The sequence below is a fragment of the Bradyrhizobium sp. th-b2 genome, from assembly GCF_000426785.1.
Taxonomy (GTDB): Bacteria; Pseudomonadota; Alphaproteobacteria; order Rhizobiales; family Xanthobacteraceae; genus Bradyrhizobium; species Bradyrhizobium septentrionale.
Genome location: NZ_AUGA01000017.1, coordinates 56,325 through 165,219 on the forward strand (window position 1 = coordinate 56,325; position 108,895 = coordinate 165,219).

131 protein-coding genes and 2 tRNA genes (2 of these 133 only partly in view) are annotated in these 108,895 nt (G+C 62.7%); 68 read left to right on the plus strand and 65 right to left on the minus strand.

Annotated features, from left to right (window positions below; genetic code table 11):
- The 11 genes from K359_RS0120895 to K359_RS61375 form a co-directional block, all read left to right on the plus strand.
- Positions 1–23: the end of a site-specific integrase gene (locus K359_RS0120895; RefSeq protein WP_029081081.1), read on the plus strand. 1,234 nt of this gene lie to the left of the window's left edge; 23 of the gene's 1,257 nt are visible here — the last part of the coding sequence; its start codon lies off the left edge, out of view; it ends in the stop codon at positions 21–23.
- Positions 20–484 (plus strand): hypothetical protein, encoded by a 465-nt coding sequence (locus tag K359_RS0120900; protein ID WP_029081082.1) that lies wholly within the window; start codon positions 20–22, stop codon positions 482–484. Before K359_RS0120895 ends, K359_RS0120900 begins: the two co-directional genes overlap by 4 nt.
- 73 nt (positions 485–557) lie before the next feature.
- Positions 558–758: an AlpA family transcriptional regulator gene (locus K359_RS0120905; RefSeq protein WP_035976842.1), complete on the plus strand. Its 201-nt coding sequence runs from the start codon at positions 558–560 to the stop codon at positions 756–758.
- On the plus strand, positions 759–1,001 hold the full coding sequence (locus tag K359_RS0120910; protein ID WP_029081084.1) for a hypothetical protein: 243 nt from the start codon (positions 759–761) through the stop codon (positions 999–1,001).
- A gap of 185 nt (positions 1,002–1,186) precedes the next feature.
- Positions 1,187–1,558, plus strand: a complete 372-nt coding sequence (locus tag K359_RS52570; RefSeq protein ID WP_051346241.1) for a hypothetical protein — start codon at positions 1,187–1,189, stop codon at positions 1,556–1,558.
- The gene (locus tag K359_RS0120920) at positions 1,555–1,785 is read left to right on the plus strand and encodes a hypothetical protein (RefSeq protein WP_029081085.1); all 231 of its coding nucleotides are present in this window, start codon (positions 1,555–1,557) and stop codon (positions 1,783–1,785) included. Before K359_RS52570 ends, K359_RS0120920 begins: the two co-directional genes overlap by 4 nt.
- Positions 1,782–2,894, plus strand: a complete 1,113-nt coding sequence (locus K359_RS52575; protein ID WP_051346243.1) for an AAA family ATPase — start codon at positions 1,782–1,784, stop codon at positions 2,892–2,894. The genes K359_RS0120920 and K359_RS52575 overlap by 4 nt, the downstream gene beginning before the upstream one ends.
- 360 nt (positions 2,895–3,254) lie before the next feature.
- Entirely contained in the window at positions 3,255–3,920 is a 666-nt protein-coding gene (locus tag K359_RS0120930; protein WP_029081086.1) for a hypothetical protein, read from the plus strand.
- Positions 3,907–5,271, plus strand: coding sequence for a DNA-packaging protein (locus K359_RS52580; RefSeq protein ID WP_084518464.1), 1,365 nt, complete (start codon positions 3,907–3,909; stop codon positions 5,269–5,271). Before K359_RS0120930 ends, K359_RS52580 begins: the two co-directional genes overlap by 14 nt.
- Before the next feature lie 11 nt (positions 5,272–5,282).
- Positions 5,283–6,158, plus strand: a complete 876-nt coding sequence (locus K359_RS0120940; RefSeq protein WP_029081087.1) for a hypothetical protein — start codon at positions 5,283–5,285, stop codon at positions 6,156–6,158.
- Complete coding sequence (locus K359_RS61375; protein ID WP_156928591.1) at positions 6,155–6,349, plus strand: hypothetical protein; 195 nt, start codon at positions 6,155–6,157, stop codon at positions 6,347–6,349. Before K359_RS0120940 ends, K359_RS61375 begins: the two co-directional genes overlap by 4 nt.
- 325 nt (positions 6,350–6,674) lie before the next feature.
- On the opposite strand, the gene K359_RS0120955 is transcribed toward K359_RS61375, so the two are convergent.
- The 3 genes from K359_RS0120955 to K359_RS61380 form a co-directional block, all read right to left on the minus strand.
- Positions 6,675–6,878, minus strand: coding sequence for a hypothetical protein (locus K359_RS0120955; RefSeq protein WP_245284678.1), 204 nt, complete (start codon positions 6,876–6,878; stop codon positions 6,675–6,677).
- Between the two features lie 459 nt (positions 6,879–7,337).
- Entirely contained in the window at positions 7,338–7,517 is a 180-nt protein-coding gene (locus tag K359_RS0120960; protein ID WP_029081089.1) for a DUF3606 domain-containing protein, read from the minus strand.
- 668 nt (positions 7,518–8,185) lie between these two features.
- Complete coding sequence (locus K359_RS61380) at positions 8,186–8,383, minus strand: hypothetical protein (protein ID WP_029081090.1); 198 nt, start codon at positions 8,381–8,383, stop codon at positions 8,186–8,188.
- 530 nt (positions 8,384–8,913) lie between these two features.
- Here K359_RS61380 and K359_RS66205 point away from each other — a divergent pair.
- A complete protein-coding gene (locus K359_RS66205) occupies positions 8,914–9,162 on the plus strand; it encodes a helix-turn-helix transcriptional regulator (protein WP_029081091.1) in 249 nt (82 codons plus the stop codon).
- Positions 9,163–11,284: 2,122 nt separating this feature from the next.
- Here K359_RS66205 and K359_RS0120990 read toward each other — a convergent pair.
- The 3 genes from K359_RS0120990 to K359_RS0121000 form a co-directional block, all read right to left on the minus strand.
- On the minus strand, positions 11,285–11,545 hold the full coding sequence (locus tag K359_RS0120990) for a hypothetical protein (RefSeq protein ID WP_051346244.1): 261 nt from the start codon (positions 11,543–11,545) through the stop codon (positions 11,285–11,287).
- Positions 11,546–11,737: 192 nt separating this feature from the next.
- Complete coding sequence (locus tag K359_RS58930) at positions 11,738–12,103, minus strand: hypothetical protein (protein ID WP_084518465.1); 366 nt, start codon at positions 12,101–12,103, stop codon at positions 11,738–11,740.
- 225 nt (positions 12,104–12,328) lie between these two features.
- On the minus strand, positions 12,329–12,622 hold the full coding sequence (locus K359_RS0121000) for a hypothetical protein (RefSeq protein ID WP_051346246.1): 294 nt from the start codon (positions 12,620–12,622) through the stop codon (positions 12,329–12,331).
- Here K359_RS0121000 and K359_RS0121005 point away from each other — a divergent pair.
- Positions 12,621–13,217 carry a hypothetical protein gene (locus tag K359_RS0121005; RefSeq protein ID WP_029081094.1) on the plus strand — a complete coding sequence of 199 codons (597 nt, stop codon included), beginning with the start codon at positions 12,621–12,623 and terminating at the stop codon, positions 13,215–13,217. The two genes, K359_RS0121000 and K359_RS0121005, sit on opposite strands and share 2 nt — an antisense overlap.
- On the plus strand, positions 13,214–13,819 hold the full coding sequence (locus tag K359_RS0121010) for a hypothetical protein (RefSeq protein ID WP_029081095.1): 606 nt from the start codon (positions 13,214–13,216) through the stop codon (positions 13,817–13,819). Before K359_RS0121005 ends, K359_RS0121010 begins: the two co-directional genes overlap by 4 nt.
- Before the next feature lie 1,080 nt (positions 13,820–14,899).
- On the opposite strand, the gene K359_RS0121020 is transcribed toward K359_RS0121010, so the two are convergent.
- Positions 14,900–14,993 (minus strand) — tRNA-Ser (locus tag K359_RS0121020).
- Positions 14,994–15,222: 229 nt separating this feature from the next.
- Positions 15,223–17,688: a lytic transglycosylase domain-containing protein gene (locus K359_RS0121025; RefSeq protein ID WP_371261174.1), complete on the minus strand. Its 2,466-nt coding sequence runs from the start codon at positions 17,686–17,688 to the stop codon at positions 15,223–15,225.
- 323 nt (positions 17,689–18,011) lie between these two features.
- On the opposite strand from K359_RS0121025, the gene dapA reads away from it, so the two are divergent.
- The 4 genes from dapA to K359_RS0121045 all read left to right on the plus strand — a co-directional run bounded on the left by dapA (position 18,012) and on the right by K359_RS0121045 (position 20,578).
- Entirely contained in the window at positions 18,012–18,902 is an 891-nt protein-coding gene (gene dapA / locus K359_RS0121030) for a 4-hydroxy-tetrahydrodipicolinate synthase (RefSeq protein WP_029081097.1), read from the plus strand.
- Positions 18,903–18,961: 59 nt separating this feature from the next.
- Positions 18,962–19,378 carry a large conductance mechanosensitive channel protein MscL gene (mscL, locus tag K359_RS0121035; protein WP_029081098.1) on the plus strand — a complete coding sequence of 139 codons (417 nt, stop codon included), beginning with the start codon at positions 18,962–18,964 and terminating at the stop codon, positions 19,376–19,378.
- 1 nt (position 19,379) lies between these two features.
- Entirely contained in the window at positions 19,380–19,853 is a 474-nt protein-coding gene (gene smpB, locus K359_RS0121040; protein ID WP_029081099.1) for an SsrA-binding protein SmpB, read from the plus strand.
- A 146-nt stretch (positions 19,854–19,999) separates the two neighbouring features.
- On the plus strand, positions 20,000–20,578 hold the full coding sequence (locus K359_RS0121045; RefSeq protein ID WP_029081100.1) for a peroxiredoxin: 579 nt from the start codon (positions 20,000–20,002) through the stop codon (positions 20,576–20,578).
- Here the strand turns inward: K359_RS0121045 and K359_RS0121050 are convergent.
- Together K359_RS0121050 and K359_RS0121055 are read right to left on the minus strand one after the other, a co-directional pair.
- A complete protein-coding gene (locus K359_RS0121050; protein ID WP_029081101.1) occupies positions 20,575–21,234 on the minus strand; it encodes a uracil-DNA glycosylase in 660 nt (219 codons plus the stop codon). The two genes, K359_RS0121045 and K359_RS0121050, sit on opposite strands and share 4 nt — an antisense overlap.
- Positions 21,215–21,850: an NYN domain-containing protein gene (locus K359_RS0121055; protein WP_029081102.1), complete on the minus strand. Its 636-nt coding sequence runs from the start codon at positions 21,848–21,850 to the stop codon at positions 21,215–21,217. The genes K359_RS0121050 and K359_RS0121055 overlap by 20 nt, the downstream gene beginning before the upstream one ends.
- A gap of 360 nt (positions 21,851–22,210) precedes the next feature.
- Here K359_RS0121055 and rpoZ point away from each other — a divergent pair, with 360 nt between their 5' ends.
- The 13 genes from rpoZ to K359_RS0121120 all read left to right on the plus strand — a co-directional run bounded on the left by rpoZ (position 22,211) and on the right by K359_RS0121120 (position 35,842).
- Positions 22,211–22,603: a DNA-directed RNA polymerase subunit omega gene (rpoZ, locus tag K359_RS0121060; protein WP_016844003.1), complete on the plus strand. Its 393-nt coding sequence runs from the start codon at positions 22,211–22,213 to the stop codon at positions 22,601–22,603.
- A 206-nt stretch (positions 22,604–22,809) separates the two neighbouring features.
- The gene (locus K359_RS0121065) at positions 22,810–25,101 is read left to right on the plus strand and encodes a bifunctional (p)ppGpp synthetase/guanosine-3',5'-bis(diphosphate) 3'-pyrophosphohydrolase (protein ID WP_029081103.1); all 2,292 of its coding nucleotides are present in this window, start codon (positions 22,810–22,812) and stop codon (positions 25,099–25,101) included.
- A 94-nt stretch (positions 25,102–25,195) separates the two neighbouring features.
- Positions 25,196–25,969, plus strand: a complete 774-nt coding sequence (locus tag K359_RS0121070; protein WP_029081104.1) for a pyridoxine 5'-phosphate synthase — start codon at positions 25,196–25,198, stop codon at positions 25,967–25,969.
- On the plus strand, positions 25,966–26,382 hold the full coding sequence (acpS, locus tag K359_RS0121075; protein WP_021078359.1) for a holo-ACP synthase: 417 nt from the start codon (positions 25,966–25,968) through the stop codon (positions 26,380–26,382). Before K359_RS0121070 ends, acpS begins: the two co-directional genes overlap by 4 nt.
- Positions 26,383–26,666: 284 nt before the next feature.
- A complete protein-coding gene (gene lepB, locus K359_RS0121080; RefSeq protein ID WP_029081105.1) occupies positions 26,667–27,428 on the plus strand; it encodes a signal peptidase I in 762 nt (253 codons plus the stop codon).
- Positions 27,425–28,246, plus strand: coding sequence for a ribonuclease III (rnc, locus tag K359_RS0121085; protein ID WP_029081106.1), 822 nt, complete (start codon positions 27,425–27,427; stop codon positions 28,244–28,246). The genes lepB and rnc overlap by 4 nt, the downstream gene beginning before the upstream one ends.
- Positions 28,239–29,162 (plus strand): GTPase Era, encoded by a 924-nt coding sequence (gene era, locus K359_RS0121090; protein ID WP_029081107.1) that lies wholly within the window; start codon positions 28,239–28,241, stop codon positions 29,160–29,162. The genes rnc and era overlap by 8 nt, the downstream gene beginning before the upstream one ends.
- A 44-nt stretch (positions 29,163–29,206) precedes the next feature.
- On the plus strand, positions 29,207–29,587 hold the full coding sequence (locus K359_RS0121095; protein ID WP_029081108.1) for a hypothetical protein: 381 nt from the start codon (positions 29,207–29,209) through the stop codon (positions 29,585–29,587).
- Positions 29,588–29,691: 104 nt separating this feature from the next.
- The gene (gene recO, locus K359_RS0121100; RefSeq protein WP_029081109.1) at positions 29,692–30,441 is read left to right on the plus strand and encodes a DNA repair protein RecO; all 750 of its coding nucleotides are present in this window, start codon (positions 29,692–29,694) and stop codon (positions 30,439–30,441) included.
- A gap of 72 nt (positions 30,442–30,513) precedes the next feature.
- Complete coding sequence (gene parC, locus K359_RS0121105; protein ID WP_029081110.1) at positions 30,514–32,769, plus strand: DNA topoisomerase IV subunit A; 2,256 nt, start codon at positions 30,514–30,516, stop codon at positions 32,767–32,769.
- A gap of 160 nt (positions 32,770–32,929) precedes the next feature.
- Positions 32,930–33,877: a cation diffusion facilitator family transporter gene (locus tag K359_RS0121110; RefSeq protein ID WP_029081111.1), complete on the plus strand. Its 948-nt coding sequence runs from the start codon at positions 32,930–32,932 to the stop codon at positions 33,875–33,877.
- A 149-nt stretch (positions 33,878–34,026) separates the two neighbouring features.
- Complete coding sequence (gene dmeF / locus K359_RS0121115) at positions 34,027–34,986, plus strand: CDF family Co(II)/Ni(II) efflux transporter DmeF (RefSeq protein WP_029081112.1); 960 nt, start codon at positions 34,027–34,029, stop codon at positions 34,984–34,986.
- A gap of 28 nt (positions 34,987–35,014) precedes the next feature.
- Positions 35,015–35,842, plus strand: a complete 828-nt coding sequence (locus K359_RS0121120) for an N-acyl homoserine lactonase family protein (RefSeq protein ID WP_029081113.1) — start codon at positions 35,015–35,017, stop codon at positions 35,840–35,842.
- Here the strand turns inward: K359_RS0121120 and K359_RS0121125 are convergent.
- On the minus strand, positions 35,833–36,654 hold the full coding sequence (locus tag K359_RS0121125; RefSeq protein WP_029081114.1) for a helix-turn-helix domain-containing protein: 822 nt from the start codon (positions 36,652–36,654) through the stop codon (positions 35,833–35,835). The two genes, K359_RS0121120 and K359_RS0121125, sit on opposite strands and share 10 nt — an antisense overlap.
- A gap of 79 nt (positions 36,655–36,733) precedes the next feature.
- Between K359_RS0121125 and K359_RS0121130 the strand changes: the two genes are divergently transcribed.
- Positions 36,734–37,612, plus strand: coding sequence for a DMT family transporter (locus tag K359_RS0121130; protein WP_029081115.1), 879 nt, complete (start codon positions 36,734–36,736; stop codon positions 37,610–37,612).
- Here K359_RS0121130 and K359_RS0121135 read toward each other — a convergent pair whose 3' ends face one another.
- On the minus strand, positions 37,613–37,804 hold the full coding sequence (locus K359_RS0121135) for a hypothetical protein (RefSeq protein WP_029081116.1): 192 nt from the start codon (positions 37,802–37,804) through the stop codon (positions 37,613–37,615).
- Positions 37,805–37,978: 174 nt separating this feature from the next.
- Here K359_RS0121135 and K359_RS0121140 point away from each other — a divergent pair, with 174 nt between their 5' ends.
- Positions 37,979–39,232 (plus strand): adenylate/guanylate cyclase domain-containing protein, encoded by a 1,254-nt coding sequence (locus K359_RS0121140; protein ID WP_029081117.1) that lies wholly within the window; start codon positions 37,979–37,981, stop codon positions 39,230–39,232.
- Between the two features lie 102 nt (positions 39,233–39,334).
- On the opposite strand, the gene K359_RS0121145 is transcribed toward K359_RS0121140, so the two are convergent.
- A complete protein-coding gene (locus tag K359_RS0121145) occupies positions 39,335–40,576 on the minus strand; it encodes an MFS transporter (protein WP_029081118.1) in 1,242 nt (413 codons plus the stop codon).
- A gap of 390 nt (positions 40,577–40,966) precedes the next feature.
- Between K359_RS0121145 and K359_RS0121150 the strand changes: the two genes are divergently transcribed.
- A complete protein-coding gene (locus K359_RS0121150; RefSeq protein ID WP_029081119.1) occupies positions 40,967–42,340 on the plus strand; it encodes an Nramp family divalent metal transporter in 1,374 nt (457 codons plus the stop codon).
- A gap of 116 nt (positions 42,341–42,456) precedes the next feature.
- Here the strand turns inward: K359_RS0121150 and K359_RS0121155 are convergent, their stop codons facing one another.
- Both K359_RS0121155 and K359_RS0121160 read right to left on the minus strand, forming a co-directional pair.
- Entirely contained in the window at positions 42,457–43,233 is a 777-nt protein-coding gene (locus K359_RS0121155; protein ID WP_029081120.1) for an arginyltransferase, read from the minus strand.
- A gap of 86 nt (positions 43,234–43,319) precedes the next feature.
- Positions 43,320–43,862, minus strand: a complete 543-nt coding sequence (locus K359_RS0121160) for an RDD family protein (protein ID WP_029081121.1) — start codon at positions 43,860–43,862, stop codon at positions 43,320–43,322.
- A gap of 157 nt (positions 43,863–44,019) precedes the next feature.
- On the opposite strand from K359_RS0121160, the gene K359_RS0121165 reads away from it, so the two are divergent.
- Positions 44,020–44,658: a DUF6151 family protein gene (locus tag K359_RS0121165; protein ID WP_029081122.1), complete on the plus strand. Its 639-nt coding sequence runs from the start codon at positions 44,020–44,022 to the stop codon at positions 44,656–44,658.
- A gap of 5 nt (positions 44,659–44,663) precedes the next feature.
- Here K359_RS0121165 and hemB read toward each other — a convergent pair whose 3' ends face one another.
- On the minus strand, positions 44,664–45,728 hold the full coding sequence (gene hemB / locus K359_RS0121170) for a porphobilinogen synthase (protein ID WP_029081123.1): 1,065 nt from the start codon (positions 45,726–45,728) through the stop codon (positions 44,664–44,666).
- A 205-nt stretch (positions 45,729–45,933) separates the two neighbouring features.
- On the opposite strand from hemB, the gene K359_RS0121175 reads away from it, so the two are divergent.
- The 8 genes from K359_RS0121175 (at position 45,934) to K359_RS0121220 (ending at position 54,635) form a co-directional block, all read left to right on the plus strand.
- A complete protein-coding gene (locus K359_RS0121175) occupies positions 45,934–46,395 on the plus strand; it encodes a DUF6163 family protein (protein WP_029081124.1) in 462 nt (153 codons plus the stop codon).
- A 665-nt stretch (positions 46,396–47,060) separates the two neighbouring features.
- Positions 47,061–47,579 (plus strand): transcriptional regulator LdtR, encoded by a 519-nt coding sequence (gene ldtR, locus K359_RS0121180; protein WP_018271925.1) that lies wholly within the window; start codon positions 47,061–47,063, stop codon positions 47,577–47,579.
- A 186-nt stretch (positions 47,580–47,765) separates the two neighbouring features.
- Complete coding sequence (locus K359_RS0121185) at positions 47,766–47,996, plus strand: hypothetical protein (RefSeq protein WP_029081125.1); 231 nt, start codon at positions 47,766–47,768, stop codon at positions 47,994–47,996.
- A gap of 20 nt (positions 47,997–48,016) precedes the next feature.
- Complete coding sequence (locus tag K359_RS0121190; RefSeq protein WP_021078384.1) at positions 48,017–48,238, plus strand: hypothetical protein; 222 nt, start codon at positions 48,017–48,019, stop codon at positions 48,236–48,238.
- Between the two features lie 1,066 nt (positions 48,239–49,304).
- Positions 49,305–50,366 (plus strand): calcium-binding protein, encoded by a 1,062-nt coding sequence (locus K359_RS52585; RefSeq protein WP_051346247.1) that lies wholly within the window; start codon positions 49,305–49,307, stop codon positions 50,364–50,366.
- Positions 50,367–51,670: 1,304 nt separating this feature from the next.
- A complete protein-coding gene (locus K359_RS0121210) occupies positions 51,671–52,639 on the plus strand; it encodes a tripartite tricarboxylate transporter substrate binding protein (protein ID WP_029081126.1) in 969 nt (322 codons plus the stop codon).
- Positions 52,636–53,136: a tripartite tricarboxylate transporter TctB family protein gene (locus K359_RS0121215; protein WP_029081127.1), complete on the plus strand. Its 501-nt coding sequence runs from the start codon at positions 52,636–52,638 to the stop codon at positions 53,134–53,136. The genes K359_RS0121210 and K359_RS0121215 overlap by 4 nt, the downstream gene beginning before the upstream one ends.
- Positions 53,136–54,635 (plus strand): tripartite tricarboxylate transporter permease, encoded by a 1,500-nt coding sequence (locus K359_RS0121220; RefSeq protein WP_029081128.1) that lies wholly within the window; start codon positions 53,136–53,138, stop codon positions 54,633–54,635. Before K359_RS0121215 ends, K359_RS0121220 begins: the two co-directional genes overlap by 1 nt.
- A 195-nt stretch (positions 54,636–54,830) precedes the next feature.
- On the opposite strand, the gene K359_RS52595 is transcribed toward K359_RS0121220, so the two are convergent.
- On the minus strand, positions 54,831–56,930 hold the full coding sequence (locus K359_RS52595; protein ID WP_245284679.1) for a TonB-dependent siderophore receptor: 2,100 nt from the start codon (positions 56,928–56,930) through the stop codon (positions 54,831–54,833).
- A gap of 822 nt (positions 56,931–57,752) precedes the next feature.
- Between K359_RS52595 and glyA the strand changes: the two genes are divergently transcribed.
- The 10 genes from glyA (at position 57,753) to K359_RS61385 (ending at position 66,783) form a co-directional block, all read left to right on the plus strand.
- The gene (gene glyA, locus K359_RS0121230) at positions 57,753–59,051 is read left to right on the plus strand and encodes a serine hydroxymethyltransferase (protein WP_029081129.1); all 1,299 of its coding nucleotides are present in this window, start codon (positions 57,753–57,755) and stop codon (positions 59,049–59,051) included.
- A 28-nt stretch (positions 59,052–59,079) separates the two neighbouring features.
- Positions 59,080–59,562, plus strand: coding sequence for a transcriptional regulator NrdR (gene nrdR / locus K359_RS0121235; protein WP_029081130.1), 483 nt, complete (start codon positions 59,080–59,082; stop codon positions 59,560–59,562).
- The gene (gene ribD, locus K359_RS0121240; protein WP_029081131.1) at positions 59,559–60,719 is read left to right on the plus strand and encodes a bifunctional diaminohydroxyphosphoribosylaminopyrimidine deaminase/5-amino-6-(5-phosphoribosylamino)uracil reductase RibD; all 1,161 of its coding nucleotides are present in this window, start codon (positions 59,559–59,561) and stop codon (positions 60,717–60,719) included. Before nrdR ends, ribD begins: the two co-directional genes overlap by 4 nt.
- Positions 60,719–61,327 (plus strand): riboflavin synthase, encoded by a 609-nt coding sequence (locus tag K359_RS0121245; RefSeq protein WP_029081132.1) that lies wholly within the window; start codon positions 60,719–60,721, stop codon positions 61,325–61,327. Before ribD ends, K359_RS0121245 begins: the two co-directional genes overlap by 1 nt.
- Positions 61,328–61,543: 216 nt before the next feature.
- Positions 61,544–62,035 carry a 6,7-dimethyl-8-ribityllumazine synthase gene (gene ribH / locus K359_RS0121250; RefSeq protein WP_029081133.1) on the plus strand — a complete coding sequence of 164 codons (492 nt, stop codon included), beginning with the start codon at positions 61,544–61,546 and terminating at the stop codon, positions 62,033–62,035.
- 2 nt (positions 62,036–62,037) lie between these two features.
- Positions 62,038–62,532: a transcription antitermination factor NusB gene (gene nusB / locus K359_RS0121255; protein ID WP_029081134.1), complete on the plus strand. Its 495-nt coding sequence runs from the start codon at positions 62,038–62,040 to the stop codon at positions 62,530–62,532.
- A gap of 137 nt (positions 62,533–62,669) precedes the next feature.
- Positions 62,670–63,671 carry a thiamine-phosphate kinase gene (thiL, locus tag K359_RS0121260; protein WP_029081135.1) on the plus strand — a complete coding sequence of 334 codons (1,002 nt, stop codon included), beginning with the start codon at positions 62,670–62,672 and terminating at the stop codon, positions 63,669–63,671.
- A gap of 216 nt (positions 63,672–63,887) precedes the next feature.
- Entirely contained in the window at positions 63,888–66,008 is a 2,121-nt protein-coding gene (locus K359_RS0121265; protein WP_029081136.1) for a sodium-translocating pyrophosphatase, read from the plus strand.
- Between the two features lie 125 nt (positions 66,009–66,133).
- Positions 66,134–66,313, plus strand: coding sequence for a hypothetical protein (locus K359_RS0121270; RefSeq protein WP_029081137.1), 180 nt, complete (start codon positions 66,134–66,136; stop codon positions 66,311–66,313).
- Positions 66,314–66,537: 224 nt separating this feature from the next.
- Entirely contained in the window at positions 66,538–66,783 is a 246-nt protein-coding gene (locus tag K359_RS61385; RefSeq protein ID WP_156928594.1) for a hypothetical protein, read from the plus strand.
- Here K359_RS61385 and K359_RS0121275 read toward each other — a convergent pair.
- Positions 66,746–67,753 carry a tripartite tricarboxylate transporter substrate binding protein gene (locus K359_RS0121275; RefSeq protein WP_029081138.1) on the minus strand — a complete coding sequence of 336 codons (1,008 nt, stop codon included), beginning with the start codon at positions 67,751–67,753 and terminating at the stop codon, positions 66,746–66,748. The two genes, K359_RS61385 and K359_RS0121275, sit on opposite strands and share 38 nt — an antisense overlap.
- A gap of 145 nt (positions 67,754–67,898) precedes the next feature.
- Complete coding sequence (locus K359_RS0121280; protein ID WP_029081139.1) at positions 67,899–68,255, minus strand: hypothetical protein; 357 nt, start codon at positions 68,253–68,255, stop codon at positions 67,899–67,901.
- A gap of 438 nt (positions 68,256–68,693) precedes the next feature.
- Between K359_RS0121280 and K359_RS0121285 the strand changes: the two genes are divergently transcribed.
- The 6 genes from K359_RS0121285 to K359_RS52600 are packed head-to-tail and all read left to right on the plus strand — an operon-like array spanning position 68,694 to position 73,653.
- Positions 68,694–69,083: a hypothetical protein gene (locus tag K359_RS0121285; RefSeq protein WP_029081140.1), complete on the plus strand. Its 390-nt coding sequence runs from the start codon at positions 68,694–68,696 to the stop codon at positions 69,081–69,083.
- Between the two features lie 16 nt (positions 69,084–69,099).
- On the plus strand, positions 69,100–69,528 hold the full coding sequence (locus K359_RS0121290; RefSeq protein WP_198031166.1) for a hypothetical protein: 429 nt from the start codon (positions 69,100–69,102) through the stop codon (positions 69,526–69,528).
- Positions 69,529–69,530: 2 nt separating this feature from the next.
- Positions 69,531–70,589, plus strand: coding sequence for a hypothetical protein (locus tag K359_RS0121295; RefSeq protein WP_029081142.1), 1,059 nt, complete (start codon positions 69,531–69,533; stop codon positions 70,587–70,589).
- 20 nt (positions 70,590–70,609) lie between these two features.
- Positions 70,610–71,734, plus strand: coding sequence for an HBL/NHE enterotoxin family protein (locus K359_RS0121300; RefSeq protein WP_084518466.1), 1,125 nt, complete (start codon positions 70,610–70,612; stop codon positions 71,732–71,734).
- Positions 71,735–71,793: 59 nt separating this feature from the next.
- Positions 71,794–72,582, plus strand: coding sequence for a hypothetical protein (locus K359_RS0121305; protein ID WP_029081144.1), 789 nt, complete (start codon positions 71,794–71,796; stop codon positions 72,580–72,582).
- A gap of 15 nt (positions 72,583–72,597) precedes the next feature.
- A complete protein-coding gene (locus tag K359_RS52600; RefSeq protein ID WP_051346250.1) occupies positions 72,598–73,653 on the plus strand; it encodes a hypothetical protein in 1,056 nt (351 codons plus the stop codon).
- Positions 73,654–73,720: 67 nt separating this feature from the next.
- Here K359_RS52600 and K359_RS0121315 read toward each other — a convergent pair whose 3' ends face one another.
- Positions 73,721–74,197: an outer membrane protein assembly factor BamE gene (locus tag K359_RS0121315; RefSeq protein WP_029081145.1), complete on the minus strand. Its 477-nt coding sequence runs from the start codon at positions 74,195–74,197 to the stop codon at positions 73,721–73,723.
- Between the two features lie 137 nt (positions 74,198–74,334).
- Here K359_RS0121315 and K359_RS0121320 point away from each other — a divergent pair, with 137 nt between their 5' ends.
- The 7 genes from K359_RS0121320 to K359_RS0121350 all read left to right on the plus strand — a co-directional run bounded on the left by K359_RS0121320 (position 74,335) and on the right by K359_RS0121350 (position 79,259).
- Complete coding sequence (locus K359_RS0121320; protein WP_029081146.1) at positions 74,335–74,886, plus strand: ubiquinol-cytochrome C chaperone family protein; 552 nt, start codon at positions 74,335–74,337, stop codon at positions 74,884–74,886.
- Complete coding sequence (locus tag K359_RS0121325) at positions 74,883–75,470, plus strand: DUF177 domain-containing protein (RefSeq protein WP_029081147.1); 588 nt, start codon at positions 74,883–74,885, stop codon at positions 75,468–75,470. Before K359_RS0121320 ends, K359_RS0121325 begins: the two co-directional genes overlap by 4 nt.
- A 379-nt stretch (positions 75,471–75,849) precedes the next feature.
- Positions 75,850–76,911, plus strand: coding sequence for a phosphate acyltransferase PlsX (plsX, locus tag K359_RS0121330; RefSeq protein WP_029081148.1), 1,062 nt, complete (start codon positions 75,850–75,852; stop codon positions 76,909–76,911).
- The gene (locus tag K359_RS0121335; RefSeq protein WP_029081149.1) at positions 76,908–77,885 is read left to right on the plus strand and encodes a beta-ketoacyl-ACP synthase III; all 978 of its coding nucleotides are present in this window, start codon (positions 76,908–76,910) and stop codon (positions 77,883–77,885) included. The genes plsX and K359_RS0121335 overlap by 4 nt, the downstream gene beginning before the upstream one ends.
- Positions 77,886–78,015: 130 nt before the next feature.
- The gene (locus K359_RS0121340; RefSeq protein WP_021079083.1) at positions 78,016–78,351 is read left to right on the plus strand and encodes an integration host factor subunit alpha; all 336 of its coding nucleotides are present in this window, start codon (positions 78,016–78,018) and stop codon (positions 78,349–78,351) included.
- A 127-nt stretch (positions 78,352–78,478) separates the two neighbouring features.
- Positions 78,479–79,096 carry a MerR family transcriptional regulator gene (locus K359_RS0121345; protein WP_029081150.1) on the plus strand — a complete coding sequence of 206 codons (618 nt, stop codon included), beginning with the start codon at positions 78,479–78,481 and terminating at the stop codon, positions 79,094–79,096.
- 85 nt (positions 79,097–79,181) lie between these two features.
- Positions 79,182–79,259, plus strand: a tRNA-Pro gene (locus K359_RS0121350).
- Positions 79,260–79,424: 165 nt separating this feature from the next.
- On the opposite strand, the gene K359_RS52605 is transcribed toward K359_RS0121350, so the two are convergent.
- The 32 genes from K359_RS52605 to K359_RS0121525 form a co-directional block, all read right to left on the minus strand.
- Positions 79,425–79,646, minus strand: a complete 222-nt coding sequence (locus K359_RS52605) for an AlpA family transcriptional regulator (protein ID WP_063618945.1) — start codon at positions 79,644–79,646, stop codon at positions 79,425–79,427.
- 259 nt (positions 79,647–79,905) lie between these two features.
- On the minus strand, positions 79,906–80,088 hold the full coding sequence (locus K359_RS57330; protein WP_029081152.1) for a hypothetical protein: 183 nt from the start codon (positions 80,086–80,088) through the stop codon (positions 79,906–79,908).
- Entirely contained in the window at positions 80,085–80,414 is a 330-nt protein-coding gene (locus tag K359_RS64495) for a hypothetical protein (protein WP_029081153.1), read from the minus strand. The genes K359_RS57330 and K359_RS64495 overlap by 4 nt, the downstream gene beginning before the upstream one ends.
- The gene (locus K359_RS64500; RefSeq protein ID WP_245284680.1) at positions 80,411–81,397 is read right to left on the minus strand and encodes a hypothetical protein; all 987 of its coding nucleotides are present in this window, start codon (positions 81,395–81,397) and stop codon (positions 80,411–80,413) included. The genes K359_RS64495 and K359_RS64500 overlap by 4 nt, the downstream gene beginning before the upstream one ends.
- On the minus strand, positions 81,354–81,602 hold the full coding sequence (locus K359_RS0121380; RefSeq protein WP_029081154.1) for a hypothetical protein: 249 nt from the start codon (positions 81,600–81,602) through the stop codon (positions 81,354–81,356). Before K359_RS0121380 ends, K359_RS64500 begins: the two co-directional genes overlap by 44 nt.
- A complete protein-coding gene (locus K359_RS0121385; protein WP_029081155.1) occupies positions 81,603–82,091 on the minus strand; it encodes a hypothetical protein in 489 nt (162 codons plus the stop codon).
- Between the two features lie 68 nt (positions 82,092–82,159).
- Complete coding sequence (locus K359_RS0121390; protein ID WP_029081156.1) at positions 82,160–83,038, minus strand: TAXI family TRAP transporter solute-binding subunit; 879 nt, start codon at positions 83,036–83,038, stop codon at positions 82,160–82,162.
- Between the two features lie 186 nt (positions 83,039–83,224).
- Positions 83,225–83,608 (minus strand): hypothetical protein, encoded by a 384-nt coding sequence (locus tag K359_RS0121400; RefSeq protein ID WP_029081157.1) that lies wholly within the window; start codon positions 83,606–83,608, stop codon positions 83,225–83,227.
- A gap of 67 nt (positions 83,609–83,675) precedes the next feature.
- Positions 83,676–84,086 carry a hypothetical protein gene (locus tag K359_RS0121405; protein ID WP_156928596.1) on the minus strand — a complete coding sequence of 137 codons (411 nt, stop codon included), beginning with the start codon at positions 84,084–84,086 and terminating at the stop codon, positions 83,676–83,678.
- Positions 84,083–84,412: a hypothetical protein gene (locus K359_RS0121410; protein WP_029081159.1), complete on the minus strand. Its 330-nt coding sequence runs from the start codon at positions 84,410–84,412 to the stop codon at positions 84,083–84,085. The genes K359_RS0121405 and K359_RS0121410 overlap by 4 nt, the downstream gene beginning before the upstream one ends.
- Before the next feature lie 189 nt (positions 84,413–84,601).
- Entirely contained in the window at positions 84,602–88,054 is a 3,453-nt protein-coding gene (locus K359_RS0121415; protein WP_029081160.1) for an adenosylcobalamin-dependent ribonucleoside-diphosphate reductase, read from the minus strand.
- A gap of 3 nt (positions 88,055–88,057) precedes the next feature.
- Entirely contained in the window at positions 88,058–88,345 is a 288-nt protein-coding gene (locus tag K359_RS0121420) for a hypothetical protein (protein WP_029081161.1), read from the minus strand.
- Entirely contained in the window at positions 88,342–88,683 is a 342-nt protein-coding gene (locus tag K359_RS0121425; protein WP_029081162.1) for a hypothetical protein, read from the minus strand. The genes K359_RS0121420 and K359_RS0121425 overlap by 4 nt, the downstream gene beginning before the upstream one ends.
- A 219-nt stretch (positions 88,684–88,902) precedes the next feature.
- The gene (locus K359_RS52615; protein WP_051346254.1) at positions 88,903–89,391 is read right to left on the minus strand and encodes a hypothetical protein; all 489 of its coding nucleotides are present in this window, start codon (positions 89,389–89,391) and stop codon (positions 88,903–88,905) included.
- 31 nt (positions 89,392–89,422) lie between these two features.
- The gene (locus K359_RS61395) at positions 89,423–89,584 is read right to left on the minus strand and encodes a hypothetical protein (protein ID WP_156928597.1); all 162 of its coding nucleotides are present in this window, start codon (positions 89,582–89,584) and stop codon (positions 89,423–89,425) included.
- Between the two features lie 67 nt (positions 89,585–89,651).
- On the minus strand, positions 89,652–90,107 hold the full coding sequence (locus K359_RS0121440; protein WP_029081163.1) for a hypothetical protein: 456 nt from the start codon (positions 90,105–90,107) through the stop codon (positions 89,652–89,654).
- The gene (locus tag K359_RS0121445; protein ID WP_029081164.1) at positions 90,104–90,502 is read right to left on the minus strand and encodes a hypothetical protein; all 399 of its coding nucleotides are present in this window, start codon (positions 90,500–90,502) and stop codon (positions 90,104–90,106) included. The genes K359_RS0121440 and K359_RS0121445 overlap by 4 nt, the downstream gene beginning before the upstream one ends.
- Positions 90,499–90,762 (minus strand): hypothetical protein, encoded by a 264-nt coding sequence (locus K359_RS0121450; protein ID WP_029081165.1) that lies wholly within the window; start codon positions 90,760–90,762, stop codon positions 90,499–90,501. Before K359_RS0121450 ends, K359_RS0121445 begins: the two co-directional genes overlap by 4 nt.
- Positions 90,759–91,211 carry a hypothetical protein gene (locus K359_RS0121455; protein ID WP_156928598.1) on the minus strand — a complete coding sequence of 151 codons (453 nt, stop codon included), beginning with the start codon at positions 91,209–91,211 and terminating at the stop codon, positions 90,759–90,761. The genes K359_RS0121450 and K359_RS0121455 overlap by 4 nt, the downstream gene beginning before the upstream one ends.
- Positions 91,193–91,657, minus strand: coding sequence for a hypothetical protein (locus K359_RS0121460; RefSeq protein ID WP_029081167.1), 465 nt, complete (start codon positions 91,655–91,657; stop codon positions 91,193–91,195). Before K359_RS0121460 ends, K359_RS0121455 begins: the two co-directional genes overlap by 19 nt.
- Before the next feature lie 6 nt (positions 91,658–91,663).
- Complete coding sequence (locus tag K359_RS0121465; protein ID WP_029081168.1) at positions 91,664–91,918, minus strand: hypothetical protein; 255 nt, start codon at positions 91,916–91,918, stop codon at positions 91,664–91,666.
- Positions 91,905–92,069, minus strand: a complete 165-nt coding sequence (locus tag K359_RS61400; protein WP_156928599.1) for a hypothetical protein — start codon at positions 92,067–92,069, stop codon at positions 91,905–91,907. Before K359_RS61400 ends, K359_RS0121465 begins: the two co-directional genes overlap by 14 nt.
- Positions 92,062–92,832: a hypothetical protein gene (locus K359_RS57340; protein ID WP_051346256.1), complete on the minus strand. Its 771-nt coding sequence runs from the start codon at positions 92,830–92,832 to the stop codon at positions 92,062–92,064. The genes K359_RS61400 and K359_RS57340 overlap by 8 nt, the downstream gene beginning before the upstream one ends.
- Positions 92,833–92,843: 11 nt before the next feature.
- Positions 92,844–93,818, minus strand: a complete 975-nt coding sequence (locus K359_RS52625) for a YqaJ viral recombinase family protein (RefSeq protein WP_084518467.1) — start codon at positions 93,816–93,818, stop codon at positions 92,844–92,846.
- 29 nt (positions 93,819–93,847) lie between these two features.
- Positions 93,848–94,522, minus strand: a complete 675-nt coding sequence (gene dnaQ / locus K359_RS0121485; protein WP_029081169.1) for a DNA polymerase III subunit epsilon — start codon at positions 94,520–94,522, stop codon at positions 93,848–93,850.
- 234 nt (positions 94,523–94,756) lie between these two features.
- Positions 94,757–95,389, minus strand: coding sequence for a hypothetical protein (locus K359_RS0121495; RefSeq protein ID WP_029081171.1), 633 nt, complete (start codon positions 95,387–95,389; stop codon positions 94,757–94,759).
- On the minus strand, positions 95,386–95,976 hold the full coding sequence (locus K359_RS0121500) for a hypothetical protein (protein ID WP_029081172.1): 591 nt from the start codon (positions 95,974–95,976) through the stop codon (positions 95,386–95,388). The genes K359_RS0121495 and K359_RS0121500 overlap by 4 nt, the downstream gene beginning before the upstream one ends.
- The gene (locus K359_RS0121505) at positions 95,954–96,304 is read right to left on the minus strand and encodes a hypothetical protein (RefSeq protein WP_029081173.1); all 351 of its coding nucleotides are present in this window, start codon (positions 96,302–96,304) and stop codon (positions 95,954–95,956) included. Before K359_RS0121505 ends, K359_RS0121500 begins: the two co-directional genes overlap by 23 nt.
- The gene (locus K359_RS0121510; protein WP_029081174.1) at positions 96,304–96,738 is read right to left on the minus strand and encodes a hypothetical protein; all 435 of its coding nucleotides are present in this window, start codon (positions 96,736–96,738) and stop codon (positions 96,304–96,306) included. Before K359_RS0121510 ends, K359_RS0121505 begins: the two co-directional genes overlap by 1 nt.
- Before the next feature lie 158 nt (positions 96,739–96,896).
- Positions 96,897–97,535 carry a single-stranded DNA-binding protein gene (gene ssb, locus K359_RS0121515; protein WP_029081175.1) on the minus strand — a complete coding sequence of 213 codons (639 nt, stop codon included), beginning with the start codon at positions 97,533–97,535 and terminating at the stop codon, positions 96,897–96,899.
- 55 nt (positions 97,536–97,590) lie between these two features.
- Positions 97,591–99,144: a DnaB-like helicase C-terminal domain-containing protein gene (locus K359_RS52630; RefSeq protein WP_051346262.1), complete on the minus strand. Its 1,554-nt coding sequence runs from the start codon at positions 99,142–99,144 to the stop codon at positions 97,591–97,593.
- Positions 99,145–99,348: 204 nt separating this feature from the next.
- On the minus strand, positions 99,349–100,035 hold the full coding sequence (locus tag K359_RS0121525; RefSeq protein ID WP_156928600.1) for a hypothetical protein: 687 nt from the start codon (positions 100,033–100,035) through the stop codon (positions 99,349–99,351).
- A gap of 149 nt (positions 100,036–100,184) precedes the next feature.
- Between K359_RS0121525 and K359_RS52635 the strand changes: the two genes are divergently transcribed.
- Together K359_RS52635 and K359_RS0121535 are read left to right on the plus strand one after the other, a co-directional pair.
- On the plus strand, positions 100,185–100,796 hold the full coding sequence (locus K359_RS52635; RefSeq protein ID WP_051346264.1) for a hypothetical protein: 612 nt from the start codon (positions 100,185–100,187) through the stop codon (positions 100,794–100,796).
- Positions 100,797–101,070: 274 nt separating this feature from the next.
- Positions 101,071–101,796, plus strand: a complete 726-nt coding sequence (locus K359_RS0121535) for a helix-turn-helix transcriptional regulator (protein ID WP_156928601.1) — start codon at positions 101,071–101,073, stop codon at positions 101,794–101,796.
- Positions 101,797–101,820: 24 nt separating this feature from the next.
- Here K359_RS0121535 and K359_RS0121540 read toward each other — a convergent pair whose 3' ends face one another.
- The 13 genes from K359_RS0121540 to K359_RS0121605 all read right to left on the minus strand — a co-directional run.
- Positions 101,821–102,198, minus strand: a complete 378-nt coding sequence (locus K359_RS0121540; protein WP_029081178.1) for a hypothetical protein — start codon at positions 102,196–102,198, stop codon at positions 101,821–101,823.
- On the minus strand, positions 102,198–102,476 hold the full coding sequence (locus K359_RS0121545) for a helix-turn-helix transcriptional regulator (RefSeq protein WP_029081179.1): 279 nt from the start codon (positions 102,474–102,476) through the stop codon (positions 102,198–102,200). The genes K359_RS0121540 and K359_RS0121545 overlap by 1 nt, the downstream gene beginning before the upstream one ends.
- Positions 102,477–103,075: 599 nt before the next feature.
- Positions 103,076–103,375, minus strand: a complete 300-nt coding sequence (locus tag K359_RS0121555; protein ID WP_029081180.1) for a hypothetical protein — start codon at positions 103,373–103,375, stop codon at positions 103,076–103,078.
- Positions 103,368–103,733, minus strand: a complete 366-nt coding sequence (locus K359_RS0121560) for a hypothetical protein (RefSeq protein WP_029081181.1) — start codon at positions 103,731–103,733, stop codon at positions 103,368–103,370. The genes K359_RS0121555 and K359_RS0121560 overlap by 8 nt, the downstream gene beginning before the upstream one ends.
- Before the next feature lie 26 nt (positions 103,734–103,759).
- Entirely contained in the window at positions 103,760–103,936 is a 177-nt protein-coding gene (locus tag K359_RS61405; protein WP_156928602.1) for a hypothetical protein, read from the minus strand.
- Positions 103,933–104,691: a hypothetical protein gene (locus tag K359_RS0121570; RefSeq protein WP_051346269.1), complete on the minus strand. Its 759-nt coding sequence runs from the start codon at positions 104,689–104,691 to the stop codon at positions 103,933–103,935. The genes K359_RS61405 and K359_RS0121570 overlap by 4 nt, the downstream gene beginning before the upstream one ends.
- A gap of 20 nt (positions 104,692–104,711) precedes the next feature.
- Positions 104,712–105,080, minus strand: coding sequence for a hypothetical protein (locus K359_RS0121575; protein WP_029081183.1), 369 nt, complete (start codon positions 105,078–105,080; stop codon positions 104,712–104,714).
- Positions 105,080–105,259, minus strand: coding sequence for a hypothetical protein (locus K359_RS0121580; RefSeq protein WP_029081184.1), 180 nt, complete (start codon positions 105,257–105,259; stop codon positions 105,080–105,082). The genes K359_RS0121575 and K359_RS0121580 overlap by 1 nt, the downstream gene beginning before the upstream one ends.
- Entirely contained in the window at positions 105,259–105,915 is a 657-nt protein-coding gene (locus K359_RS0121585; RefSeq protein ID WP_156928603.1) for a hypothetical protein, read from the minus strand. Before K359_RS0121585 ends, K359_RS0121580 begins: the two co-directional genes overlap by 1 nt.
- The gene (locus tag K359_RS0121590) at positions 105,912–107,507 is read right to left on the minus strand and encodes a UvrD-helicase domain-containing protein (RefSeq protein ID WP_029081186.1); all 1,596 of its coding nucleotides are present in this window, start codon (positions 107,505–107,507) and stop codon (positions 105,912–105,914) included. Before K359_RS0121590 ends, K359_RS0121585 begins: the two co-directional genes overlap by 4 nt.
- 81 nt (positions 107,508–107,588) lie before the next feature.
- Positions 107,589–107,951, minus strand: coding sequence for a hypothetical protein (locus K359_RS0121595; RefSeq protein WP_035976849.1), 363 nt, complete (start codon positions 107,949–107,951; stop codon positions 107,589–107,591).
- Positions 107,932–108,447 (minus strand): hypothetical protein, encoded by a 516-nt coding sequence (locus K359_RS0121600; protein WP_029081188.1) that lies wholly within the window; start codon positions 108,445–108,447, stop codon positions 107,932–107,934. The genes K359_RS0121595 and K359_RS0121600 overlap by 20 nt, the downstream gene beginning before the upstream one ends.
- 17 nt (positions 108,448–108,464) lie before the next feature.
- Positions 108,465–108,895 carry the 3' end of an ATP-binding protein gene (locus tag K359_RS0121605; RefSeq protein ID WP_029081189.1) on the minus strand. It continues 1,687 nt past the right edge of the window, so the window shows 431 of its 2,118 coding nt (coding positions 1,688–2,118); its start codon lies beyond the right edge, outside the window; the stop codon is at positions 108,465–108,467.

Here is a 108,895-nt window from a genome sequence, read left to right on the forward strand (position 1 = left end):
TTCCGATGCGAGGCGTTCAATGAAGGAAGATTGGCGATTTCGCGCGGCGGTCATGTCGATCAATCAGAAAACGGACGCGAGCGGGCGCGGGAAGGCACGCCGAGTGGTGATCGATATGCTCCGATCACCGAACTACCGGCTGACCGGTGACGATCAGGCGGTTCTGGCTGATTTCCTCGAGCAATCGTGGGAATCCAGAGGGCCGGGAAGGCCGGCCAAGCGGCAACTTTCCGAGGCAGATAAGATCGTCTCGGAGATTCTGGCGCTGCAGGCGAAGGAGCGTCTCAAGCTCAAGGACGCGATCAAATTCTATAAGGTCATTTTGATGTTTCGGCTGGGCGACAAGGGCGAGCCCGGCGCAAAAAACTACATGCCCGCCTCGGCGCGAGCTGACGAGCTTCTCCAGAAACACCAGGTCAGGATTCAGCAAGAATTGAACCGGTCAAAAGCCAGCAAGAAACCGTCGCGATTGTTGTCGGTGTAACTCATTCGGAAATCGGTGAACGTCCCCGCATCGCGTCGGATTGGCCGGCGCAAATGCTGAGGGATTTGCAGCAATGTCGCAGTTCTGGCGCCTTCCCAAGGTGCAGCAAGAGACGGGACTTAGCCGCAGCTCGATCTACGAGCTCATGGCGGCCAAGCAGTTTCCGAAGAGCTTTCCACTCACGGAGCGATGCGTCGCGTGGGTATCGGCCGAGGTCGAGCAGTGGAAGGCTGATCGCCTCAGGGCGGCCGGTAAAGTCTTGGAGGCCGCGTAAATGGCCCTCAACAACCAAGAGCGGCTCGTAGCCTCAATTCAGAAATCGGGCCGTGAACAATTCCGAATCCTGCTGAGGGACTTTCACGGGGTCACCAAGACGGAAATTCGCGTTTACGAGCGCCACCGCGATCATGACTGGGAGCCGACACCGCGCCACATCGTCGTTGGGCGCGACTATCTCCTCGCGCTGGTTCAGGGCCTGCTAGATGCCGCCGCACTTCTGAAATCGGAGGCTGCCTGATTCATGGCCGACACAGAAAAGGGCCGCCGAGAGGGCGACCCGATTCCGAATGATGGTGTCTGGCGAGACACTTCGGAATCTAAAGCACCTCTGCTCAAACTTCAAGCCTCCCGCCTGACGCGCCGTTGTGCGCTCAGCTTCGCAATGGCGTCGATCGTTGCTCCTCTATTGCACGGGGATGCAGCATGAAGGGCGGCAGGAAATCCCGAGATAAAGGCAACCGCGCCGAGAGGGCGATTGTCAAATTTCTTCAGCAGCGCGGGTTCGCTGCGGAGCGCGTGCCGCTCTCCGGATCTGCAGGCGGATCATATTGCGGTGACCTGACGGTGCCGGTGGTCGGCATCGATCGAGTGGTCGAGGTTAAGTGTCGCGCGGATGGGTTCAGGGAGCTCTATCGATGGCTGATCGAGCGGGACATCCTGATTGTCAGGGCGGATCGCAGCGAGCCGCTAGTCGTCCTACCGCTCAAGCTGGCTGCCGAGATAGCATCGGCGGCCGACAAGAATAAGTTGCGGATTGAACGCGTCATCATCCGGCCTGACGGTGACGCGGCATGAACCATCATCATCGACTTATGGTCTCTGATCCCGCCATCCGGAAGCAGCTTCAGCTTGCCGGTCTGCGCTTCATGTACAGCCGCTCTATGTGGCTTGCCAGCGAGGCGCGAGTAATCGGCGTCCAGCTCAAGAATGACCGGATCACGTCGACACAGGCTGACGCTCGGCTGGAAGAAATGGGCGCACTCGACTTGGTGTATCCGGAACTGATGCGAGGTGGCGAATGAATGTCATCGCCGCAGTTGAGCAAGAAGATTCCAAACGTGACCGCCTGCGCACCCTACGGGTGCCACACAAGGACGCTTTAAAGGTCGAGCCGATGGAGCGGATTTGGCTGGATGAGGCAAATGGCGCCAAAGCCTATCTCGTGAAAGGCGTCTTAGGATGGGGCGAGACTTCAGCCTGGATTGCGCCACCCGGCGGAATGAAGTCAGCACTGCTGGCGTCGGCTGCAGTGAGTATAGCTCTTGCTCGCCCTTGGTTCGGCCGCAAGACATCAGATTCGCCGGTTGGCGTCGTATACTTCGCTCTGGAGCGCGCCGATCTCGTCAAACGCCGGCTCATTGCCCATCGTCAGAAGCTCGGCCTACCGGAGAGCGAGCCAATTCCGATCGTGGTCATCGGTGGCATGCTGGATATGATGAACCCCGCTACGGTTCCAATCGTCGTGGAGGCGGTTCGGCGCGCCGAACAGTATTTTATGCTTCTGCCGGGCTGCAATTGCGCTGGGCTGCTCATCTTCGACACACTCGCCAAGATGATTGCCGCGGGCGGCGGAGATGAGAATAGCGCGAAAGACCAGGGCAAGGTGTTCGCCAACCTGCAGCGGATCAAAGACGAACTGTGCGGCGTCCACATCGCCTTGATCGGTCACACCGGCAAAGACGAAACTCGCGGGGCACGCGGCTCTAATGCTCTGTACGGCGACGTTGACATGCTGGTGACTATCGGCGGTGATACGGTCAAGACCGCCACCGTTTCCAAGGCAAACGATGCCCCCGAGGGACCGCTCTTTTCGTTCGGCTCGGAGATCCATCAATTCGGCGCCGACGAGGATGGGGAACCGGTCACGGTCAACATCGTCAACAGTGATGAAGTTACCAAGGCCCCGCCACAGAGCCGCAAGGCAAGCGAACCCAAGCTCTCCACCAATCAGCGCGTCATGCTCCGCCTGCTGGCCGATGCTGGCCCATCAGGATTGAGCACAGAGGCCTGGACCGAGCTTGCCAAGGAGCAGGGCATCACCGTGAAGCAGAGACAGTATGACGTCCGGATGTCTCTGAAGGACAAAGCCCTAGTGAGAGAATATGCCGGCGTTTGGAGGGTGAGTGAGTAACGGGTCGGGTAACGTCCGGTCACCCCTTATAGGGGGGTGAACCGTTACGTTACTTCCGTTACCGGTAACGCCCGTGACCAACCGTACCGTGACCGTTACCAAACGTTACCACGCGGAAAGGAAATAGGACGCCCCACCCATATCGCGCCCGCGACACTGCTTGGCCGTTGTAGCGCTATCGATATAACGTCCGACTGGCGCTCGGCGGATGCTCCGTCCGCCATTTTTGTAAAATATATTCGTAACTTCAGGGCTATCGGACGCCACTGGACGGCTACTCGCAAGGCTACGCACAAACCAGCTCTTGCGCGCGACAGATTTTCGCACTAGATTCTCTGCATCGGCACTGCCGATGTGCCCATGGCGGTCGATGACCGAGCGGGCTTTCCCGGATGTACGGAAAGCTACGCACCCATGGGCGACAAACCCGCCAACCACCGCTGCCAGGTCTGCCGCCATCCTGAACGATGGCGTATTGAGCTGTTGCGTGCTGGCGGGGCCTCCCTCGATAGCCTGGCCGAGAAGTTCAGCGTCGATCGTGATGCGATCTGGCGCCACTGGTCCAAGCACGTCTCGGCGGAAACGAAGGCAACCTACCTGTGTGGCCCGGCTCAACTGGCCGAGCTGGCAGAGAAGGCGGCAAGCGAGGGCGACTCCGTCCTCGACTATCTCCGGATGGTCCGCACGGTGCTGTCTGGCCAGCTTGCGAGCATGAACGAAGCAGGCGACGGACGAGGCGCCGCGCTTATCGCCGGTCGCCTAGTCTCCACGCTCGAAACCATCGCCCGCGTCACCGGCGAGCTGGGCTCGATGGCCCATAGCGTCAACATCACGAACAACATCGCCGTCCTGGCCGAACATCCCGCCTTCCTACGGATGCAGGCCACCATGCTCAAAGCCCTTGCGCCGTTCCCTGATGCGCGTGCGTCCGTCGTGGCAGCACTGCGCAACCTGGACGAGGAGGACTCACCAGCGGGGCTGCCAGGGCCGTCCACGAGTCGGGTAATCGACCATGTCGCCGCCTAGCCTCGCCTCACGACTGGCGGACTCGCTGGCCGATGGCGGCTGGCGTGCGAAGGCGCGTCCGTCGCAGTTGCCTCCGCCGGGTGACTGGCTCGGCTGGCTCCTGATGTCGGGCAGGGGGTTCGGGAAAACATTCACCGGCTCCGGCTGGGTGAACGAGCTGGTTGAGACTGCCGCTGCTGGCCGAATTGCGCTGGTGGCGCCCACGGCTGCCGACGCGCGGGACACAATGGTCGAAGGTCAAAGCGGCCTGCTGCGGATGGCGCCCCCGTGGAATAGACCGCAATACGAGCCCTCCAAACGCCGGCTGACTTGGCCGAATGGCGCCATCGCGACCACCTTCTCCAGCGAGGAGGCTGACCGCCTTCGTGGTCCTGAGCACGATGCCGCGTGGGCCGATGAGCTGGCCGCCTGGAACGACCCGCAGGCTACGTGGGACATGTTGATGTTCGGGCTTCGGCTCGGCAAGCATCCGCGCTGGCTCGCCACAACGACGCCGCGGCCGATCAAGCTGTTGAAGGAGATCCTGGCCCGTGAGGGTCGTGACGTCGTGGTAACGCGCGGCTCGACTTTCGAGAACGAGGCAAATCTGGCGCCAACCTTCCTCGCCGCGGTGCGTCAGCGCTACGAGGGCACGCGGCTCGGCCGTCAGGAATTGAATGCCGAGATCCTGGACGATGTCGCGGGCGCCTTGTGGACCCGTGACATGCTCGAGCGCGCGCGGTTCACGGGCACCGTTCCCGGCCTGAGGCGGGTTGTCGTCGCAATCGACCCATCCGGCACCAGCGGCCAGCAGGACGGGGGAGACGCCATTGGCATCGTGGTGGCCGGCCTCGGTGTTGATGGCCTTGGCTATATCCTCGCGGATCGCACGATCAAAGCATCGCCTGCGATATGGGGCGCCAGGGCCGTTGCTGCCTACCGTGAGTTTAAGGCTGATCGCATCGTTGCCGAACGAAACTTCGGCGGCGCAATGGTGCAGCACGTCATCCGCACTGTCGATCCGAACGTGCCCTATCGCGAAGTCACGGCGAGCAGGGGCAAAATCCAGCGCGCCGAGCCGATCGCGGCCTTGTACGAGCAGAGCAGGGTTCGTCACGCCGGCAATTTCACTGAGCTTGAGGATCAACTCGCGGCGATGACTGGCGAAGGCTACGGCGGCGACGGCTCGCCAGATCGTGCCGACGCTCTCGTGTGGGCTCTCACTGAGCTGATGACCATGCCGGTCGCTGCCAGGATCACCTTCGGTACGTATGGCTCCGAGCCGCACGATCATTACGGCTTGCAGCCGAGACAGGGCCTTTTCCCGGAAGGCGAGAAACCCAAACCCGGCCACTACGTCGGCTGGAACTGAAAGGACACACGGTGAGCACCAACGTCAAAGGTCGTCGAACAATCCGTAAATCGTCACTCACGAGTCAGAACAGCCGGCATGTCGGCTTCTGGGAGCTTGAGGCCAAAGCGGGCTCGACGCTTGCCCGACTTGAGAAAGCTTATCTGGGAGCGCTCGACACCGTCGATGCAGTCGAAGCACGCAAGGCTGCATCGGCCTCGTCCGGCAAGTTCACGAGCGAAGGATTGAAGGCTGATGTGCTGTCATTCGCCGCGACGCATGCTCCGTCCTTGAAGCGCAGCCGGCAGCAAATAGCAGTGGCCAAGCGCGAGCTTGATGATCTGCGCGGCCGGGTCTCGCTCGATCAGCAGACCGACAAGGCCGATGCGGTTGGCTACCTGCGCAGGCTGGAGATCCGCGGCTTCCTGGCTGGCATGAACGACGAAAAGCGCAACCAGTATCTCTCGAAGAACCGGGACAACCTGCCCACCGAGTGGGTGCAGGCGATCACGGAGATGCCGGCGATCGTCTCCGGCATCCTGGACAACGATCACAAGTATTTTGTGGATCGCGAGCTGCAACGCCTGCATGGCGACACCATCAAGGAAGTTGAGGATCTGCAGCGAGGCATTGAGGTCGCGGAGCGTGCGATCGAGATGGCGCGCGAGGAGATCATTCGCGAGGCAGAGGCCACAGCAGTTCAGTTCAATCAGGCGGCGGCACCCCATGAAGCGAAGGTCGGCGTCGCCTGGCTCCGCAAGGACGGCAACCGCACTGTCGTAGTTGACCTCGACCGGAAGGTAAGCCGGCAGCCGACGCCGGAGGAAATGGAGACTGGCGTCTTCTTCGCCAGCTACGACGACTATGCAGCGAGCAACGGAATTCAAACAGAAAGGACCGCGGCGTGATTGCGCTTTCTAAACCCGACAAGGCGATGATCCGCGCTGCGGCCGGTGACCGCGACACGGCTGGCGTTCAGAATCTCGAGGCGAAAGTCGTCGCTCTTCTGACGAAGCAGGTTGGCAATGGCACGCTTTCGCACGTCACCAAGAACAACATGCGCGCGGCGATCACTCAGGTTACCGGTGCGAGAAAATGAGCGCGGCAATCATGGTTCGGCTGCGCGACAGCATCCACCTGATGGTAGATGCTGCATCGTACTTTTCAGACGGCGTTATCGTCGATTTTATCGACAAGTGCGAGGTGTTGCCCGATCGTTCTGGCAGGACGGCCGGCGGCCGATCTGTAAGGTCCGGTTGCTAAAGTTGAATTTCAGATTGGGCTCAGTTTACTCATCGCGCCGCCGCTTTCTTGCCGCCCCGCGTTCGCTATGCCCAACTCTGTTCATAGACCTTAGTAGTTACAAAACTGTCATCTGTTCGCGGTCCGTTTCAGATTTTGCTGCGGAACAGTATCCAATTTGGCTATACCGCCTTCATGGCGCCGGGCAAGTCGTCAGTCAGCATCTGCTTCAGTTGTTCGGCCTGTTCCTTGGTCAGCCTCTCGGCGAATGGGCCGTTTTTCTTTGGCTGCGCTGGCCCCTTGAGTTCTCGATCATAAACCATCCAGTCATCGCTACTTCCTCTCCGAATGAGAAACCTGTTTTGTTGGAGCGCTGTGTAATGCAACGATACCTCCCAAAATGGTGGTCCACCGGTCTCAAAAACACACACCCGATGACCGTTTATTCCCGAACCGGGACATTGAAATTCCCTGCAGCCAATCAACAGCACAATTCATGCCGCGTCCCTAAGCCGGGTGACGCTTGGTCGGCATGGCGTACCATTTCTCTAAGCCGAGAAGCTGACGCCGGCCTGACGAATGTTCATGCGTCCGCCGCGTCCCAAGTGGAGATCAGTTCGTGCTTGCGATGATGAGGGGGGGTGTTGACTACGGGCGTCGAGCAAAACGCCGAATCTTGAACGCGACGAATCCTACTTAGAGGCGTCTAAATTCTCGGCGTTACAAGGAAGTTCGTATTGGCGCGCCTTCTCTAGCAATGCCATCGCGAACGGGCCCCGGCGGAAGAAGCGCTGCCTGCCGTCGTGCTTCCTGGGCGCACTCGTTGGCCACTTCCTGTTCTCTGGTCATGATTTCGTTTCCAGCTCCTTGCGAACCGTCGCCGCGGAGTCGCCTACCTTTTCGATCGCCATTCGCAGCTCGTCCGTTGAGACGCCGAGTTCGTGCGTCCAGCATTTAACTTGTTGGGGGTCGCGGAGATTGATCTTCGCCCTATCGAATTGCACTTTTTGAGTCAGGCGGCTCACTTCGGTCTTCTCCCAAAGAAGATAATAATTGCGGACGTAGTTGTAGGTTCCTAGCAACAAGATTGTTTTGAAAGCCCCTTGGACAGGTCGCACCGGCGCCGCCGCAGGAAGGCGCAGGCACGGGGCCCATCCTGCAGGGGCTCGCTCATCGCAGTAACCCAAACAATTCCTTGATCTCGCTCAATCGCAGCTTGGTGCCGGCCGGCATGTGCTGCAACAACATATGCCGAGTGCCGACCGCGATCCGGTCGCGTTGGGATGTCATCCTGTTCTGAATGATAGGCCTTCATGTCCGCCGCAAACTGGCGAGCGGTTGCCGGCGGGATCTCAATCGGTTTTCGCTTGATGGACGATCGGATGGTCCCGATGAACTCGAAACGTTCGATCGGGAAAAAGTGGCAATTCTTGTGGCCGCGAGCAACCACCCATGTTAACCGTAGAACGTCGGTCACACCCGACAGCATAGGAACAACTGGCCCCCGTTTTGCGGGGCCTTTTTTCTATCAGTTTCGAACAGCGCAACGCCGCCAGGCTTAAAACGCTCGCTGGCGGCGTTGATTTAGCCCCGGGAAGGATGTGCAAAATCCCGACATGTAGGAGTCAGCACAAAGCGTGCCATGGTTCACGTCCCAAACGGATTACTACCTCGGGGGTACGTCCGGGCGTCTTTATGCGAACGGATGATCTGCCGCGGGCGTCACACCGCGACTCATAAATTTCAGCATCTCGATCGCGAAACGCTCTTCAGATAGGCGCCGTTCGATGAAGTGAGTCTCGACGTCGCTAAGTTTGGTGCGCAGCAACCCTTGGTAACGCTCGATGTTTTGCTCGTGCACGCGCAGCATCGCAATCTTTCGCTCTTCCATGTACGCCCCCTATGCTGTCGGAGGTGCTTTCGCGCCGGTACCGTCACCGATTACATGCAAGAAACTAAGCCACGATGACGGTCACTTCGCTGCGACCGTCAAATTCGGAGTATGTTTTCCCGTCAAATGGAGGCGGGCCCCATCAACCTTGTTGTGGGACCTGTAAGGTCGGTCGCCGGGGCCACTTGGCGAGTCCCGCGTCAGTCGAGATTGGTCGACCTATCGCACACCCGAACCGTCGGTATGGCAAGCGAGAACTGCGCAGCGTCGGGAAAAAGTGGCAATTTATTTAGACGCAATTCACTTATGCTGGTTGACGGGGCGCGTGCTTGATTCAATGATCCGCCCGTAGTGCTGGGATTTTGCCCGGTCGCCTTACCGCATTTGCTTTGTTCGTCTGACGAGCCTGGCCCGTCCCGCACCAAACGGGCTGGTAGATGGCCCCAGCAACTGTCGGACCCCTACACAGGCTCCCAAGGTTGCTGGGGCCACTCTATTAGAACAGCCGCCTGGCATCAGATCGGGCACTTATGAAGACGTCGGCAGCGCCGCTCACGCCCCGTGAAAAACAAGTCCTCAGGCGCATGGCTCTGGGGCGGTCCGATGCTGAGATCGCTCGCCAAATTGGCGGGACCGAAGCGCAAGTTGCGACCCAACGCCTTCGCTTGCTCAGAAAGCTAAAGATCTGCTCGCACGCGGAGATCATGGAAGCGGCCATTAATTTGGGACCGTGGCCCCCTCAGATGAGGTGGCCAAATCTCCCTTCGCGAGTGTCCTAATTAGGACCGCACCGACCGCATCACAAATCGTTCCTAGTCAGTCGTCGACTCGGGCGCCGCCGGTCGCTCTCATTATCTCAAAGAATGGCCCCAGCGAGGGGGCACACGCCGAGGCCAAGAGAGGCTGATCATGAAGAGATGCCATTATGTATTTCCGCTCGGAAGCTCGCATTAAAATATGATGGTCAGCCAGCTTGGCCTATTTCGGCTATCTTCATCAGAAACCAGCAACGAGGTGGGAACGCGCCCGTCCATGAGCGATTAAAACGAGATGCGCTATCGAAGGTGGACAGACGAAGAAATCGAACGACTGAAGGTTATGGTCGCTGCGCGAGCGAGTGCTAACCGCATCGCCGTCGCATTGAGACGCCCGGCTCACTCAGTTTATATGCGGGCCCGCAGCCTGGGTTTGCATCTTCCTACCCGCATGGAGGAGCGCAAGCGAACGAGAAACTTGCTCAACTCTAGCATTGGCGGCAAGAACTCACCTTCCGGAGTAGCCCGCTAGCGCCGTACCGATTGCCACTTTTTCCCAATACTGTGAATTGCGCTCCTCCGGAAAGGGGCGCCCCACGAAGCGGCCCCGGTGTGCTTCCCCAAGCCCTGCCGGGGCTGTTTCGATTCAAGCGAACAGGTCTTTGCCGGGCTGCAGCATTCTCACGCAAGTCCCGCTCTCGTGGTACTCGAGCCAACCCTGGCTGATCGCGTGACGCCCGCCGGTGAACCCATCAAGCGCCGAGGCCGGGTCTTCCAAACTGATACCCCCGCCGGGTTTGGGACCGACGGGGGCTTTGGGAAAGATGGTGCGAGGCGAGATCTATCCCGGTGTCGCTCCAAGGACCCGTCTACATGACAGCGTGATGGAGCCAGCTTGCGCAAGGTGATTTGATAGGCAATCGGACCGCGGATTAAGCAGCTCGTGTGGGTTCCTATGGCTCCCGTTGCTGCTCCCTGGACAGATCCTCTAAGAACCGAGCAAGAGCTCGTTTGCCAGCATACTCGGCAGCAGTGGGAGATTGAAACCCACTGGAGCCGAGTCGGACGCCCATTGGCTTGCTTCGTCTTCTCAACTCCCAACGCCATGGGTGCGGGCGCGTGCCCGTGTTGATAATCTCGATGTAGAAGTCTGACTCCATGGGAAATGAAGATAGACCGCGGCGCGCCAGAATAATGACCGCACTGTCCTGCTTAGCCCATTTTTACGTTCTGGACCGCTCTCGCGTGGCTTGGCCTGATTTATGCTCTGAAATGGCCCACAGGGAGGAAGCGCAATGAGGCGGGACCTTTTGGCTATCTGCGGTGGAATTCTTGTCAGTGGCGCTATTGCTTGGACCTTTTGGGGCAATCCGGTGAACGTGCCGCATATGCACGGGCCGCAGACGATGGCGGCGGATCAAGACTTGCGACTCGTCTCCCAGCGAAGTCCGTACATGCGGGACGAGCGTTAAGGCCCCGTCATCACTCTCCAAGCCACCAATTGGAGGGTGCATAGATATTGTTGAGTAGCGATCCCTGGCGCTGTGACTAACGTCCGACAAAGAAAGTCCCAGCGCTATCGGGGGTAGCGCTGGGACTTCCTAACGCCGATGTGTGAATGCACAGCAGGACGAGTGCATTCGCCGTCGTAAATTCGCTTGATCGCAAATCGTTCCAAAGCGGTGGGAATTAAGGCTTTGCCCATCAAATCACACGGTCGCGATTGAGGCAGTTGACGCGGCCCTACTCTTGCGCCTCTGGATGGAGGTCGAGTTTCTCTGTTTGGTGCTGCTCAATCAACCTTACGATGGCATCTAAGGTCTTTTGATCCGTGATCCGCATGCGAAGCAAACGGTAATGCATAATCCGTTCGTCAAGCTCGGTGCATCTCTCGCACATTACGCACTCCCGTCCACGAAGGCGGGAGCGCAACGCGTCTCTCAGTCACCGTTGCCAACTGTGTGCCGGTGATGGCTCTACAACTTACTTTATGTCGATTTGTTTCTAGCCATCTCATGATCGCAAAAGAATGGCCCCAGCGAGATGGGGCGTCGCCGAGGCCAAAAAAGGACCAGTCATGAAGCAACACCATTATGTATTTCCGCTCGAAAGCTCGCATTAAAATATGATGGTCAGCCAGCTTGGCCTATTTCGCTGGTCCGGTGATCCGCTGTTCAAGAGCGGCAATGGTCATTTTGATATTGTTTCGCCGCTCGATCAGCGACCTCGCCAGTATCGGATACTTAGGGTCGGACCGGTCTGAAATACTGACGCGCTCTTCTTCGGCCGCGATGTCGGATTCGATCATTTCAAGGGTGCGGATAAGATCGGCCACTATCTTATTGACTACCGCGACCTCTCGTATTGCATTTGCGCGAGCTGTCTCAAAGCGGGGTTGGATATTCATTTGCGTGCTCCGAATGTCTGAGTTCGGCACACAGAGAATAGCCGGCGCCGAAACTATTCACGCACACGTCGCAAGTTGCATGCCAATGTCGGCCCGTAAGGATACGGTCGTGCCAGTCGTCGCTTGCTTGCGATCCATATCCTCCAAATTGCCTGGATCGTCGTGGTTCTCGGCGGACTGCCGGCTTCGCTGCTAATAGCAAGCATATGCTTGCTGGCTGGCTGTTGCGACGCAGTAGCCATAACTGGCTCGGTACGGGTAGCCATAGCCATAGGGGTAACCATAGCCGTAGCCGTAGTCGTATCCGTACGGGAAGCCATATCCGTAAGGGTAACCGTAGGCGCCGGCCAAGCCGAGGCCTATCCCAAGTCCAAGAGCGGCCGCTCCAAACCCGCTTCCGCGCCAACCGCCACCACGCCAGCCGCCGCCACCAAATCCGCCGTGGAAACCGCCGCCATGAAAGCCGCCGCCGAAGCCTCCGCGCGCAGAAGCAGCAGTCGGTGCCAACGCGCCCACGGCCAGCACCGCGATTAATGTGATCAGGGTTTTCCTAAGCATCGGACTCTCCCATAAAGTCGCCCGATTTGGAAACACCTCACGTCCGCTTTAGTTGCTGACTTACCTTGGCTCGGTGACTCGGTGGGCCGGTTCGTCCTGGACTTTGGCCCGGCACCGGCGGCTGATCATAAGGCCAATTAGGCCGACCGCTACCAGCACGGCTCCCGCGATGATGAGCCAGTGCGGTAATTGCAGCCAACCCATCGCGGTCTTGATCATATCCGCCTACTTCTTCGCCTTTAGCCCGATCTCGACCAGCCGGCGGATGGCTTCGGAGCGTCCAGGATCGTCATCTTGCTGTGAGGCCCACGCCTCGACAGCCGCGATCAATGTCGGTGGCATGCGGGTGCTGACCAGGGGGTCCTTACCCGTCGCCGGCCGGCCTCGTTTTTTAGGTGTGACCTTTTTTGTTGACGATTTCATATTTAGGTCATACCCTAAATCTGCTTGAAAACCAAGCGGCCTGCCGCGCTGCTCGAACAGCGGGACAGGCCTGGCCCAAACTATGAGGTAAGTCATGGCTCAGGTTGATTCTGAGAATAGCATAGCCGTGCCCGCCGCTACGGCGTTCGCTGGCGCTCTCCATTACCGGACTGACATTTCCCCCGAAGATCTTTTCTTGGCGATAGGCCGTCTCCGGCGCGAAGCCAGAGACGAGGTCGACAGACTTCTAAAGTTTTTGGACCTGACAGACGACTACGTCTGCCGAGAGCTCGAGGACGATGGCGACGCCGAGCCATCCCTCGGCCTGCAGGAGGCATTCCCAGGCCAAGGCCGCGGCGGTGGCGGCGACGATCGCGAACCGGATCTTGGAAGCTTTGACCGGATGACCGATCAGCGTCTGTCCAACCGGCAAAACCATCTTGGCGAAGAACGACTCGAAGTCGACGCTGAGCTAGACCAAGCCGACCACGAGCCCAGTCTCGGAAGCCTCGAGAAGCATCCGAGCGCGCTCGGATGGGCGTGGGGCTCGCACCCGATAGGCGACCAAACGAATTGGGCGGGAGGTGGCAGTCGCGACCTCGAAGACGAGTGCGTCACCGGGATCGGTGATTACGACGGCCTGCTCGAGCAGATCGGCACCGAAGACTGCTGGCAGGGAGGCTTGGCATGAAACCGGTAACGCGACGGATAGGTCTACGCATGTTGGCCGGTGCAACGGCCGCCTCAACGCTCACCGGATCGGTCAAGGCCGCAGACGTCCTAGCCGGCGGCTCCGATCCAATCTTCGCAATGCTTGAAGAGCATAGGAGGCTTCAGACCCTTCGCTGCGAACTTTATGATGAGTGGGACCGCGCTGAGTATGAAGCCGGAGATGAGCACGGTCGGCGCCCTGTCGCGCTTATCCATTGGCGTGATTATCACATCGGCGGGTCTGAAATAGAAAACCGGCGTGACCAGCTGCTGCGCGAGGCAGAGATCGATCCGGCAATTATCGAACAGGAGTATCTCGACGCTAGGGCTCGCTGGCAAGCAAAGCTGGCCGCAGGGAAGGCGTGGGATGAGCGCGCCGGGATGGCGGTGAAGTGTGAGAAACTGGACCGGGCAACAGAGGCCGAGGACGAATGTGCGGGACGCCTTTCCCGGATGAAGCCTACAACGGCAGCCGGCGCTGCGGCGTTGATCCAATATGTTATCGACGACGAGATTTGCCCAGAGGTTGAGTGGCATATGGCGGCTCTCAAGACCGCTATTGCCGCGCTCAATAGTATATAGCCCCGAAGATTCTAGGAGCGCCCGCCGGTTCACGCCCGGCGGGCTTTCCTATTTTTGGAGCTGGCAAAGGTGGCACCGGTTAGTGGCGATGGTGTCCCCAACCATAATGGTGGCCACGGCCCCAGCCGTAGTGATGCCCGCGACCGCCGTGATGACCCCATCCATGCCCATGGCCATGACCGCCCCCGACTTGGATGACAGCATTATCGCCGCCGAAAGCATTCGGCGTTGCGGCGGGCAGCGCTGACGCGGTTCCGACAACTGCAAGGCTGCCGAGGGCAGCAAGTCCAATAAGTGCAAATTTGAGCTTCATGATTCCTCCTGTAGGTTTTCTGAACCGTTGCGCACAGTAGGAAAATCAATGTGAACGAGGGATGAGCGAGCGCCGTCGCGGATCGAAATGGGGCCTTGTCCCGGCGGCGCGGGCCGCTAACGCGCAAAAAAACCACGGCCCCAGCACCCCGGGGAGAGCGCTGAGGCCGTCAAGTGTCCCAACTCCATAACGAACTGGCGAACTAACTTCTGGAATTGCCACTTGTTCCCGAAAACTAGCGTCGCTCCCGCACTGAAGGGACATAGGAACGCGTGGCGATGTCGGGCGTAGTTTGTTTTGGCTCCCGGTTTTCAGGTTCCCCAAGCTCCGCCGGGAGTCAGGATGGCGACCCCGGCCCATTAGCCCTGGCTGGGGTCGTCTCATTTTGCAGTGTCTGCACAGATTTGAAGAAAGAGGAGCCGGCAGGCGGGGCAGCGCGCCGGCTCCTCCGAAACGCGACCGTGCAAGTCCCCAATCGGTCCCGTCCCAAGGAAAGCGTGCGCCGGTTAGGTTTCGGATTTCCTAAGAGCATAGGAACGCACTGGCGATGTCCGGCATAGTTTGTTTGCTCCCGGTTGTCAGGTCCCCCGAACCCCACCGGGAGTGAGAATGGCGATCCCGGCGTGCCGCCCACACCGGGGTCGTTCTCATTGTGCAAAAGCGGTCGCATAGGGTCCGCCGGTTCACACGTCGGCGGGTTTTCATTGTGCAGCGATTTGTGCGCAGGGATCGAAAGCTCGTCTAACTTATTGAAATATAAAGGATGATGGCGGAGACGGAGGGATTCGAACCCTCGATAGGCCTTTACAAGCCTATAACGGTTTAGCAAACCGCCGCCTTCAGCCACTCGGCCACGTCTCCAATGGCGCCGATATGCCCGAGAGGGCGCTGAGCCGCAAGCGGCAGATTCAGATTGCGACAAGGTGATTTGGTGGCAGCTGCGCCGACGGCCGCCCTGGAGCCTTTATATGGAGCGCCAATCGTGAGGCGCTGACGCGGCAAATCGCACGAAATTCTAATTATAACAATGAGTTGCGTCGGGATTCGGCCGCGATCCGTCGCAAGCCTGTTGAAAACCGCTCCCGCCGGGTCATTCCACGCTGGCGCCGCGGTGCAGGTCGGCCTCGATCTGCAACCGGGTCCCGCCGCCGAAGCGGGCGCGATAGACCTGCAGGTTCTCCATGATGCGCTGGACGTAGTTCCGCGTCTCCGAGAACGGAATCAGCTCGACCCAGTCGACCGCGTCGACCTTGGGATCGCGCGGGTCGCCATAGCGCTCGATCCACTTCTTCACGCTGCCGCGGCCGGCATTGTAGGCGGCGAAGGTCAGGATGTAGGAGCCGCGATAGTCCTCGAGCAGGCCGCCGAGCTCGGCGGCGCCAAGCGTCGCGTTGTAGACCGGGTCGGTCTTCATCCGGTTGAGGTCGAAGCCGATGCCGGCGCGCTTGCAGACGTAACGTCCGGCGTCGGGCGTCACCTGCATCAGGCCGTAGGCTTGGGCCGGCGACACCACGGCCGGATTGAACGCGCTCTCCTGGCGCGCAATCGCGTAGACGACGCTCTGCTCGACCTCCGGCCCGACCTGGCGGAACGACGGAATGCCGTTGACCGGATAGGCGTAGTGGTCGAACGGCAGTCCGCGGTTGAGCGCGGACTTGCCCATCAGCAGCATGCCGCGCGCGTCGCCGTTGCGTGCGGTCAGCTCGCCGAGGCCGGCCAGCGCTTCCGGATCGCCATTGTCGCCGAGGTCGCCGAAGATCGGGATCGCGAGCTCGCGCGCGTCGATTTCGTACAGCAGCGCCACCGCGCGCACGATCTCCAGCCGATCGGCGCCGCGGCCGCGCGGCGCGCTGTTCAGCTCGATCTGCGGCAGGCCGAGTTTTGCGCGCGCGAGCTGTCCGTAATAACTGGTGGATTGTTCGGCCGCGCGTGCATAGGCGGCACGTGCCTCCTGGCCGCGGCCGGCGGCTTCCGCGGCGCGGCCCTGCCAATAGCCGGCACGCGCCAGCGCAGTCGGGTTGGCGCTGCCGACGCCGATCCGCGCGAAATGCTGCGCGGCGAGGGCGGGATCGTTGAGGAAGCGCAGCGCGATCCAGCCGGCGGTGAATTCCTGCTCGGTCTTGTAGATGTCACGGGCCGGCAGCGCCGCGTCGCGCGCGATCAGATAGGCGGTGCGAAACTCGTTGGTGTCGATCATCTTGCGCGCTAGCAGCCGGCGCTCGATCCACCATTCGTCGACATTGTAGAGGCGGGAGGCCTCCTTCGGCGCACTCAGCATCAGCCGCGCAGCCTCAGCGAATTTCTCCTCTCGGCGAAGCAACTGAATCTTCGCGAACAAATAGCCGGTGTCGCCGGAGAGTTCGTCCGGCACCGCTTCCAGCAGTGCGCGCAGGTTCGAACCCTTGCGGGTCGCAGCGATACGTGCCTTGGCCAGCGCCACGTAACCGGAGCCGAGCCGCTTGGCCTCGCGCATGCCGGCAGCTTCGTTGTCGGTGCCGTAGAGCATGGTGTCCATGCGCGCCTTGTGGTCGCCGGCGGTGAGGAACGAGCCGAACAGATCGAGCGCGGCGGTTTCGGTGTCCTCGCTCATCCCGTCGTTGCGCCAGGCCTCGCGGACCAGGCGCTCGGCATTGCCGCGGTCGCCGCGGCCGATCATCACCTTGGCGAGCGCGAGCCGGCCCTTGGCCGAAACCGGCGATTCATTCTGGAACCAAGCCCAGACCGCGGAATCGTCGCGACGGTCGTCCCACAGCGAGGCCTCGATGCGGCGACGCAGGAAGGTCTGCGAAGGCCAGCTCGGATTGGCGTCGAGGAAACTGCGGTAGCGCTCGACCGAGGCGCCATTGTCCTCGCTGCGCAGGATCAGCCATTCGGCAAGCTTGCGCGCGACCGGATCGGAGATCGAGGCCTCGGCCTCGGTGGCGTCGGAAGGCCTGCGCTTGCGCAGCAGCTCGACGACGTTGGCGACCGCGTCCTTGTCCGACTGCGACGTTGACGATGTCGCGGCCACCGCCGCAGGCACCACCGGCTTGCGCACGACAGGGGCGGCATGCTGGCGGGTCGCGGGAACCAGCGCGGGTGCGGCCACGCTGGCGGGCGCCGGTTTCTTCGGCAGACTTCCCGTCGAAGCTGGCGAGGCGGTCTTGGGCGCGGCGGTCTTGTGCGTGTCGGTCTTTGACCCCGCGCTCTTGGAATCGGTGGTCTTGGGATGAACGGTCTTGGCACCGTCCGTCTTGGCCGCGCCGGACGCAGTTGTCTTCGCGGCGTCGGTCTTTGCGGAGTCGCTCTTGGTTGCGGCTGGCTTTGAAGCAGCCGCCTTGGGAGCGTCGGCCTTGGGAGCAGCCGCCTTGGGAGCGGCAGACTTCGGTGCCGCGGCTTTGGGAGTGGCGGCCTTGGGAGTCGCGGCTTTGGGAGCGGCGTTGTCGGCAGCCGACGGTGTTGCCGGCGCATCCGCGGCGGCCCATGCATCGGATGTGATGACGGCAAGGCCGACAACGAGCGCGAGGCTCGTCGCCAGCGCCGTCGATCGCAAAGTGCCTGCGCGGGCGGAACGGATCACGGAAATCCTCTGCGGCCCCGAATCATCTGGTCGTTCGGGCCATGGGTTTCTTACATGGGTTTCTTATTTGATTGAAAACGTGGACAAAATACTAAGAAGTCTGCCGGTGCGGCTGTTTGCGCCAGCACCACGGCAAAATCGCGGCTGGAACCGGCTGGGAATAGGTACGGTGCGGCCCTTTCGCCTGTCGGCCAGACCCGATATGAATTGCCTTTCGTGGCGTTTCGCATCGACCGGGTGCCGGTCGCACAGACGTGAAGCGCGCCAACAAGAACGGTCCGTCGACCTAGCCTATAGCCTGAAGCGTTTGGAGGAAGTCCATGGCAGCCAAGACAAAATTCCGGGGGTCATTCACTGCCTTGGTGACGCCCTTCAAGAACGGCTCGGTGGACGAGGCGGCGTTCCGCAGCCTCGTGAACTGGCAGATCGCCGAGGGCACGCACGGCCTGGTGCCGGTCGGCACGACAGGCGAGAGCCCGACGCTCAGCCATGACGAGCACAAGCGGGTGGTCGAGTGGTGCATCGAGGAGGCCAAGGGCCGGGTGCCCGTGATCGCCGGCGCCGGTTCGAATTCGACCAAGGAAGCGATCGAACTCGCCAAGCACGCGGAGAAGGCAGGGGCCAATGCGGTGCTGGTCGTGACGCCGTACTACAACAAGCCGACCCAGGAAGGCATGTACCAGCACTTCAAGGCGATCAACGATGCGATCGGCATTCCGATCATCATCTACAACATCCCGCCGCGCTCGGTGATCGACATGTCGGTCGACACCATGAAGCGGCTGTTCGAGCTGAAGAACATCGCCGGCGTCAAGGATGCGACCGCGAGCATGGTGCGGGTCTCGCAGCAGCGCGCCGCGATGGGCGAGGACTTCAACCAGCTGTCCGGCGAGGACGCGACCATCATCGGCTACATGGCGCATGGCGGCCATGGCTGCATCTCGGTGACCTCGAACGTCGCGCCGCGGCTGTGCTCGGAATTCCAGACCGCCTGGCAGAAGGGTGACGTCACCACGGCGCTGAAGATCCATGACAAGCTGATGCCGCTGCACACCAATCTGTTCATCGAGAGCAACCCGGCGCCGGTGAAATACGCGATGTCGCTGCTCGGCAAGCTGGACGAGAAGCTGCGCCTGCCGATGGTGCCGGTCACCGAAGCCACCCGCACTGCCGTCCGCAGCGCCATGGTGCATGCCGGCCTGATCAACTGAGCCGGACCGGACCTGCCGTGAACAATGCCGTGCGCAACGTCGAAGAGAAGGGGATGGGCATGCTGAAGGAATTCCGCGAATTCGCCATGAAGGGCAATGTCGTCGACCTCGCCGTCGCCGTCATCATCGGTGCGGCCTTCGGCGCGATCGTCACCTCGCTGGTCGGCGACATCATCATGCCGATCATCGGCGCGATCACGGGCGGGCTCGATTTCTCCAACTATTTCACCGGACTTTCCAAGGCGGTCAACGCGACCAATCTGGCCGACGCCAAGAAGCAGGGGGCGGTGCTGGCCTGGGGCAACTTCCTGACGCTGACGCTCAACTTCCTGATCGTCGCATTCGTGCTGTTCCTGGTCATTCGCACCATGAGCCAGTTCAAGCGCAAGGATGAGGCCAAGCCCGCCGAGCCGCCGAAGCCGTCCGACGAGGTCGTGCTGCTGACGGAAATCCGCGACCTCCTCAAGAAGGGCTAAAGTGGCCGACAAGAACGAACGTCCGATCAAGGTTGTCGCCGAAAACCGAAAGGCCCGCTTCAACTACGCCATCGAGGATACGATCGAGGCCGGCATCTCGCTGACCGGCACCGAGGTGAAATCGATCCGCAGCGGCAAGAGCACGATCGCGGAATCCTATGCGGATTCCAAGAACGGCGAGATATGGCTGATCAACGCCAATATCCCCGAATATCTGCAGGCCAACCGCTTCAACCACGAGCCGAAGCGGCCGCGCAAGCTGCTGCTGCATCGCAAGCAGATCAACAAGCTGCTCGGCGCTGTCGACCGCGAGGGCATGACGCTCATTCCGCTGAAGCTGTACTTCAACGAGCGCGGCCGTGCCAAACTGCTGCTCGCGATCGCCAAGGGCAAGAAGCTGCACGACAAGCGCGAGTCCGAGAAGAAGCGCGACTGGGGCCGCGAGAAGGGCCGCCTAATGCGGGCGCGAGGATAGAATTCAAGCCGTCATTGCGAGGAGCGAAGCGACGAAGCAATCCATCCATCCACTGCGGCGCTGTGGATTGCTTCGCCAAGTTTATCATCGGGCGCGCGTTGGCGCGACCCGTTGGCTCGCAATGACGACCCACGGAGATTTGGGCGATGAGCCAGAGCAGCCTGACCGATGTCGACTGGAGCAAGATCCCACCGCCCACGGACGACGGCGGCGCGGCGCATCTGACCGGCATGACGATCCCGCCGGTGACCTTGCGCGCCACCAACGACACGTCGGTCACGTTGTCGGCGCTCGAGGGCCGCACCGTGGTGTTCGCCTATCCACGAACCGGCGAGCCCGGCAAGATCGGGCTGGTCGATGATTGGGACATGATCCCCGGCGCCCGCGGCTGTACGCCGCAAACCTGCGCGTTCCGCGACCTGTTCGCCGATCTGAAGGCGGCCGGGGCCGCGCAGGTGTTCGGGCTGTCGACCCAAAGCAATGCGTACCAGACCGAAATGGCGTCGCGCCTGCACCTGCCGTTCCCGGTGCTGTCGGACGAAGCGCTGGAGCTGACGCACACGCTGAGATTGCCGACGATGTCGGTGGCGGGCCTGACGCTGATCAAGCGGCTCGCTTTGGTCGTCGACGATGCGCGCATCGCCCACGTGTTCTATCCGGTGTTCCCGCCCGACCGGAACGCCGGCGACGTGCTGCAGTGGTTGAGGGATAATCCGAAGCTCTAGCCGAGATCCTTCCGCACGGTCGCGAAGACCTTACGGAACATGTCGGTGGTCAGCACGCCCGTGTTCGTGTTGTAGCGCGAGCAGTGATAGCTGTCGTAGAGCTTGAAGGGACCCGCGCTATGCACTGCACCGTGCACAAAGGGGGCCGCGGCCAAGCGGATGCCCAGCGCCCTCAGCGTCGATTCGTGGGCGATTCGCCCGAGCAGCACGATCGCGCGCAGCTTCGGCATCGTGGCGATGGTGGCACTCAGGAATTGCCGGCAGGTGTTGATCTCGGCCGGTAGCGGCTTGTTCTGCGGCGGCACGCAACGCACCGCGTTGCTGATCCGGCTGTCGACCAGCTTGAGGCCGTCGTCCGGGCGCGCCTGATAGACGCCGCTGGCGAAGCCATATTCGAGCAGGGTCGCGTAGAGCAGGTCACCGGCATAATCGCCGGTGAAGGGACGGCCGGTGCGGTTGGCGCCCTGCATGCCCGGCGCGAGCCCGACGATCAACAGCCGCGCATTTGGGTCGCCGAAAGACTCCACCGGCGAGTTGAACCAGTCCGGGTGGAGGGCCCGCGCTTGTGCGCGGAAGTCGGCCAGCCTGACACAGAGCTGACAGTTGCTGTCGGGGCGCGTAGGTGCGGCGACGAGGTTACTCGTCGAAATCGTCATCGGCTCCCCGTGGGGCCATGGTGGTGGTCGCGCGCTGCAGGAATTGCGGGGAGTGGTGACGCGGTTCGCGCGGGGCCGGACGTTCGGACGGATCGCGGCCGAGCTTGGATTGCAGCTCGACGAGATCGGTGAAGACGTCGGCCTGGCGGCGCAGCTCGTCGGCGATCATCGGCGGCTGGCTGGCAATGGTGGAGATGACGGTGACGCGGACGCCGCGGCGCTGCACTGCCTCGACCAGGGAACGGAAGTCGCCATCGCCGGAAAACAGGATCATCTGGTCGATGTGTTCGGCAAGTTCCATGGCATCGACCGCGAGCTCGATGTCCATATTGCCCTTCACCTTGCGGCGGCCGCTGGCGTCGATGAATTCCTTGGTGGCCTTGGTGACGACGGTGTAGCCGTTGTAGTCGAGCCAGTCGATCAGCGGACGGATCGACGAGTACTCCTGATCTTCAATGATCGCCGTGTAGTAGAACGCCCGCAACAGCGTGCCTCGACTCTGGAATTCCTTGAGGAGGCGCTTGTAGTCGATGTCGAAGCCCAGCGTCTTTGCGGTTGCGTACAGATTGGCTCCGTCGATGAAGAGCGCGATCTTGTTGGAAACAGGTGACGACATCAAAGTGTTCTCGCGTGGTTGTTAGTGTTTTTAGCGCAGCGGCGAACGACCGCGCGCAATTTCCTGCGTTGCTGCCTAAAGTTCTGTGAATCTTTCCCCACGACAGTCACCACCGCAATTATGGTGAGGCGAGGGCAAAAAGCCTAGACCTTTGACATTGCAATGAAGAGATTTACTTGTCTGGGACAGCAACCTAGCCATGTCGTCAGACGCTCCGGCCCTTCTGGCCCCGGCAGATCGGGTTATCAGAGCCTGTTGGGAAGGCAAATCACAAATTTTACCTTGCGAAACCGGGGCTAGCCCTATAACTAACCCTCATAACCAACATGTTCGGTTCCTTTTACCACGGAGCGCCTCGAGATGGCTCGCGTCACCGTCGAAGATTGCATTGATAAGGTCGACAATCGTTTCGACCTCGTCCTGTTGGCTGCGCATCGCGCCCGGATGATCTCGTCGGGCTCGCAACTCACGGTTGATCGCGACAACGACAAGAATCCGGTGGTCTCGCTGCGAGAGATCGCCGATTCGACGATCTCGCCGGAAGACCTGAAAGAGGAACTCGTGCACTCGCTCCAGAAGTTCGTCGAGGTCGACGAGCCCGAGCCCGACACCGTGCCGCTGATCGGTTCCGCCGGTGCCAGCGTTGATGCCGACGACACCGAGGTCGCAGTCGAACGGATGACCGAGGAAGAGCTGCTGAAGGGCCTCGAAGGCCTGGCGCCCCCGGAGGAGCAGCCCGAGGAAGACGAATAAGCTCCTCGTTTCGGATTGATTTGAAAAAGGCCCGGACATTGCTCCGGGCCTTTGCTTTTGTTGACAATTTCGCTGTTACGGTGCGTCCTATGCAGGCGCGGGAAATTGAACGGTTCCAAGGCCCGCGCAGGGTGCTGCTTCATTCGAAAGCGCACTAGATTGAGCAAGGTGGGACGTTCCGGTCCCGCGGGAGAGGCATCGCGTTCATGGCGTATCGACGCCGCAGTTCCATCCAGATGAAGGCTGCAACCGAAACGGTCGCGGTGGCGCCGGCGTCGTCCGCGGCGGAGCGGCCGGCCAAGCCGCGGACGCGCATGATGCGACAATATGACCTTGTCGAGCGCGTCCGCTCCTATAACCCCGATACCAACGAGGATCTGCTCAACCGCGCCTATGTCTACGCCATGAAGGCGCACGGCACGCAGACCCGTGCCTCCGGTGATCCCTATTTCTCGCATCCGCTCGAGGTCGCCGCGATCCTCACCAACCTCAAGCTCGACGATGCCACGATCGTCGCGGCCCTGCTGCACGACACGATCGAGGACACCGAGGCGACGCGCGCCGAGATCGATCATGTCTTCGGCCACGAGATCGGGGCGCTGGTCGAAGGCCTGACCAAGCTGAAGCGGCTGGAGCTGGTGTCGCGCGAGGCCAAGCAGGCCGAGAATCTGCGCAAGCTGTTGCTGGCGATTGCCGACGACGTCCGCGTGTTGCTGATCAAGCTCGCCGACCGCCTGCACAACATGCGCACGCTGGAATTCGTGCCGCCGGCCTCGCGCCGCCGCATCGCCGACGAGACGCTGGACATCTATGCGCCGCTCGCCGGCCGCATGGGTATGCAGGAGATGCGCGAGGAGCTCGAGGACCTGTCCTTCTTCGTGCTCGATCCCGAGGCCTATGCCGTGGTCAAGCAGCGGCTCGATGCGCTGGCCGAGCGCAACCGCAATTTAATCGGCGAGATCGAAAGCCAGCTCTCCAAGAACCTGCAGAAGAACGGCATCACCGCGCGGGTGTTCGGTCGCCGCAAGCAGCCGTTTTCGATCTGGACCAAGATGGAGCGCAAGTCGGTCGGCTTCGAGCAGCTCTCCGACATCTACGGCTTCCGCGTCATCCTCGATGATGTCGGCGCCTGCTACCGCGCGCTCGGTATCGTCCACACCACCTGGCCGGTGGTGCCGGGCCGCTTCAAGGACTACATCTCGACGCCGAAGCAGAACGACTACCGCTCGATCCACACCACCGTGATCGGTCCGGGCAAGCAGCGCGTCGAGCTGCAGATCCGCACCGAGGAGATGAACCAGATCGCCGAGTTCGGCATCGCCGCGCACGCCTTCTACAAGGAAGGGGCGGGCTCGCCGCACGAGCGGATGAAGCACGAGTCCAACGCCTTCGCCTGGCTGCGCCACACCATCGGCATCCTTTCGGAAAGCGCCAATCCGGAAGAGTTTCTGGAGCACACCAAGCTCGAGCTGTTCCACGACCAGGTGTTCTGCTTCACGCCGAAGGGCAAGCTGATCGCGCTGCCGCGCAACGCCAATGTGATCGATTTCGCCTATGCCGTGCACACCGGTGTCGGCAACAGCGCGGTCGGCTGCAAGATCAATGGCAAGTTCGCGCCGTTGTCCTCCGAGTTGCAGAATGGTGACGAGGTCGAGGTGCTGACCTCGAAGGCGCAGTCTGCGCCGCCATCGGCCTGGGAAGCGCTCGCCCGCACCGGCAAGGCGCGGGCCGCGATCCGGCGTGCCACCCGTGATGCCGTGCGCGACCAGTATGCCGGCCTCGGCCGCCGCATCGTCGACCGCCTGTTTGCCCGCGCCAAGATCGAATATGCCGACGACAAGCTGAAGGGCGCATTGCCGCGGCTCGCGCGTTCCTCGATCGAGGACGTGATGGCCTCGGTCGGGCGCGGCGAGATCAAGGCTTCCGATGTCGCGCGCGCGATGTATCCCGACTACAAGGAAGAGCGCCTGGTGCGCTATGGCGCCAAGAAGGGGCTCGCCGCCAAGCTGAAGACGCAGACCCCGCCGCATCCGGCGCGCGCCACCTCGGTGATCCCGGTGCGCGGCATCAATTCCGACCTGCCGGTGAAATTCGCGCCGAACGGCGGCGCCGTGCCGGGCGACCGGATCGTCGGCATCGTGACGCCGGGCGAGGGGATCACGATCTATCCGATCCAGTCGCCGGCGCTGAAGGATTTCGAGGAGGAGCCGGAGCGCTGGCTCGACGTGCGCTGGGACATCGACGAGACCATGCCGCAGCGTTTCCCGGCGCGTATCCTGGTCCACAATGTGAACGAGCCCGGCAGCCTCGCCCAGATCGCCACCGTGATCGCCGAGCACGACGGCAATATCGACAACATCCACATGTCGCGCCAGTCGCCGGATTTCACGGAGCTGACCATCGATCTTGAGGTCTATGACCTCAAGCATCTCCTCGCTATCATCGCGCAACTGCGCGCCAAGGCCGTCGTCGCAAAGGTCGAGCGCGTCAATGGTTGAAGATGGATGCGCGGGACATAGGCGAGCGGAAGCGACGCCGTCCTTCGGGCCGCTATGCCCGCGCATGACGAGTTAGATTTGCAGGTCCAAGAAAATGTCAAATGCTCCTCCGCTGCGCCTCGGTATCAATGTCGATCACGTCGCGACCCTGCGCAATGCGCGCGGCGGGGCGCGGCCCGATCCGGTGCGGCTGGCGCTGGCCGCGATCGAAGCCGGCGCCGACGGCATCACCGCGCATTTGCGCGAGGATCGCCGCCACATCCGCGACGAGGACATGGCGCGGCTCAAGGCCGAGATCTCCAAGCCTTTGAATTTCGAGATGGCGGCGACCGACGACATGCTGCGGATTTCGCTCGCCACCAGGCCCCACGCCGTCTGCCTGGTGCCGGAGCGACGTCAGGAACTCACCACCGAAGGCGGCCTGGACGTGGTCGGCCAGCACAATGCGCTGGCGCCCTTCATTGCGCGGCTCAATGATGCCGGCATCCGGGTCTCGCTGTTCATTGCCGCCGATCCCAGGCAGATCGAGATGGCCGCGAAGCTGAAGGCGCCGGTGATCGAGATCCACACCGGCGGCTGGTGCGACGCCGCGGTCGACGGTCACACCGACAAGGCGGCGGCCGAATGGAAGCGCATCATCGATGGCGCCAAGCTCGCGCAGGCGGCCGGGCTCGAGGTCCACGCCGGCCACGGGCTCGACTATGACACCGCCGAGATCATCTCCGCGCTGCCCGAAATCCGCGAGCTGAACATCGGCTACTTCATGATGGGCGAGGCGCTGTTCGTCGGCATCGCAGGCACAGTGCGTGAGATGCGCGCGGCGATGGATCGTGGCCGCGCCAGGGCGCAAGGCGCAGTCGGCGCATGATCATCGGTATCGGCTCCGACCTGATCGATATCACGCGGGTCGCGAAGGTGATCGAGCGCCATGGCGAGCGATTCCTCGATCGCATCTTCACCGATGCCGAGCGCGCCAAGGCGATGCGCCGGGCCAACAATGAGAAGATGGTGGTGGCGACCTACGCCAAGCGCTTCGCCGCGAAGGAGGCCTGCTCCAAGGCGCTCGGCACCGGTATCCGGCGCGGGGTGTGGTGGAAGGACATGGGGGTGGTCAACCTGCCGGGAGGGCGGCCCTCGATGCGGCTGACCGGTGGGGCGCTGGCCCGGCTCCAGGAACTGACGCCGGAGGGCATGCAAGCGCAGATCGACCTTTCGATCACGGACGATTGGCCGCTGGCTCAGGCCTTCGTCATAATTTCGGCGGTTGCTCCGGCCAGATGAGCGCAGGGCGCCGGAATCGGCCGGAAAACTTTAGCAAACTAAAAAATCATTGACATTTCAATGAATTGCGAAGTTTTGAGGCGGCGATTGATTGCGCCCTTGCGAACAACCGTCTAAAACGCCGCTGGGTATATCGAGCGAGACGCGAATTTCGGGTTTAGGTCGGGATTTGCCCTCAAGATCAGAATCAAGGCCATTTTCCTCACGCGGGGATCGAGCGCTTCGCGTGGAGAGAACGTTCTGCCACCGCGCGGGCATCTGGGCCCGCGGGAATTGGGAAAGCAATGAGCGCGACCACCGGAACCAAATCTGAGAGCGGCTTTGGCGAGACCATCCGCGTCGTCATCCATGCCCTTCTGATCGCGCTCGTCATCCGCACTTTCCTGTTCCAGCCGTTCAACATCCCGTCGGGCTCGATGAAGGCGACGCTGTTGGTCGGCGACTACCTGTTCGTCTCGAAATATTCCTACGGCTATAGCCATTATTCGATCCCGTTCTCGCCGAACATCTTCTCGGGGCGCATCTTCGGCTCGGAGCCGAACCGCGGCGACATCGTGGTGTTTCGCCTGCCGCGCGACGACTCCACCGACTACATCAAGCGCGTCATCGGACTGCCGGGCGACCGGATCGAGGTCAGGAACGGGCTGCTCTACATCAATGATGAGCCGATCAAGCGGGAACGGCTGAGCGACTTCATCGGCGAGGACCCTTGCGGCTCGGCGGATGCAACCGCCCGCGTCAAGCGCTGGAAGGAAACCCTGCCGAACGGCGTCAGCTATGAGGCGCTGGACTGCACCGACAACAGCTACATGGACAATACCATCGTCTACACCGTTCCGCCCGGCCATTTCTTCATGATGGGCGACAACCGCGACAATTCCACCGACAGCCGCTTCCTGTCGCAGGTCGGCTACGTGCCGTTCGAGAACATCATCGGGCGGGCCCAGATGATCTTCTTCTCGATCGCCGAGGGCGAGCAGGCCTGGATGATCTGGCGCTGGCCGTTCGCGGTGCGGTGGAACCGCCTATTCTCCATCGTGCGATGAACGACGACACCGCAGCCATCAACGATCAAGCGCCCGCCGGCGAGCCGAGCCCGACGCCTGCCGCCGAGGGCACGGCTGCGCCGAAGAAGCGGCGCAGCAAGGCCGTCAAGGCGGCCGAAGAGAAGGCCGCGATCGCCGGCACCGAGGCGCGCATCGGTTACAATTTCTCGGATCCGGCGCTTCTGACGACCGCGTTCACCCACGTCTCCGCGCTGAAGCCCGCCACCCGCAACCGCGCTGACAGCTACCAGCGGCTGGAATTTCTCGGCGACCACGTGCTCGGCCTGATCGTCTCGGACATGCTGTTCCGGGCGTTCCCCAAGGCCGACGAGGGCGAATTGTCGAAGCGGCTCGCCGACCTCGTGCGCAAGGAGAGCTGCGCCGACGTCGCCAAGTCGCTCGGACTGCTCGAGGACATCAAGCTCGGCATGGTGAAGGCGGTCGAAGGCGCGCGGCTGCGCAAATCCGTGCTCGGCGACATCTGCGAAGCGGTGATCGGCGCGATCTTTCTCGACGGCGGCTACGAGGCGGCGCGCCAGTTCGTCGAGCGCAACTGGACCGAGCGGATGCACAAGCTGCGCCGGCCGCTGCGCGATCCCAAGACCGTGCTGCAGGAATGGGCGCAGGGCAAGGGACTGCCGACGCCGGTCTATCGCGAGGTCGAACGCACCGGCCCGCACCACGATCCGCAATTCCGCGTTGCGGTCGACCTGCCGGGACTGGCCTCCGCCGAGGGGCTCGGCGGCAACAAGCGCGCGGCCGAGAAAGCAGCAGCATCCGCGATGATCGAGCGTGAAGGCGTCGGCACCAATGACTGACGAAGCCAAGGGGCAGGCGGACGCGACGCGCTGCGGCTTCGTCGCGCTGATCGGTGCGCCCAATGTCGGCAAGTCGACGCTGGTCAATGCGCTGGTCGGCTCCAAGGTCACCATCGTCTCGCGCAAGGTGCAGACCACGCGCGCGCTGATCCGCGGCATCGTGATCGAGGGCAATGCGCAGATCATCCTGGTCGATACGCCCGGCATCTTCGCGCCGCGGCGCCGGCTCGACCGCGCCATGGTGTCGACCGCCTGGAGTGGCGCCCACGACGCCGATCTCGTCTGCGTGCTGCTCGATGCCAAGGCTGGGATCGACGAGGAGGCGCAGGCGATTCTGGCTAAGCTCGAATCCGTCGCGCATCCCAAGATCCTGGTGCTGAACAAGGTCGACCTCGTTCAGCGGGAAAAATTGCTCGCGATGGCGCAGGCCGCCAACGAACGCATGCGCTTCGAGCACACATTCATGATCTCGGCGTTGTCGGGGGATGGCGTCGACGATCTGCGGCGGACGCTGGCGCAGATGGTGCCCGAGGGGCCGTTCCACTACCCCGAAGACCAGATGTCGGACGCGCCGATGCGGCATCTGGCCGCCGAGATCACGCGCGAGAAGATCTACAGCCATCTGCATCAGGAATTGCCGTACCAGTCGACGGTCGAGACCGACAGCTGGACCGACCGCAAGGACAAGTCGATCCGCATCGAGCAGACGATCTATGTCGAGCGCGAGAGCCAACGCAAGATCGTGCTCGGCAAGGGCGGCGCCACCATCAAGTCGATCGGCGCGCAGGCGCGCGCCGAGCTCGCCGAGATCATGGGCGTGCCGGTGCATCTGTTCCTGTTCGTCAAGGTGCGCGAGAACTGGGGCGACGATCCCGACCGCTACCGGGAAATGGGACTGGAATTCCCCAAGGAATAGATCGGCGTTTGAACGTGCCCAGAGCAATGAGCGTGCCCAGAGCGATGAATGTGCCCAGAAACGTGCTGTGGTTTGAGGTGCTGCTCTATCTGTCGCTGACGCTCGACGCGCTGTCGGTGGCGTTCCAGGACCGAACGCCGAGTGTCGTGAGGACCGAGCAGATGATCACGGGCGAGACGCTGACGGCCGGCTGCATGATCCTGCTCCTGGTGTATTTCGTCCGGCTCGCCGCGCGGCACCGCAAGAACTGGCCGCGCTGGGCGCTGGCTGCCATGCTGGTGCTGTCGGTGATCTCGCTGGTGCAGGTGATGGGCGAAAGGGGCTTGGAGCTCGACAGCGCCATCGAGGTGGTGTCCTGCATCCTGACCACGGCCGGGCTGTATTATTCCTTCACCGGCGACGCGCAGGGCTGGTTCAACGCGTAAGCCTGCGCAGGGCGGGTTAGCGAAGCGTAACCCGCCGTGTAACTTCCTGGCGATATCGGCGGATTACGCTGCGCTGATCCGCTCCACATGATACTTTTGCAACCATGGAATGGACCGACGAAGGCATCGTGCTGGGCGTGCGGCGGCATGGCGAATCCTCCGCCATCGTCGAGCTGTTGACGCGCGAGCACGGCCGCCATCTCGGCCTGGTGCGCGGCGGCGCCAGCTCGCGGATGCGGCCGCTGCTGCAGCCCGGCAACAGCGTCACCGCGGTGTGGCGGGCGCGGCTCGACGAGCATCTCGGGATGTATGCGCTGGAGGGCACCCGGCTGCGGGCGGCGACGCTGCTGGCCTCGTCGCACGCCGTCTATGGCGTCACGCATCTGGCGGCGCTGGCGCGGCTGTTGCCGGAGCGCGATCCGCATGAAGACATCTACGAGATGCTGCAGGGGACGCTCGACGATTTCGATGACGCCGGCGTTGCCGCTGTGCACCTGATCCGGTTTGAGCTCGCGATGCTGACCGAGCTCGGCTTCGGGCTCGATTTGGACAACTGCGCGGCCACCGGGGAGACCACCGACCTGGTCTACGTGTCGCCGAAATCCGGCGGCGCCGTGTCCCGCACGGCCGGCGAGCCGTGGCGCGACCGGCTGTTGCCGCTGCCGGCATTCCTGCGCGAAGGCGAAGCCGGCGCCAACAGCTGGTCGGATCAGGACCTGCTCGACGGTTTCCAGGTCACCGGCCTGTTCCTGCTCCGCCACGTGCTGGAGCCGCGCGGCCAGGGCCATTCCGACGCCCGCGACGGATTTATCAACGCCGTGACCCGGCGGCGGAGCCGGACCGCGGTTCCTTAAGCCCGATTCGCAACCTAAATTCCCGGTGATTCGCGGCTTGCCCGATTCATCGCCAAGGTTTAACGCCTCCCCATGGGAAAACGACAGATACCGCCGGAAGAGCCAGCCGAGATTCACGAGGTGCCGCTACGCGATGCGCTCGAGGAGCGCTATCTCGCCTATGCGCTCTCGACCATCATGCACCGCGCGCTGCCGGACGCCCGCGACGGGCTGAAGCCGGTGCACCGGCGCATCCTCTACGGCATGGACCTGCTCGGGCTCGACCCGCGCGCGGCGTTCAAGAAGTCGGCCAAGATCGTCGGCGACGTGATGGGCTCGTTCCATCCGCATGGCGACCAGGCGATCTATGACGCCATGGTGCGTCTGGCGCAGGATTTCTCCTCGCGCTACCCGCTGGTCGACGGCCAGGGCAATTTCGGCAATATCGACGGCGATAATCCGGCCGCCTACCGCTACACCGAAGCGCGCATGACCGAGGTCGCGCGGCTGCTGCTCGACGGCATCGACGAGGACGGCGTCGAATTCCGCGCCAATTACGACGGCCAGTCGAAAGAGCCCGTGGTGCTGCCGGGCGGTTTCCCGAACCTGCTCGCCAACGGCGCGCAGGGCATCGCGGTCGGCATGGCGACCTCGATCCCGCCGCACAACGCCGCCGAACTCTGCGACGCCGCGCTGCATCTGATCGAGAAGCCCGACGCCAAGTCGAAGGCGCTGCTGAAATGGGTCAAGGGCCCAGACTTCCCGACCGGCGGCATCGTCGTCGATTCCAAGGAATCGATCATCGAGGCCTATACCACCGGCCGCGGCTCGTTCCGGACCCGCGCCCGCTGGTCGGTGGAGGAGGGCGCCCGCGGCGCCTGGGTGGTCGTCGTCACCGAAATCCCGTGGCTGGTGCAGAAGTCGCGCATGCACGAGAAGATCTCGGAGCTCCTCGACCAGAAGAAGCTGCCGCTGGTCGGCGACGTGCGCGACGAATCCGCGGAGGATGTCCGCTTCGTCATCGAACCGAAGTCGCGCACCGTCGATCCGGCGCTGATGATGGAGTCGCTGTTCCGGCTGACCGAGCTGGAAAGCAAGATCTCGCTGAACCTCAACGTGCTGATCAAGGGCCGCATTCCGAAGGTGGTCGGCCTTGCCGAGTGCCTGCGCGAATGGCTCGACCATCTGCGTGACGTGCTGATCCGCCGTTCCAACTTCCGCAAGACCCAGATCGAGCACCGGCTCGAAATCCTGGGCGGACAGCTGATCGCCTTTCTGAACCTCGACAAGGTGATCAAGATCATCCGCACCGAGGACGAGCCCAAGCCGGTCTTGATGAAGACCTTCAAGCTCTCCGACGTCCAGGCCGACGCCATCCTCAACATGCGCCTGCGCAATTTGCGCCGCTTGGAGGAGATGGAGATCCGCACCGAGGACAAGGATCTGCGCAAGGAGCTGAAGGGCCTCGAGGGCTTGCTCGGTTCCGAGAGCGAGCAATGGACCAAGGTCAGCGACCAGGTGCGCAAGGTCCGCGACATCTTTGGGCCGAAGACGCCGCTCGGCAAGCGCCGCACCACCTTCGCCGATGCGCCCGAGCATGATCTCGCCGCGATCGAGGAGGCCCTGGTCGAGCGCGAGCCGTGCACCGTCGTGATTTCCGAGAAGGGCTGGGTGCGGACGCTGAAGGGGCACGTCGAGGATCTCTCGGGGCTCGCCTTCAAGACCGACGACAAGCTCGAGCACTCGTTCTTTGCCGAGACCACCTCGAAGCTGCTGCTGTTCGCCACCAACGGCAAGTTCTACTCGCTCGACGTCGCCAAGCTGCCGGGCGGCCGCGGCCATGGCGAGCCGATCCGCATGTTCATCGACCTCGAGCAGGACGCCGCGATCATCTCGCTGTTCGTCAACAAGGGCGAGCGCAAGTTCCTGATCGCGAGCAGCGAGGGGCAGGGCTTTGTCGTCAAGGAAGAGGACTGCGTCGGCAATACCCGCAAGGGCAAGCAGGTGCTCATCGTCGATGCGCCGAACGAGGCTTGTGCGATCACGACCGTAACCGGCGACACCGTCGCGGTGATCGGCACCAACCACAAGATGGTGCTGTTCGGTCTCGACCAGGTGTCGGAGATGGCGCGCGGCCGCGGCATGCGCCTGCAGAAATACACCAGTGCCTCGCTGTCCGATGTCGCGGTGTTCGATTCCAAGACCGGCCTGACCTGGAAGGATTCCGCCGGCCGCGAGCACAGCATGACCCTGAAGGAACTGGCCGACTGGCGCGGCAACCGCGCCGACGCCGGCCGGCTCGCCCATGGCCTGCCGAAGTCGAACAAGTTCAATCGCGGCGTGGAGTAGTTGCGTAGGGCGCTTAGGCGCAAGCCGTAACCCGCCATTCTTGTCGCGGCGGATTACGCCTTCGGCTGGTCCGCCCTACGGTCTTCGGCGAGCGCGGTGTGATAGTATCCACATTTTGCCGCGCTATAACCGTCGCCGACGATAGCGGGCGACGGTTGCCATGGCGCACAATCACGACCACGACCATGACCACAGCGGTCATTCTCACGAGCATTCCCATGCCGGGCACAGCCATGCGCCCGACAGTTTTGGCACGGCCTTCGCAATCGGCGCGTCGCTCAACGCCGCTTTCGTCGTCGCGGAGCTGATCTTCGGCTATTCCGCCAACTCGCTGGCGCTGGTCTCCGACGCCGTTCACAATCTCTCCGACGTCATCGCGCTGCTGCTGGCTTGGGGCGGGGCGTGGCTCGCCGGCAAGCGCCCGACCGATACCCATACCTATGGCTACCGCCGCGCTTCGATCCTGGCGGCGCTGTTCAACGCCGGGCTGCTCCTGATCGCGGTTGGCGGCATTGCGGTCGAGGCGATCAACCGCTTCCGCGAGCCTGCCGAGGTGGCAAGCTGGACCGTGGTCTGGGTCGCGGCGCTCGGCATCCTGATCAATGGCGGCACCGCGCTGCTGTTCATGCGCGGCCGCGACAGCGACCTCAATGTGCGCGGCGCCTATCTGCACATGGCGGCCGATGCCGGCGTCTCGCTCGGCGTCGTCGTCGCCGCGCTGCTCATCATGGCGACCGGCTGGCAATGGCTCGATCCCGCGATCAGCCTAGTCATCGCCGTGGTCGTACTGCTGAGCGGCTGGGAACTCGCCCGCGACAGCGTCAACCTCGCGCTTGATGCGGTACCAAGGGGCATCGATCTCAAGGAAGTGAGGGATTATCTGGCCGCGCTCGAGGGCGTCACCGAGGTGCACGACCTGCACATCTGGGCGATGAGCACGAGCGAAACCGCGTTGACCGCACACCTGGTGCGCCCCGGCGGACATGACGATGCGTTCCTGCATCAGGTCTGTGCAAAGCTGTCGGAGCGGTTCAGCATTCACCATGCTACGCTGCAGGTCGAAATCAGCAGCGAGACCTGTCGGCTGGCGCCGGCGGAAATGGTCTAGAGCATGATCCGGAAAAGTGCGAAGCGGTTTTCCGGAAAGATCATGCTCAGACAAGAAGCTAAGGCGCGACAATGATTCAACCTCATCTCATCGCGCTTTAGCACCGGCGCCGATCGCATCGCGATCGCGCAGTTTATCGGAGACTTGCCATGCACTCGCATTCGATCAATCAGTGGACCCACGAGCACGTCTTCCTCGGTGCCGGGCATTCCCAGAACGAGCGCCGGACCTGGATCGTGGTGGCGCTCACGGCCGTGATGATGGTCGGCGAGATCGTCGCAGGTTGGCTGTCCGGGTCGATGGCGCTGCTCGCCGACGGCTGGCACATGGCGACGCATGCGGCCGCGCTCGGCATCGCAGGGCTCGCCTATCTGCTGGCGCGGCGCCAGGCCGGCAATGCACGCTTCTCGTTCGGGACCGGCAAGTTCGGCGATCTCGCCGCGTTCTCCAGCGCGATCATCCTGGCCATGATCGCGATCCAGGTTGCGTGGGAGAGCATCGACCGGCTGCTGCACCCGGTGCCGATCGCTTACAGCGAGGCGATCATGGTCGCGGCGCTCGGTCTCGCCGTCAACCTCACCAGCGCCTGGCTGCTGCGTGATGACCATGATCGTCACCATCATCACGGCCATGGCCACGATCATCACCATGACGATGACCACCACCATCACCATGACAACAACCTGCGCGCCGCCTACGTCCATGTCCTGGCCGACGCCGCGACCTCGATCCTGGCGATCGGCGCGCTGCTGGTCGCGATGGTTGCGAACTGGGTCTGGGCCGACCCGCTGGTCGGCATCATCGGCAGCATCGTGATCGCGAGCTGGGCCTACGGCCTGATTCGCGCGGCCGGCGCCGTGCTGCTCGATGTCAGCGCCGACACGCATCTGGAGACCACCATCCGCGAACGCATCGAAACCAAAGGAGACCGCGTCACCGATTTGCATTTGTGGCAGGTCGGCCCCGGCCACCGCGCCGCCGTGATCTCGGTAGTCTCGGATCACCCGCTGCCGCCTGCGACCTACAAGCGCCGGCTCGGCGGCCTGTCCGGCCTCAGCCACGTCACAGTCGAGGTCGAGACCTGTGCGGACCACGACCACGCGCATTGAAGCGATCGGCTCGACCAGGGAAGGCAACATGATGAAGGCAATCGGTCTTGCAATATTGTTCTGGGTCGTGGCCGCGTTGCCGCAGGCATATGCTCAGCCTGCGAATTCCGGTGTCGAGAGGCTGTACATCCTCAACTGCGGCGAGGGCGTCGCGGGTGACATTTCACGCTGGTCGCCCGGCGTGAATGAAGGCAAGTCGATGGACTTCGTCGACAATTGCTATCTGATCAAACACGCGCAGGGCTGGTTTTTGTGGGACACCGGCATTCCCGACGCGGTGGCGGAGATGCCGAACGGCCTGGCGCCTGCCGATCCCAAGGCGGTCACCTGGCGGCGGCCGAAGACGCTTGCCGCGCAGCTCGACCAGCTCGGGGTCAAGCCGTCGGACATCAAGGCAATCGCCGTCTCGCACACCCATCCGGATCACATCGGCAATGTCGAGCTGTTCCCGGCCGCGATGCTGTATGTGCAGAAGGCAGAATATGAGTGGCCTGGCACCAACAACGCGCCGCGTTTCAAGCCTGAGCATCCCGCCACGAAGCTCGAGGGCGATCGCGACGTGTTCGGCGACGGCAGCGTCACCATCCTGTCGACACCGGGCCACACGCCCGGTCACCAATCGCTGCTGGTGAAGCTGCCGAAGGCCGGCGCGGTGGTGCTCACCGGCGATGCCGTTCACTTCAAGGATAATTGGGACAATCGGCGCGTGCCGAGCCTGAACGCCAGCAAGGACCAGACGCTGGCCTCGATGCAGAAGATCGCCGACACGCTGACCAAGGAAAAGGCGCAGCTCTGGATCAACCACGACAAAGCGCAGCGCGACGGACTGAAAATGTCGCCGGACTTCTATGATTGAGCCGCTTTGGCGCCGCTCGCTTTCGACCAATTCCGGAACAGCGCCGCCGTCGCCTCGTCCATCGGAAAGAAGCTTTCGATGCGCAGCTCCTGCAGCGTGACGTCCTGGGGCGTTCCGAGCGTCGCGATCGTGGTGAACAGCTGCAGGCGGACGTCGCTCTTGCGGAACAGCATCGGCAGCACCGGTCCGGACGCCGGCCCCGCAGGCGGTGCGGCCAACGCGGCTTCGACACCGTCATGGGACACCAGGCGCTTGAGCAATTCCGCCGTCGCGGTGGTGCCGTCGGCGGCGGCATCGGCCTCGACGCTGCGGACGAAATAGCCGGCCACCTCGGCCCAGTTGGTGAGATAGGGGCGCAGCACGTCGGGCGCGACCAGCGCGTCGGCGAGATTGACCGGCGTGCCGGGAGCCAATGGTCCGACCAGGAATTCCACCAGCCGCCCGGCGCCAGCATTGGCGAGCAGCAGATTCCAGTGCCGGTCGACCACGACCGCCGGGAACGGCTCCTGCTGCGCGAGTATAAAATCCAGCGCGCGACGGATCTGGGCGAGCTCCGGCGCGGCAAGGTCGGTCTGCCGCCATACCGGCGCGAAGCCGGCCGCGACCAAGAGCGCGTTCTGCTGGCGCAACGGCACGTCGAGCGCGGCAGCGAGCCGGATCACCATGTCCCTGCTCGGTGCGGCGCGCCCGAGCTCGAGGAAGCTCAGATGGCGCTGGGAGATATTCGCACGCCCGGCGAGCTCGAGTTGCGAGTGGCCCTTGCGCTGCCGCCACCAGCGCAGGCTGGCTGCAAAATCGTGCTGCTGCGACATGAGTACCTGTCAGGTAGTTGCCGGAATGATCTCGCTCGGCAAGATGCCACAAGCGAACGCGAAACGCATGGGGTGCAGGATGGGCGAGTGGATCGGCGTTGCGATTGCACTGGTCTCGAGCTGCCTCGGCGGTACGGCGGCGGCGATCACGCGCTATCTGGCTGGTAACGCCGACCCGATCACGCTGGCGATCCTGCGCTGGGCAATCGGGTTTCTCTGCGTGCTCCCCGCCGCGGTCCTGCTCGGCGCGAAATGGCCGCGGCGCGAGGATTGGCCTGCGGTCGCAGCGCTCGGCGTCGCCTTCTTCGGCGTGTTCTTCGTGCTCTACAATCTTGCGATATCCTACACGACGGCGGCGCGCGCCAGCCTTGCGCTGGCGACCTTGCCGCTCTCGACCATGGTGGTCGGCGCCTTGCTCGGCATCGAGCCGCTGACGATGCGCAAATCGGCCGGGGTCTCGATTGCCGTGCTCGGCGTGGCGGCCGCGCTGGCCTCCGGGCTGTCGGCGGCGCCGCCGGGGGCATGGCGCGGCGAGTTGATCATGGCCGCCGCGGTGCTCTGCATGGCGTTCTACAACGTGCTGTCGCGACCGTTCATCCGCCGCTCGAGCGCGCTCGGCTTCCTCGCCGTGGGCATGGGTGCGGGTGCGGCCGCGCTGGTGGCGGTGGGGACGTTCACCGGCAGCCTGGCGACCCTGCGCGATTTCGGCACGTCGCAATGGATCGCGGGGCTCTATCTTGGCATAGCCGGCGGCGCGCTGGCCTTCATCCTGTGGGTGCTGGCGCTGGAGCGGGCATCGCCAACCCGCGTTGCCAACACCATGACGGTCAATCCGATCGCCGCAGGCCTGCTCGCCAAGCAAATGGTCGGGGAGCCGATCACGGTCAATCTGGTCGTCGGCCTGATCGCGGTATTCGCCGGAATCTGGATCGCGACGTCGGAGACCAAAGCGGCCTGATCAGCTGCGCGGGGCTGATAGCGCGGTCGCCGGCGGGCCGGGCACGTGCTTCGGTTTCAGCGTGCCGGCGTAGAATGACAGGGTGAAGATCAGGATGAGGCCGGCAAGATAGACCCCATAGGATTGCGGCGGGGTGATCGCCCATTGCATGAAGCGTCGGATCGGATTTGGCGGGCTGGCATCATTGTCCATGCGCTCTTGTGCGCGAAGGCCGCAGCAAAGGGAAGCGGGAATCTCAGACTTCAGCGGCGGTGTTCCGCGCGAAATGGTGAGGCTGGCGGCCTTGCAATGCTGCATTGGCGTCCGCATCTATCACGCGACGACCAGCCCTTCCTCCCGCACCAACTGCCCGGCATAATCCAAAGTATGGAACTGACGCCCCGTTTGCGCCTCATGAATTGGTTGGTCCGCCGGGGTCTGACCGGCCTGCCGGAAAACGACCTGCTGCGCGGCTTCTGCGAGCGCTGCCGGGCTGGGGGCATGCCGCTGTCGCGGGCGATCGTCTTCATCGACACCCTGCATCCGATCTTCGAGGGACGCGGCTTCCGCTGGAACGACGGCGAGAGCAACGAGGCCGACATCTTCGAATACGGCTCGACCAGCAGCGGCGAGGCCGGCCAGAATTGGCGGCGGTCGGCCTTCTACCACATGCTCGAAAACGGACATGACGAGATGGTGATTGATCTCACCGGCTCGCACGATTTTTCGATGATCGGCGACCTTGCCGAGAAGGGCCACAAGCATTTCGCCGCGTTCGTGCATCGCTTCGGCGAGGCCGGCACGATCGGCGAGATGGACTGCTTCTACTCCTACTACACCACCCGCCGTTCGGATGGGTTCGATGCCAACCACATGGCGGCGCTGCGCGACCTGGTGCCGGTGCTCGGGCTCGCGATCAAATCGGCGGCGCAGGTCGAGATCGCGCGCACGCTCGGGCGGGTCTATCTCGGCCGCGAGACGGCGGAGCAGGTGTTGCGCGGGCGCATGCAGCGCGGCATCACCGAGAAGATCAAGGCCGTGCTGTGGTACTCCGACGTGCGCGGCTCGACCGCGATCAGCGAGCGCATCGGCCCCGACGAGATCATCCCGTTCCTCAACGACTACGCGCAGGCCTCGATCGATGCGATCCACGATGCCGGCGGCGAGGTGTTGAAGCTGATCGGCGACGGCGTGCTGGCGATGTTCACCAGCGAGAACATGACGGGCGCCAAGCGCGCGGCGCTGCGGGCCGAGCACAGATTCCGTCATAATATGCGGGTGCTGAATGATCGCCGCGAGAACGAGGGGCGACCGACCACGTCGGCCTATGTCGGGCTCCATGTCGGCGAGGTCTTCTACGGCAATATCGGCAGCGAGGACCGGCTGGATTTCACGGTGGTCGGGCCCGCCGTCAACGAGGTCAGCCGGATCGCCTCGATGTGCGCCTCGGTCGATCGGGAATTGCTGACCTCGACCGACTTCCGCACCGGGCTCGACGCCGCCGGCCGCAACTATCTGGTCTCCACCGGCCGCTTCGTGCTGCGCGGGATCGGCCACGCGCAGGATCTCTACACGCTGGATCCGGCTGTTGCCGCCGACGAGGTCGTCGGCGGCAAATACGAGCGCTATCTGGCGAGCTGAACCCTCCCGTCATTGCGAGGAGCGAAGCGACGAAGCAATCCATCTCTCCGCAAGAGGAGGAATGGATTGCTTCGCTTCGCTCGCAATGACGAAAACGTAGAGCTAGCACCGCGCCGGTTCACCGACCATGTCGGGCTGCCGCCTCAGCGACACCGCAGGCGACATCAGGATCACCAGCGCCTGGGCGGCGAAGATCGCGGCCGCGAGATAGAGGCAGGCTTCGGCGCCGTAGAACCCGCCGACGATGGCGCCGAGCGCGGAGCCGAGCGGGCGGGCGCCGTAGCTCATGATGTTGATCGCCGAGACGCGGCCGAGCAGCGAGGGCGGCGTCACCGATTGCCGCAGCGTGGTGGTCGAGATCACCCACAGGATCGGACCGACGCCGAGCAGGAAGAAGCTGAGGCCCGCGAGCAGCGGGGTCGGAAACCACGTCGTCAGCGCCATCACGGCCGCGGCGACGAAGCCGGTGACCGGGCCGAGCCCGATCACGGTGCCGAACGCCAGCCGCTTCATCACGCGGGTTGCGAACAGCGCGCCGACCACCATGCCGACCCCGTACATCGCGAGCGTCGTGCCGACGCCGGTGGCGCTGAGCCCGAGATGGCGCACCGCATAGGGCACGAACACGGCGAGCAGCAGGAACGATGCGGTGTTGAAGATGAACTGGGTGATGAACACCGGCCGCAGCAAAGCGTGGTGCATCACGAAGGCCGCGCCTTCCTTGATGTCCTGCAGTGGATGACGTCGCGGCGCGGGCGGACGCGCCGGCTCGTAGATGCCGGCGAGCAGCACGACGGCGATCGCCGACAGCGCCGCGGCGAAGCCGAATGCGGGCGCAGCGCCGACCCAGCCGACCAGCACGCCGCCGAGCGCGGGGCCGCTGGCAAAGGCGACGGTGCGCGCAAGCTCGATGCGAGCATTAGCGGCCGGCAATTGTTGTGAAGTCACCAGCGACGGGACCAGCGCGGGCGCTGCGACGCTGTAGGCGACCGTGCCGCAGACCGCGACGAAGCCGAGCAGAGCGAGCAGCGGCAGCGTCATCAGGCCAAGCCACAACAGCAGCAGGATCGCGGCAAGTGCGGCCGCGCGCAGCGCCTCGGAGCCCGCCATCACCCACCGCCGTGACACGCGGTCGGCCAAGAGGCCCGCGGGGATCGCAAACAGGATGAAGGGCAGCGTCAGTGCGGTCTGCAACAGGCCGGTCTGGCCTTCGCCGACGCCGAGCAGCAGCACGGCGACGATGGGCGCAGCCGCAAGCGCGATCTGCTCGGCCGATTGCGCGGCGAGGTTGGACCAGGCGAGGCGATTGAAGGTGGCCGGCAGGCGAGGCGTATCGGCGGACATGGCAGAATCCCTGGGACATTCGATCTGGCCATACTGTGTGGTTGGACGACGTCCGATCCCACCCGTTTTCAGACAACGCGTCAGCGTCCTCGCCATGCGAATGGTGTCACGCGCGAAATTGGCATCGGCGTCGATCCGCTGCGCCGAACATGCACTGTGGTTACCGCTGCATCGGCCTGACGCTCGCGCCCGTTCTGGTGATTGTCCGCAAGCGATCCGCTGGACGAGCGATCCCTTCGGTGCGGCATCGCTGGCGATCCCTCCGCCCTGGGCCTGGATGCGGCGGGTTTTTGCGGTGCCGGGAAGGCGGGGCGGCGGTCGCGCCTTCGTGAGCCTAGATGCAGTTGCAAATGAGTTGCAATAACGAATGAGTTCGGCCATCTTGGCAGCATGGACGCTCGGACCCCTGAAATGCCTTCCGTTTCCCTTCCCACCACCTTGCCAGGAGGCTGGCGGGGTGACGCCGGACACACGCGCAGCCTTCCAGAGGTGAACGCGACCGTCGCTGTGCCCACCGGCGGCCTGTGGTGGCGGCGGCTGCTGGCCTTCGCCGGACCCGGCTATCTGGTCTCGGTCGGCTACATGGACCCCGGCAACTGGGCCACCGATATCGCCGGCGGATCGAAGTTTGGCTACACGCTGCTGTCGGTCATCCTGCTCTCGAACCTGATGGCGATCCTGCTGCAGGCGCTTGCGGCAAGGCTCGGCATCGCCACCGACCGCGATCTCGCCCAGGCCTGCCGCGCCACCTATTCCCGGCCGGTGAATTTCGTGCTCTGGCTCGCCTGCGAGGCTGCGATCATCGCCTGCGACCTCGCCGAAGTGATCGGCACTGCAATCGCGCTGAAGTTGTTGTTCGGCATTCCCCTGATCGGCGGCGCGCTGCTCGCGGCGCTCGACGCGTTCCTGCTGCTGCTCCTGATGAACCGCGGCTTCCGCTTCCTCGAAGCCTTCGTGATCGCGCTGCTGATCGTCATCGCGGTCTGCTTCGTGGTCCAGATCGCAGCCGCCGCGCCGCCGATTGCCGGCGTGATCGGCGGCTTCATGCCGTCGCGCGAGATCGTCACCAATCCGGAGATGCTCTACATCGCGATCGGCATCATCGGCGCCACCGTGATGCCGCATAACCTCTATCTGCACTCCTCGATTGTGCAGACCCGCGCCTATCCGCGCACCGAGGAGGGGCGGCGCGATGCGATCAAATGGGCGACCACCGACTCAACCATCGCGCTGATGCTGGCGCTGTTCGTCAATGCTGCCATCCTCGTGCTGGCGGCCGCGACCTTCCACAAGAGCGGCCATTCCGACGTCGCCGAAATCGACCAGGCGTTCGAGCTGCTGTCGCCGCTGCTCGGACTCGGCATCGCCTCGACGCTGTTTGCCGTGGCGCTGCTCGCGTCGGGCCTCAACTCGACGGTGACGGCGACGCTGGCCGGCCAGATCGTGATGCAGGGCTTTCTGAACCTGCGGATGCCCAACTGGGCGCAGCGGGTGGTGACGCGCGGCATCGCGATCGTCCCGGTCATCGTGGTCGCTGCGCTCTATGGCGAGAGCGGCACCGCACAGCTTTTGGTTTTCAGCCAGGTCGTGCTGTCGATGCAGCTGCCGTTCGCGGTGATCCCGCTGGTGCGCTTCGTGTCCGACAAGCGCAAGATGGGCACGTTCGCGATTTCGCTGCCGGTTGCGGTGACGGCCTGGATCGTCGCCGGGCTGATCGTGATCCTGAACGTGAAGCTGCTGATCGATACGTTCTTCGGCACCTAGAGCGTCTGACGCGCCAGAGCGTTTTCAAGCGAAGTGGACGCCGGTTCGCGTGAAGAAAACGCGTCAAAACAAGAATCTAGAGCTTCGGTTCTGATTCAATCAGAACCGAAAATGCTCTAGTCCTGCGGCTCGGCCAGCGCTTCACCCGTGGCGTCGACGCGCAGCCAGCCCGACGGCGCGAGCCGTTGCTGCGGCAGGAAGCGGCCCTTGTAGTCCATCTTCTTCGAGCCCTCGATCCAGTAGCCGAGATAGACGTAGGGCAGGCCCTGGCGGCGGGCGCGGGCGATATGATCGAGGATCATGAAGGTACCGAGCGAGCGGGCCTCAAGCCCCGGCTCGAAGAACGAATAGACCATCGACAGCCCGTCGCTGAGCACGTCGGTCAACGCCACCGCCATCAGCTCGTCGCCGCGGCCGGTGATGGCGCTGTCGGCATTGCGCTTGCGGTACTCGATGATCCGGGTCTCGACATGGCTGTCCTCGACCATCATCGCGTAGTCGAGCACCGTCATGTCGGCCATGCCGCCGTTGCGGTGGCGGCGGTCGAGATAGGCCCGGAACACCGAATATTGCTCTGATGTCGGCACCGCGGTGCGCTGCTCGCCGATGATGTCGGCGTTGCGGGCCAGCACCTTGCGGAAGTTGCGGGAGGGGCGGAATTCGTTGGCGACCACCCGGACCGAGACGCAGGCCCGGCAGGCGTCGCAGGCCGGGCGGTAGGCGATCGACTGGCTGCGGCGGAAGCCGCCATGGGTCAGCAAGTCGTTGAGATCGCCAGCTTTGTCGCCGACCAGGTGCGTGAAAACCTTGCGCTCGTGCCGGCCCGGCAGATACGGGCACGGTGAGGGCGCCGTCAGATAGAACTGGGGGGTATCACGCGAGTGCTGGGTCACGTCAGATCGTCGGGCTCCACAAACAATACAGGCAGCCGAGTTAGCATCGCCCTCCGGAGGCTAACGGTCAATTGGTTTAGGGGGGCCTAATAATAGGCCCGCGCGGCCGGGCTGACCTGGGTCCGGACCGAGCTGTTGATAACGACGGTTCCGAGGATGATGTCGTGCAACAGCCGGCGGCGGCCGTTGAGGAGTCCGATCAGCAGCACCAGCGGCGACAGGAACGAGATCGTCACCCAGAACAGCACCGCATGGGTGGCGCCGAGCACGAAATAGCCGCGCGCGCCGTACCAGGTGCGCAGTTCCAGATCCATCATGCGCATGCCGATGGTGGCCGAGTGCTGCCCGCCGATCGAGGCGCCGTAATAGACGATGGCCCAGACGATCGAGGCCGGCGACACCAGCCAGAACAGCGCCCAGCCGAGGCCGAGCGTGACGACGCCGAACACCGCGATGAAGATCACCGCCAGGATCACCGGCACCGACAGCACGACGAGGTCGATCAGGAACGCAAACACGCGTCGCGTCAGCACGCCGCGGAACAAGTCCGGCTGCATCAACGGATCGAACGCATGCGGGGGAACGCCGCCGTCGTTGCGCCAGGTGCCGCTGTCGTTGCCATAGGACATGACCAACCTCCGATGAAAGTCCCGCGCAGGACATGGGAGCAGGAGGCTCGCCTGCCAAGTCCGCGCGAACATCAACTAGCCGAAATAATCAGGCGATTCGGCGGCCGGAAGCGCCCGCCCCGGTGTAGGCTGGAGGTTGTGCGACGACGGGGGACATATGGGGACACAAATCGGGTTGCGCTGCCGCTGCGGAGAGGTTCGAGGCGTGGTCACGAACGCGGCACCGACAGCTGTCAATCGCGTCGTCTGCTACTGCGACGATTGCCAGGCGTTCATGCATCGGGTCGGCCGGGCCGATCTGCTCGATGTCCACGGCGGCACCGACATCGTCCAGGTCGCCCCGGCGTCGCTCAGCTTCGTGCAGGGACATGACAAGATCGCCGGGCTGCGGCTGACGCCAAAGGGGCTGTACCGATGGCACACCACCTGCTGCAATTCGCCGGTGGGCAACTCGCTGACACCTGCCGTCCCGTTCGTCGGAATTGCGGTGCAGGCCTTCGACGGCGGCGCGTCGCGCGTGGACGAGGTTTTCGGCAAGCCAACCGGCGCAATCCTCGGCAAATATGCCATCGGCGAAGCCCCGAAGGGATCGACCGGCTTCAACCCGTCGCTGATCCTGCGCGTGATCGGCAAGGTGTTGGGCTGGCGCCTGCGCGGCAGGACCTGGCCGCATCCGTTCTTCAAGCGCGAGACAAATGCGCCGATCTACCCGCTGACGGTGCTGTCACAGGGCGAGCGCGAGGCGCTGCGCCCGCTGTGCGGTCCACGTCCAACCGCGCCGGCCGGACCCGTGTAGCGCACTTACGATTCCGCCTTGATCTTCTCGGCGGCCTGCGGTGCGAAATAGGTGAGGATGCCGTCGGCGCCGGCGCGCTTGAAGCCGACCAGGCTCTCCATCATCGCGCGCTCGCCGTCGATCCAGCCATTGGCGGCGGCGCCCGCGATCATCGCGTATTCGCCGGACACCTGGTAGACGAAGGTCGGCATCGCAAAATTGTCCTTCACGCGGCGGACGATGTCGAGATAGGGCATGCCCGGCTTCACCATCACCATGTCGGCGCCCTCGGCGATGTCGAGCTCGACCTCGCGCAACGCCTCGTCGGAATTGGCGCTGTCCATCTGGTAGGTGCGTTTGTCGCCGGTCAGCGTCTTGGCCGAGCCGATGGCGTCGCGGAACGGGCCGTAGAACGCCGAGGCGTATTTCGCCGCATAGGACATGATCTGCACGTCGCCAAAACCGTTGTCGTCGAGCGCCTCGCGGATCGCGCCGATGCGGCCATCCATCATGTCCGACGGCGCGATCACGTCGCAGCCGGCCTCGGCCTGGGTCAACGCCTGCTTGACCAGCACCGCAACCGTCTCGTCGTTGAGGATCCTGCCGTCTTCGATCAGCCCGTCATGGCCATGGCTGGTGAAGGGATCGAGCGCGACGTCGCAGAGCACGCCGATATCGGGAAATTCCTTCTTGATCGCCCGCACCGCCTGACAGACCAGATTGTCAGGATTGAGCGCCTCCGAGCCCTGCTCGTCGCGCAGCGACGGCTCGGTGAAGGGGAACAGCGCGATGCAGGGAATATTGAGCTTGGCCGCGCGCTCGGCGTCGCGGACGATCTGGTCGACGGTGAGGCGGTCGATGCCCGGCATCGAGACCACCGGCGTGCGGGTGTTGTGGCCGTCGACTACGAACATCGGCCAGATCAGATCGTTCGTGGTCAGCACGTTCTCGCGCACCAGGCGGCGAGCCCACTCGGTCTTGCGGTTGCGGCGCATCCGGATCGTGAGGTCGAGCGAGGGGGAGGCGAGGGCCTCGGTCTGGCGCCGCGGCGCATCGCGCAGTTCGATCGGGCGCCCGAATTTGATCGCCATGTCTTCTCTCCTCGGGGACGGCTGGTCTGGACCTGATATAAGTCCAGTTCTAGCACCTGACAGGGGCGCCGTCATTGCGCCGCTATTGCACCCCTATTGCATCCTTGGCGCCCTTGATTTGCCGCAACGGCAATTGATTTTGCGCGGCTGGCGGGCCAAGACTGCGCCATGAACCCCATTTGGCAGCCGTTCTGCGGCGATTCGGATGTCTGACACCTCTGCACGCGATCAGGCGCGGGACAACGCCATCTCGGTGAGCGCGATCTCATCCGACCGGATCGAGCCGGACGACAATGCGTGGACGCGGCGCCTCGTCATCTTCCTGCGCATCATGGCCGTCGTCTCGGTCGCCAAGGGCCTCTATCACTGGGCTCAGGTCACCGGCTTCGTCGGCGGCGAGGAGGAGGCCTTCGAGAACCAGTCGATGGCCTGGCAGACCGCGACGATCTATTTCGCTGTCATCGAGCTCGTCGCGGCCGTCGGTCTCTGGCTCGCGACGCCCTGGGGCGCCGTGGTCTGGCTGACCACTGTTGTCTCGATGGCGGTCATCGAGCTGATGTTTCCCGGCATCTATGGCGGCAGCCTCACCGTGGTCGGGCTCGAGGCCGTGATGCTCGCGGCCTATCTCGCGCTCGCCTGGATGGCGGCGCGCGAACGCCCGCCATAGATCCGCACGCCGCGACGGCGGGATCGACTGTTGCCTCGCCGCGACAGCGCGACGAATAGCGGATACCGGCTGCCAATATATGGCTGTCGTGCGCGCAACGAGAAGACAGCGCTATTGGTTCTGTTACGTGGGTGCCACAGATCGTACCCCTTTCGAGACACCCCATCGCGGGAGCGTCTCTGCGGGACCTGCCGTCGGGACCCATTTCTTTCGGATCTTGGCGCACGCGCTAGCCGGCTTTGCGCTGGTCGACGGCGGAACTGGTCTGCCTGCCGCAACACGTGGCCGGCCGCTTACGTGCGGCGCGTGCACATCCCGCGACGTGACCCCATAAAATTTTCAGAGAATTTTCCGGTAACCGATCGGTCACCGTAAAGGGTTCCCTCATACGCGTTACGCCACCGTTTCGAATTCGAACGAAGCTGTTTCCGAATGTGACAGGACAGGCAGACGAAGCGTGAACAGGGGGCTGCCACCGTCAATGAAAAGTTGCGAAAAGCCCTTGATCCATGGGCTTAATCCACGATTCACTGTCTTAAATTCATGATCTCTTTATTCTCTTATTTAAGCGGATATTCAAACGGCCCCCTTACGTTGGACCTATCAGGCGGGACACAAGTTTCGTCGAAATAAAGTCGATAAAAACGACAAACAGGGGAAGTGTCATGATGAAAGCCGTTGCGACAACGGCGGCGGATGCCGCCGATCGCGCTACCGGTCAAGCTCCGGTGCAGCCGCTCTATCTCGAAGCCCTGACTTTGGTGGAGCGGCTGCATCGCCGCCTCCTCGACGTCATCAAGGACGAATTCGACCGCCGCGGCCGCGCCGACATCAATTCGGTGCAGGCGCTGCTGCTCTACAACATCGGCGATAAGGAGCTGACCGCCGGCGAGCTGCGCACCCGCGGCTACTATCTCGGCTCCAACGTCTCCTACAATCTGAAGAAGCTCGTCGAGCTCGGCTTCCTCGATCATCAGCGCTCGCGTGTCGATCGCCGCTCGGTCCGCATCCGTCTGACCCCGCAGGGCCAGGAAGTCCGCAAGATCGTCGATGCGCTCTATCAGAAGCACGTCAAGACGGTCGAGCAGGTCGGCGGCATCTCGAACGAGGAGTTCGCGAGCCTCAACAAGTCGCTGCATCGCCTCGAGCGCTTCTGGACCGACCAGATCCTGTATCGCCTCTGATCCTTCCTTTGTTCGCCTGATGGCCAAGCCGGCCGCCCAGAAGACCGGCAGCCTTCCTCCAGTCAACGCATCGGTCATGCCCGGCCGATGCGCTTTTCATGCTGCACCTGCGAAAATAAATCGGGCCCGGCAAGGAACCAAGGCGTTCCCCGAAGCTTATCCCTTGGCCAACAGAAAGGCAGGGATATGCTGGTCGAACGCGGGATCGAGGTGCTGAATGTCGAGGTCGTCGGTGACGCCTACGCGATCGCCTCGAACTATCTGCGCAAATCCGGTGCCATTCCCGACACTTTCGCCACCAATGAGCGCCTCCTCAGCATCATCGTGAAGCTGTTCCAGCGCGGTGAGTTGAACCGGCTCCGCCTCGCCAACAAGGCGATCGCGAAGTTCGAGGCCGAGACGCTGGTGGTCGCCTGAGCGTCAACCCGGAGACATCAATGGAAGCCGCGATCGATCGGATCATGCAGACGTATGATCTGCTGCTCAACCGCACGTCCGCTGCGAGCGACGAAGCGCGGGCGAAGGTGACAGAGTACGTGCAGACTCTGTTCGAGGCGGGCGAGCGTGATACGCATCGGCTGACCGTGTGCGGACTGACCTATCTGCGCCAACTCGACGGCAGCACCGACCATGTGAAGGCCGGGTATACCGGGCTGTAAGGTCAGCCTGGTTTCGCAGACCGTCTCCACGTCATTGCGAGCGAAGCGAAGCAATCCATGTTTCAACTTGGCGATGCGATGGATTGCTTCGCCGCGTTGCTCCTCGCAATGACGGGGTGAGTTTCTGATTCAACTGTCAAACAGCTAGTTCGGTGTCATCACCCGCGAAAGCGGGTGATCCAGTATTCCAGAGACAGGGGGGCTTGAGCCGAGAGGCCGCGGCGTACGGGATCGCCCGGTCGAGCCGGGCGATGACAGTTGTGGGTGAGGCCACAGCTCCGCATTCTCGCGACATGATTTGTCCGAGCTTTGCTTCTCGTTCCGCCCTCTCCTTGAACAGAGGGCGCAGGGAAAGCCGGGTGCCGATTGCACCCATGGGTCCCGTGCAAAGGTAGAAAGCACGGGGGTAGGACCACAGGTGTAACCGGAGCAATCCGGCTTTCCCTGCGCGATGGTTTTACGGCTTACTTCGTGCTCTCCCCGGCGAGACTGGGCTTGCTTGTCACCGCCCCCGCATCACGCCTTCGCGTGTTGCGACGAGACACCGGCCACTAGGGCGTCAGGACCACACGACTTCACCGTCCGCCTCGCATGCGTTCGTCGCTTGCATGATCAGCGTCCACCGCATCTCACCGCAACACCCGTGACGATGCGCAGCGCCCCTCGATCGGGTGAGACGGGCAGACCATACACTGAGTTGTATTTCTGATAAAGCGAAATATTTTCGCGCGCGAGGCTTGACAGGTTTTGCTGAGTTGCCCGTCGGGTTGTTCTGTTGCGGCATCTCACCGATGAATTTGTGTTCGAACTCTGAAAGCCGGGTCTGCAGTCCGCTGCTCTGCTGTCACGCGCAAAATTCACTGCACTGAGATTGTTTTGATGATCGAGAAGATGCGCGCCATCTCAGCCGTGTCCTAGCTGTGAGCGATGTCACTGTCAGTCTCTGTCTCGCGTCGTAATGCCGCATTCGGAACCGGCAATGTGTGATCGGTTCGTTATGACGCTGCCGCGCCGACACTACGCTACCGCTCATTGAAGTGCCGGCCTCTCGAGGAACTGGTCCACGATGTATGGTGGCGAAGGCAACGATACGCTGGGAAGCAGCCTCTCGGGCTCGGACAACTGGGAGGGTGGCGGAGGCAACGATTGGTTGTATGCGAGCTGGAGCAGTTCGGCTTGGGGCACCTTTTATGGCGGCGACGGCAACGATCTGATCGAGGGCGGCAATACTGTCAGCACGAACTACGAGTTCGGCGGCGCCGGCGATGACTACGTCTTTGAGGACCAGGGCGGTCTGACCACGCAGTCCCATTACATCGACGGCGGTCCCGGGCGCGACGCCCTATATGGCTCGAACGGCAGCGATACGATTTTCGGCGGCGACGGCAATGAGAGTGGTGCCAGTATCAACGCGGTCGGCTTCGGCGCAGCGCCGGGCTTGTACGGCTACGCCGGCAACGACATCCTGGATGGCGGCCGCGGCAATGACCTGATCTTTGGCGGTGACGGCAACGATTTGATGTATGGCGGCACCGGCAACGATACGTCGTATGGCGGCAACGGCAGCGATACGCTGGTCGGAAATGACGGCACCGATCTGCTCGAAGGCGATGCCGGCGACGACTGGATCTACATGAGCGCCGGCGACCTCAGCAACGCCTACGGCGGAACCGGCAACGACGTCATGATCGCCACCCAGGGCTCGGTGGTCATGAACGGCGATGACGGCAACGACGTCATGTACGGCTTGGGTGGCAACGACTATTTCTACGGCGGCAATGGCGACGACACCATGTATGGCGGTGAAGGCGTCGACGTTCTGCTCGGCGGCGCCGGCAACGACTATTTCGATGGCGGCACCGGCGTGAACTACTATTTCGGCGGCGGCGGCAACAACACGTTCGTCTCCAACGATGTGCCGGGCGTCGAAGTGGTTCAGGACTTCAACGCTGCCACCGATACCGTGCAGCTGAACGGCACAGGCTTCAGTTCGTTTGCGGACGTGCTGTCGAACTCCTACCAGAACGGCGCCTATTTCGTCATCCAGGTCGACGGCGACACCGCGGTCTGGCTGAACGGCGCGACGGCAGCCACGGTGACGGCGGCGAATTTCTCGATCGTGTCGTAGCTGCTCGCGCGTCATCGAAGTGCATTGGAGAACGGCGACCACGCAAGCGGTCGCCGTTCGCACACATTCGTGGCCGAGGCGGGGATCGCGGGCGTAACCAAAAGAAGGACGCGGGAGCGGGGATATGCTGGGGCCAAGCTTTCACGTTGCTCGTCAGGGCGGTGATCTGCGATACAGCCTTGGCGAGTTTTATGCTTTTGCCACTGGCTTGCGTTGAGCGGCTCGACGTTCGGCCGGATCGTTCGAATCCGCCATTTGAAGCTTTTGGAGCTGTTCTGCGATCGTTCCGCGACGGTGGCCGGCGGCTAAGCTTCTGTAGCCTAGGTCGAATTTCGCCGTGGCCCCATTTGCTCCATCGATGCGTCGCGGTTTTGCCGCGCCGCGTTCGCTATGCCCCAACTCTGTTCATATACCTTACTAGGTAACACAGGCGTCATTTGTTCGTGGTCTGTTTCGGTTTTTGGACCGATTGTGTATCCGAGATGATTATACCTCCTCATGGCCGAGGCTTGCCCGCAGGCGTCAGTGACTGAAAAGCCGAACGCGCTGCCGCGGGCGTCATGACGGGGTCCGTCAACGCCCGCTTTAGCCGTTCGGCCTGCTCCCTCGTCAGCTTCTCGGCAAGGCTGTGATCCTGCAATAGCGCCGGCCCCTTGCGCTCTCGATCATAGACCATCCAGCCGGTGCTTCCTTGCCGAACGAGGAACCTGGCCTGTCCAGTTGCTGTGTAACTCAATGGTACCGCCGATCTGCCGAATAAAATCCGCCGATTAATTCTTCGATCCGCGCGCCAGCTCATTCTACTATGTCACTCTGGCTCACGTCTAATAGGTCATTGCATCCGCCAAATCGTTCAACTCGAATGCTTCTAAATCACGGCATATGCCGATCAATATAACGGCACCTCAGCTGGGCGTGCGGTCGCATCGTCCTTTGGTCTAATCCCGTCCGAAGTGCTGTTCACTTTGTGCCACGCGCAGCAGGAGAGCGAGGCAGATTGCGCGTTGCCGTGTGATGTTGGTTGTGGCGTCAGCTGTGCCGACATCGACGAGGCCTGCCCGCGAGCCGCTCGAAACAAAGCAAGCGAAAACCGACCGGTGAGGTGCGGCGATTTGCAGCACAGGGTAGCCGCGCCCTCCGGCTTGCCGAAGACTGTGGCGAATGGTCGCTAAGGGTGCGCAGACGCGTGATCGGCGAGCGATTCCTTCCCTGACGGAACGGCGCTCTTCGATTGGCGCTGTGACCACGTGCCCGGATGCAGCCGACGATCAGGGGCTTCATCGGCAAATTCAGGAGGAAGCCACATGATCTCGTCCCACATGCGCCTGTTCGGCGCGGTCGTCGCGCTATTGCTTGGGGCGAGCGGTCCGGCACCCGCGCAGCAGCTCGAGCTCAAGCTGATGGCGCCGGCGGCGCCCGGCGGCGGTTGGGATCAGACCGCGCGTTCGATGCAGCAGGCGCTGGTCGCGGCCGGTGTCGCGCGCAGCGTCCAGGTCACCAACGTTCCCGGCGCCGGCGGCAGCGTCGGCATCGCGCAGTTCGTCAACGGCGCCAAGGGCGACGGCAACCAGATGATGGTCAACGGCTTCGTCATGGTCGGCGCGCTCGCCATGAACAAATCGCCGGTGACGCTGGATCAGGTGACGCCGATCGCGCGCCTGACCGAGGAGATCCAGGTCATCGTCGTGCCGGCCAACTCGCCGATCAAGACGGCGCAGGATCTTGCCGCCGCGATGAAGGCCGATATCGCCAAGGTGACCTTTGCCGGCGGTTCGGCCGGCGGCGTCGACCACGTGATGGCGGCGCTGTTTGCTGGCACGGTCGGGGCCGACGCCAAGAAGATCAACTACATTCCGTTCTCCGGTGGTGGCGAATCCCTTGCCGCCATTCTCGGCGGCAAGGTCACCGCCGGCATTTCCGGCCTCAGCGAGTACGATGGTCAGATCAAGGCCGGCAAGCTGCGCGCGCTCGGCGTGACCTCGGCGCAGCGTTTGCCCGGCGTCGACATTCCGACCTTCAAGGAGCAGGGCATCGACCTCGTGCTGGCCAATTGGCGTTCCGTGGTGGCGCCGCCCGGCATCACGCCGGAGCAGCGCAAGGTGCTGAGCGATGCGGTCGAGAAGATGGTGAAGTCCGATGCCTGGAAGGAGATCCTGAAGCAGAAGGGCTGGGATGACGCCTATCTCGGCGGCGATGCCTTCGCGGATTTCCTGAAGAAGGAAATCGTGCGTGTCAGCGATGTGCTGAAGTCGGTCGGCCTCGTGAAGTCATGATGCCGGACAGCGCTTCCGACAATCTGCCGCGCGAGCCGGCACGACGCGTCGATCGCGCCGGCGTCGTGATCGCGGCCGCGCTCGCTGCACTCGCTGCGGTGCTGGTGTGGGACGCCAGCAACCTGCCTGCTACCACGATGTACGGAATGGGGCCGGAGGCGATGCCTGTTGTCATCGCCATCGGCCTTATCATTCTGGCGGTCGGCAATCTCTTCGATGCGCTGCGCGGCAACCTGCCGCCGCGCGAGAGCATGGACCCGAAACCGGTGTGGCTGATCATCGGCGGCCTTGCGCTGCTGATCGCCATCATCGGCTTCGGCGGCGGCTTCATCCTCGCCACATCTGCGCTGTTCGTCACAACGTCGGCCGCCTTCGGCCGGCGCGCCATTCTGGCCGACACCGCGATCGCGCTTGTCATCACGACGCTGGTCTACCTCGCGTTCGACAAATTGTTGACCCTGAGCCTTCCCGCCGGCCCGCTGGAGCGACTGCTGTGATGGACACTTTCGCCGCGCTAGCGCATGGCATGGCGGTCGCCGTGCAGCCGATGAACCTGCTCTATGCGCTGATCGGCGTGTTCCTCGGCACCGCGGTCGGCGTGCTGCCGGGCATCGGACCGGCGCTGACGGTCGCGCTGCTGCTGCCGGTGACCTACAAGCTCGATCCCGGCGGCTCGCTGATCATGTTCGCCGGCATCTACTATGGCGGCATGTATGGCGGCTCGACCACCGCGATCCTGATCAACACGCCGGGCGAGAGCGCGTCGATGGCGACCGCGCTCGAGGGCAACAAGATGGCCAAGGCCGGCCGCGGCGGCCCGGCGCTGGCAACCTCGGCGATCGGCTCGTTCGTGGCCGGCACCATCGCCACCATCGGCCTCGCATTTCTCGCGCCATGGCTGGTCGATTTCGCTGTTCGATTCGGGCCGGAGGATTACTTCGCGCTGATGTGCGTCGCCTTCGTCACGGTGTCGGCAACCTTCGGCGACTCGCCGGTCCGCGGCCTCACCAGCCTGTTCATCGGCCTGACGCTCGGGCTCGTCGGCATCGACAAGCTGACCGGGCAGGCGCGGCTTGCGTTCGGCATCCCCGAGTTGCTCGACGGCGTCGAGGTGACGACGCTGGCGGTTGGTCTGTTTGCGGTGGGCGAGGCGCTCTATGTCGCCTCGCGCCGGCATCACGCCGCGGAGAAGCTCGAGCCGGTGCGCGGCTCGCTGTGGATGACGAAGGAGGACTGGCGGCGGTCGTGGAAGCCGTGGCTGCGCGGCACGCTGTTCGGTTTTCCGATCGGCGCACTGCCGGCCGGCGGCGCGGAGATCCCGACCTTCCTGTCCTATTCCACTGAGCGGCGGCTTACCAAACACCCGGAAGAGTTCGGCAAGGGCGCGATCGAAGGCGTCGCCGGACCGGAGGCCGCCAACAACGCGTCCGCCGCCGGCACGTTGGTGCCGCTGTTGACGCTCGGGCTTCCGACCTCGGCGACCGCAGCGATGATGCTGGCGGGCTTTCAGCAGTACGGCCTCAATCCGGGGCCGCTGCTGTTCGCCGAGCGGCCCGATCTGGTGTGGGGCCTGATCGCGAGCCTGTTCATCGCCAACGGCATGCTGCTGGTGCTCAATCTGCCGCTGGTCGGGCTGTGGGTGCGGCTGCTCGCGATCCCGCAGCCCTGGCTCTATGCCGGCATCCTGGTGTTTGCCACCATGGGCACGATCGCGGCAAAGCCGTCGGTCGTCGAGCTGTCGATGCTGGCGGCGTTCGGCGTGATGGGCTTTTTGATGCGGCGGTTCGATTTCCCGATTGCGCCCGTCGTCATCGGCTTGATCCTCGGGCCGATCGCCGAAAGCCAGCTGCGCCGCGCGCTGGCGATCAGCCTCGGCGATCCCATGGTGCTGCTGCAAAGCCAGATGTCGGCGACACTGCTCGGCATCGCGCTGATCGCGCTGCTGGCGCCGTTCGTGCTCAAGGGGCTGGGGCGGTTCAAGGCGAACGAGGATTAGGGCCCTTCATCCCCAGACCGTAAAAGGCCCGCTCCGGGGCTCGCATTTCGGAGCGGGCCAGTCTGGGCACGGCAAATGTTGCCGCGGCGCGAACCTAGCGCGACTAGCTGACACCATCCTGACGACGGCCGAAAAAGAGAGGCGGCTGAACGCCGCCTCTTTGTTTCCAGGTTTTTCGTGAACTGAATGTTCAGCTCACCATTTGTAGCCGAGGCTCGCCGTGATGCGGCGGCGATCGCCGTAGTAGCAGGAGCTGATCGTCGCGCAGCTCGCGACATAGATCCTGTCCGTGACGTTCACGACGTTGAGCGCCGCGCGCCAGTGGTTGTCCCATTCGTAATGCAGGGCAAGATCGCCCAGCACGAAGGCGGGGACACGCGCGGTGTTCGCCTGGTCCGCAAAGGACGAGCCGACGTAACGGATGCCGCCGCCGAGGCCGAAGCCGCGCAGCGGGCCGTCGCTGAAGGTGTAGTCGGTCCAGACCGAGGCGAGCTGCCGGGGCGTGTTGGTCGGCACGGTGCCGATCAGCGCGGGGTTGAGGTCCTTGCTGACGAACAGCTCATAATTAGTGTAGCTCGCAACGAGCTTGAAGTCGCGCGTGATATTCGCGACCGCCTCGAGCTCGACGCCGCGCGAGGTGACCTCGCCGTTCTGGGTCTGGAACAGGGTGTTGTTCGGATCGGTGGTCAGCGCGTTCTTGCGCTTCAGGTCGAACAGCGCGACGCCGAACCGTGCGTTGAGCCCGACCGGTTCGTACTTGACGCCGACCTCGGTCTGCTCGGAGGTTTCCGGCAGCAGCAATTGACCGGCCGCATTGGTGCCGATCACCGGATTGTAGCCGGTCATGTAGGAGACATAGGGCGCAACGCCAAAGTCGAAATTGTAGATCGCGCCGACGCGGCCGGAGAACTTGCTATCGTCGCGGCTCTGCGAAGTGCCGATCCGGTTGTTGTTGTTGAGATCGACCCAATCCTGGCGTCCCGACAGCACCACGGTCAGGCGGTCGAGCTTGACCTGGTCCTGCAGATAGACGGCGGCCATGCCCTGGGTGAGATAGGCGTTCTGATACAGCGGGCCGCTATACGGCAGATTGGTGCCGTAGATCGGATTGAGCAGGTTGAGGTTCGTGCCCATGCCAAAGCCCTGGCGGTCGTCGATGCCGTAATATTTCAGATCGATGCCGGCGAGCGCGGTGTGCTGCAGCGCGCCGGTCGAGAAGCGATATTCGAGCTGGTTGTCGAGGTTGAGTTGGGTGGCGATGCCGCGGGTGTAGAAATTGCCGCGCGTGATGTCGGCGGCGGCCGGCGTCGTCGCGTAGCCGAGCCCGTAGAGGCCGGCATAATAGACGTCGACATGCGCCATGCGTGCGTTCTGGCGGAAGTCCACGCTGTCGGAGATGCTCTTCTGGAACTGGTAGCCGACCATCTCCTGGTCGCGACGGAACTGGTCGACGCTGGGATCGCCGACGAACAGGCTGGTCGGAATCCGGCCGAACGGTGCGTTGGTGACGGTGCCGACATAGGGCAGGAAGTTCAGCGCGCGGGTGTTGCTGTGTGAGGCCATGCCGAACACGGTGAGGCTGGTGTCGGCGTCGGGCCGCCAGGTCACCGACGGGGCGAAGAAGAAATTGTTGTCGTAGACATAGTCGGTCTGGGTGCCGCCGCCCTGGGCCTGGCCGACGAGGCGGTACTGCACTTGCCCGCCGCCGGGCTGCGCCGTCGCGCCGCCGATGTCGAACTGGGTATAGGCGTTGCCGAAATTGTTGATGCCGGTCTCGATGTAGCGGATTGGTTCGGCCGACGGCAGCTTGCTGATCGCGTTGACGAGGCCGCCCGGCGCCGAGCCGCCGTACAGGATGCCGGACGGGCCGCGCAGCACCTCGACGCGTTCGAGATTGAAGGGCTGCAGCTTCCAGCTCGCATAGGAGGTGTAGAACAGCTGCAGGCCGTCGAGGAACAGTGACTCGTTCTGCGCGGGGAAGCCGCGGATCAGGAACCAGTCGTTGCGGAAGTCGGCACCGTAGGTGCCGCCGACCACGCCCGGCGTATAGCGCAGCACCTCGTCGAACTTGCTGACGATCTTCTGGTCGCGGATCTGCTCGGCGCTGATCACCGTCACCGATTGCGGCGTCTGGATGATCGGCGTGCTGGTCTTGGTGCCGCTTGAACTCTGCCGCGCCAGATAACCGATGACCGGACCGTTGGCGCGTTCGTGTCCGCCGCCTGCGCCGGCGGCTTGCTCCGCGATCTGCGGCTGTGCTCCCGAAGGCGCGGTCGTGGCACGGCTGCGCGGCACTTCGCGCACGCGCAGTGCGTTGTGAGGACTGTTGCTGCGATCTCGCCGATTGCCGGTGCGGCGCCTCGACGGTCACGGACGGCAATTGCGTCTGGGCGAAGACCTCGTCCGCACCAACAAGCGAAAGCACCACCGTTGCCGAAACAGCGAGCTGCCTCGACCCAATCCACCTGCACGACATTTATTCCACGCTCCGTAAAAAATTCTCGAGCGAGTCGTTATCACGATGATTTTCGGGAATAGCCCGCGCGCGGTTAGAAGCTATCGAAGCTGTGCGCAATGCGCGTGTGTGTGACCGCGAGACAACGGAGTGCGACAGACAATTGCACGCGTCGCGTGAGTGCCTTGAATCGATCCAGTGTTGAACGATTCAAACATCGAACGATTCAAAATCGTCGCGTGAGACATCGTCGCGTTGACTCGATGCATCGCCATCGCGGGCGTTGTGATCGAGAGGTTCGCAAGTCGCGTGCATGTGGTGTTCGTGTCTCGCGACGCGCGAGGGTGACGAACAGTTCGGGCAGACGAGCACCGGAGTCGTCAGTCCGCACGTTCGGGCAATCCGGCAGGGGGCGTCTCGTCCGCTCTCACGGGGCGGCGCAACCATGCCCCGCCGGAGCGCCTGGAACCGGACGGCGGGGGCCGGCCCGGTTGCTGGCAATCCCCGCCATCCCCACCATATCTGGCATAATTGACCGCCGGGGACCGCAACCGCTTGGCCATTTTGGGGCGATGTGATAACGCTCTGAAACCAGCTTCGACCGCCACTCGTGACCGTCCGCATCCTGCCTAAGGGCTTGCGGCGGTGGAGATATTTCGCCGATGACTTCGTCCTCCAAAACCGCTTCCGCGCCCGATTCCTTCTTCACGGCTGGTCTCGCCGAGGCCGATCCCGAGATCGCTGCCGCGATCAAGGGCGAGCTCGGCCGGCAACGCCATGAGATCGAGCTGATCGCCTCGGAAAACATCGTGAGCCGCGCCGTGCTGGAGGCGCAGGGCTCGGTGATGACCAACAAATACGCGGAGGGTTATCCGGGCGCGCGCTACTACGGCGGTTGCGAATGGGTCGATGTCGCCGAGACGCTGGCGATCGAGCGCGCCAAGAAGCTGTTCGGCGCCGGCTTCGCCAACGTCCAGCCGAACTCCGGCAGCCAGATGAACCAGGCGGTGTTTCTGGCGCTGCTGCAGCCCGGCGACACCTTCATGGGTCTCGACCTCGCGGCCGGAGGCCATCTTACCCACGGCTCGCCGGTCAACATGTCCGGCAAGTGGTTCAAGGCCGCGCACTACACCGTGCGCCGCGAGGACCAGCTGATCGACATGGATGAGGTCCAGAAGCAGGCCGAGCAGGTCAAGCCGAAGCTGATCATCGCCGGCGGCTCGGCCTATTCGCGCGCCTGGGACTTCAAGCGCTTCCGCGAGATCGCCGACAGCGTAGGCGCGTATCTGCTGGTCGACATGGCGCATTTCGCGGGCCTCGTCGCCGGCGGCGTGCATGCTTCGCCGGTGCCGCACGCCCACGTCACCACCACGACGACGCACAAGTCGCTGCGCGGTCCGCGCGGCGGCCTGATCCTCACCAATGACGAGACGCTGGCCAAGAAGCTGAACTCGGCGATCTTCCCCGGCCTGCAGGGCGGCCCGCTGATGCACGTGATCGCGGCCAAGGCGGTGGCGTTCGCGGAAGCGCTGCGGCCCGACTTCAAGGTCTACGCCAAGAACGTGGTCGAGAACGCCAAGGCGCTGGCGGAGACGCTGCGCAGCCACGGTCTCGACATCGTCTCCGGCGGCACCGACAACCATCTGATGCTGGTCGACCTCAGGCCGAAGGGGCTGAAGGGCAACATCTCGGAGAAGGCGCTGGTGCGCGCCGCCATCACCTGCAACAAGAACGGCATCCCGTTCGATCCCGAAAAGCCGTTCGTCACCTCGGGCCTGCGTCTCGGCACGCCGGCTGCGACCACGCGCGGCTTCGGCGTCGCCGAGTTCAAGCAGGTCGGCGGCATGATCGCGGAAGTGCTCAACGCGCTGGCGCAGTCGCCGGACGGCAAGGCGCCGCTGGTCGAGGCCGCGATCAAGGAACGCGTCAAGGCGCTGACCGATCGCTTCCCGATCTACTAGTAGAGTTCGCTCGTAAGGGTCTCGTCGAATGCGTTGTCCGAGCTGCAACTCTCTCGATACGCAGGTCAAGGACTCGCGTCCGACCGAGGACTCCGCCGTCATCCGCAGGCGGCGCGTCTGCATGGCCTGCAACTTTCGCTTCACGACCTTCGAGCGGGTGCAGCTGCGCGAGCTGACCGTCATCAAACGCAACGGCCGCCGCGTGCCGTTCGATCGCGACAAGCTGGTGCGCTCGCTGCAGATCTCCTTGCGCAAGCGCCCGGTGGAGTCCGAGCGGGTCGAGAAGATGGTGTCGACGATCGTGCGCGAGCTCGAAAGCGGCGGCGAGGCGGAGGTCTCCTCGGAGGCGATCGGCGAGATCGTGATGGAGCATCTGCGCCAGCTCGACGACGTCGCCTATGTGCGCTTCGCCTCGGTCTATCGTAATTTCCGCGAGGCCAAGGACTTCGAGGCCGTGCTCGACGAGCTGACCGGCGAAGAGGACCCGCGGGTCGCGACGTTGCGAAAATGATCTTCCGGATTCTGGAAGAGCAGCTCGGGCAGAAAGCCAAACAGGCCAAGGAGACGGCCAAGGCCGCTGATCTGCGCTTCATGCAGCTTGCGCTGGTGCTTGGCCGCCGCGGGCTCGGGCGGACCTGGCCTAATCCGGCGGTCGGCGCCGTTATCGTCAAGGACGGCGTGATCGTCGGCCGCGGCTGGACCCAGCCGGGCGGCCGCCCCCATGCCGAGGTCGAGGCGCTCCGGCGCGCCGGAGAGGCCGCGCGTGGCGCGACGCTCTATGTCACGCTCGAACCCTGCTCGCATTTCGGCCGCTCGCCGCCTTGTGCGGATGCCGTGGTCGCGGCCGGGCTCGCCCGCGTGGTCTCCGCGATCGAGGACCCCAACCCGGAAGTCGCGGGGAAGGGCCACGCCAAGCTGCGCGCCGCCGGGATTGCGGTCGATGTCGGGCTGTGTGCGGCGGAGGCCGCGCGCGACCATGCCGGACACTTCCGCCGCGTCCGCGACAAGCGCCCGCACGTGATCCTCAAGCTCGCGGTATCCGCCGACGACAAGATCGCAGCCGGCGGCCACCGACCGGTTGCGATCACCGGCGAGGCGGCACGGAGGCGCGTGCATCTGCTCCGCGCGCAAAGTGATGCGATCCTTGTCGGTATCGGCACGGTCAGAGCCGACGATCCGCTGCTGACCTGCCGGTTGCCCGGCATGACGGCGCGCTCGCCGGTGCGGCTGGTGCTCGATCGCGCGTTGCGCATCTCGGGCGACAGCCGACTTGTGCATAGCGCGCGCGAAACGCCGCTCTGGGTGATGACCTCTGATCTTGCGGAGGCGCCGGCGGCCATGAAGCTCGGTGCTGCCGGGGCAGAGGTGATCCGCGTTGCTTCCAGCGCGCAGCCGGGGCTCGACCTGCCGGCGGTGTTGCATGTGCTGGCGGAGAAGGGCATCACGCGGCTTTTGGTCGAAGGCGGCTCGCGCGTGGCAAATTCTTTCGTCGCAGCCGGCCTTGTCGATGAAATCTGGCTGTTGCGCGGACCTGGTACGATCGGCGCCGAAGGCGTTCCCGCGCTGGACGCATTGCCGCTCGACGCAATCACGCAGTCGCCGGGCTTCAAGGTTCGTGCTAGCGAAACCCTCGATAACGACAGTCTCACTATCTACGAGCGTGCGTAATGTTTACCGGAATTGTCACCGATATCGGTGAGATCACCAGCCTGAAGCCGGTGGCGCAGGGGCAGCTGCACCGGATGCGGATTGCCTGCGACTACGACCAGACCACGATCGCCGACGGCGCCTCGATCGCCTGCAATGGCGTCTGCCTCACTGTGGTCGCCTCCGGCACCGCGGATGGCAAGACCTGGTTCGACGTCGATGCCGCGGCCGAGACGCTCGGCATGACCACCGCCAAGCACTGGGCGCAGGGCGGTCGGCTTAATCTCGAGCGGGCGCTCAAGATCGGCGACGAACTCGGCGGTCACATCGTGGCCGGGCATGCCGACGGCATCGCCACCATCGTCAAGCGCGACGATCTGCCCGACATGGCGCGGTTCGAGCTTCGAACCACGCGCGAACTGGCGCGTTTCATCGCGGCGAAGGGGTCGGTCACGCTGGACGGCGTGTCGCTGACCGTGAATACGGTCGACGACGTCACGTTTTCGGTGCTGATCATCCCGCACACGCTCGCCGTCACCACCCTGGGCGGCTGGAAGGCCGGCAGCGAGGTCAATATCGAGGTCGATCTGATGGCCCGCTACGCGGCACGGCTGTCGGAGATGAAATAGTCCCGGCTTCGCCGGGCGTTGCAACCAAGACCGACGTGGTTACTTGGTTGTCCGGCCGGGGCAATTCCAGCCCGATGGCCCATGCGTTGTTAGCCAAGCCGACCTGAAAAATCGGGCTGTTTGCGGTGACATCCGGGCCGCTATTGCCCTTGGCTTTGCCGTCCGCTGCGCCTAAAACGCAGCACAACTCTTCCCCAAGTTCCGATTGGTATTGCAATGGCTGACGCGCGGCGCGCACCCCTGAAGGACCAGACCGACATCACAGGCGCTCGCGTGCTGATCGTCGAGGCACGGTTTTACGACGACATCCAGGATGCGCTGCTGGAAGGTGCGCTCGCCGAGCTGAAGACCGCGGGTGCGACCCATGACTTGATCACGGTGCCGGGCGCGCTGGAGATTCCGGCTGCAATCGCGATTGCGATCGATGCGGCGGCGGCGAATGGCAAGCCCTATGACGCGGCGATCGCGCTCGGCTGCGTGGTGCGCGGCGACACCATCCATTTCGAGATCGTCTCGCAGGAGTCCTCGCGCGGATTGATGGATCTGGCCGTGAGCCGGAAATTCCCGCTCGGCAACGGCATCCTCACCGTCAACACCGAGGCGCAGGCCTGGGCACGGGCGCGCGCCAGCGAGTTGAACAAGGGCGGCGACGCGGCGCGCGCGGCGATTGCGATGCTGCGGATCAAACGCCGCCTGGCAAAGGCCTGACCATGGCTGACAGCAAGAAGCCCGCGAAAGCCCCCGACCGGAAAGCCAACCGGCGCGGCGCCGCGCGGCTCGCCGCCGTGCAGGCGCTCTACCAGATGGACATTGGCGGTGCGGGCATCAACGACATCTTCGCCGAGTTCGAGAGCCACTGGCTCGGCAACGAGGTCGAGGGCGAGAAATATCTGCCGGCGGAAGCGGCGTTCTTCCGCGATGTCGTCTCCGGCGTGGTGCGCGACCAGGCCAAGCTCGATCCCCTGATCGACGAGGCGCTGTCGAAGGGCTGGCCGCTGAAGCGGATCGACGCGATTTTGCGCGCGGTGCTGCGCGCCGGTTCCTACGAGCTCGAACATCGCAAGGACGTGCCGGGCCGCGTCGTGGTGTCCGAATATGTCGACGTCGCGCACGCCTTCGTCGAGAAGGACGAGACCGGCATGGTCAACGCCGTGCTCGACCAGATCGCGCGCCAGTTCCGCGGCGATGAGTTTGTGCGCGGGTAGAGGGAAGCCATGCCTCTGTCTAGCCGTCACCCTGAGGAGGCCGCGCAGCGGCCGTCTCGAAGGGCGACGGCCCGGCTGGGGCCGTGCATCCTTCGAGGCTCGCTCCGCTCGCACCTCAGGATGACGGGTCTTCGGTCGTGACACAGGACAAATCGCAGACCTCCGGCGAAGATTCCCTCATCGCGCGCTATTTCAAGCCGCTGGCGAGCGATCCGGGTGCGTTCGGGCTCGATGATGACGCCGCTGCGCTGCGGGCGGCCGGCGAGGACATCGTGGTCACCACCGATGCCATCGTCGAGGGCGTGCACTTCCTTGCCGACGATCCGCCCGACACGCTGGCGCGCAAGGCGCTGCGGGTGAACCTCTCCGACATCGCGGCAAAGGGCGCGGCGCCGGCGGGCTTCGTGCTGACGCTGGCGCTGCGCCGTGCCGAGGAGGCCTGGCTCAAGCCGTTTGCCTGGGCGATCGGCGAGGACGCCGCCCATTACGGCTGCCCGCTGCTAGGCGGCGATACGGTGTCGACGCCGGGGCCGCTGATGATCTCGATCACCGCGTTCGGCCGGCTGCCGCAGGGCAAGATGGTGCACCGCGCGGGGGCAAAGGCCGGCGACCGCCTGTTCGTGACCGGCACGATCGGCGATGCCGCGCTCGGCCTCGATGTGCTCCAGGGCGGTCCGGTCGCGGCTGATCTGGCGCACGATGCCACCGGCCGGGATTTTCTTGCCGCCCGCTACCGTGTGCCGCAGCCGCGCAACGCGTTGGCCAATGCCGTCCGCGCCCACGCCAGCGCGGCGATGGACGTGTCCGATGGTCTCGCCGGCGATCTGGCCAAGCTTTGCGCAGCCAGTGGCGTGACGGCTGTGATCAACGCGCCGAGCATCCCGTTGTCATCAGCGGCCGCGGGGCTGCTCGCGCGCAAGGCGATCGGGTTCGAGACCCTGGTGGCCGGCGGCGACGATTACGAGATCCTGTGCGCAGTCCCGGGCGATCGCGCGGATGCCTTTGTGCGGGAGGCACGGCAGGCCAAGGTCGCGGTGACCGCCATCGGCGGCCTCATTGCAGGCACGTCACCGCCAAGCTTCCTCGATGGACAGGGCAGGGAACTGGTGCTGAAGCGGCTGTCCTACAGCCATTTCTAGAATTACTGCCGGAAGGCGCCGACTTTCCTTCTAAATAGCTGCCGATATCGGCGTTTTCGGCCACACGTGGCGTTGCACAGCGGTAACGATTTTGGCAAGGTCGCGCCCGATTTGAGGCAATCCGTTCTTGGGGAGGATTGTCCTCGCAAAATAAGCGCCTGCCGCCCCCTAGCGGCATAAGAAGGCGCGGGGGTTACATCAAGGATCTGAGGCAACATGACAGCTTTATGGTTGATTGTGCTCTGCGGGGCGCTTTCCATCGTCTACGCGATCTGGGCGACGCAGTCGGTCTTGAACGCGGATGCGGGCAATGCCCGCATGCAGGAAATCGCGGCCGCGGTGCGCGAGGGCGCACAGGCCTATCTGCGGCGGCAGTACACCACGATCGGCATCGTCGGTATCGTGATCTTCGTGGTGCTGGCCTACTTCCTCGGCCTGCTGGTGGCGATCGGCTTTGCGATCGGCGCCATCCTGTCGGGTGCGGCCGGCTTCATCGGCATGAACGTCTCGGTGCGCGCCAACGTCCGCACCGCGCAGGCGGCGACCACCTCGCTCGCCGGCGGCCTCGAACTCGCCTTCAAGGCGGGCGCGATCACCGGCATGCTGGTTGCCGGTCTCGCGCTGCTCGGCGTCACCATCTACTTCATGATCCTGGTCAAGTTCATGGGTCTGGAGGCGGGCAGCCGTACCGTGGTCGACGCCATGGTGGCGCTTGGCTTCGGCGCCTCGCTGATCTCGATCTTCGCCCGTCTCGGCGGCGGCATCTTCACCAAGGGTGCTGACGTTGGCGGCGACCTCGTCGGCAAGGTCGAGGCCGGCATCCCCGAGGACGATCCGCGCAACCCGGCCACCATCGCCGACAACGTCGGCGACAATGTCGGCGACTGCGCCGGCATGGCGGCGGACCTGTTCGAGACCTATGCGGTGACCGCGGTCGCCACCATGGTGCTCGCCGCGATCTTCTTCGCCAAGACACCGATCCTGGTGAACATGATGACGCTGCCGCTCGCGATCGGCGGCATCTGCATCATCACCTCGATCATCGGAACCTTCTTCGTCAAGCTCGGTGCCAGCCAGTCGATCATGGGCGCCCTCTACAAGGGCCTGATCGCCACCGGCGTGCTGTCGCTGGTCGGCGTCGCGCTCGTCATCAATTGGCTGATCGGCTTCGGCAAGCTCGATGGCGTCGACTACACCGGCATGGCGCTGTTCGAGTGCGGCGTGGTCGGTCTGGTCGTCACCGGCCTGATCATCTGGATCACCGAGTACTACACCGGTACCGACTACCGCCCGGTGAAGTCGATCGCGGCGGCGTCCGTCACGGGTCACGGCACCAACGTGATCCAGGGCCTCGCGATCTCGATGGAGGCGACAGCCTTGCCCGCGATCGTCATCATCGCCGGCATCCTCGTCACCTACAGCCTGGCCGGCCTGTTCGGGATCGCGATCGCGACCGCGACCATGCTGGCGCTGGCCGGCATGATCGTCGCGCTCGACGCCTTCGGTCCGGTCACCGACAACGCCGGCGGCATCGCCGAAATGGCGGGCCTGCCGAAGGAAGTGCGCAAGTCGACCGACGCGCTCGACGCGGTCGGCAACACCACCAAGGCGGTGACCAAGGGCTATGCGATCGGCTCCGCCGGTCTCGGTGCGCTGGTGCTGTTTGCGGCCTATAACCAGGACCTCAAATTCTTCATCAGCGACTCCGCCAACCACGTCTACTTCAAGGGCGTCAATCCGGACTTCTCGCTCAACAACCCCTACGTCGTGGTTGGTCTGCTGTTTGGCGGCCTGCTGCCGTATCTGTTCGGCGCGATGGGCATGACGGCGGTGGGACGCGCCGCCAGCGCAATCGTTGAAGAGGTGCGCCGTCAGTTCCGCGAGAAGCCCGGCATCATGCAGGGCACCGACAAGCCGGATTACGGCAAGGCGGTCGACCTGCTGACCAAGGCGGCGATCAAGGAGATGATCATCCCGTCGCTGCTGCCGGTGCTGTCGCCGATCTTCGTCTACTTCGTGATCTATGCGATCGCGGGCGGCGGCGCGGCCGGTAAGTCGGCGGCATTCTCCGCGGTCGGCGCCATGCTGCTCGGCGTCATCGTCACCGGCCTGTTCGTCGCGATCTCGATGACCTCGGGCGGCGGCGCCTGGGACAACGCCAAGAAGTACATCGAGGACGGTCACTACGGCGGCAAGGGCTCTGACGCCCACAAATCCGCGGTGACCGGCGACACCGTCGGCGATCCCTACAAGGACACGGCGGGCCCGGCGGTGAACCCGATGATCAAGATCACCAACATCGTGGCACTGCTGCTGCTGGCGATTTTGGCGCACTAAGCACGCAACCAGATTGAATGCAGAACCCCGCGGTGCGAGCCGCGGGGTTCTTGTTTTGCAGGGACTTCGTTCGGTGTACTGCCGAATTGATCGGCTATCCGCCAACGATATCCGCCGAGAACCAGATGCCAACAAAACGGAGATCAATCGATGCGCTCTCATCCGCACGGAACTATGCGCTCCGCGCCTCCAAGTCGCAGGATCAGAAGGAGGCCATCGAGCTGCTGTCGAAGGCGATCCTGGAACTGGCGATGTCGATTGAAGCAACCGACGCCAAGATCAAGAAGATCAACAAGTCTTCGTAGAAATCGCAGGGCGGACTAGCGATGCGTAATCCGCCAATAGGTCTGACCGCGGCGGCGGATTACGCCTGAGCCTGTCAGCGGGCCGCGCTTCGCGCGGACTCGGTAGGCTAATCCGCCCCACGGCGCCGTCGTTCCTCGCAGCGACGCCGGGGCGATCCGCGTGTACTGAACCCCCGGCACATGATCTGCGACAAACCTGCGGTGCAGGCCGGGGGTTTTCCGCTATGAAGTTCGAGATGACCAAATGCAACCAGTGCGGCAGCGAGATGCCGATGGGTGTCGACGTTTGTCCAAGCTGCGGCAAGCTGCAGGTCGGTATCAACAGGGTCGGTTCCTACCAGCCTCGGACGATGCTCGCCGTCGGGCTGGCCGCGGCGGTCCTCCTCATCTTCAACTGGTTCAAGACCCCGGCGCCGCACCCGGGCAGCCAGCTCACTTCACCTCCATCTGCAAGCCTTCCTTCTCGATGATCGCGGCGAACTTCTTGGTTTCCGCATCGACGAAATCGGAGAACTGCTGCGGCGTGCCGTAGTCGGCACGCGCGCCCATGCCGGCGACATTCTTCTTGATGTCGTCGCGCTCCAGCATCGCCTTGATCTGCCGGTTCAACTCGTCGAGCACGGGCGCCGGCGCGGTCTTCGGCAGGAACACGCCGAACCAGGACGAGACGTCGAATTTTGCCAGCTCCGGCGCGCCCTCGCGCATCGTCGGCAGGTCGGGTGCGGATTCGCTGCGCTCGGTCGTGGTGACGCAGAGCCCGTTCAGTTTACCGTCCTGCACCTGCGGCAGCGACGGATAGAGATTATCGAACAGGATCTGGATGTCGCCGGCGAGCCCGGCCTGCAGCGCCGGGCCGGCGCCGCGGAACGGTACGTGCGTCATCTTCAGCCCGGTGAGTTGCAGGAACCAGGCGCCGGTGAGGTGAGGGCTCTGTCCGGTGCCGGATGAGCCGTAGGTGAGCTTGTCGGGGTTGTTCTTCAGATAGGCGATCAATTCGGGGATCGACTTGATGCCGGTCGATGGATGCGCCGAGACGATGTTCGGGATCCGGATCATGTTGGAGACGGCCTGCAGCTGGTCGGCCTTGTAGGTCAGGTTCCTGAAGATGCTGAAGGCGATCGCGTTGGGGCCGGGATTGCCGATCAGGATGGTGTGGCCGTCGCCCTTGGCGCGCGCGACCTCCGATGTGCCGATGGTGCCGCCGGCGCCGGAGCGATTCTCGACCACCACCGACTGGCCCCAGATCGGCTGCAGATGCGCGGCGAGCAGCCGCCCCATCACATCGGTGGAGCCGCCGGCTGCCGCCGGCACGATGATCCGAACCGTCTCAGACGGCCGCCAGTCGCCGGCACCAAGACTGGCGCGCGGCAGGATCGCTGCCGTCGAAAGGGCCGCAGCCCCCGCAAGTACTCCTCGGCGAGAAAGATATCCCTTGGTCAATCCCCTGGTCACGACTTCGCTCCCTGCATGATTTTATTTTGCAGGGAGCGTAGGCATGGCGCGGCTGTCCGGCAAGCGGACGACTTGGCGCAGCAGACCTGGCGTAGCAGACCTGGCGCAGGCCTGCTTCAGGTCGGTGGCGCGGTTACACCAGCGCGTCGGCGTTCTTGGCGAAGGCTTCGTCGTTGGTGAACGGGATTTCGCTCACCTTGATGACTTCGGTCTTGTTGCTTCCGATAATCACGATCTCCTTGAGGAAGGATCCGGGGAAAGACCCTTTCACCGTGTAGGGCTTGGTGCCTTGGCCGAGCGGACCGGTCCATCCCATCACCCTGATGGCGAGACCACCGACCCATTGCTCGTCGCGGATGAGCTTGATTCCTGATGTGAAATTCGGGGCGTTCCCCTTGACGGTGACGGAGAAGAATCCCGGCGCGCCCAAGCCCGTCCAGACATAAACGGCCTGTGCGCTATCGAAAGGTTCCGGTCCATAAAAGCCCATGACGTTGATCTCCCTGCTGAATGAAGGCTGACGAGAGCCCTTGAAGAGCCGATTGGCATGATCGGGCTCATAGCGAGCGTAGCACGAGCATCGCTGCGAGCGTGTGAATATATTGCGAGCAACTATAAATTGATTGGAGCAGTCGCTCGGTCGAAGCACGACAAATCGAAATCGCGCGAGGGAGCTACGCCGCTCTGTTTTGCTATCGCAGCGTTGCATTGGTTCTAAATTGAGCGCGCATGTGAAGCCGATGACCAACTTTTCGTGTTGAACGAGAATCGTTCTTGCGCTCTGCCTCTGTGCATGCATACTACCTCAGGGTGTGACAACCTAGAGAAGTATTTTCTAACAAATAAAGTCGAAAATTGTAACAGTGCTTTGCTGCCAAGCGATTGGCGCAGGCGCTAACGACACCTCGTATTTTTGGATCGAATAGCGATGGGAACAGTCGACGCACTGATCGTTGTTGATACCGAGGGCGCGCTCTCCAGCGGATCGGCTGTCGATAATTCATTTCTGGTTGACAACAACGGCTATCTCGGGTCGTGGAACGAGGGAACGCCGACGCTCAACACCGTCGTGCAGGACGGCCAGGTCGTGAACTGGAGCGTCACTCCCGTCAGCCCCACGGGCCAGGTGTCGATCACCGGCTTCTCCGGTCAAATGATCTCCACGTCGGTCGGCAAGCCGGCTCCGCAGGTGGGCAACCCGGATGTGTGGTCCGGCCGGGTCGAATCCCACGGTCAATTCGCGTCCCTTTCTTACACGATCGCCCTGTCGATCGGTGGAAGGTCAATGACGCTCAACTCATCCATCAAGGTCGTCTAACGCAGGGAGCAGCAGCGTGAGTGCAGATAAAACAGAGCGTGCAGCAGCCGCATTGAGTCAAGTCGATGTGTTGATCGTGGCGGATGTCGAAGGCGCGCTCGCCTCCGGCAACCTTCAGGACAACGTATATATGATCGACACCAACAAACACGCGGGCTCGGGCATCGAAGGGCAGGCGGAGCTCTACACCGCGGTCAAGGATGGTCAGGTCCTGAACTGGAGCGTGGTCGGGGTGTCGCCATCCAGCGACGTGAACATCACCCAGTTCACCGGCCAGATGATCAACGACAAGATCTGCGTTCCGCAGTCGGTGACCACGCCAGACGGCACTTATTGGTCCGGCCGGGTCGAAGCCCAGGGCTTCAAGGGCAACCAGCAATATTCCTGCGTGCTGACCATGGACGGCAAGGCCATGACCTTCGATCCATTCCTGAAGATATCCTGACCATGCTCAGCCCATCGATCAACGTCGCCAACAGCCTGCTGGCCCAGGCGTTCAACGAGATATTGCGGCTCGACAGCTATTCGATCAGCGCGAGCGGCACGACCATCGGCGTGCTGGTGAAGGACCCCGACTGGCTGGCGCCGGTGCGCAACCGGGTCGGCATGTTGGGGCAGGCCGGCGCGAAATGGATCGAGGACAAGCCCTCGGTCTGGGGACCGGTGCTGACGCAGTTCAGCAACTATGGCAGCGCCTTCGCCGGTGTGGCCGATGCCAAGGCCACCACAAGCGATCAGTGGATCAAGTTGCTGAAGGAGGTTCTGCTCAGCCAGCTCAACAAGTCGATCGACGCCACGAACATCGCGGCGACGGCGCTGCAAGGCCACTATCAGGCTTTCAAGAACATCCAGCCGTTGCTGGAGAGCAGCATCAATGCGGGGTGGGCCGAGCTGCAGGACGAAGAGCAGCAGATGGTCAAGATCGCCGCGCAGCTCACGCGTCTTGAGGATCTGGTCGGCTCGCTCCAGGATTCCATCACCGCGGGCGACATCAGCACCGGCCAGAGCGTGGTCACGACCACGGTGAAGACACTCTACAACGTCGCCACCGGGGTCGGCGAATCCTTCTCCTTCCTCGGGATGGCCGCCGCCGCCTTCACCGTCGGAAAATTCTATTACGACATCATCACCAAGACCGCCGCGGTCGGCGAGACCTTGCAGCAGATCGCCAAGCTCCAGATCGAGGCGAGCGAGGAGGCGCAGGCTGCCGCCGGCACCAAGCTCGTGCTGCGGCTGCTCTACAATCTCGAGCTGACATTCGGACGCATCGTCGACGTGATGCCCCAGATCGTAACGATGTGGAGCACCGAGCGCGACAAGGTGCAGCAGGCGATCCAGGCGCTTCAAGCCGGCGCCGACCCGGCGACCTATTTCGACATCTTCACCATCCCGATCGCGAACGCGAACTGGCAGGCGATCAGCAAGTTCGCAATCGCAATACCGGCGACCAAGACCACGGTCGGGCCGCCTGTGACCCTGGATCCGCAGCACCCAATCGCAACCTAGCACCGAGCAGGAGAGAGATCATGATGGCACTAGCAAAACTGAAAGTAAAAGCAGCGCCGAAATTGGCGGCGACCACCAAGCTCGAGACCCAAACCCAATCGGCCTTCGTAATCTTGTCATTGATCACCCAGGCGTGTCACGGCATCCTGAACACGGTGTTCGTGCCGCCGTCGCCCAAGCCGAGTTGGTTCGACGATCTCAACAGCAAGCTCGACGTCGCCAAGACGCACGCGCAGGACTGGATCGACAATATCGGGCCCAGCGTCACCGGCGGCGTTCCGGTGCAGGTCATCAACTACGGCACGACCTATTCGGCCATCACCGGCACGATCCAGTCGATCGTTAACGCACACCCGGACGCACAAGGCGCCGATAACCCCTACGTCAAGCAGGTTCATGAGCTGGTTGCCGCGCTGGAGCAGTCGGTGCAGGTCATCGTCACCAATGCCAACACCACACAGACGCTGATGAAGAACTGGGGCGACCTGATGCAGGCGTCGCACGACGCCCTGACCTCGGGTGCGGTCAGCATTCAGAAGGCGGAAGCGGATCTAAGCGCCGACATCAGCAAGATGAACGAAGCGATCAAGGTGCTCAACGACACCATTCATAACGAGAATATCGCGATCGCGGCGTCCGCCGGCGGCATCGCCATTGGATTGCTTCTCCTGGTGGTGGGTATCGCGCTCGCGCCTGAAACGGGCGGCGCCAGCCTCCTTGTTGCCGGCACCGGCGGCTTGCTGGTCGTCGGTGGCGCCGTGACGTGGGGCGTCATGCAGAGCAAGATCAACAAGCAATTCGACGAGATCGCCCAGGACCAGAAGGAGCTGGACGACGACAAGCGTCAGATGGTCGCCCTGCAGGGGCTGGGCTCCGCCTCGAGCCAGGCGATCCAGTACATCACCGACGCCAGCAACGCGCTGTCCGACTTCCGCACCAGCTGGACTGTGTTCCAGGGCGAACTGCAGGGCGTGCTGGCGAAGCTTGAATCGGCTGAAGCGGCGCTCAGCACCATCGTGGCGGGTGCTTTCACCACCGCTGCAGCCTCGGAATGGGCCGATGCGACGTCGTTTGCGCAGGGGCTGGTCAATGCCCCCGTTTCATATCCGGCCAAGGAACTGGCGATGGACGGCAAAGCCGCTTGATCATCTCGCGGGCACCGCCGCCTGCCGGCGGTGCCCGCCTTGCTTGAAAGGAATTCGTCATGTCGAACGACAAGCCAGGCGGCGAACCGGATGTGGGCGGCTTGGGCAGGCTAACTTCTGCGTCCAAGGCGAGCTTCGAGGGTCTCGCCGCGGTCACTGCAGCCTGCCATGGTTTGCTCAACGCGCCGCTGATCCCGCCGTCGCCAAAACCCGACTGGTTCGACGACCTCAACAGCAAGCTCGATGCCGCCAAGGCGCAGGCGCAGAAGTGGATCGACAATATCGCGCCTGATGTCACCGGCGCAGTTCTGGTGCTGGTCATCAACCATGGCACGACGTTTTCGGCGATCTCTTCACAGGTCAGCTCGATTGCGGCTGATCATCCGGATGCGCGGGGCGCAGGCGATCCCTTCGTTGAAGTCGGGCTCGAACTCACCGGCCCACTGGATCAGTCATTGCACGTAACCGTCGCCGGCCTCGAAACGAGGCTCGCAACGATCAATGCATGGGGAGAGACCATGCATGCCCGCGATGCTGCGCTGCGCGCGGCGGCGGACCAATCGCCTGACGCAAAAGCCGCAGCGGCGCTTGCGCTGTCTGCCGCCGAGCAGGTGCTGGGCTCGACCGGCGATGCACTGGCGCATCTGCGTGAGCTCATCGGTGCCTGGGGCGAGCTTCGGAATGCGATGCGCGATGCATTGGCGGAGCTTAGGGCGGGCAAGGTCACGCTGGGCACGTTCGCGGCCAACACTTTCGGCGCGGCCACGCAGGCCGAATGGGCCGCTGCCACGCAGTTCGCGCAGAAGCTGGCGACCGCCCCGATCGGAATCCCCGGCAGGGCTGCGTAACAGAGGGGAGACGAGATGCCTTTCAGCGGTGCGGCGACGAATGCGGAGATCGACGCGAGCATGGGCGCGATCGTGCTGCTCAACTCGTCCTGCCAGGCGGTGATCGAGGCCGAGATCGCGGAGGTCGCTTCCCCCTGGTACGATCAGCTCGACCAGGAGCTCGGCGCCGCCGAGAACCTGGTCGTCGGCTGGCGCCGCAGCGGAGTGCTGTATTTCCAGACCGACATCCTCGATACGATTGCCGCCGCCGGGCAGGCGTTTGTGGCGGCCGCGCCGCAGATCGACGCTCTGTTTGCCGCGCTCGAGCAACGCTTCTCGGCCGGCGGCAAGGCCGAACTGATCACCGCGATGCAGGCGCTTGAGCCGCCGATCCAGGCCATGATCGGACAGATCGCGGACTATCTCGGCAAGCTCCAGGCGTTCGAGCAGGCGATGCTGCAGGCCGACCAGGCGATGCGCAACACGGTCGGGCAGGTACAGGCCCAGGAGCAGCAGATTCAGGGCGAGATCGACGCGATCAACAACCAGATCAAGCTGCTCAACGTGCAAATCCAGACCGACCGCGAGGCGATCGCACGGGCGAAAGCCGCGCGCACGCGCGGCATCATCGAAACCATCTTCGGTGTCGTGTTCGCGCCGCTGACCGGCGGCGCGTCGCTGATCCTGGCCGGCATCGGCGTGGCCTCGATCGCCGAAGCCGAGGGCCAGATCAATGCCATGCAATCGGAGATATCGGGCTACCAGCAGAAGATCGCCTCTGATCAGTCGGCGCTCAGCGACGATCAAAGGATCGTCGCAACGCTGGGCGCGCTCACCATGAGCACCGGGCTCGTGCTGAGCGATATGGCGATGATCGAGAACGCGCTTGATTCGCTCCGGACCGGCTGGACCGCTCTGGACGGTGAGCTCGGCGGCGTGATCGCCAAGCTGCAGGCCGCGACGTCGGCGGCAGACCTCATCGTCATTCAGGCCTGGTACACCGCTGCTTGCACCGAGTGGAATTTGATCGACAGCCACGTCGCCGACCTTACCGGGCGGCAGATCGACACCAGCCGGGTGAGAATTGGTTGAGCGTCCCGGACTTGAGCGTCCGGGACTTGGGCATCCCGGACTTGGGCGGTGCGATAGCTGATTCCTGTCAGTTGAAGCTCAGCAGCTTGAAGAGCGGTGTGAGGTAGGACATTTCCTGGCCCGACGTCGGCGTGGTGCGGCTGACGAAGTCGAAGATCTTGCCGTCCTTCAGGCCGTAATTGGCGAGCCGGCGCACCTGCCGGTTCTTGTCGAAATAAACCGCGATCACGCGCTGGTCGACCACCCGCTGGTTCATGAAGGCGACCGGGCGCGAGGTCCGCTGCGAGATGTAATAGAACACCTCGCCGTCCAGTGTTGCGACGGTCGAGGGCGTGCCGAGCACGATCAGCACCTGATCCTGGCTCGCGCCGATCGGGATCTGCTCGAGCGCCCCTTCAGGCAGGATATAGCCCTTCTGGAATTGTTCGCCGGCGCAGCCGCCGAGAGCGGCGCAGACCAGGCCAATTACGGCGATCGCGCGAAAGCGCGTGAGGAACCCGCGCGCGGAAGCGGCGCGAGACTGTCGTGGAAGAGTGTGGTTCATCGGCGGAACTGATCCGTCCCCTTGCATCGGCCGTGGCATTGACGTACCGGGCAGCTCAATGGATTGCAATCATGCCGCGCTCCAATGGGCGACCGCTCAACAGGTGTCCTTTGGGGGGCCGGCAGCCGGAACCCGTCATGCTTTGGCCGTTCAATCACTTCAGAAGACCCCCGGTGCCCGCGCGCAGCACCATTGAGACCATCTATGGCATGATCGTGACGCAGGCGCGAGAACCGTTATTTTACCGTGACTTGGGCGTTCCCGACACGGTTAACGGCCGTTTTGACCTGCTTCTGATGCATCTCTGGCTGGTGCTGCGGCGATTAAAGTCCGCCGAGGGCGGCGTGGGGCTGTCGCAGGCACTGTTCGATCATTTCTGCATCGACATGGACGACAACCTGCGGGAAATGGGCGTCGGCGACCTCACGGTGCCCAAGCGCATGCAGGCATTCGGCGAGGCCTTCTACGGCCGTACCGCGGCCTACGACCTGGCGCTGACCGACAGCGAGGAGGCCCTGGCCCAGTCGTTCTGCAAGAACATCCTCAACGGCCAGAATATCGACCAGGCGCGCGAACTGGCCGCCTATGCCAAGGGGGCAATGGCGGTGCTTGATCACACCGACCTCCCGGCGCTGACCAGGGGCGCGTGGCGCTTTCCCGCGCCGCAGGCTGCGGGGACGGCGGCATGAGCGGCGGGACCACAGGACGGCCCGATGCCGTGCGGGACCCTTGGCGCGTTCTCGTCAACGTCGCGCAAATCCCGGAGACCGGCCTGCATCGCGAGATCGTAGCCGACGACGCGGTGCGCAAGGCGATGGCCGAGGCCGCGGAGTTGCGCGAGGTGATCTCGGCGCACGCGACGTTCGATCTGCAGCCCAAGCGCGACGGCAGCTGCCACGTCACCGGCAGGGTTTCGGCGAGGGTCGGGCAGACCTGCGTGGTGACGCTCGATCCGATCGAGAACGAGATCATCGAGCCGATCGATGTGATGTTCGCGCCGCCCGAGCAGATCCCGGAAATGGCCGATCTGGTCGACGACGCCGAGGCCGGCGATGAGGAAGCGCCGGATCCGCCGGAGCCGATCATCGGCGGCTTCATCGACATCGGCCGGCTCGCCACCGATGCGCTGTTTCTCGGCATAGACCCGTATCCGCGCAAGGCGGACGCGGTCTTTGAACCGGAGGTTGAAGCGCCTGATCCGGAAAATCATCCCTTTGCCGCGCTGAAAGCGCTCAAGGAAAAGCCTAACGGCAAGAAGCCCAAGGGCAGTTGAGGGCGGCCAAGGGCAGCTTTTTTGTTTTGACGCGTTTTCTTGACGCGAACCGAGATCCACTTCGCTCGAAAACGCCCTGAAGCCACATATGAGGGGATGGCTTGCTTGCACGGCTTCGCGAGGGGCATCGGTCGTCACTTCAAATAAATGTCGCAATGCGTTGAAATATAATATATTTCTGGTATGTTGGATGTGTTGCGTGGCGGGTTTGGCGGCTCGGTCGTTTGCGGTCAAGAGGTTGTGTCGGACCGCGGAAACGCTATTGTCGCGGCCCGGCCGGGACGCGAGTTGGTGTTTGGCCGCGCGCCGTTGACAGCGGTGACTTCAAGCTCGCGGCCTGCGTTGAAGGGCTGTGGGAGAGCAGGTTTCCGGGACGTTCATGCCTCAAAAGGTTCGAATCGCGCTTGACGCCATGGGGGGCGATGTCGGCGCATCGGTGGTCATTCCCGGCGCCGCGATCTCGTTGAGTCGTCACCCCGGCAGTGAATTCCTGCTGGTCGGGGACCAGGCCCAGATCGAGCCGGAGCTCGCGAAGCATCCTGCGCTCAAGGCAGTATCGAAGGTGATCCATACCGACGTCGCCGTGAAGAATGACGAGAAGCCGAGCCAGGCGCTGCGGCGGACCCGCAGGGCGTCGTCGATGTGGCTGGCGATCGATGCGGTGAAGCATGGCGAGGCCGATGTCGCGGTCTCCGCCGGCAACTCCGGCGCGCTGATGGCGATGGGCAGCATCAATCTGCGGACGCTGCCCGGCGTCGACCGCCCGGCGCTCGCCGCGGTGTGGCCGACGCTGCGGGGCGATTCGGTGGTGCTTGATCTCGGCGCCTCGATCGGCGGCGACGCCCACCATCTGGCGACGCTCGCGGTGATGGGCAGCGCGATGGCGAGCGTGCTGTTCAACCTCGAACGGCCGACCGTCGGCCTGCTCAATATCGGGTCCGAGGAGATCAAGGGCCACGGCGAAATCCGCGAGGCGGCCGAGATGCTGCGCGCGATGAACTCGAACCAGTTCGACTATATCGGCTTTGTCGAGGGCGACGCGATCGGCAAGGGGCTCGCCGACGTCATCGTGTCGGAAGGTTTCAGCGGCAATATCGCGCTCAAGGCCGCCGAGGGAACCGCGCGCCAGATGTTCACGCTGCTGCGCGAGGCGATGTCGTCGAGCTGGCTGGCGCGGATCGGCTATCTGTTTGCCCGCGGCGCATTCCAGAAGCTGCGCGACAAGCTCGATCCCAACAAGTCGAATGGCGGCCTGCTGCTCGGCCTGAACGGCGTGGTGGTCAAGAGCCATGGCGGCATCAACGCGGAAGGCTTTGCCTATGCGGTGGATGTTGGCTATGAGATGGCCCACTACGATCTCCTCACCAAGATCAATCAGATGCTCAACCGCGACGGCAGCGCCCTGGTAAAGGCGCCGACCGCGCAGGAGGCTGTCTCGTGACTGCGATACGTTCGGTAGTGCTCGGCTGCGGCTCATATTTGCCGGAGCGGGTTTTGACCAATGCCGAACTGGCCAGCCGGATCGACACGTCGGATGACTGGATCGTGCAGCGCACCGGCATCAGCGAGCGCCATATCGCCGCAGATGACGAGTTCACCTCGCATCTCGCGATCAATGCGGCGCGCGCCGCGCTCGCCGATGCCAACATCGACGCCCAGTCGATCGACCTGATCGTGCTGGCGACCTCGACGCCGGACAATACCTTTCCGGCCACCGCGGTCGCGGTCCAGCACGGGCTCGGCATCAACCATGGCGTGGCCTTCGACCTGCAGGCGGTGTGCTCGGGCTTCGTCTTTGCGCTGACCACCGCCGACAATTTCCTGCGCGCCGGCCACCACAACCGGGCGCTGGTGATCGGTGCCGAAACCTTCTCGCGCATCCTCGACTGGAACGACCGCGGCACCTGCGTGCTGTTCGGTGATGGCGCCGGCGCGGTCGTGCTGGAGGCGCAGCCTCATTCCGGCACGACCGACGATCCCGGCGTGTTGACGACGCATCTGCGCTCCGACGGGCGCCACAAGTCGAAGCTGTTCGTCGATGGCGGTCCCGGCTCGACCAGGACGGTCGGATATCTCCGGATGGAGGGCCGCGAGGTGTTCAAGCACGCCGTCGGCATGATCACCGATGTGATCGTCGATGCGTTCAACGCCACCGGCTTTTCCGCCGACGACATCACCTGGTTCATTCCGCATCAGGCCAACAAGCGAATCATCGATGCCTCGGCCCACAAGCTGCATATTGCACCGCAGAAAGTGGTCTTGACGGTCGACAAGCACGGCAACACGTCGGCGGCCTCGATCCCGCTGGCGCTGTCGGTCGCCGTGAAGGACGGACGCGTCAAGAAGGGCGATCTGGTGCTGTTTGAGGCGATGGGCGGCGGCTTCACCTGGGGCTCGGCGCTCGTGCGCTGGTAGCGCGTCATTAAAGAGTGCCAACAGGTTGCCGGTATCTTTCCGGCGTCCGGATGCTGGTCGCTGTTGACCATTGCGCGCTAAGCTTTTAATTTCAGTCAAGAAATTGTTCGCCGAGAGTGCGGGGCAGGCGATGACCACGGGAACCGGAAAAACAGTTACGCGTGTCGATTTGTGTGAGGCGGTCTACCAAAAGGTAGGCCTGTCGCGCACGGAATCGTCGGCATTTGTCGAGTTGGTGCTGAAGGAGATCACCGATTGCCTGGAAAAGGGCGAGACGGTGAAGCTGTCGTCATTCGGCTCCTTCATGGTGCGCAAGAAGGGCCAGCGTATCGGGCGCAATCCAAAGACCGGCACCGAGGTGCCGATCTCGCCGCGGCGGGTGATGGTGTTCAAGCCGTCGGCGATCCTGAAGCAGCGGATCAATGGCCATGCTGTCACCAATGGCGACGGCAGCAAGGCCGACTAGAGCGTTTTCAAGCGAAGTGGATACCGGTTCGCGTGAAGAAAACGCGCCAAAACTAGAATCTGGAGCTCCGTTTCGATTCAATCGGAACGGAAAGGGTTCTAGCCATTGAGGCGAGAGGAGCGGGCATTTGGACAAGGCGCCGGATGCGTTCCGTACCATCAGCGAAGTCGCTGACGAGCTTGATATTCCCCAGCATGTGCTGAGGTTCTGGGAAACGCGCTTCGCGCAGATCAAGCCGATGAAGCGCAGCGGCGGCCGCCGCTATTATCGCCCTGACGACGTCGACCTGCTCAAGGGCATCCGCCGGCTGCTCTATGGCGAGGGCTATACGATCCGCGGCGTGCAGCGGATCCTCAAAGAGCATGGCATCAAGTCGGTGCAGGGCATCGCCGACCAGACGGCGGCGGTCTCGTTCGGCGCGGTCGAGGAGGCGGTCGGCAACAGCATGGCCGAGCCCGACGAACTCGAGAGCAATGACGGCCTCGATTTCGACGGCGAGGAGGGCGACGGCGACGAGCAGGGAATCGACTACCGATTCGTCAATCCCGACGAGGATCCGATCCTGTCGACCTACAAGGCGCATGCCCACCCGGGCAAGGCGTCCGCGCAGCCGGGCAAGGCGTCGGCTGCGGCGCCGCCGGTGCGCCCCTCCGTTCCTTCGGCCGATCGCGAGCGGCTCGAACGCGTGCTGCAGGAACTGGTCGCTTGCCGGCAGATGATCGACGCGGCGATGAAGGACGGCTGAGTCGGGGAACCGGGGTCCCGATTGCAGCCCTCAAAGGCCTGCTTTGCCTTGCGCGAACGCAGGATCGCAGCTAATGGAACGGCATCGGAGCGTGGCGCAGCCCGGTTAGCGCACTAGTCTGGGAGACTAGGGGTCGGAGGTTCAAATCCTCTCGCTCCGACCAAAATAACCAAGCAAATACAGATGCTTGGTGAAGCGGTCGAAAACCCAATCATCTCCCAAATCACCCCTGGGTCAGGAATAGGTCAGGAAATCGAAAGAGCGTGTTGAGCGCTGTTGAGATCTCCTGAAAAGAAAATCGCCAGCGCGAGGCTGGCGACTGTCCATCTTAGGCGACCTTCTGGTCGAGTTGGCGCTGCCACTCGATCACCTCATCGAGGTACCAGGCAATGCGCCCGGTCGCGATCGGGCGGGGCTTCGGGAAGTCGCCTGCCTCCACCTGCCGGAACAGCGTCGCTCTGCTGAAGGGGACCTTGGCGAGCACCTGCTTGATGCTGATCATCTGGCGGAGTTCGTTGTCCTGCTTCACGGGCTCGGGGGTATCGGTCATCACTTCCTCTGTCATGTTCGTCGCTCTCGGCAGGCTCCAAGGATCTCGCGAGCCTCTTCGTTCTCTCCATAGTCGCAACCGCCGCAGCGGCTGCAGGTGTGGACTGGCACCGAGCAGCAGCAGTCCTCTGAGCACCCGGCGTTGCAGCCGCCGACGTGCTTCATGTCGTGCTGACCCATCTCTCGGCAGGTCGCGGTCTTGGCGATCCCTTCGAGCCGGGCGACCTCGGCTCGGGCCGCCTCAATCTGCTCGGTCAAGTTCACTGACCATCTCCAGGCCGAAGTCGGTTCTGGTCGCGCGAGTTGCCGATCCAGCAATTGGTCACTCCGACGTAACCTCGGATGTCCCTGTAATGCAGGTCAGCCTCTGGTTGGCTGGAATAGGGGCCGACCTGGAAGTCCTTCCCGTTGATGGTGTAGTTGACGTAGTGCTGCTGGCTCATTGCTTTTTCCCGAAGACTGAATTGACGGTCGGCTCGTTGGCCCGCGGCTCCGTGGACCAGCTCTTGATCGTGTTCTTGTGATGGGGGTTGCCCAGGCCTCGGACGTGGAAGTCCTGCGCCTGGCGGGCTCGGTTGAGCTTAGCCACCATCACCTTGAATCCCGCTATGACCGCCTCGTCCTGCGACCGGAAGACCTTGGGCTTGCCGTCCGTGCCGTTCACCCACATCGGCGGCTCGCCCGGGATGCCGAAGGTCGCGTGGTAGAGACCATCGACCTCTCGGTGGCTGACCCCCGTCGAATAGTAGGAGTTGGCGATCTTCGTCATGCAGCCATCCTGTAGATGTCCCGTTCGATGAACTTGCGGTTCTGGTTCCAGCAAAGTTTCCCGTGCATCTCGGGCTGCTGCCAGTGCTCGACCCGCCATTCGCCGTACGGCCCCTGCTGTCCTGCGATGCGGCGGTTTGGCGTGGGTGCTCGGCCGGCGAAGCGTGAAGGGGGCGGGCGCCAACCAGGTCGGCGTAGAGCACGAGATCCTTGCTGACCAAGGGCGTCTTGCCCTCGTGCGTCAGGTAAGAGGTGCGGGCACAGTGGGCGACGGAGATCTTCTTCTGCGTCTCCAGATCCAGCCATTCCTGCTCGTACTCTGTCACGAAAGGCAAATGCCACTGACCGGGCTGCAAGCGTTGCGGTTCGCTGTCTGCAAATGCATCCTTGATGGCGACTGCAAGCGCCTGGATTTCCGGCTGGGCGTCCTTGTGGTCGCGCAGCTCGAAGAAGTTGTCCCAGTCGGTCGCCGTGATTCAGCACGTTGATGTGCGCGAAGGGCTCCAGCAGTCGGTTCACGATCTGCTTGTGGTAGTCCGCTTCTGCATAGGCACTTGCGATTGCGATTGCGATTGCGTTGTCGCGAGCCAAGAGCCAGGCCTGCTCGGGAGACAGCAGCGAGCCCATCTTCGAGATGTTGTGGAAGCTATTGTGGAAGGGGTTCTTGATGTAGGCGTCCCCCGGACCGTCAGCCTGCATACCCTTCTTGTTCCGTCCGAACTCGATCGGCATCGCGGTGTCGCGCAGGATGTCATCGATCAGACGCTGAACGGGGATGGCACGCGAGCTGGAAGCGTTCCGTGACAGGTTGCGGTCGTACATCAGGCCATCGTTGATCTCGATGATCATGTCGGGCGCGGAGCTGAGGATGCGGTGGGTCAGCTCTTTGGCGTGGATGAACCGCGGGTAACGCGCGAGCACCGTTTTCAGTTCGATTTGCTCAGGCGAAATCGAATGCAAAATCTTCTTTGCAGAGATCGTCATAGACTTGCAGTTCCTTCCAGGATGCGTTTAGCTTCGTGTTCGCTGTCATAGGGGCCGGCTGCATCCCAGCAGTAGTCTTCGCCATCGGCCCCATGTCGCCGTTGTCGAGTGGCTCCATGTGCAGGATCCACCAGCCGGACTGCTCTTCCCCGACTTCCTCCGGCGGAAGAAATTTCACGAGGGTTCTTGATTGCGACTCGGTCATTCAAACGGCCTCGGGCGGGACTGGGATGGACTTCAGGAGCAGGTCAACCTGGGCCTTGAGCTGTCGAATCTCGTCCCGCTGCCCACGGTTTTCAAAAAGCTTCTCGTTGTTGGACGTAATCAGCTCCTTGATGCGGTCCTCAGCGAACGCGGCATCGACAAACGATTCCTCGATCGCCTGCAGCAGACGCGGTAGCGACGTCATCAGGCCGGTCAGGAACCTGGCGCGCTCGGCCGCTTCAGGGGTGTTGCCAGTCATCGCAAGCACAAGTCCGGTCTCGGAATTGCGCACGAAATGCATCACCGTCTTTTCCGGCATATCGATCCGGCCTCGAGTCTTTTCGAGATGAGTCTTCATCTCGTCCAGGTGCTCGACGTCGGTGAGTTCGGCCGAGCCTGCCCATTCGGGGTTCTCGACGAACCTCAGGAACTTGCGCGCCTCGCGGATGAACGAGAGCAGCTCCTGTGCTGTGTTCTGCTTGTCTGACATTTCCTCACTCCAAAATTCCCAAACGAAAAAGACGGCCGCCCCGAAGGGCGACCGCCGTAGCCAATCCGTTATTGCGGCTTGGCGAGCTTCTGGATGTCGGGCTTCGCAGCGTTGAAGCCGCGGAGGATCTTGTTGTCGTCGTCCTCGTGAGCGTTGATCCAATCGACGTTGGCGACGAACACCGCATCGACCTGCACCGTGCCGACCGACTTCGTGCCGTAGATCGTGCCGGACGGCTGGATGCGCGGGTAGGTGTCGGCGGGGATCTCGCCGTAGGTGTAGACAGCTTGGCCGCGAGCGTCCTTCGCCGTCTTGGTCATGTCTCGGTCATCGGTGCCGACCAGGATCACGGCATCGCCAGCCTTCTGCACCTCGTTCTTGATGAACGGCGCGTTCAGAGCGGTCACGATGAGGCCGCACTGGACCAGCGAACCGTCAGCGACGGCCGAGATCATGCGGTCACCCGAGAGCGGCGACGTGCTGACCTTGCCGTAGCGGTCCTTGTCCGCCATGACGAAGCCGGACCAGGTGGTGTAGCCGCCCGATCCGTCCTGGCCGACCGCCACGGTCATGTCCTTCTTGAGGTTCACCATGCGGCCCAGGTCGAACTTGCGGTTGCAGATCATGTGGACCTGCTCCTGGTAGAGCACGCCGGCACGCTCCAGCGTCGAGATGGCCTTCGCGTTGCGCTGCGAATAGACCATCAGGGCGTCTGACTGCACGAAGCCGCCGTCACACTCGCCGGCAACGATCTTGTCGAGGTTGTCGATCGAGCCCTTGGTGTAGACGACGTCAACGCCCTGAGCGCGCTGCTTCAGGTAGTGACCGGCCTTGGCGTAGTTCAGCTCGGCGTTGCCGGTGCAGAGACGGAATTTGGCGTCAGCGGCCTGGGCGGATGCAGTCATCACGCCGAGGGCGAGAGCTGCGAGCAGAAAGAGCTTCTTCATGTATTCTCCTTTGGTGATCCCAGCTTGTGCAAGGACCGGTTGCATTCAAACAAACGATAGGGGACTAAAAGAACCAGCGGCGGATCGAGTACCGCTTGGTGATCTTGATGGTGATGGTGATGAGGTAAAGAACGCCCATCGTCGGCAGGATGTGGTTGAAAGCGAGTAGGGCGACGCCGTACATGGCTAGTCCTCGGCGATGTTCGGCAGACCCGTCTCCGGGTTGTACTTCTGGTCGGGCCGGCGGGCGAGGCGGGTCGGGTCGACGCCGTCCATCAACAGCCGCTTGATCTCCTGGATCATGAAGCAGACGCCGACGACGCCGTTCGGGATGTCGGTGCCGTAGCTGCGGAAACCGCTCCAATCCTGCGGATAGATCGCCGGCACGACATGGAATGCATCCGCGTTGGCCTTGCGGCGATCCTTCATCGCCTTGGCGCTGCCGGCATCGAACAGTTGCCCGTTCTGGATGTCGGAGCGCTCATTCGCTTCGCCCCACATACCGTTCTGCAGGGCCAGCTCGGCCATGATCATCTCGATGGCCGTCTTCTCAGCTTCAATTGCGTCCAAAGTCACTTCTCCTTTTGCAGTGGATTTGCATTCGGGCGCACGAAAAAGCAAGCGAAAACTCGCTGGCTTAGTACTTTTTTCCGCCCTTCTTCACGCGGTTTTCGGCCTTGTGGTCTGGTCGGACCAGATTGAAGGCAGACTTCTCACGGGCTGCTGCACCGAGGTTCAGCGCCAGGGCGCCACCGAGGTCGCCGATGCGGATCAGGGCGTCTGCCAACTCGACCTCGAGTCCCTTGCGGTGGGGCAGCTTGTCGTCCATCAGATCCTTGCGGTCGGCTTCCATCGCCTCGCAGATCTCGCTGACGGTCAGTAGCAGCTTGGTGGGGACGATCAGTTCCTTCTTGCGAAGGTCTTCTCCGGTGGCCGGGTCGGTCCACCAGTGCTTGTTTATCTTGTGGCAGATAGCCACGAGGGCGTTGACCGATCTTTCCAGCTCGATCAGGTCTGCCTCTGTGAAGTTGTCGTTCGCAACAGTCATGATGCCTCTTTGAAACGGAACTCGTCAGCCAGGTCCTGGAACATCCGGACCACATCCTTTTGGTGACGACCTGCCTGGTCGTTCCAGTCGAACGGGTGCTTGCCCAGCTGACCCTTGATCAATGGGACGAAGCGCGCATACGCACTCCGGTCTTCGATGCCAGCAGCTCGGCGGATCGCTCCCTCGATGTCAAAGGAACGAGCTTCCCTGCTGAAAACAGGGACCGGCTTACCCTGCCGATCCCTCGCGCATACCTTCTGTGTCCACCTTCCGGGCTTGGAAAACAGCAACAGGCACCGCTCCACGATTTCGAGTTCGGTGAACATTGCGCTTGCTGAACTCCCATTCGAACGCGGCGATCCGATTGATGTCGCGGTGACCGAGCCTCATGAGGTCGAACGCCAGGTGATGCATGGGGACTCTCGACGGGAGTGTCACGAAATCAGGCGGCGTGTAGACCGCCTGATCCGTTTCCTTATCGATGATCCAGAGGCGCTTGTGCCTCTTGGCAACCTTTAGCTGCACCCGGTGGTCTCGCCGCACGTCTCGCACTTGAGGCAGGTGCCGTTCCGCACCATAGTGAAGCTGGAGCAGTTGCTGCAGCAGTCCCCGGTGTAGCCGGACATCTTCGCGATAGACCGCTGGTCGGGCAGGGCTTCCTTGACCTGCGAAGCGATCTTCTCCAGAGCAGCATCGGACGCTTCAGCCACGTTGACCGTGACCGAGCCGATGTTGTTGATCACCTGAGGCGCCCGCGCACCGCCGGGACCAACCGAGGTGTTCTCGCTATCGTCAGGGGTGACGTGAGCCAGATCCTCGCGGCCGAGGTAGTTGATGCCGATGTCGCGCCAGATCCAGTCGATGATCGACGTCGCGCTCTTGATCCGATCGTGCGACTGGACGAAGCCAGCCGGCTCGAACTTGAAGAACGTGAAGGCGTCGACATACTCCTCGACCGGCACGCCATACTGGAGGCCGATGCTGACCGCGATCGCATAGGCGTTCATCATCGAGCGGAAGGCTGCGCCCTCCTTGTGCATGTCGATGAACATCTCGCCCAAGCGACCGTCGCCGTACTCGCCCGTCCGCAGGTAGACCTTGTGTCCTGCCACGATGGACTTCTGCGTGTAACCCCGGCGCTTGTCCGGCATGCGCTCCCGCTTGCGGACCAGCTTCTCGACCACCTTGACGACGTCCTGCTTGACCTCAGCGACCGTCTCTTCCTCCACTTCCTGATCGTCGATCAGGGCAGAGCTGAGCGGCTGGGACAGCTTCGAGCCGTCGCGATAGATCGCGTTGGCCTTCAGACCCAGCTTCCACGACGACATGTACGCCTTCTTGACGTCCACGATCGAGGCGTCCGAGGGCATGTTGATCGTCTTGCTGATCGCACCCGAGATGAACGGCTGAACCGCAGCCATCATCTGGATGTGGCCCTTCGTCGATATGGAGCGCTTACCGATTTTGCCACAGGGGTTGGCGCAGTCGAACACCGGCAGATCCACCTCAGCCAGACCCGGAGCACCCTCCAGTGTCATGGTTCCGCAGACCTCGGTGTTCGCCTTCTCGATCTCCTCGTCGGTGAAGCCGAGCTTCGTCCAGTCCGCCAGGAAGCGGATGTCGAAAGCCGACCGCACGGCCGACTCGGAGATTTCGATGCCTGCGCCGCGGGCAACGGTCTCAAAGTGGACCGGCAGACGACCCGTTCCGGTCGCATACAGCACCATCGCTTCGATCTCGGCCTTCTCGTAGCCGAGCTGCGTCAGAGCCGAACGGACCGACTGGTTGATGATCTTGAAATAGCCGCCGCCGGCCAGCTTCTTGAACTTCACCAAGGCGTAGTCCGGCTCGATGCCCGTCGTGTCGCAGTCCATCACGAGGCCGATGGTCCCGGTCGGAGCGATCACTGACACCTGCGCATTGCGGAAGCCATGCACAGACCCCATCTCGACGACCTCTGACCAGATCTCGCTGGCACGACCCGCCAGACCTGCCTGGTACTCGTTGATCCAGTCGAGACCGACTGGCTCGATCGACAGGCCCTCGTATGCCGCTTTGCCGTTCTCAGATGCAGCGTAATGATTGTGCATCACCCGCATCATCGATTCAGCGTTTTCGCTGTATCGTGCGAACGTCCCCATCTCCTCGGCCATTTCGGCTGAGGTGCGGTAGGCGATGCCCGTCATGATGGCGGAGATCGCTCCAGCGAAGGCACGGGCCTCGTCTGAGTCGTAGGCGAGACCGGCCGACATCAGCAGGCCGCCGATGTTGGCGAAGCCGATCCCAAGCGTCCGATACTCGAACGACTTGAGCGCGATCTCCTTCGACGGAAACTGCGCCATGTAGACCGAGATCTCCAACATGATGGTGATCAGCCGGCAGGCGTGCTCGAAACTCGCGTCCTCGAACACCAGCGGGTTGTCGCCGCCGCGCGAGACGAACTTCATCAGGTTGGCCGAGGCCAGGTTGCACGCCGTGTCGTCCAGGAACATGTACTCGGAGCACGGGTTCGACGCGCGGATCGGTCCGGCGGCCGGGCAGGTGTGCCACTCGTTCATGGTCGTGTTGAAGTGCAGACCGGGGTCTGCCGACTCCCAGGCGGCCTGACAGATCTGGTCCCATAGATCCCGGGCCTTCACCGTCTTGATGACCGTGCCGTCCGTGCGACCGATCAGGTCCCAGTCATGGCCGAGCTGGACAGCCTCCAGGAAGTCGTTGGTCACGGACACCGTGTTGTTCGAGTTCTGACCCGACACGGTCTCATAGGCCTGCGACTGCCAGTCGACGTCGAACTCGGGGAAGCTGAACTGCTCACCCTGTTCCGCGAGATCGATGACGCGCTTGATGTAGGACTCGGGAACGAAAGCGCCCTTGGCGGACCGGATGGCCTGCTTCAGGTGACCTTCGGACTTCGGATCGGTCTTGGCGAGAAAGACCTCGTGAAGCACCCGCTTCGTTGCCTTGGAGCCCGCCACCAGAGCGGCGACCTTCTTCTCTTCCTCGACCTTCCAGCCGACGTACTCCTCGATGTCGGGGTGATCGACATCGACGACGACCATCTTGGCCGCGCGCCGCGTCGTGCCGCCCGACTTGATCGCGCCGGCAGCCCGGTCACCGATCTTGAGGAAGGACATCATGCCGGATGACGTGCCGCCGCCCGACAGCTTCTCGCCCTTGCCGCGCAGGTTCGAGAAGTTGGTGCCGGTGCCGGAGCCGTACTTGAACAGGCGGGCCTCTCGGAGCCACAGGTCCATGATGCCGCCGTCCTGGATCAGGTTGTCGCCGATCGACTGGATGAAGCAGGCGTGCGGCTGCGGGCGCTCGTAGGCCGAGGTTGATGCAACTACCGCCGGATCTGAGCTACCGAGATCGCACAGACCAGATTTGTCATCATCGACATAGAAGTGACCCTGGGCCGGACCGTCGATGCCGTACGCCCAACGCAGGCCGGTGTTGAACCACTGCGGCGAGTTCGGCGCAAACATCTGGCTGGCCAGCATGAAACGCATCTCGTCGAAGAACGCGAGAGCGTTCGCTTCCGCGTCCTCGTCGAGGTCTGCGCGGGTGACGTACATGCTCATGGTGCCCGGACGGAAATAGCCACCCTTCCATCCCCAGTAGGTCCAGCAGCCGGCGAGGCGGTCGAACACCTGCTTGGCGGAGGACTCGGAGGTGATGAAGTGCAGCTCCTCGCCGATCGGATAGGGCTCGCCACAGCTTCGCTGCAGCCAGACCGGCACACCATCCTCGGCGACCTTGATCAGAAACTTCGGCACGCCGGCCTTACGGAAATACTTCTGCGCCAGCACATCGACCGCGACCTGCGACCACGATTCCGGCACCTCGATGCCTTCCAGGCGGAAGACGACAGAGCCATCCGGATTCTTGATCTCGCTGGTCGCCGTGCGCCAGGCGATCAGGTCGTACGGGGAGATGCCCGCCTTCGTGTATCGTCGTTCAATTCTCATTCTTTACTCGTCTTTGGGAAGGAAAACGCAGTACGGCCAGTCGGCCGGGAGCGGGTCGTATTCAGACGTCGGCTTTGACGGCGGCGCCCATTGCTCGACGCGGTAGATGTTGCCGGTCGCGGTCTTGAAGACGTTGGGCTCAAGCTCTTCGAGGACCTTGGCCGTGTAGATGAGCCAGCCATCGCGGTACTGGCCCTTGATGTCGCCCCAGATCGTGCCGCGCAGAGAGAAGCCGCCGGACGGGATGGAGAGGCGCTGAGCCTTCATCAGCTTGCCGCGGACGCGCATCATCCGCCCCGTTTCGTCGAGCGGTAGGGGTACGCCTTGCCGCGGGGGAGGCGCTCTTCGTACTTCAGCGGCACAAACCTGACCGGCAGAGCGCTCAGCTCCTTGAGCAGCGCCTGGTACTGCTTGGTGTCGGCGTCATCCTCGGGATTGAGTGCCTTGAGCTTCAGGACGAGGTCGTCGACGGTCTTCGATTCCGCAGACGTGAGGCAGCGCGTGGCGTGGATGGCGCTGCCGTACGAGCGGTAGGTGTACTTCTGCTTCACCTGGCGCGGCGTCGACTGGCGGTTCAGCAGCAAGCCAAATGCTCGCAGGATGCTGTCCTGGGTGCTTCTGATTTCCATAGTTCTGTCTTCTCCTTTTTGCATTCAAGCAAGCGTAACGACATGGCTCTGATGCGACGTCTGATCTGTTGTCGTGCGTAGTTGGCGGAGTAGGGGGTTCGAGGAGACACGGCGACCGGCACCGACATCCACTTGCCCCTTACCTGAAACTCGATGAGGTGATGCCTCCTGTCGCGGCCGAATTTGAACGACTCGATCTCGCCGTCCTCCATCAGCTTTTCAGCGACCTTCTTCACCTCGCGAACGTGATTCTCCATTCTTCCCCCTTTTCGGAAACGGCCTCTTCGGCCATGTCGTCTTGCGTCGACGCGGCTCAGGCGTCTCCACATCGGGGTCCACCTTGGCCAGCATTCGACGTCTGAACTCTTCGGTGTCTTTTGCTATCCGCTTGGTGCGGGCGATCTCGGTGACGTCGCCGCGGGTCAGCTCCTCGCTGGAGCCGAACGTCTTCTTCGCGTGACAGTCGACGTGCTTTGCGAAGATGAACTCCGGATCGTTGGATCTCGGGGTCACATCCTTGGCTTCAGCGTCCCAGCATCGCAGTTGGATGGCGGGGACGTGATCGAATTGGGTGTCGACGAGCTTGCCCAGCCGTTCGCCGCACGACGTGCATAGGCTGTGCTGTCTGATGACCACCTCCAGCTTAACGGTGACCGGGATGGCCTTCCGGAAGCCTGGAGGAGGGGCAAGATCGAGGACTGCTTGCATTCCTTTTGCATATTTGCATTCAAGCAAACAGTCAAGCAGAAAGACGCTTCACCCTGGCGTCGTAGACAGCGAGGCCGAACTCGGTCACCTGTCCATGACCATCAGCGAAACCCTTGCGGATAAGGGCCTCCAGAGTGCGCCGCTCGCGTCTGGTTTTGGCCACGGCGCCGATCGGAATGTCGGACTGCTTCATCCAGGGCCGCTGGGTCGGAACCCAGTGGTCCAGGAAACGGAGTTGCGCTCGCGTCAGCCGCGGTCGTCTAACAGCCGGTACTGTCATTTTCCCACTCCGGATCGGCGTAAAGGCGGTACTCGAGTCCTTCACGGTGCCACTGGCCGGCGCACACGGCGATGGCTTTGTTGCCGGAGAGGAAGTCCTCGTCGGTCATCTCCTCGGCGCCGAGCAGCTCCTTAAGCTCGGTTGCCGTGACCAGTTCGTTGGTCCAGATCAGTTCAGCATTGCCGACCTTGATCTTGGCCAAGTCCGTGAGGCTGTTCTCGACCTGCGAGATGGCGTGCCGCAGGTCAGCCAGCTCGGACAAGAACATGGCGGCATTGTTCGGGCCGCCGCCGGGGTGGGTGCTGTCGACGCCGAAACGGCCGATCTTTCCGAAGATGCGCAGGCAGCGGCCGATCACCTCGGTGACCTCGCCGGACTCCTCGACAACACGGGCGATCTTGCCGTCGACTGTGGTGGGTGGATATCTGGGGTTCATGCCGCAGCAATCTTCAGTGCCATCGCGACTGCTGCCTCGACACGGTCGTTGATCTCGCCATCGACGAGGGCGCTCACCTTGCGGCTGATCCGGTCGTCGATGTTGGACATGGCGCGCGTCTGGACACGGTTGAATGCTTCCTCGGCCGCCGCGACAACCAGCTGCTCCCCGGTGACCTTGTAGCTGAGCATCAGGTCGTTAACCTGTTCCTTCAGCGCCTTGTCCAGCGCCTGCTTGGCTTCCGGTGTCAGCTTGGGATTGTGTGTGCGCCACCCGTCGCGCTTCACCTCGGCGACAGCATTGTTGAACATGACCTCGAATTGCTTCTTCAAAGCCTCGTTTTCGAACAGCATCTTCTCGATCGCTCCGGCGTCGAGTTTCAGTTCAATACTCATTTCACACCTTTCATATCGATCTTGAACGTGGTCAGGTTGTTGCCGACCAGATAGGCGAGAAGTTTCATGGCAGGCATCCGGCGTATCCGGGTGCCGTCCCGCTTGACCTGCATGATCTCGCCGCGCGGGAATTTCGGCGGAGCCTTCCATCCCGGCGGCGTCGTGATCAGGACTGCGGCGTCTTCTGCCGGCATCTTGTTGAGCGTGTAGAAGTTGATGTTCTCCACACACTGTCTGGCGAGATTGTCGGCGATCTTCATGCTGCAATCGGCTCCGGCGAGAGCTTCTTTAGCTCCTCCTTCACACGTGCGATGACGCGGCCGGAGAAGTTGTCCGGGTGGCGCGGATCGGTCACGATGTCGCCGTCCATCTCCAAATCCTCGTCAAGCCCGAAGGCGGTATGCGGGTTGCTCGCATGCCACATGCCGTAGAAGTTCCGGATCGACATGCCGGCGAACATCAAGCAGCCGGCGTGCTCCGGATCTTCCTTTGGCTGACCGCTGAACGGCATGCGCCTGGTCCCGAGCCAGCCGAGAGGCGCCCTCCAGCTTGCCGGGTCGAGCCATCGCTGGACCGCGACAGCATCAGCCTGGACGCGCTTGACGATGTCAGCCACGATGCCGTCTTCGTCCAGATAGGAGCCATGCCATTCCTGGCTGTTCCTGGGTTCACCTTCAACAACGTTTGCCATTACGCGGCTTCCTTCCATTGGGACTGATCCCGGGCTTCCTTCATCAGCTCTTCGAGATCGAGCCCGGGGATGATGATTGACGTGATGATCTCCATGGCCCGATCGAAGTAGAGCTTGAACTCGTCCTCCGGCATGGCGTCGAACGCCGTGGAGGAGGGGCACATGATGATCTCGGCATCCGGCATGATCACCGGTTCGACCACACCGCAGCCGACCAGGAGCGACTTGTGGAGCGCATCCTCGGTCGAGAACTTGTCGGTGTTGGTCACCACGATCCGCAGGATCACCCGATACAGGCGATGCCGCGGGCCGCTGCGAGGCTGTGCGAGCTGGATGCGGAGAGGGATATTCTCCGGATAGCGCTCGAACATCTCGATGTCGTATGGCGCATGCGGAACCAGCGCGCCCTCGACCTTTCTGACGAGGATCCACTGACTCTTGGACTTGTTGCTTGCCTTGCTCATGAGACCTCAGATTGCGGCGCGCTTGCTGGGTCTCGGCTTCCGCTTCGGGGCCGGCTCCTCAGGGCGCTCCTTGGCGACTTCACCCAGCTGCCGGATCTGATCGCGGCAGGCATCGGCCAGCATGTCGATCTGCTTCTGGGACAGCTCGTACTGCTCCCGGTGGCCGGTCTCTTCCGACCACCAGGCGCGCAGACTGCTGGCGCTGCGGGCAAGCTTGATCCCGAACAGCGCCAGCTCGCAGTAGGCCTCAGCTCGGCTCATGCCACCTGCCGAGGAATCTGGCGGCCTGCTCATAGAAGTCCTTCCAGCCCGCCTTGATTGCGGCTTCGACGTGCTGGTTGGCCTTCAGGAAGTTGCGGTGGAGCTTCTTGGCCAGCTCCACCGCCTCCTGGTCGAACGACACATCAGCCATTGGCGGCCTCCTTGTCCTTTGCCGGCTTGGACCAGCCCAGATCCTTCAGGCGCTCGGTGGCAAAGGCGCGCAGGTCGGCGACCTCACCCTTCGACATCTCGGCCATCGCGTCCTTCATGTCCTTGCTGTTCATGAGGTCGGTCACGGCCTTGATGTCCTGGCAGTTGCGGATGTCCGTCTCCGCCCGGACGATCAGGTCCTCGATGCGATTGCCGCCCTTTGCGCCGGGATCATCGTCACGGCGATCATCGCGATCGTCGCGTCGGTTATCGTTGTCGGCGCCGCCATCGAACTCATCGCCGTCGCGGAAGTCCCGCATGAGGTCGTTGACGTAGCGGTTGTCGTCGTACATGCCGAGGTGGATGTCCGCGGCGAAGCCGAGACCGCTCAGCGCCTTCGAGATCGCGTCCGTCAGCGACTTCTTCGGCGCCTCTTCGTCGGTGTACCAGCCGTTCTTGTTCTTGCCGATGAACTGGGTCTGACCGTAGTGCTCGATCTCGCCCTTCTTGCCGTCGAGCATGTACCAGAGCTTGATCCGCAGGACGTGGATCACGTTCTGGTCGTTGCCGGGCTGATACTTCTCGTCGATCACGTTCCAGCCCCAGCCCAGGCCGAGCGGTCCGAACTGCTGGGTGGCCTTCTTGGCCAGGTACGTGGCGTTGGTCGCCGTACCCTTGAAGCCACCGCCGCGATTGAACTGCTTGGTGTACTTCGGATCGGTCGCCTCGACGGCGTTCCAGATCTTGAGGTTGTCGTTGCTCATGCTCGCTCCGTTTATGCCGCTTCTTCAGCAGCGGGTTTGTCGTTGGTATTGGCGGGTTTCTTGCGCGGCGCCCGCGTCTTCTTTGCCGGTTTATCTGCCGCTTCGTCGTTGGCCGGCGGCGGCAGGTTCGCGGCATCCGCGACCGCCTGCTTGATCGCCTCATCGTCGAACTTGATCAGCTGCTTTCCGTCCTTCGACAGGTTGATGCTGATGCCCTTGCCGGATGCTGCCTTCGCATCAGCCGGGAACAGCCGCTTGATGGCCTTCTTCGCCTTCTCGTGCTTCTCGACGGACGGCTTGGTGCTGAGCAGGGTGAAGGCGAGGTCGCACCACTCGTTGTTCGTGGTCATGTCGATGACCTTGATGCGCTCGGCGACCGGGATGTCGATCTTCGGCGCGCCAGGCACGCGGCCGGTCTCGACGCAATCCCAGAAGTCCTTCTCCGCTTCGAGCAGGGCGAGCTGGTAGAAGAGGTCGGCCTCGACCTCGATGATGACGTGCTGTGCGGCGCCTGTCAGGATCGACAGGTAGGCCTTGGGCAGATCGGTCACCATCATGTTGTGCTGAACCTGCGGGTAGTACTTCTCGTAGGCCGCCTCCTTCGAGAAGCCGAAGGGGAACATGAACTTGAACTCGGCGATCGCGATCGGATCAGCGTCCACCGCCTTGCGGACCAGGCCGTCGAGCGTGGTGTGGGCCTTGTCCCAGGCGTAGTAGTGGACCTTCTTCTGCTCGTCGGTGACCAGCAGCTCGGTCTCATCCTCGAACAGGTCGGCGTTCAGCGGCTCGGTCAGGTTGCCGAGATTGATCAGGATGACTTCGCTGAGATCCTCGGGGAGGACCTCGCCGCGCTTCTCCATCCAGAGGCGCTCGATCGCGTCCCGATCACCGGACATGATGATCTTGGCGTCCGATCCACCGATCGACTTCATGCGTGCTGCACGAGCCTCCTCGCTCATGCCGATATGGCCAGTACGCTTCCTCATTGTGCAAATCCTTGCATTCAAACAAACGGTTAGACGTAGTCGCGCCAGACCGCCTGATCGCCGAGCGTGGCGATGAAGGCCTTGTGGTCTGCGCGATCAGCGTCGGTGACGCGGCTCGGAAGCGGGACTGGCCGCTGCTGAACCTTTGGTGCCTCGAACTCCTCATCGCCGAGGAGATCGAGCTGCATTCCGTGTTGCAGGCCACCCAACAGTTCGACGTAGACCTGCACCAGCAGCTCGGAGTCGACGAGGGCGCCGTGATGCTCCGATCTTCTCGAAGCATCGATCTTGTAGAACGAGCAGAGCGCATCGAGTGTGTGCCGGCGCCGCGGCAGGACCTGCTTGGCGAGAGCCAGCGTGTCCACGACCGGGTTCGCCAGCGGGGCGATATCGAGCCGCTCCAGCTCGGCATTGATCATCGGGATGTCGAAGGACGCATTGTGTGCGACCAGCTGGGCACCTTCGATGAAGCTCAGGAACCGGTTGTGGATCCTGCGGAAGGTCGGCTTCGTGCGAAGAAACACGTCGCTCAGACCATGGACCCGGTACGCATCCTTGTGAACAGGATGGAGCGGGTTGCAGTAGACGTGGTAAGTCCGTCCGGTCGGGACGCGGTCGATGATCTCGACACAGCCGATCTCACAGATCCGATCCACTTTCCGATCGAGCCCAGTGGTCTCTGTGTCGAGAACGATCTCCCTCATCGCCGTACTGGTCTCCTCGTGAACGGGTCTATTCCGTCTTCGCGCATCTGGGCGAAGAGTTGCTCTTGCGAGCGGTCCAGGACGGTCTCAGCTGCGGCCAGGAACGCTGACCGCAACATCTCGAGTTCGGTTGGCGAACAGCCTGCCAGGACGCCGGACAGATACCTGGACAGGCAGGAGGCCTGCAGCTGCGCCGCCGCGTGAACGCGCAGGTGAGCCTCGGCCCCTTCAGCGCTACGCTGCGTCACGGAACAGCGAGGCCCGGAACGTGATGCCCGTGCGCTCCTCGAACCGGCGGATCAGGGCGATGACCCCGTCCGCGGTAAACTTGGTGTAGAGACCATCGAGCGACGGAGCCTTGTCCTTGAAGAAGGTCGAGGTCGGCTTGCCGATCGGATAGATGTCCTCGAACTGGAGGAGCATCAGAACCGTCTCGTTGCCGGCGATGCGGATGGTGTGCAGGTCGTCCGCCTGGAGGTAGTAGGACTCTCCGTTGGTGAACTTGGCACGGTGCGCCTCGTACAGGCACTCCTCACCGGCGAAAGTGAAGCCGTCGCCTCCGTTCATCGGAGTGCGATACTCGAACCAGTTGAACATCTGGCCCTTGGCCTCGTCGTCGGTGCGGCGGAACGTGACGTTCTCGACGGCACCTGCCGCGACGTAGGTCTCGAAGTCGTAGCGGTGATCGTGCGGGGCGACGACCTCCGGCAGCTTGTTCACGTCGCCGTCGAAGAAGTACAGCTTGACGGTCTCGTCCTCAGAACGCTTGAGGCAGAGATAGTGGAAGCCCTTCTGGTGCATGTCCTTGAAGGAATGCTCGACGACGTGGTCGATATCGATTCTCTGGGGGAGCGGCAGATCGGTCATGGGTGAACCTCTTGGAAGGTGATGCCATCGCCCGGCGCGATGCCGAGCCTCTTCTTCAGACCGGACATGATGAAGCCGACCGTCCTGGTCTTGATGTCGTAGGCGACCTGCCGATCCCGCGTTCTCGGGTTGGTAGGGCGGTAGATTTTGTGGACCGTCTCGGAGTCGCCGCCGCGGGCGAGGGCGACTGCAGCCTTGGTCAGGCGTTCCGGGATGCGGGCACTGACGCAGAAGCGCATCCACGACAGAACCCCGAGCGCCCGGTCGATGTCGTTTCGCTGGGGTGCGTACTTGGTGTTACCGTCGAAGGGCTTCATCGCCGAGAGCAGCCGGATCTTCTCGATCTCGATCAGCTCGGCACGCGACATGCCGATCATGTTCCAGCCGCCAGACCGCTGCCCTGACGTTAGCCAGCGCCGCTCCTGGTCCGGCGTCTTGTCGATGACCTCGATGGCCTCGACAAGCAGCTGCCAGATGACGTCGGAGTGCTTGGCGTTCTCGCCCCTCAGCCCCGTGGCCAGCTCGCCACCATGGGCGAGCCAGCCGAGAGCCGTCGTGCGATCCTCATGCAGAGACGAGGTTGTCATTCCGGATGTCCGAGACCGTGGGTTTGGCGTCGAAATCACGACGACGGGTTGCGCGGTATTCGAAGATGTTCGTGCCGACCCGGGCCTGCGTCAGATGCAGGTGCCGGAGCTTGGCGTCGGCGAGAACACGATCGGCGACGAAGTTGAGAGCGCGGATGCGGGTGCGCTCTGCGGCCCGGAGGACATCGCTATCGGGCACCGCGACCTGGCGGTCGAACTGGAGGTCGCCCTGCCAGTAGACCAGGACGTCGCCATTGGCGGCATCCTTGAACCAGTCGTAGTACTCGGAGAGAGCCCCCGGACCGACCTCCAGGACCGTTCTCGCCATTACGCCACCAGCTTCTTCAGCAACGTGGCGTGGGCGTCTGCGAGCACCGTGAGGTTCTCGACGATGCGACCGAGCTGCGCCACAGCCTCGACCTTGTCCTCCGGATCGAGCACCGGCTCGTCGCCCAGCTCGAAGTAGGGCTCGAAGTGGACTTCCAGCTCGTCGTCGTCGTCTTCCTCGTCCTCGGCTTCGACTTCGCCGTAATAGCCAGCCATAACCTCGTCAGCGCGGTCGAGCGCATCGGAGAACTGGTCGCCGAGACAGACGCCGGGCGGGCAGCCGCACACGTCCGGCGGGCTCAGCTCGGAAGCGGTGATGCTAACGGACGTGACCTCGATGGCGCCGAGCGCTGACAGGAAGGCGATCAGCTCAGCAGGCATGCCCGCCTTGGCCAGGCCTTCTGCGCTGAGGTCTTCCGTGTTCATGACTTTCATTCGTACTCCGTTTGCAATCGTGCAAATGATTGGATGTGAAAGAGGGGCGCCCTGGCACGCACAACCAACAGGGCGCCCCTCGGTTTTCCCCGCTCAACGGGGAAGCTCAGTAGAACTCGCCGAACCTTATCCGGTCGAGCAGTGACGGCTCAGCCCGCTCAAAAGGGGATGTCGTCGTCCATGTCGTTGTTGCGGCTGCCGGACGCCGCTGCACGGCGCGGCGGATCGCGACGGTCGTCATCGCGGTCATCGCGACCACGGCCACCACCACGGCTGCCGCCACGGTCATCGCCGCGATCGTCGTCGCGGGAGCGGCTGTTGGAGCGACCCGACGAGCGGCTGTCGCCACGGTCGTCATCGCGATCACGGCTGTTGCCGCGGGAGCTGCCACGGCTAGAGCCGCGGTCATCGTCACGGTCGCCGCCGCCACGGTTGTCGTTGTCGAACGACAGCTTCATCAGCGCGTCGATCGAAGCGAATGCCGGGATCACGACCTCGGTGGCGTACTTCTTGTTGCCGTCGTTGTCTTCCCAGGAGCGGGTCTGGATCTTGCCCTCGATGCGGACGAGATCGCCCTTCTTGAGGTAGCTCTCGGCGAACTTGATCGTGTTCTCGTTCCAGACCACGATGTTGTGCCACTCGGTCTTTTCCTGGCGCTCGCCAGAGCGCTTGTCCTTCCAGGTCTCGCTGGTGGCGACGCTGAAGTTCGCGACGGAGCTGCCGTTCGACAGGTTCTTGATTTCGGGGTCCTTACCGAGCCGCCCGATCAGCTCCACTTTGTTCAAACTTGAGGTCATTGATCTCTCCTGCGGTTTGCATTATCAGAGCGCTTGCATTCGTGCAAGCGAAAAGTTACGAAAACGGTTTGACGAACAGTCCGGTCCGCTCATCGAACGACATCACTGCGATGCCGGTGTTGCCGGCGATCCGCTTGAGGCGGACCTTGCAGATGTCGATCTCACGAGCGTACGGATCCTCCGGATCGCCGCTATGCACGACGACGCCGAGATCCGCCTTGTTCGCCCAGTGCGCGGAGTCCGAGATGTTGTAGAGGCCCGGCTTCTGGTCGGCTGCGAGCTTCGTCGGGTGAGCGACGACGACAACGCAGACACCGAACTGTTTTGCGAACCGCTTCAGCTTTTTGATCATCTTGCCGACATATTCCGTCAGCGAGACGTTCATGGGCCGATTGTGCTCCAGCTCGTTCCACGGATCGATGAGCAGCATCTTCACGCCGTCGCGGAACACCGCGGTCGCGGCGCGCTCCAGCAGGAAGTCGACATCGATCTCGAAGTCCGCCGACTCGTCATAGTCGATGAACTGGAAGTAGCGCTCGACGAATGCTTCGGCTCTCTGCTTCTCCTCGAATGACCAGTCCTTCCTGGGCTTCTCCAGGAATGCGGTCATCAGCTCGTGCCCCAGGAACGGCTTGACGTCCTTCTCGCCGGAGAAGATGGCGATCGGCCACTTGTGCTTCTTCGCCATCAGCACGGCGGCCTGGTTCATCAGGGTCGACTTGCCGACGTTCGGCACGCCCGTCGCGATGACGAACTGGCCGGCGTAGAACTTCATCAGCCGGTCCAACTCTTCGGACAGGCCGATCTCGCACATCTGCGGAATCTCCATCTCCGGATAGTCGGAGAGGCGGAACAGACCGGTGACGGGCCACGGCTTGGCATTGTCGATCATGTCCCGGACGCGCTCGGCGCCGAGGTACTGCTTGACCTCGTTGAGATCCTTCGGGGCTCTGAGCTTGCCCTTGTTCTTCTTGTCGGGGACGACCTCGTCCTTCGGGTACTCGGCCCAGAAGCACTTGGCCGCGCCGATGCGTCTGACCAGCTCCTTCGCCATCCGGCGACCGGGCTCATCGGCATCGGTGCAGATGATGTGGTGCTTGACCCGCATGATCGGGTCCATCAGGCGCGACATGAACGCGAACTTGTCGTCATCCTCGGGGTCGATATCCCGGGCATCATCCGGCACGGCGATCAGTTTGCCCTTGGCGTCGCGGGCAGGGGGCGCACCATCCGGAACGGAGATGACCGTCTCGTAGCCGGACTCCTTGCCGGCCTGGACGTCGAACTCGCCCTCGACCCAGATCAACGACTCCTGGCCGACTTCGAGCTGCGTCATCGTGTTTTCGTCGAGGAGCACGTCGGCGTTGTACACCGTCTTGGGCGCGTTCGGTCTCTGCTGGAATCTTCGCTGGCCGTCCTGCGCCCACCGGTACTTGGTGTTCACTTCCTCGCCGTGCTCGAAGTAGGGCCAGCAGAGGATGTTGCCGTTCTCGTCAGGGACGATTGACCCATCGCGCGAGCGACGCCCGCTGTAGAGCCCCATAGCCGCCGACATTTCCACGCTGAGGCCGCGGTCCTCGATCCCCTTGGCGTGTTTCTCGCTTAGCATTCTCTGAACCTACCCATCCGCAGTTTTTGCAGTTCCACACGACGCCGCTGGCGTCGATCTTGACGCTGAGGCATTTGATTTTCTTGTGAGCGCCCTTCCTCTGGTGAGAACACTGAGGACAGAGCGCGTACTGGTTTCCCAGCTTGATCGAGCGAACCTCGATCTTCTCCTCGCGGAGGACCTTGGCTACGTCGACGCCGGCCATCAGATCGCCACCCGCTTCACGCTACGCGGCTTGTCCGGCGGACCTTCCGTCTCCCAGCGCTCCTGGTTCAGCCAGGTCGTCGCGTGGGGTACGAACTCAGCCCGGCTGCGGTCCTTGGCGATCTCCGACTTGGTGCGCTCGGCGAAGTAGCGCAGACCGGTCATGATGACCTCGAACTCGACCCGATCCTCGGCCTCGAACTTGTCCAGCTTTTCCAGCGCTGCCTTCTTGCTGGAGTTCCGGCGGGGCGGATACAGCTTCCAGAACTGCTCGCGATAATCTGCCGGCCAGGACGCAGTCTTGCGCGGCTTCGGGGTGGTTCTTGTTTTCGGTTCAGATGATGGTTCTAAGTGGTGGTTTATGGTGTCATCCTGGTTGACACCGTCCTCTTCGGCCGGCACGGGACCGTCGTAGAGGTTGAGGACGTCCATGTGGATCGTGTACTCGGATGATCGGGTGCTGCCATCGGCACGGACGCGACCTTCAGCCGAGAGGACGCCGATCTCCTCCATCAGTTTGAGATTTTTGTTCACGCAGGCCCTGGTGAGGCCGGTGATCCGGGCAATGGTGTTCTGCCGGGGATACGCGCTGTCCTCGTCGCCGGCAAAGTTTGCCAGGATCGTGAGGATGTGCCGCATTGTGGGGGTGACCTTCTTCGGACTGACGTCGACGAAGGACTCGATCACCCAGTTGATAGCTCTGATGCTCATGTCGTTCCGTTGATTTGCCCGCCGGGTTGACACCGCCGCGGGGCCGTTGTAGTTGCATGAATGCAAACAAAAATGCAAGCCACGAGATGTGGTGATTGCGACTTTCGAGTCACACCAGGGAACTGATGGAACGCATCCTCGTAGCCGGCCTCGATCCGGCGTTCGCCGCCTTCGGCATCGCCAGACTGTGGCTGGACCTGAACACCCTGGAGTTCACCCTGGACCGCATCAGGACTCTCTGGACCGACAAGCGGGCCGGGAAGGGCAAGGTCATCCGCCAGAACTCCGACGACCTGCGCCGGGCGACCGAGCTGCATGACGGCATGCACGAAGAGCTGAAGGGCTGCGCCGTAGCGTTCGGTGAGATCCCCTCAGGTGCTCAGGCCGCCAGGGCTTCCTACGGTTTCGGAGCAGCGGTCGGCATCTTGGCATCTGTCAAGATCCCGCTGATCCAGGTCATGCCCCTGGAGACGAAGCTGGCCAGCGTGGGGCGCAAGACGGCCGAGAAGCCGGAGATCATAGCCTGGGCCGCGGAGCGCTTCCCTGAGGCTCCCTGGCCGCGCTACGGGGCCAATACGCGCAACAAGAAGGGCGAGACCGTCAATCGGGCAGGGGATTTGCACATCGACAACGAGCACGCCGCGGACGCCTGCGCAGTGGCACAAGCTGGCATTCGGACGCCCGAGTTCAAGCAGCTGCTTGCATTGTGGAAGATGACAGCTGCAAACCGTGGTTGATACTTGCCGTGGCAAGTTTCGACGTAGCTGATTGATTTTGCTGCATTTCGTGCCGTTTTTAGAACGGAACGTAAAAAAAGTGTTTGCAATCGCGCGAAACCTATCGTATTTGCCCTTGTTAGCATCCACGCAAACGGATGAACGAGGCTACGATGACTGCAAACTTCAACATGTTCGTTTTCAGAATGTTTGACGCTCAACCTCCGCGAATCGGCCTCGTTTAGAGGCACACTAAGAACTTGTTATGCGAACCGTGCTAATGGAAGGATCGCAAATGGCATTGTCGGCACCCGAAATGAAAAAGTCCCCGACCCCGAAAGAAATCGTGATCGAGTGGATCGATCACATCCTCGACCGAAAGAAGTGGACCGGCACAGATCTGGCCAGGCACTCAGAAATTGCGCCTTCAACGATCCTCCGCCTGATCAACAACCCCAAGCACCCGTTCATTCCGACGCTGTCCACGCTCCAGAAGATCGCCAAGGGCTCCGGCTATCCTATCCCGAAGCGGGTGATGGCGGCGCTCGGCGGCCCAGAGGACGCTGATGTCTCTACTGACGATGATCGTGAGCCCAGCACCCTCCGCCGCGTGAACCTGCGGATGCCGCAGCGACAGCCCACTGTCGAGTTGCGCCATGTGTCGTCGTTGCCGGCCGCGCTGCAGTCTGCCGCGAGTCCGCGTCGGGAGGGCTACGTGCCAGCTCCCGCACAGCTGGAGGGCGACGAGACTGCGTTCGCATTCCACATGCCCGACAACTCGTTCGGCATGTGGTTCAAGTCTGGCGGTCTTATGTACGCCTCCAAGCGCCGCGACCCGGTGCCTGGCGACATGGTTGTGATCACGGACAAGAACGAGAAGACTCGCGTTCGCCTGCTCATGGACATCACCGAGAAGGGCCTGAAGCTCTCGAAGTCCATGCCGGAGAAGGAAGACGAGACGATGGACTTCGAAGAGGTCAAGGAGATCGCCATCGTCGTCGTCACGGTGCGTCCTATCTAACGGAGGGTCGCCTATCGGCGGCCCTCACAATCCAAACAACTTCTGCACGCGATCCAGCATGGCCCTAATCCTCTCTGGCGGAGAGGTCATAGCGTTCACATCGAAATCGGCCTTGAGCTGCTGCAGCTGTTGCAGCCACGCCTCCAGCTCTCGCACCGCAGCCAGATCGACCTTCGCTTCCCAGCGAGCCTGTTTGATTTCGAGGTCGGTCTTCTGGATCTCGAAGCCCAGGTAGTCGAGAAACTCCTTCAGCTGCACCGTCACACGCTCGATCGCAGGCTCGATGATCAGAAGCGAGTCGCAGATCTCCGTCATGATACCCGGAAGGCGATCCTTAAACTTAGGGTTGATAGGGCGCGCCGCGGGTATCGCAGGCGCCACAGCGCTACTCTTCATCTTCATCAGCTTTCCTTGTTACGCAGTGTTTTCATGCGTTCCTGGCTCTCGACTGCATGCAAGTCTGCCTTGGTTGGCTTGAAGGGCTGCAATCCACGGTCGATTGCCGCCAGGGCAAGTGCCGTGGCCTTGGTCACCCCGCGAATCTCGTACTTCCCCACAGCCTGCGTCGTCAGACCGAGCCACTGAGCCAGGTCGGCTTGAGTGAGGTTTCGGGAAATGCGGAACGCCTTAACTTCCTCGCCCTTCAAAAACTTCTTGGACGAATTACGACTGAGCGCCATTGCTAACCTTTCGAATGTGCTCTTCAGACCGCATTCGCGCTGGCCGATCAGGGGAAAGGGTTACCGGTACGTGGTTGCTCCACACAACGGTAACCCGGCTCACTCCACGCGTACTGGGACAAGACGGCTGCCGATTGCGCACGATGGGCACCACTTGCGAGCGCTGCCCCAGTTCTTCAGTTTCCGCTCAAACGTACTGGATGCCCCGGGAAAGAACTGCGCAACGTGGATCCGGCTCCCGGCTTGGACTGCAGCTCTGACCAGCGGGGAGCCCCGCCCTGACATGTGCTGCTGGAGTCTCCTGTCGGGAGACTCATCCTCACAGAAACCGATGTAGTGCCCAGCGTGTTGGTAGCTGGGATCGAAGTGCAGTAGATAGACGCTCATTTGCTTTCCCGCAACTCTGGCCCTTTGAACAATTTGTTATGCGGCTTGCGCAACAGGAGCGGGACGTATGCGAGCTAACCGCTTTTGCTTCCATTGATCCCGTACTATGAGGACCAGTTCGGAGCGGGGCTTCGGCTCCGAAACCTGTCGCCATTTCGGGCCCGGGCTGCACAGCGCCCACACGACGAACAGCGCTGGCATGGGCTTGGGCTTCATGATTTCTCCTTGGCTTTGATGAAGTTACTGATCGGGCCGTCGCTTTCGTCGAACACGTTGACGATGCCTCGACCCTCCAGCTCGTTGATGGGAATCCAGAGCGTGAACGTCAGGCCCTGAGGGGGAGCGAGCTGCTCGATGCACTCGATCAGAGCGTCCGCGTTTGTATGGATTGTATGCTCGACGTCCTCGTGGTCGGCGCCCTTGGTCTCGACCAGCATCGTCACGCGCTGTCCGAGCTTGAAGCCGGCGGCCTTCCGAAGGCCCTGGACGTGATCGAACGTCGTCCTAGCCATAGACGATGTCCCCGAACACGCAGGCCTGGATGAAGACGTCAGCGGTCTCGGCGTCGCCGGTCTCCTTGACGATCTGCTCGATGCGCCAGGCGTGATTGTCGAGCAGCCATTTCAGCCCCTTCTTCACGGACTCCGGCGTGAAGACGTGGACCTTCTCCTCGTCGTCGGTCACCTCGATATTGAAATTGCCTGCCCAGATCTTCTCGTCGTCGTACCAGGGCTGGACGTCAGTCTTGATGTCCTCGACGGGACGGAAGCTGGTCATCCAGTATCCTGATCCGCCCTCGATCGCCGTGACGATCTGGTCGGCGATCTTCCTCGCGTCGATGTCGATCGACGCCGTAAACGTATCGTTCATGTTTCACTTTCCTTGTGATGCGCGTGTCATGCGAAATCGAGTTCGCCATATCCGTCTTCGACGTAGCGGTTGGATCTGCGGTATTCTCCGCCGCTGCGGGGCGCCGCTCTGCGCTCGCCTCTGCTGGTGTTGAGGACGTCGCCGACGTTGGTGTCGTCGAACTCGTCGTCGATCAGCTCCTGATCCCAGGGTCCGGACTTCATGCAGCCTCCTTGGCGCGCTCGTAGTTCGAGGCGCCGGCTCCGTGAGCGATGATGGTGATGTCGGCCTTGGCCGATGAACGTGCGCCACCGCAGAGAAGGCACTGGGCGCACTGGGTCGCCTTGCCCATCTCCTTGCTTGCCGGGCAGTGGCCTTCGCCGGCCAGCTTAGGGTCGTCCTTGCCGCGGACCCGGAAGGTGCGGAAGCCGAGCGCCTTGGCCTCGACGCGATCCTGCTCGCTGTCGCAGGACGCCATGCAGAACGCCGAGAGCATCGGGTATTCACGCCACAGGTGGGTGTAGCCGGACAGCTCGCTCACGAGATCCAGCACCTGTTCCCAGATGCGGAACGGAACTGCAGCTGGATCGCCATAGGCGCCGAGCCGGACCTTCCTGCGGGCCAGCAGCTTGCGTGCCTTGGGAAGGGGGACGTCGACATAGACGCCCCGTGAGAATGCGTCCCAGACGACGTGGGGGCCGCGCCAGAGCATCACGTAGCAGGAGCGGCCGACGTTCTTGCGCTCGCCGGTTTTGGGGTCGGTGACGACCTTGCCGCGGTGCCTGCAGCCGGCGCAGATCGAATGGTCGGCACCGATCTGGGATGCCTTGAGCGGGTTCATGTCGGCCCGCAGGATGTAGACCTGGACCATGTGTCCGGTCTTGGAATTGCTGCCACCGGTCTCCAGGCCGGTCGCGATGCAGACGATAGGTTCGCCGTCAATGACGGACGGACCACGATAAAGAATGATCCCGTTCATGGGTCTCTCCGTATTTGCATTCATGCAAGTATCGGGACAAGCCGATCGAGCTGCGGCTCGGTAAGCGCCAGCTCTTGCTGGGCTCGATTGAGCTGGTTGGTGACGATGCGGATCTGCTTGCGCTTGCGGGCCTTGAAGTCGTTGATCGCGTCTTCTTCGGTCTCCGAAAACTTCTTCTTGAACGCAGTGAGCAGCTGGAACTCACCGCAAACCCAGGCACCCTTGGGCGTCCGCCGATCGACGGGATACCAGCGCAGCTCCAGGCGGGGGTCAGTGACACCGTATTCCTCGCGATCGGCGTCGATGATGTAGGAGTATCGCTGAGCCTCGCACCGCCAGAGGACATCGCGACCCTCTGGCGGCTTGCCGTGCGGATAGTGCAGCCGCATCAGTCCCAGTCTCCGGTCCCTTTGTGGACGAACTCGATGAACTCGTCGCCATCGGGGTCGACCTGTTTCTTCTGGCTGGAGCCTTCGACGTCATAGTCGTAGACCCTGACTGTCGTGCCCGTGGGCGCCTTCACCGATTGGATCAGGCCACCCTCCATGACGATCTCGATAACGGACATCACGCCACCTTCTGGGCTGGTTGCTTCTCGTTGTCGTTGACCGCCTTCTGTTTCGGCAGCGGCGGCAGCAGGTCGATCAGCTCGCCCATCGAGCGGGTGACTGCGACGTGATGGTAGGCTCGTGAGATCCACATGATGAATTGCTCATATCCCATGATGTGTTTTGCGTGATTGCAGATGCCGCAGCAGGGGACGCTGTTGTCGATCGTGTAACCAAGACCATTGTCCTTGCGATCGATGCCGTTGCAGACGTACTGCGATTTGAACTTTCCGGTCACGACGCTTCGCGCAGCGCTGAGTGAAGGCGCTGCCCCACAGTAGTGGCAGTCCTTTTGCGTGATCTCACGGAACTGATCTTTGGTCAGGTCGAAAGCCAGGCCACGATCGATCGCCCTCGCTCTATAGGCGTGGTCGTATACGAAGTTGAAGGCCGGCATCGACCTGTCCTCATAGTGAGGATGGTTGAAACCGCAGGTCTTTGTCTTTCCGGATCGTACGTCATTGAGCAGGACGACCCGCTCTGTGCCGCATTCGCAGCGACACAGAACCTGAGCCATACGCCTGTTCCCGCCGAGCACACGAAGTCCTCGGTCCTCAATGACGGTGAGCTTCCCGTAGGTTTTGCCGATGGAGTCGGCAACCGGTATGCGCTTCACGCCGCCGCCTCCTTGTCGGTAGCTTTCTTGTTATCGTTGGCAGGCGGCGTCTTGACCTTGGGCAGCGGAGGCAGGAGATCGATAAGCTCCATCTGAGACCTGGTGGCGCAGACGTATTGCAAATTCTTCTCCTGCTCACGCTCCCAGTCCTGGGTGGCGTATTTGGACGGGCAGGTGTTGAACCGGTCGAGCCAGTAGACCCGCTTCCACTCACGGCCCTTCGACCGGTGGATGGTTGCGAGCGTCAGGATGCCCGTCACGTTGTCGGCGAAGATGTTGTCGATGTAGGCGATCACGTCGGTGATCCTCGACAGCTTGGCCTCGCGGCAAGCGTCGATCACGACCTTCAGGGTCTCGACCTTGTCCTCGGCCTCCTGGACCTTGGCCATCTTCTTCTTCGGCAACCACTTCGCCTTCTCGCGCTCCAGCCACTCCTCGAGTTTTTCTTCGAGCGCGGAGATGTTGACGATTGACTTCCAGCGGGTCGCCAGCTTCTTCAGCTGCTCGACGATGTCGCGACCCTCGATCCGGCACGGGATCTTGGCGCGGATCAGGGCGAACGCGGCGTTGACCAGCGGTCGGGTGTTGCGACAGAGGATTGCGGCGTCGCCATCCAGCCGGTCCGGCTTCTGCATCATCTGCTCGAAGGACTCCAACGAGACCGTCCCGTCAGGCGCCGAGGGGTGAGCCTGGATGTGATTGACCCAGGACTGGGCCATCTTGACCACGCTCTTCGGGCAGCGATACGTGACCGTCAGCGGCATCTCGATCGCGTTGAAGGTCTGCTTGATGATCTCGATGCTGTCGTTGTCGGCGCCAGTGAAGCCGTAGATCGCCTGGTGCGGATCACCGACAGCGAACAGACGGCCCCGCTGCTTCATCAGGCACTTGGCCAACAGACGGCGGACCGTGTTGGTGTCCTGTGCCTCGTCGATCCAGACATTCTCGTACTGCCGGAAGCGGACGTTGAAGAGTAGGGGCAGGTAGATCATGTCGTCGAAGTCAACGATCTCCGGCTCGGAGTTGGACTCCTTCAGGACCTTGATCGCCCAGTCGATCAGGGCATCGGACTTCTTCGCCAGCTGCTCGCTGTCGAACAGGTCGAAGTGCTCGACGATGTCCTCCCAGATCGAGGTGTCGTCGATGTGGCCCTGGCCCTCGATACCAATACCACTCTGCTTGGCGAGCGACACCAGTTGGCAGACGACGCCTGCATGGGAAGCCAGCTCGGCTCCGACCGTGGCAGTGTCGATCCAGTCGGACGTGATATTGGCGACCTTGTCCTTGACCGTGCGGGCCTTGGGGAACGCCTTGCGATAGTTTCGCAGGCCGATCGCATGGACGGTCGAGGCTTCGGCCTTCTTCCAATCGATGCCGGCCGCCTGCAGCTTGGCCTTGATCTCCTCAGCGATCTTCCGGTTGAACGCCAGAATGATCGAGGAGCCGATCATCCGCTCGACCGTCTTGATGATCGTTGTGGTTTTGCCGGCGCCGGCAACGGCGATCAGCACGATGGAGCTGGCTCCATTCCAGGCCTTGTCCTGGAAGGCCGCCTGCTGCGGCGATGGAACCCAAAGTGATGGGGCTTGCATGGTCCTCGTCTCGATCTGGTATGAGTGACGGTTAGCATCATGGTTGCAGTCAAGCAAACGGAGAGTCGCGAGAAATGCAAATTAAGCTGCGGCCTTGAGTTCTGTGGATCGAAGCACCTTTAGGGCTGCAACTATCCGGTCCGCCTTCTCCTTGGAGCGCGGCTTCGCGACCAGCTCGCGGTCCTCGAAGGTCAGCCAGCAGTTGTCGTAGATGTCCTGGATCGCAAACACCACGTCGTTCTCGCCGAAGAAGACCGACTTGATCTCCGGCGTGAGGTACTGCGACTGGATCATCGACGCATAGCAGTACTTGCTCAGCAGCCCTTTGGTGATCAGGCTCTGCGCCGAATTAACCTGCCCCTTCGACAGGTAGAGAGTGTTCATGGGGTCGGCGAGCACCCGAGCAACGATCTGCTCCTGCAGTTTAGTCAGCGTCTTTGGCATCTTCTTCCTCCTCACAGCACTTTAGTTCTTCCACGTCCTTGATGATTTCCTTGATGGATGCGTTGGCGACAAAGCCGAGGTAGCCTTCGTCGGACTCGACCATCACCCGCTTGTCGACGTCGTCGTTGTCGACGTCGCCGACCGTGTAGAGACCGGCCGGCGCGTCCTCGTCGCCCTCGATGCGAACCCGGTCTCCCGGACTCACGACAAGGACCTTCATGGCAGCGGGTTCTGCCATGGCCTTGTGGTGCCAGGCCGGAGACATCACTTCGCCGTCCATGAGCAGGCCATCCTCACTGAGGACAGCCCGCCCATCGGTGGCGTCATTCACCGCCACCCGAACGTCCGTCATGCGGACGATCTCGTCTTCGTCGTCGCACCCTTCGGCAAGACGAGCCTTCACCTGCTCGAAAGCGGGGTGATCCACCGCCAAGGTCCAGGGGCGGCCCTTGGCGATGTAGAAGATTGAGGTGTCGGTGATCACGCTGGCGATCATGTTGCGCTCCGGTTGGCTCAGGCAGCCTGATCGAGTTCGAGGTCATCCTCGGACTCGTCGTTGTCGTTTGCGACCGCGGGGCGGGAGAGAAGCTCGAAGTAGTGGTTGAGCTTGCTCGTCTTGTCACGGTTGCGGTTGCTGTAGTCGTAGGCCTCGACGATGCCCCTCAGCAGCGGGTAGTCTTGGCACAGCCGCTCATAGGCCTGGTCGATCTGTCCGATCGGGCAGACGACCTCCGGCTTGTCGATGTTGATGCCGATGCGGCGCAGCGCTGCGAACGCCTTGTCGCTCTCCGTCGTCGCGTTCGAACCGTTCTGCAGGGCGGCGTAGAGCTGCTTGAGGTTCGTGAGGAACTCGCGAACATCAGCCGGCGCACGCTGGATCCGCATCTTCGCCACTTCCTGGAGGTTGTGGTTCAGATTGTGCAGCGTCTTTTTGTGCAGACCGG

Coding starts and splice junctions, on each gene's coding strand:
- K359_RS0120900 (WP_029081082.1), top strand. CDS start 20: ATGAAGGAAGATTGGCGATTTCGCGCGGCGGTCATGTCGATCAATCAG.
- K359_RS0120905 (WP_035976842.1), top strand. CDS start 558: ATGTCGCAGTTCTGGCGCCTTCCCAAGGTGCAGCAAGAGACGGGACTT.
- K359_RS0120910 (WP_029081084.1), top strand. CDS start 759: ATGGCCCTCAACAACCAAGAGCGGCTCGTAGCCTCAATTCAGAAATCG.
- K359_RS52570 (WP_051346241.1), top strand. CDS start 1,187: ATGAAGGGCGGCAGGAAATCCCGAGATAAAGGCAACCGCGCCGAGAGG.
- K359_RS0120920 (WP_029081085.1), top strand. CDS start 1,555: ATGAACCATCATCATCGACTTATGGTCTCTGATCCCGCCATCCGGAAG.
- K359_RS52575 (WP_051346243.1), top strand. CDS start 1,782: ATGAATGTCATCGCCGCAGTTGAGCAAGAAGATTCCAAACGTGACCGC.
- K359_RS0120930 (WP_029081086.1), top strand. CDS start 3,255: ATGGCGGTCGATGACCGAGCGGGCTTTCCCGGATGTACGGAAAGCTAC.
- K359_RS52580 (WP_084518464.1), top strand. CDS start 3,907: ATGTCGCCGCCTAGCCTCGCCTCACGACTGGCGGACTCGCTGGCCGAT.
- K359_RS61380 (WP_029081090.1), bottom strand. CDS start 8,383: ATGGAAGAGCGAAAGATTGCGATGCTGCGCGTGCACGAGCAAAACATC.
- K359_RS66205 (WP_029081091.1), top strand. CDS start 8,914: ATGAAGACGTCGGCAGCGCCGCTCACGCCCCGTGAAAAACAAGTCCTC.
- K359_RS0120990 (WP_051346244.1), bottom strand. CDS start 11,545: ATGAATATCCAACCCCGCTTTGAGACAGCTCGCGCAAATGCAATACGA.
- K359_RS58930 (WP_084518465.1), bottom strand. CDS start 12,103: ATGCTTAGGAAAACCCTGATCACATTAATCGCGGTGCTGGCCGTGGGC.
- K359_RS0121005 (WP_029081094.1), top strand. CDS start 12,621: ATGGCTCAGGTTGATTCTGAGAATAGCATAGCCGTGCCCGCCGCTACG.
- K359_RS0121000 (WP_051346246.1), bottom strand. CDS start 12,622: ATGACTTACCTCATAGTTTGGGCCAGGCCTGTCCCGCTGTTCGAGCAG.
- K359_RS0121010 (WP_029081095.1), top strand. CDS start 13,214: ATGAAACCGGTAACGCGACGGATAGGTCTACGCATGTTGGCCGGTGCA.
- dapA (WP_029081097.1), top strand. CDS start 18,012: ATGGCAGCCAAGACAAAATTCCGGGGGTCATTCACTGCCTTGGTGACG.
- mscL (WP_029081098.1), top strand. CDS start 18,962: ATGCTGAAGGAATTCCGCGAATTCGCCATGAAGGGCAATGTCGTCGAC.
- K359_RS0121045 (WP_029081100.1), top strand. CDS start 20,000: ATGAGCCAGAGCAGCCTGACCGATGTCGACTGGAGCAAGATCCCACCG.
- K359_RS0121050 (WP_029081101.1), bottom strand. CDS start 21,234: ATGACGATTTCGACGAGTAACCTCGTCGCCGCACCTACGCGCCCCGAC.
- K359_RS0121055 (WP_029081102.1), bottom strand. CDS start 21,850: ATGTCGTCACCTGTTTCCAACAAGATCGCGCTCTTCATCGACGGAGCC.
- rpoZ (WP_016844003.1), top strand. CDS start 22,211: ATGGCTCGCGTCACCGTCGAAGATTGCATTGATAAGGTCGACAATCGT.
- K359_RS0121065 (WP_029081103.1), top strand. CDS start 22,810: ATGGCGTATCGACGCCGCAGTTCCATCCAGATGAAGGCTGCAACCGAA.
- K359_RS0121070 (WP_029081104.1), top strand. CDS start 25,196: ATGTCAAATGCTCCTCCGCTGCGCCTCGGTATCAATGTCGATCACGTC.
- acpS (WP_021078359.1), top strand. CDS start 25,966: ATGATCATCGGTATCGGCTCCGACCTGATCGATATCACGCGGGTCGCG.
- lepB (WP_029081105.1), top strand. CDS start 26,667: ATGAGCGCGACCACCGGAACCAAATCTGAGAGCGGCTTTGGCGAGACC.
- rnc (WP_029081106.1), top strand. CDS start 27,425: ATGAACGACGACACCGCAGCCATCAACGATCAAGCGCCCGCCGGCGAG.
- era (WP_029081107.1), top strand. CDS start 28,239: ATGACTGACGAAGCCAAGGGGCAGGCGGACGCGACGCGCTGCGGCTTC.
- K359_RS0121095 (WP_029081108.1), top strand. CDS start 29,207: ATGAATGTGCCCAGAAACGTGCTGTGGTTTGAGGTGCTGCTCTATCTG.
- recO (WP_029081109.1), top strand. CDS start 29,692: ATGGAATGGACCGACGAAGGCATCGTGCTGGGCGTGCGGCGGCATGGC.
- parC (WP_029081110.1), top strand. CDS start 30,514: ATGGGAAAACGACAGATACCGCCGGAAGAGCCAGCCGAGATTCACGAG.
- K359_RS0121110 (WP_029081111.1), top strand. CDS start 32,930: ATGGCGCACAATCACGACCACGACCATGACCACAGCGGTCATTCTCAC.
- dmeF (WP_029081112.1), top strand. CDS start 34,027: ATGCACTCGCATTCGATCAATCAGTGGACCCACGAGCACGTCTTCCTC.
- K359_RS0121120 (WP_029081113.1), top strand. CDS start 35,015: ATGATGAAGGCAATCGGTCTTGCAATATTGTTCTGGGTCGTGGCCGCG.
- K359_RS0121125 (WP_029081114.1), bottom strand. CDS start 36,654: ATGTCGCAGCAGCACGATTTTGCAGCCAGCCTGCGCTGGTGGCGGCAG.
- K359_RS0121130 (WP_029081115.1), top strand. CDS start 36,734: ATGGGCGAGTGGATCGGCGTTGCGATTGCACTGGTCTCGAGCTGCCTC.
- K359_RS0121135 (WP_029081116.1), bottom strand. CDS start 37,804: ATGGACAATGATGCCAGCCCGCCAAATCCGATCCGACGCTTCATGCAA.
- K359_RS0121140 (WP_029081117.1), top strand. CDS start 37,979: ATGGAACTGACGCCCCGTTTGCGCCTCATGAATTGGTTGGTCCGCCGG.
- K359_RS0121145 (WP_029081118.1), bottom strand. CDS start 40,576: ATGTCCGCCGATACGCCTCGCCTGCCGGCCACCTTCAATCGCCTCGCC.
- K359_RS0121150 (WP_029081119.1), top strand. CDS start 40,967: ATGGACGCTCGGACCCCTGAAATGCCTTCCGTTTCCCTTCCCACCACC.
- K359_RS0121160 (WP_029081121.1), bottom strand. CDS start 43,862: ATGTCCTATGGCAACGACAGCGGCACCTGGCGCAACGACGGCGGCGTT.
- K359_RS0121165 (WP_029081122.1), top strand. CDS start 44,020: ATGGGGACACAAATCGGGTTGCGCTGCCGCTGCGGAGAGGTTCGAGGC.
- hemB (WP_029081123.1), bottom strand. CDS start 45,728: ATGGCGATCAAATTCGGGCGCCCGATCGAACTGCGCGATGCGCCGCGG.
- K359_RS0121175 (WP_029081124.1), top strand. CDS start 45,934: ATGTCTGACACCTCTGCACGCGATCAGGCGCGGGACAACGCCATCTCG.
- ldtR (WP_018271925.1), top strand. CDS start 47,061: ATGATGAAAGCCGTTGCGACAACGGCGGCGGATGCCGCCGATCGCGCT.
- K359_RS0121185 (WP_029081125.1), top strand. CDS start 47,766: ATGCTGGTCGAACGCGGGATCGAGGTGCTGAATGTCGAGGTCGTCGGT.
- K359_RS0121190 (WP_021078384.1), top strand. CDS start 48,017: ATGGAAGCCGCGATCGATCGGATCATGCAGACGTATGATCTGCTGCTC.
- K359_RS52585 (WP_051346247.1), top strand. CDS start 49,305: ATGTATGGTGGCGAAGGCAACGATACGCTGGGAAGCAGCCTCTCGGGC.
- K359_RS0121210 (WP_029081126.1), top strand. CDS start 51,671: ATGATCTCGTCCCACATGCGCCTGTTCGGCGCGGTCGTCGCGCTATTG.
- K359_RS0121215 (WP_029081127.1), top strand. CDS start 52,636: ATGATGCCGGACAGCGCTTCCGACAATCTGCCGCGCGAGCCGGCACGA.
- K359_RS0121220 (WP_029081128.1), top strand. CDS start 53,136: ATGGACACTTTCGCCGCGCTAGCGCATGGCATGGCGGTCGCCGTGCAG.
- glyA (WP_029081129.1), top strand. CDS start 57,753: ATGACTTCGTCCTCCAAAACCGCTTCCGCGCCCGATTCCTTCTTCACG.
- nrdR (WP_029081130.1), top strand. CDS start 59,080: ATGCGTTGTCCGAGCTGCAACTCTCTCGATACGCAGGTCAAGGACTCG.
- ribD (WP_029081131.1), top strand. CDS start 59,559: ATGATCTTCCGGATTCTGGAAGAGCAGCTCGGGCAGAAAGCCAAACAG.
- K359_RS0121245 (WP_029081132.1), top strand. CDS start 60,719: ATGTTTACCGGAATTGTCACCGATATCGGTGAGATCACCAGCCTGAAG.
- ribH (WP_029081133.1), top strand. CDS start 61,544: ATGGCTGACGCGCGGCGCGCACCCCTGAAGGACCAGACCGACATCACA.
- nusB (WP_029081134.1), top strand. CDS start 62,038: ATGGCTGACAGCAAGAAGCCCGCGAAAGCCCCCGACCGGAAAGCCAAC.
- K359_RS0121265 (WP_029081136.1), top strand. CDS start 63,888: ATGACAGCTTTATGGTTGATTGTGCTCTGCGGGGCGCTTTCCATCGTC.
- K359_RS0121270 (WP_029081137.1), top strand. CDS start 66,134: ATGCCAACAAAACGGAGATCAATCGATGCGCTCTCATCCGCACGGAAC.
- K359_RS61385 (WP_156928594.1), top strand. CDS start 66,538: ATGAAGTTCGAGATGACCAAATGCAACCAGTGCGGCAGCGAGATGCCG.
- K359_RS0121280 (WP_029081139.1), bottom strand. CDS start 68,255: ATGGGCTTTTATGGACCGGAACCTTTCGATAGCGCACAGGCCGTTTAT.
- K359_RS0121285 (WP_029081140.1), top strand. CDS start 68,694: ATGGGAACAGTCGACGCACTGATCGTTGTTGATACCGAGGGCGCGCTC.
- K359_RS0121295 (WP_029081142.1), top strand. CDS start 69,531: ATGCTCAGCCCATCGATCAACGTCGCCAACAGCCTGCTGGCCCAGGCG.
- K359_RS0121300 (WP_084518466.1), top strand. CDS start 70,610: ATGATGGCACTAGCAAAACTGAAAGTAAAAGCAGCGCCGAAATTGGCG.
- K359_RS0121305 (WP_029081144.1), top strand. CDS start 71,794: ATGTCGAACGACAAGCCAGGCGGCGAACCGGATGTGGGCGGCTTGGGC.
- K359_RS52600 (WP_051346250.1), top strand. CDS start 72,598: ATGCCTTTCAGCGGTGCGGCGACGAATGCGGAGATCGACGCGAGCATG.
- K359_RS0121315 (WP_029081145.1), bottom strand. CDS start 74,197: ATGAACCACACTCTTCCACGACAGTCTCGCGCCGCTTCCGCGCGCGGG.
- K359_RS0121320 (WP_029081146.1), top strand. CDS start 74,335: ATGCTTTGGCCGTTCAATCACTTCAGAAGACCCCCGGTGCCCGCGCGC.
- K359_RS0121325 (WP_029081147.1), top strand. CDS start 74,883: ATGAGCGGCGGGACCACAGGACGGCCCGATGCCGTGCGGGACCCTTGG.
- plsX (WP_029081148.1), top strand. CDS start 75,850: ATGCCTCAAAAGGTTCGAATCGCGCTTGACGCCATGGGGGGCGATGTC.
- K359_RS0121340 (WP_021079083.1), top strand. CDS start 78,016: ATGACCACGGGAACCGGAAAAACAGTTACGCGTGTCGATTTGTGTGAG.
- K359_RS52605 (WP_063618945.1), bottom strand. CDS start 79,646: ATGACCGATACCCCCGAGCCCGTGAAGCAGGACAACGAACTCCGCCAG.
- K359_RS57330 (WP_029081152.1), bottom strand. CDS start 80,088: ATGAGCCAGCAGCACTACGTCAACTACACCATCAACGGGAAGGACTTC.
- K359_RS64495 (WP_029081153.1), bottom strand. CDS start 80,414: ATGACGAAGATCGCCAACTCCTACTATTCGACGGGGGTCAGCCACCGA.
- K359_RS64500 (WP_245284680.1), bottom strand. CDS start 81,397: ATGACGATCTCTGCAAAGAAGATTTTGCATTCGATTTCGCCTGAGCAA.
- K359_RS0121380 (WP_029081154.1), bottom strand. CDS start 81,602: ATGACCGAGTCGCAATCAAGAACCCTCGTGAAATTTCTTCCGCCGGAG.
- K359_RS0121385 (WP_029081155.1), bottom strand. CDS start 82,091: ATGTCAGACAAGCAGAACACAGCACAGGAGCTGCTCTCGTTCATCCGC.
- K359_RS0121390 (WP_029081156.1), bottom strand. CDS start 83,038: ATGAAGAAGCTCTTTCTGCTCGCAGCTCTCGCCCTCGGCGTGATGACT.
- K359_RS0121405 (WP_156928596.1), bottom strand. CDS start 84,086: ATGACTGTTGCGAACGACAACTTCACAGAGGCAGACCTGATCGAGCTG.
- K359_RS0121410 (WP_029081159.1), bottom strand. CDS start 84,412: ATGTTCACCGAACTCGAAATCGTGGAGCGGTGCCTGTTGCTGTTTTCC.
- K359_RS0121415 (WP_029081160.1), bottom strand. CDS start 88,054: ATGAGAATTGAACGACGATACACGAAGGCGGGCATCTCCCCGTACGAC.
- K359_RS0121420 (WP_029081161.1), bottom strand. CDS start 88,345: ATGATGCGCGTCCGCGGCAAGCTGATGAAGGCTCAGCGCCTCTCCATC.
- K359_RS0121425 (WP_029081162.1), bottom strand. CDS start 88,683: ATGGAAATCAGAAGCACCCAGGACAGCATCCTGCGAGCATTTGGCTTG.
- K359_RS52615 (WP_051346254.1), bottom strand. CDS start 89,391: ATGCAAGCAGTCCTCGATCTTGCCCCTCCTCCAGGCTTCCGGAAGGCC.
- K359_RS61395 (WP_156928597.1), bottom strand. CDS start 89,584: ATGAAGCAGTCCGACATTCCGATCGGCGCCGTGGCCAAAACCAGACGC.
- K359_RS0121440 (WP_029081163.1), bottom strand. CDS start 90,107: ATGAACCCCAGATATCCACCCACCACAGTCGACGGCAAGATCGCCCGT.
- K359_RS0121445 (WP_029081164.1), bottom strand. CDS start 90,502: ATGAGTATTGAACTGAAACTCGACGCCGGAGCGATCGAGAAGATGCTG.
- K359_RS0121450 (WP_029081165.1), bottom strand. CDS start 90,762: ATGAAGATCGCCGACAATCTCGCCAGACAGTGTGTGGAGAACATCAAC.
- K359_RS0121455 (WP_156928598.1), bottom strand. CDS start 91,211: ATGGAAGGAAGCCGCGTAATGGCAAACGTTGTTGAAGGTGAACCCAGG.
- K359_RS0121460 (WP_029081167.1), bottom strand. CDS start 91,657: ATGAGCAAGGCAAGCAACAAGTCCAAGAGTCAGTGGATCCTCGTCAGA.
- K359_RS0121465 (WP_029081168.1), bottom strand. CDS start 91,918: ATGAGCCGAGCTGAGGCCTACTGCGAGCTGGCGCTGTTCGGGATCAAG.
- K359_RS61400 (WP_156928599.1), bottom strand. CDS start 92,069: ATGGCTGATGTGTCGTTCGACCAGGAGGCGGTGGAGCTGGCCAAGAAG.
- K359_RS57340 (WP_051346256.1), bottom strand. CDS start 92,832: ATGAGCAACGACAACCTCAAGATCTGGAACGCCGTCGAGGCGACCGAT.
- K359_RS52625 (WP_084518467.1), bottom strand. CDS start 93,818: ATGAGGAAGCGTACTGGCCATATCGGCATGAGCGAGGAGGCTCGTGCA.
- dnaQ (WP_029081169.1), bottom strand. CDS start 94,522: ATGAGGGAGATCGTTCTCGACACAGAGACCACTGGGCTCGATCGGAAA.
- K359_RS0121495 (WP_029081171.1), bottom strand. CDS start 95,389: ATGACCGATCTGCCGCTCCCCCAGAGAATCGATATCGACCACGTCGTC.
- K359_RS0121500 (WP_029081172.1), bottom strand. CDS start 95,976: ATGACAACCTCGTCTCTGCATGAGGATCGCACGACGGCTCTCGGCTGG.
- K359_RS0121505 (WP_029081173.1), bottom strand. CDS start 96,304: ATGGCGAGAACGGTCCTGGAGGTCGGTCCGGGGGCTCTCTCCGAGTAC.
- K359_RS0121510 (WP_029081174.1), bottom strand. CDS start 96,738: ATGAAAGTCATGAACACGGAAGACCTCAGCGCAGAAGGCCTGGCCAAG.
- ssb (WP_029081175.1), bottom strand. CDS start 97,535: ATGACCTCAAGTTTGAACAAAGTGGAGCTGATCGGGCGGCTCGGTAAG.
- K359_RS52630 (WP_051346262.1), bottom strand. CDS start 99,144: ATGCTAAGCGAGAAACACGCCAAGGGGATCGAGGACCGCGGCCTCAGC.
- K359_RS52635 (WP_051346264.1), top strand. CDS start 100,185: ATGGAACGCATCCTCGTAGCCGGCCTCGATCCGGCGTTCGCCGCCTTC.
- K359_RS0121535 (WP_156928601.1), top strand. CDS start 101,071: ATGGCATTGTCGGCACCCGAAATGAAAAAGTCCCCGACCCCGAAAGAA.
- K359_RS0121540 (WP_029081178.1), bottom strand. CDS start 102,198: ATGAAGATGAAGAGTAGCGCTGTGGCGCCTGCGATACCCGCGGCGCGC.
- K359_RS0121545 (WP_029081179.1), bottom strand. CDS start 102,476: ATGGCGCTCAGTCGTAATTCGTCCAAGAAGTTTTTGAAGGGCGAGGAA.
- K359_RS0121555 (WP_029081180.1), bottom strand. CDS start 103,375: ATGGCTAGGACGACGTTCGATCACGTCCAGGGCCTTCGGAAGGCCGCC.
- K359_RS0121560 (WP_029081181.1), bottom strand. CDS start 103,733: ATGAACGATACGTTTACGGCGTCGATCGACATCGACGCGAGGAAGATC.
- K359_RS61405 (WP_156928602.1), bottom strand. CDS start 103,936: ATGAAGTCCGGACCCTGGGATCAGGAGCTGATCGACGACGAGTTCGAC.
- K359_RS0121570 (WP_051346269.1), bottom strand. CDS start 104,691: ATGAACGGGATCATTCTTTATCGTGGTCCGTCCGTCATTGACGGCGAA.
- K359_RS0121575 (WP_029081183.1), bottom strand. CDS start 105,080: ATGCGGCTGCACTATCCGCACGGCAAGCCGCCAGAGGGTCGCGATGTC.
- K359_RS0121580 (WP_029081184.1), bottom strand. CDS start 105,259: ATGTCCGTTATCGAGATCGTCATGGAGGGTGGCCTGATCCAATCGGTG.
- K359_RS0121590 (WP_029081186.1), bottom strand. CDS start 107,507: ATGCAAGCCCCATCACTTTGGGTTCCATCGCCGCAGCAGGCGGCCTTC.
- K359_RS0121595 (WP_035976849.1), bottom strand. CDS start 107,951: ATGCCAAAGACGCTGACTAAACTGCAGGAGCAGATCGTTGCTCGGGTG.
- K359_RS0121600 (WP_029081188.1), bottom strand. CDS start 108,447: ATGATCGCCAGCGTGATCACCGACACCTCAATCTTCTACATCGCCAAG.